109 protein-coding genes, 1 tRNA gene and 3 riboswitches (2 of these 113 only partly in view) are annotated in these 115,343 nt (G+C 36.5%); of the genes, 41 read left to right on the top strand and 69 right to left on the bottom strand.

All coding sequences use genetic code 11. The features are described 5' to 3' along the window. Both map and ACWNMY_RS17750 read right to left on the bottom strand, forming a co-directional pair. A protein-coding gene (map, locus tag ACWNMY_RS17755) for a type I methionyl aminopeptidase (RefSeq protein ID WP_449539584.1) crosses the window boundary here: on the bottom strand, nt 1–216 show its 5' end (the start). 537 nt of this gene lie to the left of the window's left edge; only the first 216 of its 753 coding nucleotides appear in the window; the start codon lies at nt 214–216; its stop codon lies beyond the left edge, outside the window. A 243-nt stretch (nt 217–459) separates the two neighbouring features. Next, entirely contained in the window at nt 460–2,154 is a 1,695-nt protein-coding gene (locus ACWNMY_RS17750; RefSeq protein WP_449539583.1) for a M3 family oligoendopeptidase, read from the bottom strand. 416 nt (nt 2,155–2,570) lie between these two features. On the opposite strand from ACWNMY_RS17750, the gene motA reads away from it, so the two are divergent. Both motA and motB read left to right on the top strand, forming a co-directional pair. Next, nucleotides 2,571–3,362 (top strand): flagellar motor stator protein MotA, encoded by a 792-nt coding sequence (motA, locus tag ACWNMY_RS17745; RefSeq protein WP_449539582.1) that lies wholly within the window; start codon nt 2,571–2,573, stop codon nt 3,360–3,362. Continuing rightward, the gene (gene motB, locus ACWNMY_RS17740; RefSeq protein WP_449539581.1) at nt 3,355–4,092 is read left to right on the top strand and encodes a flagellar motor protein MotB; all 738 of its coding nucleotides are present in this window, start codon (nt 3,355–3,357) and stop codon (nt 4,090–4,092) included. Before motA ends, motB begins: the two co-directional genes overlap by 8 nt. A gap of 179 nt (nt 4,093–4,271) precedes the next feature. On the opposite strand, the gene ACWNMY_RS17735 is transcribed toward motB, so the two are convergent. After that, complete coding sequence (locus tag ACWNMY_RS17735; protein WP_449539580.1) at nt 4,272–5,837, bottom strand: bifunctional metallophosphatase/5'-nucleotidase; 1,566 nt, start codon at nt 5,835–5,837, stop codon at nt 4,272–4,274. 150 nt (nt 5,838–5,987) lie between these two features. Between ACWNMY_RS17735 and ACWNMY_RS17730 the strand changes: the two genes are divergently transcribed. Next, nucleotides 5,988–7,502, top strand: coding sequence for an ATP-binding protein (locus ACWNMY_RS17730; protein WP_449539579.1), 1,515 nt, complete (start codon nt 5,988–5,990; stop codon nt 7,500–7,502). 45 nt (nt 7,503–7,547) lie between these two features. On the opposite strand, the gene ACWNMY_RS17725 is transcribed toward ACWNMY_RS17730, so the two are convergent. Next, on the bottom strand, nt 7,548–8,492 hold the full coding sequence (locus ACWNMY_RS17725; protein WP_449539578.1) for an aldo/keto reductase family protein: 945 nt from the start codon (nt 8,490–8,492) through the stop codon (nt 7,548–7,550). 394 nt (nt 8,493–8,886) lie between these two features. On the opposite strand from ACWNMY_RS17725, the gene ACWNMY_RS17720 reads away from it, so the two are divergent. Then, on the top strand, nt 8,887–10,119 hold the full coding sequence (locus ACWNMY_RS17720; protein ID WP_449539577.1) for an MFS transporter: 1,233 nt from the start codon (nt 8,887–8,889) through the stop codon (nt 10,117–10,119). 220 nt (nt 10,120–10,339) lie between these two features. Beyond that, nucleotides 10,340–10,672, top strand: a complete 333-nt coding sequence (locus ACWNMY_RS17715; RefSeq protein WP_449539576.1) for a hypothetical protein — start codon at nt 10,340–10,342, stop codon at nt 10,670–10,672. A gap of 157 nt (nt 10,673–10,829) precedes the next feature. On the opposite strand, the gene ACWNMY_RS17710 is transcribed toward ACWNMY_RS17715, so the two are convergent. The 3 genes from ACWNMY_RS17710 to ACWNMY_RS17700 all read right to left on the bottom strand — a co-directional run bounded on the left by ACWNMY_RS17710 (nt 10,830) and on the right by ACWNMY_RS17700 (nt 17,585). Further along, nucleotides 10,830–11,078, bottom strand: coding sequence for an aspartyl-phosphate phosphatase Spo0E family protein (locus ACWNMY_RS17710; RefSeq protein ID WP_449540481.1), 249 nt, complete (start codon nt 11,076–11,078; stop codon nt 10,830–10,832). A 314-nt stretch (nt 11,079–11,392) separates the two neighbouring features. Continuing rightward, entirely contained in the window at nt 11,393–12,022 is a 630-nt protein-coding gene (gene cbpA, locus ACWNMY_RS17705) for a cyclic di-AMP binding protein CbpA (RefSeq protein ID WP_449539575.1), read from the bottom strand. A gap of 373 nt (nt 12,023–12,395) precedes the next feature. Then, complete coding sequence (locus tag ACWNMY_RS17700) at nt 12,396–17,585, bottom strand: AAA family ATPase (RefSeq protein ID WP_449539574.1); 5,190 nt, start codon at nt 17,583–17,585, stop codon at nt 12,396–12,398. A 118-nt stretch (nt 17,586–17,703) separates the two neighbouring features. Between ACWNMY_RS17700 and ACWNMY_RS17695 the strand changes: the two genes are divergently transcribed. Continuing rightward, complete coding sequence (locus tag ACWNMY_RS17695; RefSeq protein ID WP_449539573.1) at nt 17,704–17,859, top strand: anti-repressor SinI family protein; 156 nt, start codon at nt 17,704–17,706, stop codon at nt 17,857–17,859. Here ACWNMY_RS17695 and ACWNMY_RS17690 read toward each other — a convergent pair. The 6 genes from ACWNMY_RS17690 to ACWNMY_RS17665 form a co-directional block, all read right to left on the bottom strand. Beyond that, nucleotides 17,840–18,559 carry a response regulator transcription factor gene (locus ACWNMY_RS17690; protein WP_449539572.1) on the bottom strand — a complete coding sequence of 240 codons (720 nt, stop codon included), beginning with the start codon at nt 18,557–18,559 and terminating at the stop codon, nt 17,840–17,842. The genes ACWNMY_RS17695 and ACWNMY_RS17690 overlap by 20 nt on opposite strands. Before the next feature lie 300 nt (nt 18,560–18,859). Further along, the gene (locus tag ACWNMY_RS17685; protein ID WP_449539571.1) at nt 18,860–19,405 is read right to left on the bottom strand and encodes a 1,2-dihydroxy-3-keto-5-methylthiopentene dioxygenase; all 546 of its coding nucleotides are present in this window, start codon (nt 19,403–19,405) and stop codon (nt 18,860–18,862) included. 39 nt (nt 19,406–19,444) lie between these two features. Continuing rightward, nucleotides 19,445–20,074: a methylthioribulose 1-phosphate dehydratase gene (locus tag ACWNMY_RS17680; protein WP_449539570.1), complete on the bottom strand. Its 630-nt coding sequence runs from the start codon at nt 20,072–20,074 to the stop codon at nt 19,445–19,447. Continuing rightward, on the bottom strand, nt 20,071–20,730 hold the full coding sequence (locus ACWNMY_RS17675) for a 2-hydroxy-3-keto-5-methylthiopentenyl-1-phosphate phosphatase (protein ID WP_449539569.1): 660 nt from the start codon (nt 20,728–20,730) through the stop codon (nt 20,071–20,073). The genes ACWNMY_RS17680 and ACWNMY_RS17675 overlap by 4 nt, the downstream gene beginning before the upstream one ends. Then, nucleotides 20,727–21,965 carry a 2,3-diketo-5-methylthiopentyl-1-phosphate enolase gene (mtnW, locus tag ACWNMY_RS17670; RefSeq protein WP_449539568.1) on the bottom strand — a complete coding sequence of 413 codons (1,239 nt, stop codon included), beginning with the start codon at nt 21,963–21,965 and terminating at the stop codon, nt 20,727–20,729. The genes ACWNMY_RS17675 and mtnW overlap by 4 nt, the downstream gene beginning before the upstream one ends. Nucleotides 21,966–22,033: 68 nt before the next feature. After that, nucleotides 22,034–22,140, bottom strand: a riboswitch (SAM riboswitch). 149 nt (nt 22,141–22,289) lie between these two features. Continuing rightward, nucleotides 22,290–23,474, bottom strand: a complete 1,185-nt coding sequence (locus ACWNMY_RS17665) for an aminotransferase class I/II-fold pyridoxal phosphate-dependent enzyme (protein ID WP_449539567.1) — start codon at nt 23,472–23,474, stop codon at nt 22,290–22,292. 237 nt (nt 23,475–23,711) lie between these two features. Between ACWNMY_RS17665 and ACWNMY_RS17660 the strand changes: the two genes are divergently transcribed. The 3 genes from ACWNMY_RS17660 (at nt 23,712) to mtnA (ending at nt 27,139) form a co-directional block, all read left to right on the top strand. Then, the gene (locus tag ACWNMY_RS17660) at nt 23,712–24,500 is read left to right on the top strand and encodes a carbon-nitrogen family hydrolase (RefSeq protein WP_449539566.1); all 789 of its coding nucleotides are present in this window, start codon (nt 23,712–23,714) and stop codon (nt 24,498–24,500) included. Nucleotides 24,501–24,596: 96 nt separating this feature from the next. Beyond that, nucleotides 24,597–24,751: riboswitch (SAM riboswitch) on the top strand. Nucleotides 24,752–24,885: 134 nt separating this feature from the next. Further along, on the top strand, nt 24,886–26,085 hold the full coding sequence (mtnK, locus tag ACWNMY_RS17655; RefSeq protein ID WP_449539565.1) for an S-methyl-5-thioribose kinase: 1,200 nt from the start codon (nt 24,886–24,888) through the stop codon (nt 26,083–26,085). 4 nt (nt 26,086–26,089) lie between these two features. Beyond that, nucleotides 26,090–27,139: an S-methyl-5-thioribose-1-phosphate isomerase gene (gene mtnA, locus ACWNMY_RS17650; protein ID WP_449539564.1), complete on the top strand. Its 1,050-nt coding sequence runs from the start codon at nt 26,090–26,092 to the stop codon at nt 27,137–27,139. Nucleotides 27,140–27,278: 139 nt separating this feature from the next. Here mtnA and ACWNMY_RS17645 read toward each other — a convergent pair whose 3' ends face one another. From ACWNMY_RS17645 to ACWNMY_RS17635, 3 genes are all read right to left on the bottom strand, one after another. After that, entirely contained in the window at nt 27,279–27,857 is a 579-nt protein-coding gene (locus ACWNMY_RS17645; RefSeq protein ID WP_449539563.1) for a DUF2087 domain-containing protein, read from the bottom strand. A gap of 71 nt (nt 27,858–27,928) precedes the next feature. After that, on the bottom strand, nt 27,929–28,420 hold the full coding sequence (locus tag ACWNMY_RS17640; protein WP_449539562.1) for a methylated-DNA--[protein]-cysteine S-methyltransferase: 492 nt from the start codon (nt 28,418–28,420) through the stop codon (nt 27,929–27,931). Nucleotides 28,421–28,528: 108 nt separating this feature from the next. After that, on the bottom strand, nt 28,529–30,301 hold the full coding sequence (locus tag ACWNMY_RS17635) for a methyl-accepting chemotaxis protein (protein WP_449539561.1): 1,773 nt from the start codon (nt 30,299–30,301) through the stop codon (nt 28,529–28,531). A 229-nt stretch (nt 30,302–30,530) separates the two neighbouring features. On the opposite strand from ACWNMY_RS17635, the gene ACWNMY_RS17630 reads away from it, so the two are divergent. Then, the gene (locus tag ACWNMY_RS17630) at nt 30,531–32,273 is read left to right on the top strand and encodes a B12-binding domain-containing radical SAM protein (RefSeq protein ID WP_449539560.1); all 1,743 of its coding nucleotides are present in this window, start codon (nt 30,531–30,533) and stop codon (nt 32,271–32,273) included. Between the two features lie 34 nt (nt 32,274–32,307). Here ACWNMY_RS17630 and ACWNMY_RS17625 read toward each other — a convergent pair whose 3' ends face one another. Then, entirely contained in the window at nt 32,308–32,463 is a 156-nt protein-coding gene (locus ACWNMY_RS17625; RefSeq protein ID WP_449539559.1) for a hypothetical protein, read from the bottom strand. A gap of 328 nt (nt 32,464–32,791) precedes the next feature. On the opposite strand from ACWNMY_RS17625, the gene ACWNMY_RS17620 reads away from it, so the two are divergent. Continuing rightward, the gene (locus ACWNMY_RS17620; RefSeq protein WP_449539558.1) at nt 32,792–33,154 is read left to right on the top strand and encodes a DUF3905 domain-containing protein; all 363 of its coding nucleotides are present in this window, start codon (nt 32,792–32,794) and stop codon (nt 33,152–33,154) included. Nucleotides 33,155–33,192: 38 nt separating this feature from the next. On the opposite strand, the gene ACWNMY_RS17615 is transcribed toward ACWNMY_RS17620, so the two are convergent. Next, nucleotides 33,193–34,545, bottom strand: a complete 1,353-nt coding sequence (locus ACWNMY_RS17615; protein ID WP_449539557.1) for a TrkH family potassium uptake protein — start codon at nt 34,543–34,545, stop codon at nt 33,193–33,195. Nucleotides 34,546–34,765: 220 nt separating this feature from the next. Between ACWNMY_RS17615 and ACWNMY_RS17610 the strand changes: the two genes are divergently transcribed. Beyond that, entirely contained in the window at nt 34,766–34,957 is a 192-nt protein-coding gene (locus ACWNMY_RS17610; protein WP_412966213.1) for a small, acid-soluble spore protein, alpha/beta type, read from the top strand. A gap of 169 nt (nt 34,958–35,126) precedes the next feature. On the opposite strand, the gene ACWNMY_RS17605 is transcribed toward ACWNMY_RS17610, so the two are convergent. After that, nucleotides 35,127–36,209 carry an anti-sigma factor domain-containing protein gene (locus ACWNMY_RS17605; RefSeq protein WP_449539556.1) on the bottom strand — a complete coding sequence of 361 codons (1,083 nt, stop codon included), beginning with the start codon at nt 36,207–36,209 and terminating at the stop codon, nt 35,127–35,129. Continuing rightward, complete coding sequence (gene sigI / locus ACWNMY_RS17600) at nt 36,206–36,949, bottom strand: RNA polymerase sigma factor SigI (RefSeq protein ID WP_449539555.1); 744 nt, start codon at nt 36,947–36,949, stop codon at nt 36,206–36,208. The genes ACWNMY_RS17605 and sigI overlap by 4 nt, the downstream gene beginning before the upstream one ends. 604 nt (nt 36,950–37,553) lie before the next feature. Here sigI and ku point away from each other — a divergent pair. Together ku and ACWNMY_RS17590 are read left to right on the top strand one after the other, a co-directional pair. Then, nucleotides 37,554–38,471 (top strand): non-homologous end joining protein Ku, encoded by a 918-nt coding sequence (gene ku / locus ACWNMY_RS17595; protein ID WP_449539554.1) that lies wholly within the window; start codon nt 37,554–37,556, stop codon nt 38,469–38,471. Between the two features lie 70 nt (nt 38,472–38,541). Next, nucleotides 38,542–40,374, top strand: a complete 1,833-nt coding sequence (locus ACWNMY_RS17590; RefSeq protein WP_449539553.1) for a DNA ligase D — start codon at nt 38,542–38,544, stop codon at nt 40,372–40,374. A 151-nt stretch (nt 40,375–40,525) separates the two neighbouring features. On the opposite strand, the gene ACWNMY_RS17585 is transcribed toward ACWNMY_RS17590, so the two are convergent. The 5 genes from ACWNMY_RS17585 to proV form a co-directional block, all read right to left on the bottom strand. Next, nucleotides 40,526–40,657: a hypothetical protein gene (locus ACWNMY_RS17585; RefSeq protein WP_449539552.1), complete on the bottom strand. Its 132-nt coding sequence runs from the start codon at nt 40,655–40,657 to the stop codon at nt 40,526–40,528. 17 nt (nt 40,658–40,674) lie between these two features. Next, nucleotides 40,675–43,740: an efflux RND transporter permease subunit gene (locus tag ACWNMY_RS17580; RefSeq protein WP_449539551.1), complete on the bottom strand. Its 3,066-nt coding sequence runs from the start codon at nt 43,738–43,740 to the stop codon at nt 40,675–40,677. Between the two features lie 152 nt (nt 43,741–43,892). Then, on the bottom strand, nt 43,893–44,792 hold the full coding sequence (locus ACWNMY_RS17575; protein ID WP_449539550.1) for a glycine betaine ABC transporter substrate-binding protein: 900 nt from the start codon (nt 44,790–44,792) through the stop codon (nt 43,893–43,895). Then, on the bottom strand, nt 44,792–45,640 hold the full coding sequence (locus ACWNMY_RS17570; protein WP_449539549.1) for an ABC transporter permease: 849 nt from the start codon (nt 45,638–45,640) through the stop codon (nt 44,792–44,794). Before ACWNMY_RS17570 ends, ACWNMY_RS17575 begins: the two co-directional genes overlap by 1 nt. Then, nucleotides 45,640–46,890 carry a glycine betaine/L-proline ABC transporter ATP-binding protein ProV gene (gene proV, locus ACWNMY_RS17565; protein ID WP_449539548.1) on the bottom strand — a complete coding sequence of 417 codons (1,251 nt, stop codon included), beginning with the start codon at nt 46,888–46,890 and terminating at the stop codon, nt 45,640–45,642. Before proV ends, ACWNMY_RS17570 begins: the two co-directional genes overlap by 1 nt. A 312-nt stretch (nt 46,891–47,202) precedes the next feature. Between proV and cudC the strand changes: the two genes are divergently transcribed. Both cudC and ACWNMY_RS17555 read left to right on the top strand, forming a co-directional pair. Then, a complete protein-coding gene (gene cudC, locus ACWNMY_RS17560) occupies nt 47,203–47,733 on the top strand; it encodes a choline uptake/conversion transcriptional regulator CudC (protein ID WP_449539547.1) in 531 nt (176 codons plus the stop codon). A 105-nt stretch (nt 47,734–47,838) separates the two neighbouring features. After that, a complete protein-coding gene (locus ACWNMY_RS17555) occupies nt 47,839–48,003 on the top strand; it encodes a hypothetical protein (protein ID WP_449539546.1) in 165 nt (54 codons plus the stop codon). A 181-nt stretch (nt 48,004–48,184) separates the two neighbouring features. Here the strand turns inward: ACWNMY_RS17555 and ACWNMY_RS17550 are convergent, their stop codons facing one another. Together ACWNMY_RS17550 and ACWNMY_RS17545 are read right to left on the bottom strand one after the other, a co-directional pair. Continuing rightward, the gene (locus tag ACWNMY_RS17550; RefSeq protein ID WP_449539545.1) at nt 48,185–49,447 is read right to left on the bottom strand and encodes a helix-turn-helix domain-containing protein; all 1,263 of its coding nucleotides are present in this window, start codon (nt 49,445–49,447) and stop codon (nt 48,185–48,187) included. 362 nt (nt 49,448–49,809) lie between these two features. After that, entirely contained in the window at nt 49,810–50,307 is a 498-nt protein-coding gene (locus ACWNMY_RS17545; RefSeq protein ID WP_449539544.1) for a PTS sugar transporter subunit IIA, read from the bottom strand. Nucleotides 50,308–50,678: 371 nt separating this feature from the next. On the opposite strand from ACWNMY_RS17545, the gene ACWNMY_RS17540 reads away from it, so the two are divergent. From ACWNMY_RS17540 to sstT, 3 genes are all read left to right on the top strand, one after another. Continuing rightward, on the top strand, nt 50,679–51,938 hold the full coding sequence (locus ACWNMY_RS17540) for an ATP-binding protein (protein ID WP_449539543.1): 1,260 nt from the start codon (nt 50,679–50,681) through the stop codon (nt 51,936–51,938). Nucleotides 51,939–51,957: 19 nt separating this feature from the next. After that, entirely contained in the window at nt 51,958–52,635 is a 678-nt protein-coding gene (locus tag ACWNMY_RS17535) for an SOS response-associated peptidase (RefSeq protein ID WP_449539542.1), read from the top strand. 350 nt (nt 52,636–52,985) lie between these two features. Beyond that, a complete protein-coding gene (gene sstT / locus ACWNMY_RS17530) occupies nt 52,986–54,212 on the top strand; it encodes a serine/threonine transporter SstT (RefSeq protein WP_449540480.1) in 1,227 nt (408 codons plus the stop codon). 54 nt (nt 54,213–54,266) lie between these two features. Here sstT and ACWNMY_RS17525 read toward each other — a convergent pair whose 3' ends face one another. Together ACWNMY_RS17525 and ACWNMY_RS17520 are read right to left on the bottom strand one after the other, a co-directional pair. Next, a complete protein-coding gene (locus tag ACWNMY_RS17525) occupies nt 54,267–55,523 on the bottom strand; it encodes an ATP-binding protein (protein WP_449539541.1) in 1,257 nt (418 codons plus the stop codon). Nucleotides 55,524–55,619: 96 nt separating this feature from the next. Further along, nucleotides 55,620–55,692: transfer RNA gene (locus tag ACWNMY_RS17520), tRNA-Val, on the bottom strand. 185 nt (nt 55,693–55,877) lie between these two features. Continuing rightward, a riboswitch (cyclic di-AMP (ydaO/yuaA leader) is annotated at nt 55,878–56,026 on the top strand. Nucleotides 56,027–56,158: 132 nt separating this feature from the next. On the opposite strand from ACWNMY_RS17520, the gene ACWNMY_RS17515 reads away from it, so the two are divergent. The 5 genes from ACWNMY_RS17515 (at nt 56,159) to ACWNMY_RS17495 (ending at nt 60,143) form a co-directional block, all read left to right on the top strand. Next, a complete protein-coding gene (locus tag ACWNMY_RS17515) occupies nt 56,159–57,388 on the top strand; it encodes a dicarboxylate/amino acid:cation symporter (protein ID WP_449539540.1) in 1,230 nt (409 codons plus the stop codon). 98 nt (nt 57,389–57,486) lie between these two features. Next, the gene (locus tag ACWNMY_RS17510) at nt 57,487–58,212 is read left to right on the top strand and encodes an alpha/beta hydrolase (protein ID WP_449539539.1); all 726 of its coding nucleotides are present in this window, start codon (nt 57,487–57,489) and stop codon (nt 58,210–58,212) included. A 139-nt stretch (nt 58,213–58,351) separates the two neighbouring features. Continuing rightward, nucleotides 58,352–58,867: a YjcG family protein gene (locus tag ACWNMY_RS17505; RefSeq protein ID WP_449539538.1), complete on the top strand. Its 516-nt coding sequence runs from the start codon at nt 58,352–58,354 to the stop codon at nt 58,865–58,867. A gap of 6 nt (nt 58,868–58,873) precedes the next feature. Next, entirely contained in the window at nt 58,874–59,296 is a 423-nt protein-coding gene (locus tag ACWNMY_RS17500) for a GNAT family N-acetyltransferase (RefSeq protein WP_449539537.1), read from the top strand. Nucleotides 59,297–59,468: 172 nt separating this feature from the next. Beyond that, nucleotides 59,469–60,143 (top strand): DUF421 domain-containing protein, encoded by a 675-nt coding sequence (locus ACWNMY_RS17495; RefSeq protein ID WP_449539536.1) that lies wholly within the window; start codon nt 59,469–59,471, stop codon nt 60,141–60,143. A 12-nt stretch (nt 60,144–60,155) separates the two neighbouring features. Here the strand turns inward: ACWNMY_RS17495 and ACWNMY_RS17490 are convergent, their stop codons facing one another. The 6 genes from ACWNMY_RS17490 to ACWNMY_RS17465 form a co-directional block, all read right to left on the bottom strand. Continuing rightward, nucleotides 60,156–60,398, bottom strand: coding sequence for a hypothetical protein (locus ACWNMY_RS17490; RefSeq protein ID WP_449539535.1), 243 nt, complete (start codon nt 60,396–60,398; stop codon nt 60,156–60,158). Nucleotides 60,399–60,544: 146 nt separating this feature from the next. Further along, entirely contained in the window at nt 60,545–60,799 is a 255-nt protein-coding gene (locus ACWNMY_RS17485; protein ID WP_449539534.1) for a stage VI sporulation protein F, read from the bottom strand. Between the two features lie 151 nt (nt 60,800–60,950). Next, nucleotides 60,951–61,085 (bottom strand): YjcZ family sporulation protein, encoded by a 135-nt coding sequence (locus tag ACWNMY_RS17480; protein ID WP_449539533.1) that lies wholly within the window; start codon nt 61,083–61,085, stop codon nt 60,951–60,953. Nucleotides 61,086–61,373: 288 nt separating this feature from the next. Then, a complete protein-coding gene (locus ACWNMY_RS17475; RefSeq protein ID WP_449539532.1) occupies nt 61,374–61,604 on the bottom strand; it encodes a hypothetical protein in 231 nt (76 codons plus the stop codon). Between the two features lie 304 nt (nt 61,605–61,908). Next, on the bottom strand, nt 61,909–63,012 hold the full coding sequence (locus ACWNMY_RS17470) for a tetratricopeptide repeat-containing glycosyltransferase (protein ID WP_449539531.1): 1,104 nt from the start codon (nt 63,010–63,012) through the stop codon (nt 61,909–61,911). Beyond that, entirely contained in the window at nt 63,005–64,027 is a 1,023-nt protein-coding gene (locus tag ACWNMY_RS17465; protein WP_449539530.1) for a glycosyltransferase, read from the bottom strand. The genes ACWNMY_RS17470 and ACWNMY_RS17465 overlap by 8 nt, the downstream gene beginning before the upstream one ends. A 176-nt stretch (nt 64,028–64,203) precedes the next feature. Between ACWNMY_RS17465 and ACWNMY_RS17460 the strand changes: the two genes are divergently transcribed. Both ACWNMY_RS17460 and ACWNMY_RS17455 read left to right on the top strand, forming a co-directional pair. Beyond that, a complete protein-coding gene (locus ACWNMY_RS17460) occupies nt 64,204–65,133 on the top strand; it encodes a glycosyltransferase (protein ID WP_449539529.1) in 930 nt (309 codons plus the stop codon). A 524-nt stretch (nt 65,134–65,657) separates the two neighbouring features. Next, on the top strand, nt 65,658–66,242 hold the full coding sequence (locus ACWNMY_RS17455) for a class I SAM-dependent methyltransferase (protein WP_449539528.1): 585 nt from the start codon (nt 65,658–65,660) through the stop codon (nt 66,240–66,242). Between the two features lie 295 nt (nt 66,243–66,537). Here ACWNMY_RS17455 and ACWNMY_RS17450 read toward each other — a convergent pair whose 3' ends face one another. The 4 genes from ACWNMY_RS17450 to ACWNMY_RS17435 form a co-directional block, all read right to left on the bottom strand. Beyond that, nucleotides 66,538–67,494 (bottom strand): Gfo/Idh/MocA family oxidoreductase, encoded by a 957-nt coding sequence (locus ACWNMY_RS17450; protein ID WP_449539527.1) that lies wholly within the window; start codon nt 67,492–67,494, stop codon nt 66,538–66,540. Continuing rightward, complete coding sequence (locus ACWNMY_RS17445) at nt 67,494–68,597, bottom strand: DegT/DnrJ/EryC1/StrS family aminotransferase (RefSeq protein ID WP_449539526.1); 1,104 nt, start codon at nt 68,595–68,597, stop codon at nt 67,494–67,496. Before ACWNMY_RS17445 ends, ACWNMY_RS17450 begins: the two co-directional genes overlap by 1 nt. Then, on the bottom strand, nt 68,594–69,307 hold the full coding sequence (locus ACWNMY_RS17440; protein WP_449539525.1) for an acyltransferase: 714 nt from the start codon (nt 69,305–69,307) through the stop codon (nt 68,594–68,596). Before ACWNMY_RS17440 ends, ACWNMY_RS17445 begins: the two co-directional genes overlap by 4 nt. A 147-nt stretch (nt 69,308–69,454) precedes the next feature. Continuing rightward, a complete protein-coding gene (locus tag ACWNMY_RS17435) occupies nt 69,455–70,438 on the bottom strand; it encodes a glycosyltransferase family protein (RefSeq protein WP_449539524.1) in 984 nt (327 codons plus the stop codon). A 212-nt stretch (nt 70,439–70,650) separates the two neighbouring features. Here ACWNMY_RS17435 and ACWNMY_RS17430 point away from each other — a divergent pair, with 212 nt between their 5' ends. Beyond that, nucleotides 70,651–71,928: a nucleotide sugar dehydrogenase gene (locus ACWNMY_RS17430; protein ID WP_449539523.1), complete on the top strand. Its 1,278-nt coding sequence runs from the start codon at nt 70,651–70,653 to the stop codon at nt 71,926–71,928. Between the two features lie 60 nt (nt 71,929–71,988). Here the strand turns inward: ACWNMY_RS17430 and ACWNMY_RS17425 are convergent, their stop codons facing one another. The 3 genes from ACWNMY_RS17425 to ACWNMY_RS17415 form a co-directional block, all read right to left on the bottom strand. Further along, a complete protein-coding gene (locus ACWNMY_RS17425) occupies nt 71,989–73,143 on the bottom strand; it encodes a hypothetical protein (protein WP_449539522.1) in 1,155 nt (384 codons plus the stop codon). Between the two features lie 241 nt (nt 73,144–73,384). Next, complete coding sequence (locus tag ACWNMY_RS17420; protein ID WP_449539521.1) at nt 73,385–74,485, bottom strand: glycosyltransferase; 1,101 nt, start codon at nt 74,483–74,485, stop codon at nt 73,385–73,387. 86 nt (nt 74,486–74,571) lie between these two features. Continuing rightward, nucleotides 74,572–75,012, bottom strand: a complete 441-nt coding sequence (locus tag ACWNMY_RS17415; RefSeq protein ID WP_449539520.1) for an S-Ena type endospore appendage — start codon at nt 75,010–75,012, stop codon at nt 74,572–74,574. A gap of 229 nt (nt 75,013–75,241) precedes the next feature. Between ACWNMY_RS17415 and ACWNMY_RS17410 the strand changes: the two genes are divergently transcribed. Then, entirely contained in the window at nt 75,242–76,213 is a 972-nt protein-coding gene (locus ACWNMY_RS17410; protein WP_449539519.1) for a BMQ_0737 family morphogenetic spore coat protein, read from the top strand. 310 nt (nt 76,214–76,523) lie between these two features. Here the strand turns inward: ACWNMY_RS17410 and ACWNMY_RS17405 are convergent, their stop codons facing one another. After that, nucleotides 76,524–76,850, bottom strand: coding sequence for a hypothetical protein (locus tag ACWNMY_RS17405; protein WP_449539518.1), 327 nt, complete (start codon nt 76,848–76,850; stop codon nt 76,524–76,526). A gap of 165 nt (nt 76,851–77,015) precedes the next feature. On the opposite strand from ACWNMY_RS17405, the gene ACWNMY_RS17400 reads away from it, so the two are divergent. Together ACWNMY_RS17400 and ACWNMY_RS17395 are read left to right on the top strand one after the other, a co-directional pair. Next, nucleotides 77,016–77,726, top strand: coding sequence for a BMQ_0737 family morphogenetic spore coat protein (locus ACWNMY_RS17400; RefSeq protein WP_449539517.1), 711 nt, complete (start codon nt 77,016–77,018; stop codon nt 77,724–77,726). A gap of 119 nt (nt 77,727–77,845) precedes the next feature. Continuing rightward, nucleotides 77,846–78,640: a hypothetical protein gene (locus ACWNMY_RS17395; RefSeq protein WP_449539516.1), complete on the top strand. Its 795-nt coding sequence runs from the start codon at nt 77,846–77,848 to the stop codon at nt 78,638–78,640. A 143-nt stretch (nt 78,641–78,783) separates the two neighbouring features. On the opposite strand, the gene ACWNMY_RS17390 is transcribed toward ACWNMY_RS17395, so the two are convergent. The 10 genes from ACWNMY_RS17390 to ACWNMY_RS17345 form a co-directional block, all read right to left on the bottom strand. Further along, nucleotides 78,784–79,533 carry a hypothetical protein gene (locus ACWNMY_RS17390; protein WP_449539515.1) on the bottom strand — a complete coding sequence of 250 codons (750 nt, stop codon included), beginning with the start codon at nt 79,531–79,533 and terminating at the stop codon, nt 78,784–78,786. A 223-nt stretch (nt 79,534–79,756) separates the two neighbouring features. After that, entirely contained in the window at nt 79,757–80,539 is a 783-nt protein-coding gene (locus ACWNMY_RS17385; RefSeq protein ID WP_449539514.1) for a HipA family kinase, read from the bottom strand. After that, nucleotides 80,517–81,620, bottom strand: a complete 1,104-nt coding sequence (locus ACWNMY_RS17380) for a glycosyltransferase family 4 protein (RefSeq protein ID WP_449539513.1) — start codon at nt 81,618–81,620, stop codon at nt 80,517–80,519. Before ACWNMY_RS17380 ends, ACWNMY_RS17385 begins: the two co-directional genes overlap by 23 nt. Nucleotides 81,621–81,660: 40 nt before the next feature. Then, entirely contained in the window at nt 81,661–82,626 is a 966-nt protein-coding gene (locus ACWNMY_RS17375; RefSeq protein WP_449539512.1) for a hypothetical protein, read from the bottom strand. 192 nt (nt 82,627–82,818) lie between these two features. Continuing rightward, nucleotides 82,819–83,070: a hypothetical protein gene (locus ACWNMY_RS17370; RefSeq protein WP_449539511.1), complete on the bottom strand. Its 252-nt coding sequence runs from the start codon at nt 83,068–83,070 to the stop codon at nt 82,819–82,821. Nucleotides 83,071–83,235: 165 nt separating this feature from the next. Further along, nucleotides 83,236–83,472, bottom strand: coding sequence for a hypothetical protein (locus ACWNMY_RS17365; RefSeq protein WP_449539510.1), 237 nt, complete (start codon nt 83,470–83,472; stop codon nt 83,236–83,238). Nucleotides 83,473–83,765: 293 nt separating this feature from the next. After that, the gene (locus ACWNMY_RS17360) at nt 83,766–84,113 is read right to left on the bottom strand and encodes a DUF1360 domain-containing protein (protein WP_449539509.1); all 348 of its coding nucleotides are present in this window, start codon (nt 84,111–84,113) and stop codon (nt 83,766–83,768) included. Nucleotides 84,114–84,257: 144 nt separating this feature from the next. After that, nucleotides 84,258–85,535: a UDP-glucose dehydrogenase family protein gene (locus tag ACWNMY_RS17355; RefSeq protein ID WP_449539508.1), complete on the bottom strand. Its 1,278-nt coding sequence runs from the start codon at nt 85,533–85,535 to the stop codon at nt 84,258–84,260. A 1-nt stretch (nt 85,536) separates the two neighbouring features. Beyond that, nucleotides 85,537–86,364, bottom strand: coding sequence for a UTP--glucose-1-phosphate uridylyltransferase (locus ACWNMY_RS17350; RefSeq protein WP_449539507.1), 828 nt, complete (start codon nt 86,362–86,364; stop codon nt 85,537–85,539). A 314-nt stretch (nt 86,365–86,678) separates the two neighbouring features. Then, complete coding sequence (locus ACWNMY_RS17345; protein ID WP_449539506.1) at nt 86,679–86,933, bottom strand: hypothetical protein; 255 nt, start codon at nt 86,931–86,933, stop codon at nt 86,679–86,681. A gap of 286 nt (nt 86,934–87,219) precedes the next feature. Here ACWNMY_RS17345 and ACWNMY_RS17340 point away from each other — a divergent pair, with 286 nt between their 5' ends. Continuing rightward, complete coding sequence (locus ACWNMY_RS17340; RefSeq protein WP_449539505.1) at nt 87,220–87,849, top strand: LysE family translocator; 630 nt, start codon at nt 87,220–87,222, stop codon at nt 87,847–87,849. 1 nt (nt 87,850) lies between these two features. On the opposite strand, the gene ACWNMY_RS17335 is transcribed toward ACWNMY_RS17340, so the two are convergent. The 3 genes from ACWNMY_RS17335 to ACWNMY_RS17325 form a co-directional block, all read right to left on the bottom strand. Next, complete coding sequence (locus ACWNMY_RS17335; protein WP_449539504.1) at nt 87,851–89,206, bottom strand: amino acid permease; 1,356 nt, start codon at nt 89,204–89,206, stop codon at nt 87,851–87,853. A 7-nt stretch (nt 89,207–89,213) separates the two neighbouring features. After that, nucleotides 89,214–90,446 (bottom strand): MFS transporter, encoded by a 1,233-nt coding sequence (locus ACWNMY_RS17330; RefSeq protein ID WP_449539503.1) that lies wholly within the window; start codon nt 90,444–90,446, stop codon nt 89,214–89,216. Between the two features lie 120 nt (nt 90,447–90,566). After that, entirely contained in the window at nt 90,567–91,457 is an 891-nt protein-coding gene (locus tag ACWNMY_RS17325; RefSeq protein WP_449539502.1) for a manganese catalase family protein, read from the bottom strand. A gap of 426 nt (nt 91,458–91,883) precedes the next feature. Between ACWNMY_RS17325 and fabI the strand changes: the two genes are divergently transcribed. Then, entirely contained in the window at nt 91,884–92,663 is a 780-nt protein-coding gene (fabI, locus tag ACWNMY_RS17320) for an enoyl-ACP reductase FabI (protein ID WP_449539501.1), read from the top strand. Between the two features lie 236 nt (nt 92,664–92,899). Here the strand turns inward: fabI and ACWNMY_RS17315 are convergent, their stop codons facing one another. Next, nucleotides 92,900–94,747 (bottom strand): monovalent cation:proton antiporter family protein, encoded by a 1,848-nt coding sequence (locus tag ACWNMY_RS17315; RefSeq protein WP_449539500.1) that lies wholly within the window; start codon nt 94,745–94,747, stop codon nt 92,900–92,902. Between the two features lie 32 nt (nt 94,748–94,779). Continuing rightward, entirely contained in the window at nt 94,780–96,159 is a 1,380-nt protein-coding gene (gene mgtE / locus ACWNMY_RS17310) for a magnesium transporter (RefSeq protein WP_449539499.1), read from the bottom strand. A 358-nt stretch (nt 96,160–96,517) separates the two neighbouring features. On the opposite strand from mgtE, the gene ACWNMY_RS17305 reads away from it, so the two are divergent. Together ACWNMY_RS17305 and prpE are read left to right on the top strand one after the other, a co-directional pair. Continuing rightward, nucleotides 96,518–97,693 (top strand): FtsW/RodA/SpoVE family cell cycle protein, encoded by a 1,176-nt coding sequence (locus tag ACWNMY_RS17305; RefSeq protein ID WP_449539498.1) that lies wholly within the window; start codon nt 96,518–96,520, stop codon nt 97,691–97,693. Nucleotides 97,694–98,043: 350 nt separating this feature from the next. Next, nucleotides 98,044–98,781 (top strand): bis(5'-nucleosyl)-tetraphosphatase PrpE, encoded by a 738-nt coding sequence (prpE, locus tag ACWNMY_RS17300; protein ID WP_449539497.1) that lies wholly within the window; start codon nt 98,044–98,046, stop codon nt 98,779–98,781. Between the two features lie 494 nt (nt 98,782–99,275). On the opposite strand, the gene ACWNMY_RS17295 is transcribed toward prpE, so the two are convergent. The 4 genes from ACWNMY_RS17295 to ACWNMY_RS17280 form a co-directional block, all read right to left on the bottom strand. Beyond that, nucleotides 99,276–100,175 carry an RluA family pseudouridine synthase gene (locus ACWNMY_RS17295; RefSeq protein WP_449539496.1) on the bottom strand — a complete coding sequence of 300 codons (900 nt, stop codon included), beginning with the start codon at nt 100,173–100,175 and terminating at the stop codon, nt 99,276–99,278. 28 nt (nt 100,176–100,203) lie between these two features. Next, a complete protein-coding gene (locus tag ACWNMY_RS17290; protein ID WP_449539495.1) occupies nt 100,204–100,998 on the bottom strand; it encodes an NAD kinase in 795 nt (264 codons plus the stop codon). A 35-nt stretch (nt 100,999–101,033) separates the two neighbouring features. Next, nucleotides 101,034–101,651, bottom strand: coding sequence for a GTP pyrophosphokinase (locus ACWNMY_RS17285; RefSeq protein WP_449539494.1), 618 nt, complete (start codon nt 101,649–101,651; stop codon nt 101,034–101,036). 313 nt (nt 101,652–101,964) lie between these two features. Continuing rightward, nucleotides 101,965–102,345: a UPF0738 family protein gene (locus ACWNMY_RS17280; RefSeq protein WP_449539493.1), complete on the bottom strand. Its 381-nt coding sequence runs from the start codon at nt 102,343–102,345 to the stop codon at nt 101,965–101,967. Nucleotides 102,346–102,489: 144 nt separating this feature from the next. On the opposite strand from ACWNMY_RS17280, the gene ACWNMY_RS17275 reads away from it, so the two are divergent. From ACWNMY_RS17275 to ACWNMY_RS17255, 5 genes are all read left to right on the top strand, one after another. Next, nucleotides 102,490–103,080 carry a CYTH domain-containing protein gene (locus tag ACWNMY_RS17275; RefSeq protein WP_449539492.1) on the top strand — a complete coding sequence of 197 codons (591 nt, stop codon included), beginning with the start codon at nt 102,490–102,492 and terminating at the stop codon, nt 103,078–103,080. A 5-nt stretch (nt 103,081–103,085) separates the two neighbouring features. Next, nucleotides 103,086–103,706, top strand: a complete 621-nt coding sequence (locus ACWNMY_RS17270; RefSeq protein ID WP_449539491.1) for a lytic transglycosylase domain-containing protein — start codon at nt 103,086–103,088, stop codon at nt 103,704–103,706. Between the two features lie 216 nt (nt 103,707–103,922). Next, nucleotides 103,923–104,327, top strand: coding sequence for a globin domain-containing protein (locus tag ACWNMY_RS17265; protein ID WP_449539490.1), 405 nt, complete (start codon nt 103,923–103,925; stop codon nt 104,325–104,327). Further along, nucleotides 104,324–105,187, top strand: a complete 864-nt coding sequence (locus ACWNMY_RS17260) for a ClpXP adapter SpxH family protein (protein ID WP_449539489.1) — start codon at nt 104,324–104,326, stop codon at nt 105,185–105,187. The genes ACWNMY_RS17265 and ACWNMY_RS17260 overlap by 4 nt, the downstream gene beginning before the upstream one ends. A 342-nt stretch (nt 105,188–105,529) precedes the next feature. After that, on the top strand, nt 105,530–105,706 hold the full coding sequence (locus tag ACWNMY_RS17255; protein ID WP_449539488.1) for a hypothetical protein: 177 nt from the start codon (nt 105,530–105,532) through the stop codon (nt 105,704–105,706). Nucleotides 105,707–105,786: 80 nt separating this feature from the next. Here the strand turns inward: ACWNMY_RS17255 and pepF are convergent, their stop codons facing one another. The 5 genes from pepF to ACWNMY_RS17230 all read right to left on the bottom strand — a co-directional run bounded on the left by pepF (nt 105,787) and on the right by ACWNMY_RS17230 (nt 111,571). Then, on the bottom strand, nt 105,787–107,610 hold the full coding sequence (pepF, locus tag ACWNMY_RS17250) for an oligoendopeptidase F (protein ID WP_449539487.1): 1,824 nt from the start codon (nt 107,608–107,610) through the stop codon (nt 105,787–105,789). Between the two features lie 150 nt (nt 107,611–107,760). Beyond that, on the bottom strand, nt 107,761–108,948 hold the full coding sequence (locus tag ACWNMY_RS17245) for a competence protein CoiA (protein ID WP_449539486.1): 1,188 nt from the start codon (nt 108,946–108,948) through the stop codon (nt 107,761–107,763). 139 nt (nt 108,949–109,087) lie between these two features. Beyond that, nucleotides 109,088–109,756, bottom strand: a complete 669-nt coding sequence (gene mecA, locus ACWNMY_RS17240; protein WP_449539485.1) for an adaptor protein MecA — start codon at nt 109,754–109,756, stop codon at nt 109,088–109,090. Nucleotides 109,757–110,180: 424 nt separating this feature from the next. Continuing rightward, a complete protein-coding gene (spxA, locus tag ACWNMY_RS17235) occupies nt 110,181–110,576 on the bottom strand; it encodes a transcriptional regulator SpxA (RefSeq protein ID WP_449539484.1) in 396 nt (131 codons plus the stop codon). Between the two features lie 419 nt (nt 110,577–110,995). Next, entirely contained in the window at nt 110,996–111,571 is a 576-nt protein-coding gene (locus tag ACWNMY_RS17230; protein ID WP_449539483.1) for a GNAT family N-acetyltransferase, read from the bottom strand. 316 nt (nt 111,572–111,887) lie between these two features. Here ACWNMY_RS17230 and ACWNMY_RS17225 point away from each other — a divergent pair, with 316 nt between their 5' ends. Together ACWNMY_RS17225 and ACWNMY_RS17220 are read left to right on the top strand one after the other, a co-directional pair. After that, nucleotides 111,888–112,073, top strand: a complete 186-nt coding sequence (locus tag ACWNMY_RS17225; protein WP_449539482.1) for a hypothetical protein — start codon at nt 111,888–111,890, stop codon at nt 112,071–112,073. Nucleotides 112,074–112,161: 88 nt separating this feature from the next. Next, a protein-coding gene (locus tag ACWNMY_RS17220) for an IS3 family transposase (RefSeq protein WP_449537189.1) occupies nt 112,162–113,720 on the top strand; the annotation gives its coding sequence in 2 pieces (ribosomal slippage) (nt 112,162–112,804 and nt 112,804–113,720; 1,560 coding nt in all). Between the two features lie 107 nt (nt 113,721–113,827). Here the strand turns inward: ACWNMY_RS17220 and ACWNMY_RS17215 are convergent. Both ACWNMY_RS17215 and ACWNMY_RS17210 read right to left on the bottom strand, forming a co-directional pair. Next, nucleotides 113,828–115,027: a putative glycoside hydrolase gene (locus tag ACWNMY_RS17215; RefSeq protein ID WP_449539481.1), complete on the bottom strand. Its 1,200-nt coding sequence runs from the start codon at nt 115,025–115,027 to the stop codon at nt 113,828–113,830. 208 nt (nt 115,028–115,235) lie between these two features. After that, nucleotides 115,236–115,343, bottom strand: partial view of an ABC transporter ATP-binding protein gene (locus tag ACWNMY_RS17210; protein WP_449539480.1) — the 3' end only. 831 nt of this gene lie beyond the right edge of the window; the window shows 108 of its 939 coding nt (coding positions 832–939); the start codon falls outside the window, past its right edge; the stop codon is at nt 115,236–115,238.

The following is a 115,343-nucleotide window of genomic DNA, read 5'->3' as shown; positions in this document are numbered from 1 at the left end:
ATTAATTGATGCGCATGTAGCATATTTATAGCCCTTATACCCTTTTTGTTCAGGTGTGGCTCCATTTTTCTTAATAAATTCTTCTGCGAAGCTATCAATTTCAAGGCTCGTCACTCCAGGTTGAATCATCTTGCGGATTTCCTTATGACATGCAGCTAATATTTGCCCCGCTTCTCGCATTAATTCAATTTCTCGTTTTGTCTTTAAGTGAATCATCAAAAAACACCCTCAATTTCAGTTTGTTAGTTCTATTATATCCTTATTGGCCGTTTTTTGCATAAACTATGGTTTAGTTTATCTCTCTTATGAGTAAATGGGTTCGGGTCCTCTTTTATTGTCGCAATATGCTGCCCACTCTTCCTGTTAGCACGTTTTACAATAATTGTTACAAGCCTCCCATTATTTGTTGAAACTTATAGAAATAGAAAAGGACTGTGGATTCGCCACAGCCCCAAACTATTATAATTGTTTATCGTCGACACTATTTAACCAAGCTTCAATTTCACCTACGACAGACTCGACTGTACCTTCTTCGAATGGAGAAAGTAGGTTTGCTTCCTTCACTAACTCGGTAAACGGCTTGCTTCCCCCTAGTTTACAAAGGTGAACGTAGTCCTTCCAAGCATCCTCGTGATTTTCTCTAGACTTCTTCCAGAATTGGAATGCACACACTTGTGCTAACGTGTAATCAATATAATAAAACGCTGTTGTATAAATATGGCTTTGACGTTGCCAGTAGCCACCCTGCTCCAAATATTCATTTCCATCATAATCTTTATTTGGAGTATATTTTTCTTCAATTTCTCTCCATACCTTATTACGCTCGGCAGGTGTCATATCAGGATTTTCATAGACAACATGCTGGAATTCATCAACAGATACTCCATAAGGTAGGAATAACAACGCCTCACTTAAGTGAGCAAATTTATATTTATCCGTATCCTCTTTGAAGAATAGTTCCATCCATGGCCATGTAAAGAACTCCATACTCATTGAATGGATTTCCGCAGCTTCATGTGTTGGCCAATTGTATTCAGGTACTTCATAATGTCTGCTTGAGTACACTTGGAATGCATGACCAGCCTCATGTGTTAGTACGTCGATATCCCCGGATGTTCCATTGAAATTTGAAAATATAAATGGTGATTGGTATTCACTTATATACGTACAATACCCACCGCCTGCTTTTCCTTTTTTCGCAACAAGATCCATTAAATTGTTATCATTCATAAAAGTAAAAAATTCATTTGTCTCTTCGGAAAGCTCCGCATACATCTTCTTTCCATTGTCAATGATCCACTCTGGATTTCCCTTTGGTACAGCATTACCGGATTTGAAACGGAAGGATTCATCGTAGTATTTTAAGCTATCTACTCCAATACGTTCTGCCTGGCGCTTCCGTAGTTTTACAGCTAAAGGCACGATATGTTCCTTCACTTGTTTTCGATAGTTTGCAACCATTTCTGGATTATAATCTGTTCGAGACATTCTTGCATATGCAAGCTCAACAAAGTTTTGATATCCTAACTTATGCGCAATCTTTGTACGTACTTTTACGAGTTGATCATAGATATCATCAAATTTTTCTTGATGTTCCTTAAAGAAAGCAAATCGAGCTTCATTCGCTCTTTTACGCAAATCTCGATCCGTATCTTCCGCAAAAGGCTGAAGTTGTGCTAACGTGCGTTCTTCTCCTTCGAACATGATTTTGGCAGAAGCCACAAGCTTTGTGTATTCAGATGTCAACTTATTTTCTACTTGCAAGTCCTCAACCACTTCTGGAGAGAACGTTTTCAACTGTGTCTCAGCAAAATCAAACAGCTGCTTTCCCCACTTACTTTCTAATTCAGTTCTAAATTTAGAATTCACAAGTGCGTCGTAATATTTTGTAATCAATCCCTGCACTAAGGGTTGTATTTCATCAAGATAATCTTGCTCTTGCTTGTAAAATTCGTCATTTGTATCAACGGTATGTCTGATATAGCAAATATTAAACGCTGTATCCACTTTACCTTGAATAGCAACAATTTCCTTCATTGCTAGATCCTGATCTGTCGGATTTCCTGCATTCTTAAATTTCTCGAGAGCTAGATTAAAAGTTTGCTCTACTTCGTCCATGTTTGGACGTACATACGTAAAATCATTAAAATTCATACGAGGTTCCCCTTTTCAAAAAGAAAATAGAATATGTATCTATTTCATTTTAAACCACTACTACATAATTTTTCCACTATGAATTCACCAATCGGCTCAGCGTTTTTTTTCGACCTTCTTATTGCAAGGCTTCTCGCAACATCACTACTGAATTTCACTCAACTTTCTATGCTAAACCCCTAATCAGGTAAGGTTTGAACCTACTCGCTTTGTAAAGAGCTAGTTTTCAGTTTGAATGATAATGATACATCATTACGAAATAATAAGATTTTAATCGCCATAAATTGATAGGATTTGCTAAATAATCTAGTAAATTTGTCGATAAAAATAGTAGAATCTAAAGATAGATAAAAATTGAAGGACTCATTTTCCTTACTACTCTATTTATTAACGTATGAAAGCATAGGTGATTCAAATTGGATAAATCGTCATTAATAGGTGTACTACTTGGTCTAATCGCTGTATTTGTTGGAATGGTGTTAAAAGGTGTATCTCTTTCAGCATTGATAAATCCCGCTGCCTTTTTAATCATTATCCTAGGAACGATTGGAGCGGTAACAATTGCATTTCCATCAAGTGAATTAAAAAGAGTGCCCCAACTATTTGGAGTTCTTTTTAAGGAAAAAAAGATGCTCTCCGTTGAAGAGTTGATTCCGATGTTTTCAGATTGGGCAACAGTTGCTCGTAAAGAGGGATTATTGGCACTCGAAGTAAAAGTTAATGAAGTTGAAGATCCATTTTTACGAAATGGACTAAGCATGGCTGTTGATGGACAAAGTGCTGAATTTATCCGAGATGTGATGAACGAGGAAATTGAAGCAATGGAAGAACGTCACTTAACTGGTGCCTCTATCTTTTCTCAAGCAGGAACATACGCACCAACCTTAGGTGTATTGGGAGCGGTTGTAGGTCTTGTCGCTGCATTAAGTCATATGGACAATACAGATGAATTAGGAAAAGCGATTTCAGCTGCGTTCATTGCTACATTATTGGGGATATTCACAGGGTATGTTTTATGGCATCCGTTCGCAAATAAATTAAAACGTAAATCAAAGCAGGAAATCAAACTTAAAGAAGTTATGATTGAAGGTGTTTTATCCGTACTTGAAGGACAATCTCCACGGGCAATCGAACAAAAGCTTTCTATGTATCTATCGAATAAAGACCGCCAGAAGGTTTTGACTGAGGGTGAAACAATAGATGGCTAGAAAAAAGAGAAAACAGCATCATGAAGAACATGTGGATGAATCATGGTTGGTTCCATATGCAGATATTTTAACATTGTTACTGGCTCTGTTTATTGTATTGTTTGCTGCTAGTAGTGTAGATGCTCAGAAATTCCAGCAACTTGCGAGTTCGTTTAATAACGTATTTAATGGTGGAAGCTCTTTTCTAGAATATGAGAGCCCCGAACCAGTTGAAATTAAGCAAACAGCAATTGACACAGAAAAAGAAAAAAAGGAACAAGAGCAAGAGGAACTAAAGGAATTACAAGAAAAAATCAATGGGTACATCGAACAGAAAGGCTTAGACTTAAGCCTTCAAACGCGCCTCACAGACGAGGGCTTACATGTCACGATTCAGGATGGTGCTTTCTTTAATCCAGCAAGTGCTGATGTACGTCCTGAAGATATACAGATTGCGAAAGAGATTTCAGATCTATTAGTTATGAATCCACCCCGCAACATCATTGTAAGTGGACACACGGATACAGTTCCTATCAACAATCATGAATTTAAAAGCAATTGGCATTTAAGTGTGATGCGATCCATTAATTTTATGAGTATATTATTAGAAAATGATAAGCTTGACCCGAGTCGTTTTAGTGCTCGTGGACTAGGTGAATATGAACCTGTTGCTTCAAATGATACTCCCGAGGGGAGAAAACTCAATCGACGAGTTGAAATACTGATCCTTCCCAATGGGGTACAGCAATAATGAGAAAAGTGCGATTCACCGTTTATCTGCGACAACTATAAGACAAGGGTTGACGGAAGGCGACTTTTTCCATTTTAGCATTTGTCAAGTCCTCAGAGCCAATGACTTCTAGAGCTAGATAGTCACTGAAAAAACAAGCCCACGGAACTAAATTCCGTGGGCTTTCTATATTCTGCTATTCACCAAATTACCTTCCAGTTCTCATCTATGGTAGCATCAATCGTTCCTCTTTCAAGGATATAATTTGCAATTAGTTCTGACATATCTAATGGAATATCTTTTACGACTGGTTTATCCTTAAACATATAATATTCTCCACCACCACCGGCACGGTAATTGTTCATCACAACTTCATATTGACCATCAAGTTGAACAGATTCCCCTTCAAACATTAAATGAACAACACGTTCCCCTATTGGTTTGGAGATATCAAAAATATATTCAATTCCTTCCCACATATCGTAATTGTAGTGCTGTGGCTTTGGCTTTTTAAATGCAGGGTTGACCGCAACCTTACCATTTTCTACGATGAAATAACTGGCACTTCTTTCAAGTGCTTCCCTTATATCCTTACCACTAATTCTCACAACTGTTAATGTGTTTGGATAGATATAATTAGAAACGACATCTCTCATTGTAATATTGGAAGGGAAGCCTTTTGTCACATTATTAAAAAGCGCTGTATTCGAAATCTTAACCTTTGCAACTTCCATTTGTACCTTATTAATGAACTCTACAAGCGGATTATCTTTCAAACGCGCTTCCAGCGGATCATCAATCATCATATTTCCATTCACCGTTCCAATCGGTTTATCTAACCACTCCTGCGTCTCACGTTCATATTCTTCAATTAAAGCAAGAGAACTTTTATCTACTTGAACGCCTTCTACCGAGATCAACTCAGGCTTTGATTGGACAATCTTCCAGCTATTTTCATCTTTAGAAATAGTAAGTGTAACCTTACCAATTGCCAGACCATTAAAGCTTGGTTGAATAATTGGAACTCCATTCACTTTTTCTGCTAATGAACGATGTTGGTGACCTGTCAACAGTAGATCAATACCCTCAATCTCTTTGCAAATCCGGTACCCTTGATTTTCACCTGTTGGCTTTTCAGTTGGGTTTCCGGTTTCAAGGTCTGCCTCAAAGCCACCATGGTAAGAGACAACCATGATATCAGGCTTCTCCTCGTTCCTTATTTTTTCTACCCATATTTTTGTTGTTTCATATGCATCTTCAAAGATTAAATCCTTAATATGCTCTGGATTCTCCCAATTTGGGATATAGTGTGTGGTCACCCCGAGAATAGCTACTTTAATCCCTTCTTCAAGCTCAGTTACAATATATGGCTTGCCGATAAATGGGTTTCGATTTTCATTTATAATATTAGCTGAGAGCCATGGAAAATTTGATTGTTGTATGGCTTGCTGTAACACTTGCATGCCATAATTGAATTCATGGTTACCAATTACAGCGGCATCATAGTCTAAGTTATTGAGAAGTTTGATCATGGGGTTTATCTTTTGACTTTTAGAACGGATAAAATGATATGTCAAGGGTGTTCCTTGGATAAGGTCCCCATTATCAATAACGATTGTGTTCTTATTTCGGCTTCGCTCCTGCTTGATAACAGTCGCAATCTTTGCAAGACCCAGTTCTGAAGATTCATTACTGCCATAATTAATTGGACAAATATTTCCATGAACATCGCTTGTTTCAAGAATAGTAATTGAAATTGATTTCATCATTGTACCTCTTTTATACTTGGTCAATTTTAGTATACACAATTTCATTTGCTAGAGTTAAACTTCTGAGAAAATATTTAGTAAAATAGATTATTCTCCCTTACCAATTTGGTATAATGTTGCTACTAGATAGTAGTTAGGGGAATTTCTTTGAAAATTGAGTCTCACATCACTAGGAACATATTTGTTTATGTTTTAATCGTTATTTTACCTACGATAATAGGAAGTATTGTCTTTACGAAGTACCAATATGAAGCATCTATAAGAAAACAAACTGCCAAAACTCAAGAAGTGGTCACCTTCCAAAAAAACTATCTCGATAGATTCATTGGTGAAGCAATCGCTACCACTGAAACCCTAGGTATTGTTTTAGAAAATAAAAATAGTAATGAAGAGATCGAGAACATATTATCATCCATTCAAAAAAAAGATGACCGTTTTTCCGGTCTATATTGGGCTAATCCAGATGGGGATTTACTAGAATCCTCACTCGATGTAAAAAAAGGTGTTAATATTTCCCATCGTGAATATTTTCAGCAATCGCTTAACACGATGGGTACTGTTATTTCACCTGCTCATTATGGCAGTGTAACGGATAGATATATTGTTACAATTGCTACACCCGTCTTACACTTGGACGAAATCGAAGGTGTATTGCTCCTAAGTCTCCGATTAGATTATTTAGAGAATGTTATAAGAGTACTATCTCCAGATGGGATTTTAAGAGTGGTGGACACAAATGGTCAAGTATTACTTACGACAAAACGAGACTTTGATTCAGTTGATTCTGACATAATTAGAACAGAGCTTACTAATGTAAATTGGATGATAGAAGCTAGGCCAGGTATCACGTTAGCCTTTAACGATGTTTTTATCATAAACTCTGTCATTTTTACTATTCTTCTATTAATTTTTACTCATATTCTTTTTCTGTTTGGAAAATATATTCTGCTAAAGCGCCAAGCAAAACGGGATAGAGAGGAAAATGAGCATCAAAAATTAGAATTAGTTGGAACTCTTGCAGCGAGTACAGCCCATGAAATAAAAAATCCTTTAACCGGAGTAAAAGGACTCATTCAATTGTTAAGCGAAAAACATAGAGATACCAGCGATCAATTTTATTTTTCCGTTATTCAACAAGAGATTACGAGAATAAATGATATAGTTAATGAATTCTTAGTACTTGGAAAACCAACAGCTGAAAAACGAAACATCCATAATGTAAGTGAAATCGCAAAAGAAGTAATGCCTATTATCCAATCTGAATCAAATCTATATAATATCGAATTTGACTTTCAGGTATCTGAGAATCCCTTACTTATAATGTGTTCAAAGGATACAATCAAACAGGTTGTGTTAAACCTATCCAAGAACGCAATTGAATCGATGCAAACTAAAGGAGGAAAATTAACAATTTCCTTACAAAAAGAACACGCCAATTGTTTGCTTACCATTTCGGATACCGGTGTTGGCATCTCAGAACAAATAATAACTAAGGTGTATAATCCATTTTTCACAAATAAAGATACAGGAACTGGCCTAGGCCTCGCTATCTGTAAAAGAATTGTAGACATGTATAACGGAACAATTCATATTGTTAGTAAAGAAGGAGAAGGTACAACTGTAAAAGTACGTTTTCCACTCCATATTGATACATCATCCTAAAAAAACAAACCCATACATGATGGGTTTGTTTTTTATAATAGATACTTATATAGTTAGTATCTCTTCCATTCTCTTAATCTCTTCAAAGCCAAGTACTAGATCAGAGGCCCGTGCATTTGCCTCAATCTGCTCAGGATTTGTCGCACCAACAAGTGTGCTCGCAATATTATGCTGTCGTAATATCCAGGAAAGCGCGAGTTCAGGTAGGGTAACATCGAGTTCCTTTGCAAATTCCTCAAGTCGGTCTAGCTTCGTTGAAACAATTCCATTGATAATATTCTTCACCCAAGAATTCACCTGTGAATTTGCTCCCCTACTTCCGCTCGGTATTCCTCCTCTGTATTTCCCTGTTAACACTCCTTGAGCAAGTGGAGAATATACAACCTGTGAAATTCCATTTTTTTCACAGACAGGAATAATTTCATCTTCTATATCTCGATGGAGCATATTGTACTCTGGCTGATTTACAATTATGCGATCTAACAGATATTTGTCCGCAATTGCCACAGCTTCTTGAATTTGAGCAGCTGACCACTCACTTACACCTGCATAAAGGATTTTCCCCTGTCGAATTAAATCGTCGATTGCCCTGAGTGTTTCATCAACGGGGGTATCATGGTCATAACGATGACAATAAAACACATCGACGTACTCCAAATCCATCCGTTTTAGGCTTGCATGAACCTGTTCCATAATATGCTTTCTGGACAAACCTCTGTCATTTGGGCCATCACCCATAGGGCCAAATGCTTTAGTTGTAATACAATAGGATTCACGAGGAAATTCTTTTAATGCACTCGCTAAAATCCGCTCACCTTCTCCTCTTTCATACACATTTGCCGAATCAAAAAAATTTATTCCAAGTTCATACGCTTTATGAACCGTTTTTGTCGCCATATTCTCATCTACTGTTTTTCCAAAAGTTAGCCAACTCCCTAAACTGATCTCACTAACTTTAAGACCTGAACGTCCCAATCTTCTATATTTCATGTCAAGCCTCCTCATTTTTAAGTACGTAATGTCACTTTAAATTTATCAGAAATTTCAAACAAGGTAAAGCTAAACTCAAGCTAATGTATAACCATTATTTAATTTTAAATAATATTATTTTGTTGAATTTTCACTTTACAAATATGAAAAAAAGGTTTTTCATAGAATAAAGGAATCGTATCCGCGTTAACGGATCCGCTCCTAGTTTTTTTCGGGATAGCCCGATCGATGCCTATAAAATCATGGGGCTTCAAAGTAGGATTACCTTTATTCAGCAGGTTTACCGCCACTGAATACGATACCTTTTAACATGTATCCTATAATAAAGTGGATACGATGCTGAATAAAGTTACTATATCTTCAAAAGGAAGGTAACAAAGGGGAATGAAACAATATGCTCGCAGCGAAAACACAGGCTAACACTTCAGAAATCGATGAGCGAAAAACACTTTACGGGATACTATTTATCATTGGATTTTGCCACATGCTTAACGATTCCATACAGGCCATTATCCCAGCCATGTTTCCCATTTTAGAACGTTCAATGGGTTTAACATTTACACAGCTTGGACTAATATCTTTTGCCTTACAGATTGTAGCTTCTGTTGCACAACCTGTTGTTGGATGGTATACAGATAAAAAGCCAATGCCGTTCGCTCTGCCAATTGCGTTAACTTTTACATTTTGTGGAGTGATTGGATTATCATTTGCGCCAAATTTCACAACAATTATCCTGTCGGTCCTACTAATTGGCGTTGGTTCTGCTGTCTTTCACCCTGAAGGTTCTAGGGTGGCGTATATGGCTGCAGGAAATAGACGTGGGCTTGCACAATCCATTTATCAGGTTGGTGGAAACTCAGGTCAAGCACTTGCACCCGTAATTACCGCATTAATTCTTGTTCCATTAGGACAATTTGGGGCGATTTGGTTCTCATTAGTGGCAGCACTAGCAGTTGGCTTACTTTTTTATATTGCCCGCTGGTATTCTAAAACACTACATACAATGGCCATCCAAAAGAAAGTTAAGAAAGCCGTATCAAATGCTTCGAGAAACACGAAAGCTATTAAGATGGCATTAGTCATCCTCGTTTTATTCGTATTTGCTCGTACATGGTATATGACTAGTATCACTAGCTTCTATTCGTTTTATGTTATTGAAAAATACCAATATACCATTTCACAATCTCAGATTTATATTTTCTTATTCTTGGCAACAGGTGCACTAGGCACATTCTTCGGAGGACCATTAGCCGATAAATTCGGTAAAAGGAATGTTATCATCGTCTCCTTGTTAGGAACCGCTCCGTTAGCCTTAATTTTACCTTTTGTTGGGCCACATATAGCCATCGTACTCGTAACAGTTACTGGTTTTATCCTGTTATCAAGTTTTTCCGTTACGGTTGTCTATGCACAAGAATTGATGCCTGGAAAAATCGGAATGGTATCTGGTTTGATTGTTGGGTTGGCTTTCGGGATGGGTGCTATCGGTGGAGTAGCCATTGGAGCTATCATTGATGCTATTGGATTGTCAACTACAATTATCGCATTGGGCTTCTTGCCACTCCTTGGATTCATGGCATTCTTACTACCTACTGATCAAAAGCTAGATGAATGGAATCATGCATAATTCATTTTTTATAGGGGCGCGTTGGCGTCCTTTTTTTGTTATTTTGTGAGTTGCCTAATATGAGTAGGACACTTGTGAGGTTAAGAGGTGGTTATTCTGGCAGCAATATCAATATTACCTCATGATTTTTATATTTATCTGAATATTCGCAAACTTATTTCATCACTTGGAAGCATAGACATATACTAATAAAAAACAAAAGTTTGAAAGGAGCGATGAAATGAGTGCACTTCCAAATTTTAGCGAGTTTTATCAACTGCCTTTAGTGGCAATTGGTCCAAATGATTTATACAGCCTGCAAGGCTTTCCGTCTGCGACACATTGGTTGATTGTTTTGGTAGGCTATGAATCCGAATTAGGAACCAATATTGAAAATTGGAGAGTCTTTGTGTTCACTGCATGTAATGATGGTTCTTTTGATTATGATACCCCTGAGTATATTTCTAACCCATTTACAACCATTCATCTTGCATTCGAGTTTGCCAGAAAAATTGAGAGCTATTGTAAATGTGACGAGTTTAAACTTCATACCCAACAAAAAGAAAACTTTTAACATCCTCCTTTATGCTTTTCCTTTTTACACTCATATGTGCAGAAATAAACTCATACTACCTATCCTGAATATAGATTCGGGAAACCCCTAATTTAGACAAAAAAATAAACAATCCACATTACCACATGAATTGTCCTCTTTAGTAGTGATAGTATGTTTATGATTTATAGCTAACTTTTTGAAGGATAAAGAACAGCATTACTCTCTTTAAAAATTGTCTAAAAAGTGAATGGTCTCTTTCTGTTGCTTCAGTTCGCTGATAAACATTTATAAGTTCGTCAAGTTCTTGACTACATTCAATTGTTTCAATACTTGTATAACCCGTACTATTAGCAATTGATATCATTTCTTCTCTTTTTCTATTAATTTCATCTAATAGTATCTGTTTGTAATCGAGGTTACTCATTTCCAAAACTTCCACTCCTTTATTCACGCGCGTTACATATCTAACGCTGCATACAACTAGCGTATGCTACCCAATACTACCTTTGGTGCATCTAGTTGTTACTCTATGAATTATTACAAAATCTACTATTTATGTAAATAGATTCGCAAAAATAGACATTTTTTTCTTTAAAAATTTTACAAAAATGTGTACGAAATCGCTTCCAAGACGTGATTCATCTTAATTCGACATCGGTAATATTACAGAATACGACAAGTTTTTATTACAATAAAAACCTATAGGAATTCCCTATAGGTTTTGGTATGGAGTTTCGTTTATTTAATTCGGTCGATATGTGTCACTCGAAACTCTTTTTCCTCTATCTTACTTTTTATTTGCTGAATTCGGTCCTCACTTAGAGAGCCAGGCAAATTTAGGATAATTCGGCGGAGATACTTTTCGCCATTATCAAGCGTAAGCATACCATCAATATTAATATCCTTAATTAGCGAGACTAGGTCCTTTATTGCTCCCTTATGTTCAATTGTTGCGATCGTTAATGTATAGCCACCGGTTTTCATACCAAATGAATCTTCCAGTACATCCATTACATTGGCATGCGTAATGATTCCCTTAAATTCTTTTTCAGAATTTAACACAGCAATAAACGGCAATCGACGAATTGTTAAAAAAGTCTTAAAAAAGGAATCATCTTCGTATACAAACGCATCCTTGCTTTCGATTAATGTCGATACACTCGCGTTTGCATCACCATTTTTCTCATATAAGTATTCTAAAATGTCTACTTTATAAATTAAACCTTCAAACGCTGTCCCTTTATTTGATAATACTGGAACTGAACGATAGCCGGTGTCATTTAAATAATGTAATGCTTGCTGAATAGTAAAATGAACTTCACAAAACTTTACATCTGACTTTTGTACAAAATTGTAGCGTATTTTCATTTACCCCACTCCTTATCATGTAGAAAAATCCCATACGCTTATAGTATGACACACAAAATGTAGGGATTTCAATGAACAAAAATGTAACATATTAACAGATTAATGTAAAGAAAATTCCTAATTTTTCGATATACAAGATAGCCTCCATTTCGTTTCGATTCTATTAAAATACTTTCTTAGCTATTTTCATTGTTGTATTTACACCGTTGAGCTTCGCCTACCTACATGCGGACGCTATCTTTGCAGGGTAGACTGGAGCCTCTGAGGAGGTCGCGTAGCCTAGCCACTGGAGATAGCTCTCCTAAGCTCTGTCATTTAATCCTCCTGTTTGCTTACGAGTCTTCTACTTTCCCGTATTAAGATTTCAATTACGTTAAACTAGATCAATATCCTCTTGAATGACAGGAATTTGAATATGGATTGTAGTACCTTTTCCTAGCCTGCTCTCAGCCCACATTCTCCCCTTATGGAAAAGGACTATTTCTCTACTAATCGCTAAGCCCAGACCATTTCCTTTTTGTAAAGCATTTCTAGCCTTTGTAAAATGGCGATCAAATATATATGGAAGTTCATCCTTTGCTATTCCTGCTCCGCTATCTTCAATTGAAATAAGGCAATGCCCATTTTGTTTGTCAAGTTGAAGTGAAACAAAGATACCACCTGTCTTTGTATACTTAATAGCGTTGGAGACAATATTTGAAAAAACCTGGCTAAAACGTTTCACATCAACTTCAACCATCGGATAAAATTCATCCTCAATCTCTTCTATTTTCAGGTTATAGGTTAGATCTGCCCTTCTTACATCATATTCGAACTGCTCACTTACATGCCTTATTAATCTATCAATGGGTACAATATCAAAATCAAAAGAAATATGACCAGATTCGATTTGGGAGAGCTCAAATATATCACCAATGAGTCTACCTAATTCTTTAATTCGATCGATGCTTTTTCTTAAATATGCCTCTTTTTGCTCTTCCGTCTCCACTACTCCCTCCAATATTGCTTCAATATTTCCTTGGACAGACGCGATGGGAGATCGTAAATCATGGGAAATGTTTGATAGAAACTGTCGACGTGAGTGTTCAGACCTAGCAAGGTCTCTATTAGCTTTTTCTAAATGCTGGTTCACTATTTCAAGCTCTTTTGTACGTTCTCTTACTTTCTCTTCTAGCTTCCCATACAACTCGGCATTCTCAATCGATATGGCTACCTGGGTAGAAATAAAGGATAGAAACTTGACTCTATCTTGTGTAAAAGCATGTGTTATTTGATTATTTTCCAAATATAAAATACTATTTACTTTTCCTTTATGAATGGCCGGAATACACAAAATGGATTTCGGCTTATATGTAACAATATAGGGATCCTCTGCAAACATTCCTTCTGCTGCATTATTCAATAAAACTACTTCTCTAGTCTTTTCAACATATTTTACTATCATCTCAGAGATCCCACCGAATTCAACAATTCGTTGTTGGGTAACGTTTGCCTCTACTGAATTACCAAAGCTCTCATTAGCTACAACTACCAAGTTCCCATCTCGATTAACCAGAAGAAAACCTCTCTCTGCTCCAGCATTCTCCATCGTAATGTTCATTAAGTTCTTGACTAATTTTTCTTGTATGATTTCGCTTGAAATTGCTTGGGTAGCTTTTAAGGAAGCTTGTATATCTAATTGATATACACTAAGAGACTGATTTTCAACCATCGCACTATGAATGTATGCTGGATATTTTTTCAACAACTGCTCTGCTTTTGCTTTTGCTCCCCACCTCATATAATTACGATATGCTTCTGCCATGTAGGCACTTCCTAAAGTTTCAAGTCCCCTTGACAGATAATATTCACCTGTAGTTTCATTACATATTCCAACATCATGAATGAAATTATTCTCACCTGCTGAACGAATGGCATGATCATAATACGTTGATGCATCAATGTGATTCTCATCAATTCTAGCAATTTCAGCTTTAATAAGCATGTACTTATGAACATAATTTTCCGGACAAAACTCTGCCCACATACCAAGCTTTTGCTCATTTTTCTTTAGTTTCTTATATAGTAATTTTCGCTCTGTTGGAGGAGAGTCCTGATAAAATCGTGACAACCAAAGTGAGTAGTAAAAATAATATTCAGCAACAATAATCAATGTAAGACGTTTATTCACTAGTTTCTCTAATTCAGTTAGTAATTGCTTTGCAAAGCTTGTTTTATCAAATAAGTATGACATTTGTAATCGCACCGTATAATGGATAATTTTTGCAGAGTCATCATCTAATACCTTTTTAAACTCCCATTCCACTTCCTCCGTTTGATCCATGAGTACAGATATCCAGTAAGTTAACTCCATTAAAAATCCTTTTGATATTCTGTATCTGATTTGATCAATAAAGAGTAGCTGATTTTTTATCCCTTCTAATGTATCTTTCAAAGGGTCACCGTTAATAAGAAGTGTAATTGCAATAAAAGAGCTATTTGCTCCAGCTAAGTGAATATTGCCAGCCTCAATGCAATTCTGCTGTGAACGTTTTAAATAATCAAGATTATACCTAATTGGTCGTCTCCAATGATTAACAAAACTCCCAAAAACAAAGTAAGTTCTACCCTTTAAACCTTTATTTCCACTTCTTTCGGCTAGTTCAACTGCGAGACTTCCAAATTCGAAGCTACCATTAAAATCACTAAAGCCAGCACTTAAAATAAGGGCATAATTATTAAATACAAGTGACGTGATATCTGTGATACCATGTTTAATCGTATAACGCAATGCTCTAAGCATTAAAATGGTGGCAAGATTTTGATCTACATGGAAGGATGGGGCGTTCATTGTAATCATCGTTTCTAAATGTAGCTGTTTTTCTTTATCAAGAAGCTTTGGAAGTTCGAGTAAATCGTTTGCTTTTTTCCCTCGAAGTGCCATTTTAACTTGTAATAACTCCTTAGCTATCGCTGCACGACTCGGATTTCTATTAATCTTCCATCCAAAAAGGCGTAATCCTGATATTCCAGATTCTACCGCCTCTTCTACTCGATGAACATGGGTATATAAAACAACCTTTTTATTGTACACCTCCAACTTTTCATGATTTGTCCGAGCATGTCCCAATATTTTATTAAAGATTGCTTCAGCCTCTTCAAAATGACTGTTTAAATAAAGACATTCACCGAGTCCTGTCATCAATCGCTTTGTTAAGACATAGTTTGTTTCCCAAGCTTCTTCGATCATTTCGTGAGCCGTACGAAAATAAGAAAGTGACTCCTTGTAAGCTGCAGATTCTTTTGCCTGTTCCCCTGCTCTTACATTCCACTCCACTAACAGAATGATTTCTTCTTCATGTAAAAACCTTCTGCAGCTGTTCAAATGGTTTACAATTTCAAATAATTGACTATCTACAGCTCCATATTTCACAAGAAGACGCCCTATTTTCAAATGAGCCTTTTCTTGCTCTTCCGTAGACATTGTAGTATAGACAGCCTGTTGAACCCTATCATGTAGAAATCGATAGGTTGGGGGCTGATTGACTATAAACTGTTCATTTTCTTTTGGATAAATCCATTTATATCCTGAATCCTGAGGTAAAATTAACCCCATCTGTAGTGCATCCCATAAATAGCTTGCTGTCTTTTCAAATTCTTGTTCACAAATAATTGATAATGTTTTTAATTCAAACTCACTCCCAATACACGCAGCCATCTTTAGGACTTTTTGTGTTTCTATGGGAAGCTGCTGTATTTTCTTCACCATAAATTCAACTATATTTTCCTGCAATAAAGCATTATTCGCCTTATAAAAATTGATTTTCCACTTTCTATCCTCTTCGTGAAAGAAAATAGTGCCATCCTCAAAAAAGGATTGAAATAGCTGTTTTATATAAAATGGGTTCCCTTGTGTAATCCGAAACAAAAAGTTTGCTAGCTTCTCTGTACCTTTTCCTCTGTCTAATAGTGTCTCTTCCACCCACTTAAGAATCATAGGTTCGTTTAGTGGGGACAAAGAAATTTTTGTAATGGGAACCTTTGCGTCCTGCAGATTTCTCACCGTTTCCATAAACGGATGTTCAATTCCAACTTCATTATCTCGATATGCCCCTAGTACTAAGAAATATCGACAATCAACATGTGTCAGTATAAACTGAATCAGTTCTAAGGATGCAGCGTCTGCCCATTGAAGATCATCGAGAAACAGAACTACTGGATGCTCCTTTGTTGCAAAAACATTTACGAACTTTTGAAACATAAGTTGGAATAGCGACTGGGATTGAATAGAAGAAACAACCTCATCAACTGACTCATTTCCTAAGAGCCATTTCACTTCTGGAATTATCGATGAAATGACTGAAATATTGGAGGATAGTTCCTTTTCTAATGTCCCTCTCCATTGCAGGACTCGTTCCTCTCCTTCAGCTAAGATTTGTCTGAGTAATGATTTAAATGCATGAATAATTGGTGAATATGGCTTTTGTCTTTGAAGTAAATCAAACTTCCCGGATATATAGTAGCCTTTAGTTCGTACGAGTGGTGTTTGAATTTCATTAACGAGTGCTGTTTTTCCAATTCCAGAATGACCTTGAATTAACACTAGCTCTGAATTGCCTTCACTTACCCTTTCAAATGCTATACGTAAGTTTTCTAGCTCCTCTTGCCTTCCATACAATTTCCGTCCAGCTTCAAAATAGGCTCTAGAGTCTTCCTTTCCAAGTGTAAACTCTTCAATTTTTCCAAAGACACGAAGTTGATCTAGACATTTCATTAAATCTTCTCGTAAACCGTAGACACTGTTATATCTATTATCTGGCATTTTAGATAATAGCTTCATAATAATCCTTGAAATCATATCTGGAATTTCGTGATTTAATAGCTTAGGATGTGGTGGTGTTTTGACAAGATGGGAATGAACAATTTCAATTGGCTCAGTATTTGTAAAAGGGAGCTTATTCGTTATCATTTCAAATAATGTGACTCCAAGTGAATATAAATCTGTTCTAAAATCTACCGAACGGTTCATTCTGCCGGTTTGTTCAGGAGAAATGTATGCCAGCTCACCTTCTAGCTCATATGGAGTCTCTCCGACTCGTTGGTTCTCTCTTTTTAATTTTGTCGAAAAATTAAACCCAGTTAATTTTAACTGGTTCAGATTATGATTCATGATTATATTTTCTGGATTGATATTTTTATGAATAACCTGTTGCTGATGTAGATTCATAAGTGCGGTTGCCAACGGAATAGCAATTTGCAAGAACTCAATAATGTCTAGCTTTTTATTTGAAATGAATTCCTTTAATGTAATGCCGTTAAAATACTCATACACTAAAAGTGTTTCGTTTAGTGAGTTCACCATATCTATTGGTCGTAATATTTCATCCATTTGCAGACTATTTGACAAGTGAAATTCATGTATCGTAGAAGCAATCTCTTTGTGCGTAGGACTTGGGACCTTCATTCTTTTAATTAAGACTAGTTTTTTATCTTCAATAAAGTAGCCTTTATACATAACCCATATATGATTTTCAACTACAATTTCTAGTATTTTATACCCCGGTACTATTGGAAGTCTTACCATTGACATCATCCTTTTAGGGATTTTCTGATTCTTTAACAAAACTTTAAGTAACCTTATACGGGTTTTATAGATTTTCAATTACTATAAGTAGTATTATGTGATTGATGGAGGATGGATAATGATTAACAGTTCGAGTTTACATTGTGTTGATTCTCAAGAGGAATTAGATCAAGAATGGGTACAATTATTCATTGAGGCAAAAAAGCTTGGTGTAACATTGGAAGACATTCAGAAATTTTTAGTGAAAAATACACTTATTCCCGAAAGCCAATAAACTTATATCCCATACCCCGAACAGTTAAAATGTACATAGGCTTAATTGGATTAGGTTCGATTTTTTTTCGTAGGTTACTAATATGAACCATGACAGTGCGGTGATCACCCAGACTTTCCTCTCCCCAGATTAATTCAAACATATGATTCACACTAAATACCTGATTAGGGTGTTCTGCTAATAAACAAAGTAGTTGAAATTCTTTTGCTGACAACTTAACGGCTGATCCATTTACTTTAACAACACAGCTCGATATATCAATATATAACCCAGGATATATGATGGGGGATTGTTCAACTTTTTTGTGAAGTTGATTTGATTGGGATGTCATGTTCCGTTTACGGCGCAAATGAGCCTGGACTTTTGCAATAACAATTGCAGGACTAAACGGCTTTGTTATATAATCATCCCCTCCGATTTTGTGACCTAGTATTTTATCAATCTCCTCTTCCTTTGAGCTTAAAAACAGAATCGGAGCATTTGTCTTTTGACGTAATAATTGACAGACTTCAAATCCATCCATTCCAGGAAGGACTACATCAAGAATGATAATATCTGGATTTTGTTCATCTACAAGACGTAGTGCAGTAGTACCTTCTTCAGCGTGTATCAGAGTATATCCTTCCTTTTTCAAGTACAATTGCAATATGTCTCTTATATCACGATCATCGTCCACTAGCATTACTTTTTCTCTAATCATGAATTTACCACCTTCTATCATCCTATGATTTTGTACCTATTGTAAACTACTATTACTATATCATTTAGCCAATATGTTTGCCATTCTTATCCATAAACTTTGGCGTCATGTCACTTCTCTTAGTATTATTATTTTGTTCAATTTAGCAAAGATTACTTACTGAATAATTGAACGTAAAAACAAAAAACAGCACCCGACCTTGAGCTTGATTTGGACGGATGCTGTCTATTAAGATAGCTTTCAAAAAACTACTAGATTATTTTTAAAAAGGAATTTTATAGCTACTTGCAGGATCCTTTTTTACTTAGTTTCTGCAAATGCTGGATCCTGGAATGGATGTGCTACCCAGCCTTCTGGATCAACAAACAATCGTACGGCTACAACTTCACGATCATCCATCAATGTGAAGAAATGAGGAGTGTCAACAGGAACAGAAATAACATCTCCAGCCTCCAGTTCAACATCAAAGTAGCCTGTGTCTCCGCTTCCCTTAATAATGAAAATTCCATGTCCTGCTACAATCGCACGCACTTCGTCCTCTGTGTGAACATGTACTTGTTCGAACTTTTTTAGTAATTCGTCAAGATTTGGGGTTGATTCTGATAATGCGATTACATCCCAATTTTGGTAACCATTGCGTTCCCCTAGGGATTTGATCTCTTCCTCATAAATAGATAAAATCTGTGCCTTCTGCTCATCATTAATTTTGCAGTTTCCTTTTAATTCTTCTGGTAGTTTACTAGTATCCCAGTGTTCATATAATACACCTTGTTCTTCTAAAAATGCTGCTACCTTTTCTTGACCTTCTAATCGTTCACCTGTGTTACGTAATTTAATATTTGCCATTTTATCCACCTCTTACTAATTTATTTATATAGTAAACCCTTAATTTCTTATGAGCAAAGGGTTTAAAGCTAATAGTTTTACATGATAGCTAAAAAGGAACTCATAGGCTTCTAAGTGTTTCTTTGCATCGAATGCATTTTTTGCCCATACGGTAATTCCATGATTACGGATTAGTACTGCACCAAAATCATTGGTAACATATTCACTAAAATTCCTTGCTAGTGTCGGGATATCTGCGTCATTTTTAATAATCGGAATTCGTATTTCAGCATCCTCATCCCATAGACCTAATGCTTTAATAATTTCCTGCCCTTTGAACACAACCTCACCTCTATCACCATACAATTCCGAGATGACATTGTTATCGACCGTATGGACATGCAGGCTACATCCTGCGTTCGTTTTGTTGTATATCTCCACATGTAGTAAGGTTTCTGCGGATGGCTTTAAATGCGTAGGTGCTGCTGGATTACCTGCACCATCTACCAATAAAAAATCCTCATCCGTTCTTTTCCTTTTGTCCTTACCGCTAGCTGTAACCAAAAAAGTCGTTGGTTGATCTGATACCTTGATTGCAAGGTTTCCACTTGTACCCATAAACCAATCGCGGCTCGCTAGCTCATCCTTAATATCTGCCAGCTCAATCCATTGTTTTAATTGAAGTTTCATTTATGCACCTCCATTTTTTCCAGTATTTCTATCACATCAAAAAATGAATGAAAGTGTGAATGCTCTATCTCTAGTTCCTTGCATTTTTCCACTAGAAAATCCCTAGCGATGACCTTATCAGCTAGCTTCGCAGCCTGTAGGTCTGTAATTGAATCCCCGATGACAATTTTGTGATCTTCCAGATTCGAAAGCTTACGGATCAAGGTTGGTTTACAGCAACCACATTGATTCGAGCAGTGTTCATCGCAAGTGTATGGCCAGAGGATGTTAATCTTTTCCTTTGAAAAATCTGACTTGTTACAATAGATATTTTCCTTCGGTACAAGTCCCTCCAACAAAGGTTCTACAAAGAAATCAATCCCTCCGCTTACGATAAAAAGAGAATATCCATGTTCCTTTGTATATGCCACGAACTCCTGGAATCCCTCACGGATTTCGGCGTAATCTAGGATATAGTCGGTAATCTCTTCTCTTTTTAAGGATGGCAATAGTGAAAATAATTTGCTAACACCCTCTTGAATGGAGAGGGTTTGGGAGAGGATTTTATCTTTAATTTCCTCCGATTCTGGCGGTGCAAATTGTTTCATAATGGCAATAATGTTATCTGTGTTTGTGATTGTGCCGTCAAAATCACAGAAGATGACTGGATTTTTCATATCTCTTTATACCCCCATAATTCAATCGCTTTTTCAAGCTCAGGGCTATTTTTGGCATACTCTACAAGTGTTTTTTCTTCCAATACAGCATCAACAGCTGCTCTGAATGCTTTACCGCCACCAATTGCACCATCTGGATGACCGTGAACCCCACCACCCGCATTGATTACACTATCTTTACCAAAATCATTAACAAGTAGTGGAACTAAGCCTGGATGGATACCAGCAGATGGTACTGGAAAAGCAGGCTTCACACTCTCATCCTTTTTTGTTAATTCAGAAGCAATAGAAAGTGTCTGTTCTCTTTCTAGTGCAACACTCCCGTACGGTGAAGGGAATAAAACAAGGTCGGCTCCTGCATATCTAAGTAGTTTACCTAACAACAGTTTATTTGAGAATCCATAAAATTCTGACGGTGTAAGTGCTCCACTTACAGCAGGATGGGCCATGATTGGAATGGATATTTCGGGGTCTTCCACTAGGCCCTGAAGAACATCGAGTCCGTATGCAAAGACGTTAAATAATAAAATATCAGCTCCAAGTTTTACAGCCCTTCTTGCTTTTTCCTGTAACTCAAAGGTTCTCCCTGTTACATTAACGGCAAATAGCGCTCTATGTCCGGTTTCCTGGTGAACTTCTTCTAACACCTTTTTACCCTCGGTAATTCTTAACTCGAAAGGTGTTAATGGATTATCGAACAGAATTTCGTCATCTTTAATAATATCCACTCCACCCAGGGCTTGTTCCCGCAACTGTTCCTTAAGGTATGTAATATCTCTACCAATAACCCCTTTAAAGATACTCATAACTAACGGTCTATCAAACACACCTAGTTTCTCTCTGATACCATTGATACCAAACTTTGGACCAGGAAAAGTATCTTTTAGTTCGGTTGAAAACTCTAAATCTAGTAGCTTTACCTCCCCATCTAAGGAAAGTTTTCCAAATACAGTTGTCAAAATAGCAGGTAAATCATTGCTAAAGTTGGCACTTGGATAAGCAATTTTGATGATTCCCTTTTTTACTTGTTTTCCTAAATATCCACTTGCACGTGTATCCTCATCAAACTGTTCCACACTTACAACTTTCCCTTTATGCTTTAGCAACTGATCCTGCTCTAGCTTTGGAAGAGTAGTCCAGGATCCAACTGTTAAACCGAGTGCAATTCCTTCTGCTTTTTTCTCTAAGTTTGCACCAGCATCATGTACTAAATATGTCGCAATAACTTCGCTCATTTTTTCACCCTCATTTCAATAAAAACGTAAAAAACCTCTTCATAAGAAGAGGTTAGCAAACTAACATCTTCTTATCTCTCAGCATAAAGCTGCAAGAATTAGCACCGTGCTTACAAATTGTAAGTCGGTTGCCGGGCTTCACTGGGCTAGTCCCTCCACCTGCTCTTAATAAGAAAATATACTATATTTAATTGTTGAGATTCTCACCGAGATTAACTCAACGATTCAATTTTATTCAACAGAATTCACTTAGGATTATGACAGGATTTATTTTTCTTGTCAAACCTTTTTTAATTTACAGAAAACACTACTACTATCTCAATTTCACTTAGACACGGAAAACAGCTCTAATCTCCTTATACGATTGGCTGCTTCAACTAAGCGATCCTCATCAGTTAACAGCCCTACTCTTACATAACGATCTCCATACTCGCCAAATCCGATCCCTGGTGCTACGACTACATGAGCTTCTTCAAGTAGAAGGTCTGCAAAGCTTTCTGACGTATAGCCTTCTGGTACGGGCAGCCATGCAAAAAATGACCCCGCAGGTGCTTTTACATCCCACCCAATGTCCTTCAAAGCATTTATAAATGTATTGCGTCTTGATTCATACTTATCGACCAAATCTTGAACGCATTGCTGTGACTCTAGTAGCGCTGCTGCAGCAGCTGCTTGGACCGGACTGAATAAACTTACATACATATGATCCTGGATAAGATTAAGTGCTTCAATTACGCTAGGGTTACCTACTGCAAAACCTACTCTCCAGCCAGCCATATTGTAGGTCTTTGAAAGTGTATAAATTTCAATTCCAATTTCTTTAGCACCTTGTATCTCTAAGAAACTGGTAGGCCGTTTCCCTTCAAAACCTATGGCACCATACGCAAAATCATGCACCACACAAATATCATGTGTGTTTGCAAAAGAGATTGTTTCTTCAAAAAACTCTTTTGTTGCTGTTGCCCCAGTTGGGTTATTCGGATAGTTAAGAAACATAACCTTTGCTTTTTCTAGTTGCTGTGAGTCTAATTGGGTATAGTCTGGTAGAAAATCATTCTCCTCTTTTAAAGGCATATACTCCATCTTCCCTTTTGCAAGTTCAACACCTGACCAGTAATCTGGATAACCTGGGTCAGGTACAAGCGCAACGTCTCCAGGATTTAAAAGACATTGCGGAATTTCCACCAAGCCTGCCTTACCACCAAAAAGGATGGCTACCTCTGTATTTGGATCAATTTCAACTCCATATTCACGAAGATAAAATTGAGAGACCGCTTCTTTCAAAAATGAATGGCCACGAAATGGAGAATATTTATGAAATTTTGGATTATCTGCTGCCTTTTTCAAAGCCTCTACGATATGAGAAGGTGTGGGTTGGTCAGGGTTTCCCTGTCCTAAATTTATGACATCATGTCCTTGTTCCACAACCTTGTTTACCTTCCCCACAAGAGAAGCGAAGAACTGTTTCGGTAAATTTTGTAATATATCAGAATGCTGAAAGTTTTTCAATTCCTACACCTCTTTAAAATTACTTGAATTTCTAGTCAAAAATCATATATTGTTAAAATCAAATTGTAAAGTATAACTTTTATGTAGAAGTCCCCCATATTACGTGGTAGGATGTATGCATTAAACCGTGTTCAAGTTAGTGGTGTTCAAACGCAAACACTTATTATGTCTTGTATTAAACTTAACATAATGCAAAAATACAGCCAATAAATTTTACATTTACTAGGAGGACTAACTATGAATCTTAAAATAGCTTGTATTCAGTATGATATTCAATTCGGAAAACCGCAAGAAAATTTTGACCTTGTAACCAAGGAAATCGACAAACTCATGAAGCAAGAGAATCCAGATATTATCCTTCTACCAGAGCTCTGGACGACAGGATATGATTTAACTAGGTTAGATGAAATCGCAGATGAAAATGGAGATGGAGCAAAAACTATTATTAAAAAATTGGCGCAACAACACTCCGTGAATATTATTGCTGGTTCTGTTGCCAAAAAGACAAAAAACGGTGTGACCAATACAATGTTTGTCTTTAATAGAGAAGGGGAATTGGTTAGTGAGTACAGCAAACTTCACCTGTTTCAGTTAATGGATGAGCATTTGTATTTACAGGCAGGAGATGCAAAAGGTGATTTCTCGATTGAAAATATTCCGGCTGCGGGAGTAATTTGTTATGACATTCGCTTCCCTGAATGGATTCGAGCTCATACAACAAATGGTGCTGAGGTTTTATTCGTGGTAGCAGAATGGCCACTACCGAGACTCGAACATTGGCGTGCCCTACTCCTTAGCCGGGCAATTGAAAATCAATGCTATGTCGTAGCTTGTAATCGTAGTGGAAGTGATCCAAATAATCAATTTGCAGGACATTCTATGATTATTGATCCTTGGGGGAATATTATTTCAGAAGCAGGAATTGAAGCAACTACATTAATTGGGGAAATTGAATTAAGTAAAGTGAAAGAAGTACGAAAACAAATCCCTATTTTCCAAGATCGCCGTCCTGACTATTATAAGTAAAAAACAAATTCACTAAATGTAAAAAACATATTGACAATTCATCACTTCAATTGTTATCATTCACTTCAGAATCATTAAAAAACTAAATCGATTGATCTCTTATCAAGAGTAGGCAGAGGGATTTGGCCCGATGAAGCCCAGCAACCGACCGTAATACCATCGCAAGGTGGGGCGCAATTTTGCGCCGGGGAAACCCATAAGGCACGGTGCTAATTCCAACAGGAAGTTTTTTACTTTCTGGCAGATAAGAGGTGCGAAGCCCTGACTTCAAGCCTCTTTCTTCACTAGAAAGAGGCTTTTCTGTTTATAGAAAAGCCTCCAAGACTGTTAAACTAGCAGTTTTATAAAACAAACATAACGAAAAATGACTTGGAGGTATGTAAAAATGGCAATATCACAACTAGAAGTTTATGAACCTTTAACCGAAAACACCGCGGTTGCCCTTGCAACCCGTCTACGTATATTTGAAGAAGGTAAAGCTCTAACATGTAAGGAAATCGGTGACGGAAACCTTAATCTCGTTTTCCATATCACTGACGAGTCAAGCCAAAAAGGAATCATTATCAAGCAAGCTTTACCATATGCAAAGGTTGTTGGCGAAAGCTGGCCTCTTTCACTCAAGCGTGCCACAATTGAAAGCAATGCATTATTAGCTGCAGCGGAACATGTACCAACACTTGTACCAAAGGTATTTTATACAGATGAAACACTTGCAATAACCGTAATGGAAGACCTATCCCATCTTCAAATTTCCAGAACTGGGCTTATTGAGGGCAGGAATTTCCCACTGTTATCACAGCATATCGGTACTTATATTGCCAAAACGCTTTTTTACACATCGGACTTCGGCTTAGAACCAGAAAAGAAGAAAGTACTTGTTCAGAAATATATTAATCCTGATTTGTGTAAAATTACAGAGGATCTCGTGTTTACTGATCCATTTTTTAATATTGACACGAATAGCTTCGAAGAGGAGCTTAGACCAGACGTTGAAAAAATCTGGGGAGATCAAATCTTAAAGCTTGAAGTGGCAAAGCTAAAGCAGAAATTCTTAACACAAGCAGATGCTCTTCTACATGGTGATTTACATACAGGTAGTATTTTTGCAAGTGATTCAGAAACAAAGGTAATTGATCCTGAATTTGCCTACTTTGGCCCACTTGGTTTTGATCTCGGTCAATTTATTGCAAACCTATTATTAAATGCGATTTCTAGAGATACCCAGGATCGTGAACCTCTGTATAAACATATTGAACATACATGGAATGTTTTTTCTGAAACATTCTCAGAGCTTTGGAAGAATGAGGCTGTAGAATTATATCGGGACGTTGAAGGCTATCTTGAATATGTCCTAAATCAAGCTTTTGAAGATGCAATTGGATTTGCAGGCTGCGAAGTTATTCGAAGAACCATTGGGCTTGCACATGTAGCTGATTTGGATGGAATTGAAAGCTTCGAACAACGAATTCAAGCAAAACAACACGCTCTACGTTTCGGTAAAAAATTAATTCACAATCGAAAATCGATTAAAGAACTTCGTACCCTACGAAATTATGTAGATCAAACATCAGCACCAAAGGAGTGACATCATGACTTATACAAAAACTGTTCCACAATCCGTTGTGTGGAAAGATACACATATAACTCTTTTAGATCAAACAAAGCTTCCATTGGAAACAAGTTTTATAGATCTTTTTACAATCGAGGATGTATGGGAAAGCATTTCCACTTTAAAAGTAAGAGGTGCGCCAGCAATTGGAATAACTGCTGCCTTCGGACTCGCCCTTTCGGCGAAGGGCTATGAAAGTAATTCTCTGAATGAATTTAAAGTACACCTATTAAAAGATAAAGAATATCTAGCAAGCTCTCGTCCCACTGCAGTAAATCTAAACTGGGCCTTACATCGATTGGTTTCGAGTATTGAAGACTCTAAAACAGTGAACGAAGCCAAAACCACCCTTATTCACGAGGCGATTCAAATTCAGGCTGAGGATGAAGAGGTATGTCGACAAATTGGTGAGAATGCCCTAACTCTTTTTAAAGATGGATGTAAGGTATTGACCATTTGTAACGCAGGTTCAATTGCAACTGCACGTTATGGTACTGCATTAGCACCCTTTCACCTTGCTGCTGAAAGAAACCTACAGGTAAAAGTGTATGCATCAGAAACAAGACCCGTTCTTCAAGGTGCGCGGTTAACAACGTGGGAACTACTCCAATCCGGTGTAGACGTTACCCTCATTACGGACAATATGGCTGCCCATACCATTGCTGAAAAAGGGATAGATGCGATTATCGTTGGCGCAGACCGAATCACTGCTAATGGAGATACTGCAAATAAAATCGGCACCTTCAATTTAGCTATTTTAGCAAAAACGTTTGGTATTCCATTTTATGTTGCAGCACCTCTTTCAACTTTTGATGTTTCACTAGAAAGTGGCAAAGAAATTCCAATAGAGGAACGACACGAGGATGAAGTTACCCATTTAAACGGAACTCGTATTGCGCCTGAGGGTGTACAAGTTTATAATCCAGCATTTGATGTGACCCCAAATGAATTCATTACTGCAATTATTACTGAAAAAGGAATCTTGCAGGGTGAACTTGGAATCGAGATTAAGAGATTGTTTGAAAAGTAGTCGTTTTTTACATCCAGTATGTGACATCATACTGGATTTTTTGTAGTTTGAGGGCTCTGTCGACGTTATTTTGATTCTATCGGCGTTAGCTCCAAAATCAAAAAAACAAGCGCACAACCTAGCACTTGTTTTTCCATCCTTATTCAATCTTCGCCCACATTTCAGGCGGATTTACCTCATATATACCATTTTCTCGATACATAAAATGATTCATAATAAATTCCCTGCGGATGGTAGCATAGTCCTCATGAAACTTTTTTATATATTCATTCAAGTCTGTTTCGATATACTTCCTACCGACCTCTAAGCCCTTTATCATATGCTCTAGCACAATTAACCGTTTCTTACGTTGTGACGGTATATTTTTAAGTCGACCATCTTTCAAAATAAAGTTTTGTAAGATTGCTTGTTTCTCATCTTGGCCCGATTCGTTTGCAATACTCTCTTTTCCAAAGATGACATCTGTTATTGCTTTTGTTTGTTGCTTAACTACCGCTTCATTTAACGTAAAATAGATCGTATTCCTATCTCTTTTTTGTTTAATTAATCCTACATCTCTAAGCTTGGTTATATGATGGGTAATGGTTGGTGGGGTCACGCCTAGTTTCCCCGCAAGAGCCTGCCCATGAAGTGGCCCCTGAGCAAGGAGAACGAGTATACGAATTCGAGTTGGGTCTCCCATTGCTTTATGAAAGTCTACAAGTTTACCTAATTGCATATGAAGCACACCTCTTTCGATAACATCCTAATTAGATAATAATCTAAACGATGTGCAAGGTCAACTCTACCCTATGAAAGGACGCCTTCTAGTGCTAAGAGCTTTTCTTTAAGGTCCGTTCGAGTCCCCGTATAACCAGTCAGAGACTTATCTTTTCCAATTACTCGGTGACAAGGAACAACAATTGGAATTGGATTTTTACGATTGGCCTGTCCCACTGCACGGACAGCCTTTGGGTTAGCTATTGCTTCTGCAACATCAGCATAACACCGTGTTTCTCCATAAGGAATATTTAATAGCTCGTTCCAAACCTGTTGTTGAAATTCAGTACCGTTTAGTTTGATTGGAAAAGTAAACGTCTTGCGCTTCCCGTTGAAGTATTCGACTAATTGGTTTTTTATCTCATCTAGCAATGGGTCACTTGGTGCATAAATTGGATCGAATTTCTTACAAGCTTGCTCCCAATCCTCTTTCGACAAAGATATATCAAGTAGATTCGTTTCATTAACTAGAAGAAAAATGGTACCAAAAATATCAGTTTGCATATCACTATATTTAAACATTTGTTTTCCCCCATTCTCTCAATGTTTCTTTTGCTTTAGATATAACCATTTTAACCATTTCAACATAATAAAGAAAGCTAGGGTTTCATGAGCCCTAGCTTTCTCCTTTTAAATCTTAAATCTACTTATCATGGTATTTAGTCTGTTAGCTAAATCTGATAGTAGTTCGGAATGGTCTGAAATTGTTTCCATAGAACTATTTGTTTGCTGAACAGAAGCAGAGGTTTGCTCAATACCTGCTGCAGATTGCTCTGAAACGGCTGCAATATTATCAATCGATAGATTCATTTCAGCCGTGTTGCTTGCAATTGTTTCAAGGTTTACTGAAATTGTTTGAATACGCTCGACCATTTTAGTAACTGCTTCATAGATATCCTCAAAGGTTTGTCCTGTTACTTCAATTTTCTTTGCACCCTCATCTACTTGGCTATATCCATTTTGAAGGGTTTCAGCCACGGAATTTGATTCTTTCTGAATGCTATTCACAATATCTGTAATGTCTGTAACGGAATGAGATACCTGCTCAGCCAGTTTTCTGACTTCGTCTGCAACGACTGCAAACCCTCTCCCGTGTTCACCTGCACGTGCTGCCTCTATCGCTGCATTTAAAGCTAGAAGGTTTGTTTGGTCTGCAATATCTCGAATAACCTTAACAAGGGTCGTAATTTGTTTGGTTTGTTCATCAAGACCTTTCACTTTATCCACAGAATACTTCATGATGCTGTTTATTTTATTCATCTGTTCAGTTGAAGCATTCATAAACTCATGGCCCTTTTTTGTCATTTCTAATACATGTTGTGAAGATTCATTTATTTGGCTTCCGTTTTGATTTGCCGTCTGAATCTCCCCTACATATTCCTCCATCATTTTTGCCAATTGAGTTGAGGAATGTGCCTGTTCTTCAGCACCTGTTGAAAGTTCTTGTACTGTAGAGGCAATTTGTTCACTCGCTGCTTTTACTTCACTAGAGGAAATCATAAGTTCCGAACTTTTGGTGGTTACTTGATCGGAAACAGTTGATATTTCGTGAATCATCGATTTTAGGTTATTATTCATGACATTAAGTGATGTACTTAGTAACCCAATTTCATCCCGCCCCTTTACATCGATGGTAGGAACCTGTAAATTTCCCTCTGCAATTTGATTCGAAACACCAATCAAACTAGTAAGCTGCTTTCCAATTGATCTCCCTATTAATACAAGACTTAGAATGGCGATTAAGGATGAGATAACAATTGAAACTAGTAAAACAATGAGGGTACCTGTAACATTCGCATTCGCATTTTCAATAGATTCATCGCTATCCATTTTCATTATTTTTCTAAGCTGAGCCAGTTGTTTCACCGTTTCCGATATTAACTTATCTGCTTCCTGACTAGCAGCTACGGAATCAAGCTTACTAGATGCTATTACTGCAGGAAAGACTTTATCATCGAATAATGCAGTAAGCTCTTGTTTATTGGAATCTACTTTATCAAATAATTGTTCTAATTCACTTGTCTTGATGGCTGGCTTTAATGTATTGGACAAATTATCGTATTGACCACTTAACTCCTTGAAAGCTGTTACATGTTTCCCGCTACCGTCTTGAATATATATACTAATTTCACTACCTAATTGATTAAAAACACTTGCCATTTCAGTAATGAGGATCGAGTTGTCTCCACTCTTCTCTACTTCCTTCATTTCATTGCTAACCTTATTGAGCTGAGTAAAAATGGTAAATGCTGAAATACAAAACAGAAGAATGGTTAAGGAAAAAGCAATTCCATATTTATGACCAATTTTTAAATTATGCCACCTTGTTGCTACTTTTGACTGTTTTTTACTACCTGAAATGCGTTTTGTTTTCTCTCTCTTTTTTTTATTTGACCCCTTCATCGTTTCTGTCACCTTCGCTTCTTATGTAAATTTTTCCTTTTATTGCTATCACACTAATCTCATACTTCATTATAGTGTAAATTGTCGGATTTTGAAATAAATTCTGTTAATTATAGCAAAAAGGTTTACACCCTCCTATTAAAGTGTTTGTTTGGTGCCATTGACCCATTGTGGTAAAATAAATAGGTTAATCTATATGAATGAATGTAATTTTACAAGGAGTTTGAAGATGAATATTGTTGTTAGTACATTAAATGCAAAATATATCCATACAAGCCTTTCAATTCGCTACTTAAAGGCTTATGCTGCACCAGAGTTTGATGTTTCACTTGCTGAATACACGATTAAGGACCCTTCTATGAATATCGTTACTGATTTGTTCCGAAGAAAGCCTGATGTGATTGGGTTTAGCTGTTATATCTGGAACATTGAAGAAACAATAAAAGTAGTAAAAATGCTCAAAAAAATAAATCCTAAGTTAGTCATTATTTTAGGTGGCCCTGAGGTTACGTATGACGTCCATGAATGGTTGGAGCGCATACCAGAGGTGGATTACATTGTCATTGGTGAAGGGGAAGAAACTTTTAAAGAGTTATTAGTTGCTATTCGTGATAACCAGCGTACAGAAGAAATCAGTGGGGTTTGCTTGCGAAAAGATGAACGTAACATTATCAACCCACAGCGGAATAAGCTAAATTTAAAGGAACTTCCATCGCCATTCAGATTTGCAGAAGATCTGCCACATCTTTCAAAACGAGTCACATATATTGAGACAAGTCGTGGGTGTCCATTTAACTGTCAGTTCTGCCTTTCTTCTATAGAAGTGGGAGTTCGATATTTTGATCGTGAAAAAATCAAAGAAGACATTCGCTTTTTAATGAAGAATGGCGCCAAAACAATCAAATTCGTTGACCGTACCTTCAATATAAGTAGAAGTTATGCCATGGAAATGTTTCAATTTCTTATTGACGAGCATCTACCAGGGACAGTCTTTCAATTTGAAATTACAGCAGACATCATGAGGCCAGAAGTTATAGAGTTTTTAAATCAGAATGCACCTGCCGGTTTGTTTCGATTTGAAATTGGAGTCCAATCTACAAATGATGACACAAATGAATTGGTCAAACGGAAACAAAACTTTTCTAAATTACAACGAACCGTCATGATGGTAAAAGAAGGCGGGAAAATTGACCAACATTTGGATTTAATAGCTGGGCTTCCTGAAGAGGACTATCATTCCTTCCGTCAAACATTTAATGATGTGTTTGAAATGAGACCTGAGGAGTTACAACTTGGCTTTTTAAAAATGCTACGGGGAACTGGAGTACGTATTCGAGCTGCAGAACATGATTATATTTATATGGATCATTCTCCCTATGAAATACTTGGAAACAATGTATTAAGTTTTGACGATATCACCCGTATTAAACAGGTAGAAGATGTGCTTGAAAAATATTGGAATGATCACCGTATGAACGAAACAGTGGAGTATTTGGTTACGAAGATATTCCAAACACCATTTGATTTCTTCCAAGACTTTGGGACGTATTGGGATGAACGTGGGTGGTCACGTATTGGGCATCAGCTGGAGGATTTATTTAAGCGTCTCTATGAATTTCTTCACGCTGCAAACTATGATCAACTTCCAATCATTGAAGGGATTATGAAATATGATTATTTACGAAATCAAAAATACAAACCTCGTAAGCCATGGTGGAAGGATCTTGTAGGGAAGCAAGAGCGCACTGCGTTTTACCAGGAGATTGTCGAGGAACCATTATCACTTGGTGAGGAATACAGTACATTACAACTTCACGAAAAAGATTTGTACAAGCATACTGTCGTTGAAAAAATCCCATTTGACTTGGAACATTATAGACAACTAGGTGAAATTAAATTGCAGGAAACTTATTTACTTGTTTACTTTGATCCAACTCAGCATAAAGCAAGAGTATTCTCACGTAAGATTTGATAAAAGAGAGTCGTTTGACTCTCTTTTTATTGTGTCACTCCCCAGTACTATTCCCTTTTTTGGAGTTTCGATTTGCACCCTTCATTGGGTTTTCGAAATCTGCCTCTGCTGAAAATTCGGTATCAGGCATACTTTCTTTTGGCGTAAAATTACTTTTTCTTGCTGCATCGAATTTTACTTTACGTTTCATGTTTTGTCCCCCTCCTTTATCGCTAGTTTTCACCATGTGTGTTACATACATTAATGGTAAAATACACCGAATCTCTTTTGAGACATTTTATAATTTTCTCTTTGGGTGCAAACACTAAGGACAAAAGTGTGGCAAACACCGATGTCAGCACTTCCTGCGGAAGTCTGACAAGCATAAGATGTTGGAGAATAGTAGGAGCTTTGCCTTCGAATTTCAACTGGATTATGACCTCGAGATGCTAGGCGCTGGAACTGGATATCGAAAAGGTTATTATCGTTCAAGAGAGTATTTCCTTTAACATAAAAAATACCAAATGAGGTGTTCAAGTATGACCAAAAATAAAAAAGCAAATGAGGATGAGAAACTTCAATCACCAATTTTAGATGAAACTCTTCCACATCAGATATCTGCCCCATCCTTCAAAGGCACCGGCATTAAAATGCAAGAACCATTTATAAATGAGCATGGAGTTGTGATAGGTGATAGTCTTTATAACTCTCCAAATTCACCACTTAATAACTGGAGTGATGAAATTGATCCTGAAGTTATGGCTGGTGACCAGTGGGTCCACCCTACCAATGATATAGGCTGGAATAGCAGTGAAAATCGTGAGCTGCTCGAGCGCAAAAAACAACCAAAAGGTGTACCGTTCATGCACCCAACGAGAGATTCAAGTTATGGTAAAGACTAATTTAAGCATAAAAGCACCCCTATGAGGTGCTTTTTCATTTACCCAATTATGAGTCGTTCCTTTGGATAGTGATACTTTACGTCTTTTCCTTTTTTTCCAATGATAAAGATAAAGGATAGAATTCCAACCCTACCAATAAACATTAACAACATAATTAGAACTTTACCAAAAGTACTTAAATCAGGAGTAATCCCCATTGAAAGCCCACAAGTTCCAAAAGCTGATGCTACTTCAAAGAAAATTTCAATAATTGTAAAGTTCTTCTCTGTTATAGATAGGATAAAAACAGAGATAAAGCATGTAAAAAAGGCAAATATTGTAACAATGAGCGACTTTCGAATATCCTCTTCATGAATTTCACGCTTAAATATTTTTATTGATTTATTACCCCTAGCGTAATTGTATAGAAACAAAATATTTATCGCAAATGTAGTTGTCCTTATTCCCCCACCAACAGAACTCGGTGAAGCACCAATAAACATCATCGCACTTAAAAACAATAAAGTAGGTTCAGTAAACTGATTTACATCCATCGTTGCCAAGCCCGCACTCCTTGTTGTCACAGACTGGAAAAGCGAATAAAAGAAGGTTTCATGCCAACTCATTCCCTTAAATAAAGCATTCCCTTCCAATAAATAAATCACAATCGTACCAAATACAACTAAAGAAAGAAAAGTTACTGATGTTAGCTTTGTAAACAGAGAAAAACGATATCTCCCTTTTTGATGCAACAGAAATGCTTTTATTTCTACTAGAACTGGAAAACCGATTGCACCTAAAATGATCAATATAATTGTAATGAACTGAACAAAGTAATCATTCGCATACGGGACTAACGAGGATCCCGTAATATCAAATCCGGCATTTGTTGTAGCACTAACAGCTGCAAAAATTCCTTGAAGGAACGCTTCCTGCCACGTATCAAAAAATTGCATAAAATATAAACCTAGTATCAAACTTCCGAACAACTCAATTCCAATAATAATAATGATAATTTGTTTTAGTAGGTTAACTAATCCTGAGAGTTGAGATTGATTTTGGTCAATCATAATTAATCTACGCTCGCGCAATCCAATTTTCTTGCGGAACACTAACCAAATGAAGGTTCCCAAGGTCATTATTCCGATACCACCCACCTGAAGGACAAAAATTAAGATATAAATTCCTACATCAGTGTACGTATCTTTAATTGAGATTACACTTAACCCGGTTACACTAACCGCACTTGCGGCTGTAAATAAGGTATCCACAAAGGATACATGTACTCCTTCTTTAATTGCAATAGGCAAACTCAGCAAAATAACTGAAACGGTTACTGCTAACAAATAAAACGCGAAAATTAATTGTGCTGGTGTAAGTTCATTTATGTACAAATTCATTTTTTTCCACATTCTGGTTCATCCCTAACTATCTCGTGTAATCTATTCCTCTATCTTATAGAAATTTTTACGACATGAAAAGAATTTTTGTAAGAAAGCTTTAAGTTATCTTAGCCGGTTTCTTTTTTGAGGCTTTATTAGTATGCATTTCCAGTATTGAAATTACTTATCTACTTATACTAATCTTACAACGGAATATACGTTGTTCTATATTAGAAAAGGAGTGATACTTATGGCAAGAAGTAGTAATAAATTGCTTGTTCCTGGAATTGAGCAGGCGTTAGATCAAATAAAATTTGAAATTGCCCAAGAATTTGGAGTTAAGCTAGGTTCAGATACAGTATCAAGAGCAAATGGATCTGTTGGCGGCGAGATTACCAAACGCCTCGTATCACAAGCTCAGCATCAATTAAGAGGAGAATAATAAGAAAAGCGTAAGGCGTCCAATTAGCAGTCGAGTATAAGACAAGCGCTCACAGAAGGCACTTCTTGCCTTCAGAAGAGATTGGCTTATGACCTCGAGCAGATGGTGCCTGAAGCTAGACAGTCAAAACTCCATAAAATGGCCAAAAGCCGAGGTTTCCCTCGGCTTTTCAATCGTCATCGTCATCTCGATCGTCATCGTCATCATCTTCGTCATCGTCATCGTCATCATCATAACCACGATTTTTATGATCTTTCTGATGTCCTTTTTCCTCTTTTTTCCGATCCTTTTCTTCTCTTTTCCGCTCTTTCTTTTGCCAGTTTTCTTCCATTTTATTTTGGACCTTTTCTTTTACATGAGCTGGCATATTAGAGTTATCGATGTTCTGTTTGACTTTTTCTTTTACCTGTTCTTTTTTCTCTTTTAGTTCTTCGCGCACATGTTCAGCATTTTGTTTTCTAGTTTCTTTAAATTCTTCTATTACTTCCTGCTGATTAGAATTTCCAGGCTGTGTATTTTGAATTTCTTTTTTCTCTGATTTAACTGGCTGAGTTTTTTTCTCTTGAACTGGCTTAGGAAGCTTATTCTCCTGGATAAGTAGCTTGCCCGTTGATATCCCCTTATCCTTTGCAGCCTTTCTTGTTTCAGCAGTACTCGTAACAGAAGTTACAGCTATTTGTTCTTTTTCATATTCTTCCTTAATTTCATTAATCCCTTTTTGCAGACTTTGATCTACCTCGATGTCATGAGTATCAGTTACAACTGTAGTAATTAACACTTGTTTTCCTTCTTCTAAATAGCCGTTATCTCTACTTTTAAGTATGATTTTATCTGCTATTGAATCAAGTGTATTATTTTTCCAATTAGGTATTGATTCTAATAGTTTTTTTGCCTCTTCATTTAATGCTTCTAAGCTTATGACACGAAGTTCCTCATCCAGTCCAACCTCAAAGCTAGGATTAATATCTATCGACATGTAGGCATACACTTCATCACTCTGTGAAAATGGAATAAATAAAGATAATAATAAAATTGCAACTACTGAGCTTGCAAGTGCGTATCGCCATTTTTTCACTTGAAAGAATGGCTTATTTGAAGTGTTACTTCTTACACGTTCGTTGAGTGGAAAAAAAGGGACTTCTTCACCAATATCATAACTCGCTTTCGTAGCCTTTGCCTTTACGAACTCACCATCAGGGGTTAGCATCGTAATATATTCATCGTTCACATCCATAACGATACCCTTTTTCAACTCTCGAGCACCCCTTTTAAGTAATCTTTTAAATAGATATAGTCACCTGACAAAATAATTGCCATTGCAATAATATATTTTCTATTTCTCTCTATAGTTTTCCGACTTACTGAAACTTTTGCTTCGAGTTGCTTGATTGGAAGTTGCTTCTTTTCAAACAGGATACTCAATAGTTCTTGTTGATCCACGACAGCTTTAGATACCAGTATTGCATTTTGCCTTGCATCCGCGTGTTTTGGTGAAATTTCAAGAAGCTCTTGAAACGATAATCCAAATTCCTGGAGTATCTTAGTAAAATGAAGAATTTCTTCCTTTCGATGCTCCTGCTCTATACTTCGTTGGTAATCATCCACAGAGAGGTGAGCTTCAAGTTTAGATTGTGCACCTTCTTCATCCTGATCTCCATTCGATATAAAGTTCACATTACGTACTCGCGCTTCCTTACGAATGTAATCAATTACTCTTCTTTTTATTAATAGCTCACTGAAGGATAAAAAGGAACTACCCTTTTCAATTGAATACTTTTCTAATGCCTCATTAAACGCAATCATCCCAATACTAAACTCATCGTCTGATTCAGTTACATATCGTTTACAAACTCCTGAAACATTCTTTGCAATAAATGGCTTATAATCCTCGATTAGTTTATTTTGTAGCTTTTGATCTCCCTTTTGGATCTCAATAACGGTTTCTTCCAGAGTGCTTTTACGTTTTCCAATTTTAAACAATAGACTAAGCACTGGTTACACCTCAATTCTCTTTACTATCTGTTAATAGTAGCAAGAGGAAAAAGGGAGTTTCAATAACAATTTTTCACAATACGATGCATATCCTAAAAATATTACAAAAGAACTAATACGAAAGCCTATAGTATATTGAAAAGGTGACAAGCTTTGTAACATTTATATCTTTTTGGTTACATCCACCTCTTTATTTTGTAATTTTTGACTCATTACAGATTTACGTCCGTCCGTTCCTTTTTGAGGGGGTGAATACTTCTTTTTTTCTATTTATGATTAAAACTTTTTACGGTAGCTTGACTTAGGATATTATTACCATCATTCCCACACCTTTATAAGGAAACAATAAACAATAAATAGGTAAAGATGTTGTTCAAAAAGTAGTTTGAATCTCGGCGCCGTTTTATAAAAGGTTAGAAAAGTTAACCAAGTAAATGTGCATGCGTCAACTTAGCAAGGAGATAAATTCCTAAACACAATGCCACAAGGAAAAAAATTCAAGGTAGTTGCCTTACTCCGTTCTTCGAGGCTGTCATCCTTGATCTTCTCGCTTCTAATTCGTCGACTTTTTGAACTAGCACTTAAAAGGAAAGTAGGAATTCTGATGCATACAATGTGGAAGGGCTCAATTAGCTTTGGACTCGTAAATATTCCGATAAAGCTGTTCTCAGCAACGGAAGACAAAGATATAAAACTTCGAAATCTTCATAAGGAATGCAATACACCTATTCAATATGAAAAAACCTGCCCCAATTGTGAAAAAGATATAAGTAATGAGGATATTGTAAAGGGCTATGAATATGTAAAAGGGAAGTTTGTGATTTTAAATGATGAAGAACTTAAAGAACTTAAGGATGAACATGAGGATAAAAGTGTAGAAATCATTGATTTTGTAAAGCTTGAGGAAATTGACCCAATCTATTTTAGCCGCTCTTATTTCATGGGACCTGGAGATAATGGAAGTAAGGCATATGCATTACTTCGGGAGTCATTGCAAAAATCCGGAAAAATTGGGATAGCTGAAATTACAATCCGTTCCAAACAACAAATGGCGATTATACGAGTGTATAAAAACAGTCTTGTTATGGAAACCATTCACTATCCAGACGAAGTACGAAACGTTGGGGAAGTTCCTGGTGTACCTGAAAATGTAGACCTCAATGAAAAAGAACTTGATACCGCAATCATGCTGATTGATCAGCTAACTACAGAGTTTAATCCAGAAAAATATAAGGATGAATATCGAACTGCACTTATGGAACTCATTGAATCGAAGGTAAACAACAATGAAGGAACAACTTCTAAAGAGGCTCCTCGAACGAATGTTGTAGACTTAATGAGTGCACTACAAGCTAGTATTGAACGAACAAAAACGAAGGAAACGGCAACCCCAAAGAAAGCTGCTACTCCAAAAGGAAATGCTAAGCCGAAAACGAAAACGGATGCTCCAAAAGAAACAGATAAACCAGCAATCTCAGCAAAACCTAAGACGAGAACAACACGTAAAAAAGTTGGTTCTTAAATGAAAACGGATAGCGCTCCTTTTTAAGGAGCTTTCTATCCGTTTATTCGCACATAAAAGGAGTGACATGATGCTAAAACCAATGCTCCCTACCCTACATTTTGAGGCACCCAACGGCCCAAACTGGGTATACGAAATTAAATATGATGGATTTCGCGCGATTCTTCATTGGGGAAAGGAAAGCATTCAACTCATTAGTCGAAACGGCAATCTGCTAAATGACCAATTTCCTGAAATTATAAGCCAATGCCGGAAACTTCAGGATGAACTTGCTCCGCATCTACCACTTATTTTTGATGGTGAATTATGTATAGTCGAGTCCCCATTAAAAGCAAGCTTCGAGCTTATTCAAAAACGAGGCCGTTTAAAAAATAATGAAAAAATAAAACAGAGCGCTAATGAACAACCTGCACATTATTTAGTATTTGATTTACTGGAGCATAATGGAAAAAGTATCACTCAACACAGTTTTTCAGAACGAAAACAGGAATTACATAAGCTTTTCGAATCGAAAAACCTCTCCCGTACTGTTAATCCAAACAGTATACAACTTATACAATTGATTACATATGAACATGATTTTGAAGCAATATGGGGAAAGGCTATTGAATATGATGCGGAAGGAATCATTGCCAAAAAGATTGATAGTACGTGGGACGAAGGAAAACGAACCACTAACTGGTATAAAATCAAAAACTGGCAGGTCGGTGTTTTTTTCATTCTCGGGTATGACAAAAAGAACAGCTTCTTTCATGTTGGTGTATTACGAGACAAGCAGGTGTATGAGATTGGTCTATTTTCACATGGTCTCTCTTCAGAGGAGCGACAAGCACTTCTACAAGTTATGCAAACTAACTCCGCAGAAGAAAATGCTAGCTTTATTAAAGTTCAACCAGGTATTTGTGTAGAGCTCTTATATTTAGAATTGTACAAGGAGCAACTGCGGCAGCCGAGCTTTTCAAAATTCAGATTCGATGTTGATTGGCAGGATTGTACGTTCGATAAGCTCATAAAAAAAACGCCAGTTCTACCGGAGGAAATTGAAATTTCGCATCCTGACAAACCTCTTTGGAGGGATAAAACAATCTCGAAGCTGGACTATATCCATTATTTAGTCGAAATTTCTCCTTATATGCTCCCCTTTCTTAAGAATCGGTTATTAACCGTGATTCGTTATCCTCACGGGATGTATGGCGAATCGTTTTACCAAAAAAATTGTCCGGATTATGCACCTGAATTTATACAAACGTCTATGAGTGAGGGGATCAACTATATTGTTTGCAATGATTTAAAAACACTAACCTGGTTAGGAAACCAGTTGTCATTTGAATTTCATATTCCTTTCCAAACGATTCATTCGAGAGGGCCGTCTGAGATTGTGTTTGACTTGGACCCTCCATCAAGAGATGCATTTCCTTTAGCAATCAAAGCAGCCACGATTTTAAAGGATGTCTTTGAAGGTTTAAAATTACGTTCATTTGTTAAAACCTCGGGGAATAAAGGTATACAAATCTATATACCCCTTCCGGAAAACCGATTTACATACGATGATACAAGACGTTTCACTGAGTTTATTGCCAACTATTTAGTTACAATGGAACCCGATCTCTTCACTACGGAAAGACTTAAAAAGAATCGTGGAAACCGATTATATGTAGACTATGTTCAACATGCTGAAGGTAAAACAATTGTTGCGCCATATTCAGTTCGTGGCAATGATGGTGCCTATGTTGCTACCCCTCTCTATTGGGAGGAAGTGACAGAGGAATTATCAATTGAGGATTTCCCGTTAGAAACGATTATTGAAAGAGTCAATGAAAACGGCTGCCCGTTTGCAACGTATTTTCAAGCGAAAGACGAACAGCAATTAGAGCCGGTGTTGGAGTTTCTCACGAAGGGTTAAGATGTGTACAATCTAGGGTGAGCTTTGTATGAAGGTCGCTTCTAATTTGTTGCTTCACTGGAAGGTTCTTCATCGGACTTATGAAAGACTTTTTAAGGCTTGTTTCATCTCAAACAGTCCTTCATTTACCTTATGAAGGACTCTTTATGCCTCATTTCATCTCAAACAGTCCTTCATCTACCTTATGAAGGACTCTTTTACCCTCTTTCCATCGGCAGCAGTCCTTCATTCCCCCCATGAAGGACCCGTTAAGCTTCACTTCCCGAATAACTCCATCTATCATCCAAAAACCCCTGCAAATTATTCCTGTGCTCGTCTTCTAGTCTCTTTATCAAACAAACTATATACAATTGGAATAACGAATAGGGTTAACAATGTGCTGCTCAATAATCCACCAATGACTGTAATGCCCATTGGTTGGTTAAATTCAGAGCCTTCTCCAATTCCCAAGGCTAGAGGCAAAAGCCCTAATATTGTGGTGGAGGCAGTCATTAACACAGGCCGTGTGCGGTCTTTTACTGACATAACAATCGCTTCAAAAGAACTCGTGCCATCTTCTTTTTTCTTATTAATATAATCTACTATCACAATGGCATTATTTACAACAATCCCGGCAAGCACAATAATTCCAATGATAGCTGTAATACCAATTGGAGTTTTTGTTACATAGAGGCCGATTGCCACCCCAATTACCATCAAAGGTACCGTAAACATAATAACCAACGGATATTTGAGCGATTCAAACTGAGCTGCCATGACAATATAAATAAGTATCAATGCAAGCACGAACGCAAGCATCATTTGATCAATCGATGAATCGAGAAGTTCCTTATCACCGCTATAAATGATATCAGTCTCATCCGAAAGATTCATTTCCTTAATTTTCTCGTCCACTTTATTTGAAATGGCTCCAAGATTAGTCGTAGTTGCATACTTAACAGTAAATTGAACGGCATGCTGTTGATCAATTCGGCGGACTGTTAGCGGTCCTTTCCCAACCTCAATCTCAGCTACTTCATCTAATCTGACAAAGGTATTTGCTCTAGTTTTTAAAAGTAAATCTTTTAGCCCTTCAATATTATTCGTTAGATCACGTTCATAACTCACATTTACATTATAAATATTATTTTCATTTTCTGTTAGTTGAAGGGCACGCGTTCCCCTTGTCACATCATTTACTGTAGAGGCGATTTGGACAGGCACAAGGCCCTCTTCAAATGCCTTTTCCCTGTCAATTGATATTTGTACTTCCTCTCTTGTTTTTGAAATATCAGTTGAAACCTCAGTAATCTCCTTGATCTCAGTTAAAGATGTGGCGATTTTATCAACTGCCTCCTCTAGTCTAGCCTTGTTTGTATCTTTTACATGAAAATTCAACGTATTTGGTGTAGAACCTGAGGATGATTGAAGATTAAAAGTAACCTTCGCATCCGGATGGTGTTTTGTTATTTTGGATTCAATCGCCTTTTTTTCAGTATCTACAAATTCAAAAGTAGATCGATTTCGCTCTTTTATGTCGACCATTTTGATATATATTTCAGCTTCATTAGAACTCCCCCCACCTCTAAAACTTTTCTCTTGAGTGGTCCCAACTAAGCTCACATACACATCAACATCATTTTTATCTGCCAAATGTTCTTCAATTTCCTTAATCGTTTTTTGCGTTTCATGTAATGGAGTTCCATTCTCTAGCTTTACATGTATTGTAAAAAAACCCTCGTCACTTTTCGGAATAAATTCTGTTCCAACGGTAAAAAGTCCGAGGACACTTATTCCAAATATCAATAGAGTTGTTACAAGCACTAGAATACGGTTTTGTAGTGACCATCTAGTTACCTTCTCTAACATTACCATTCCACTTGATTCCTGGCGTTTTTGTTCTAGATCCTCATTTGGTTTCTTTAAAAAGCGACTAGCTAGCATAGGAACAACTGTGAGTGCGACAATGAGAGACGCAAACAGGCTAAACGCAATTGTTACCGCAAATTCAGTAAACAACTCCCCTATTAATCCAGTGATAAATACGACTGGTAAAAAGACGGCAACTGTTGTCAATGTGGACGCAATAATAGCTGTTCCAATTTCCTTCGTACCTTCTGCAGCAGCTTGTTTTGGATCCTTTCCCATTGATAAATGCCGGTATATGTTCTCGATCACAACAATTGAATTATCCACTAGCATCCCAATTCCTAGTGCAAGTCCACCTAATGTAAGAATATTTAAGGAAAAATCCGAAAAATACATTAACACAAACGTAACAATCACAGAATAGGGAATCGCAATTCCAATGATGAGCGGACTTTTCACACTTCTTAGGAAAAAGAAAAGCACAATCATTGCAAAAAGACCACCAAGTAGTAGTGTAGTTGTAATATTGCCAATTGCTACTTTCACATAGTCTCCCTGATCAAAAAGAACATCAGCATGTACATTTTCATACTTTTCCAATGAAAGCTTCTTTTCTAATTCTTTTTGAAAAGCCTCCGACACCATCGCTGTATTTGCATCAGACTCCTGGAGGACACTTACGAGCATGGCTGGTTCCATATTCGCTCGTGTAATTGTATTGACCGTTTCAGGTTCAATCCTGATTTCTGCAAGCTCATCTAAGACTACTTTTTCTCCTAACAGTGGATCAATTGTTATGGAAAGCTCCTTTAGATCTTCAATAGAATTCAAATTACTAATTACCCTTGTTGTGAGCTCTCTTTCATCAGAAGTTATTGTATTTCCAGGCAGGGAGATTGAATTTGCCCGGAGTATCGTGACGATATCTTCCTGGGTAAGAGCATATTCTTCCAAACGCTCTTGGTGTAGCTCAACTTTTATCTGTTCTGACACCACACCAGAGAGATTGACGCTTGCTACACCTTCAACCTTAGTAAGCTCAAGTGTAAGGTCTTCAGCTAATTCCTGCAGCCCTTTATCATCACCTTCCATACTTAGAGAGAATTGAATAATTGGAAACTGTGATGGATCAAATTTTAAAAACCGAGGTGCTTCCGCATCCTCTGTAATTTGAGTCTGATTAATCCTACTTAAAATGTCATTTTCAATATCATCAACAGAGGTTGTCCAAGAAAATTGTAATAAAATGAAAGCCGCCCCCTCTTGAGAAGTGGAAGACATTGTTTTTAAACCTGGTAAGGTGGACAAGCTTTGTTCAAGAGGCTTTGTGACTTTGTCTGAGACCTCACTGGGACTTGCACCAAAATAATTGGCAACTACCACACCTACTGGTGGATTTATATCCGGTATTAATTTTAATGGAATATTTAGTAAGGAAACAAAGCCTAAAATAATAACTAAAAACATTGTCACTAAAGTAAAAGTAGGTCGTTTTATCGAAAAGTTGCTTATATTCATAAACCAGTACCTCGTTTCAAGAAAAGTACAATATGATTGTCATTATGCCCATTTTTTTACAGGTTAGATGACAATTATTTATAAAAAAACTGCGCACTCAATATTGAGTGCGCAGTTTCTCTTACGTAACATTTAACCCATTTTTAAAATGGTTATTCTTTCAAGTCCTCAATCGAGTCGATGTCCATGTATGATGGTACGACTAGGCCGATCTTTGTACCTTCAAGGTTAGCACCAAGATCTTCGAATTTCCCGTCAAATTTTTCTACATAGTCTGCATGTGTGATAGGTAACCAACCGGCAACGTGTGCATCAACTGATCCATCTGCAACACCAGTCCACATTGGACCTGCCTCTACTTGGCTCATCTTCACTTCATAACCCAGATCTGTTAAAACTTTAGCAACAATATTTGTACTAGCAATTTCACTATCCCAAGCAACGTATGCTAATTTTACTTCTTCACCATTTCCTTCTTGTACACCCTCAGTCCATTCCGCAACTTTTTCAGCATTCTCTTCGACCCATTTTGCAGCGGCTTCCTCAGGTTTCGCACCATCTTGAATTTCGACCATTACGCTTGCCATATTATCTGCAGTCCAATTGAATTGATCCAATAATGTATGAACTCCTGGTAAATCTTCCTTTAATCCAAGTCTTGCAATACTATGAATATTTTCTTCCCCACCAAATACGCCTTTTGGATCTTCTAGATACTTAAGATCGAAAGCAGAGAATTTCCAATGTGGTGTCCAACCTGTAATGATAATCGGTTCTTCTTTATCATATGCTTTCTTTAACGAAGCTGTCATAGCTGCACCAGAGCCTTCGATTAACGTCCAATCCTCTAGGCCATATTCTTCAATTGCTGAAGCTGTAGCCTTCATAATACCTGCACCTGGGTCAATCCCAACAATCTCATAGTCTACACTTTCTCCGACTGACGCTGTAGACTTATCTGTAGTACCTGCTTCCTCGGAATCCCCACCACATGCAGCAAGTCCTAAAGTGAATCCAATTGCTAATGATGCTTTTACTAGTTTTTTTAACATTATACAGTTCCCCCTTGTTTATTTTTTCCTATATTTTGAGTAATCCGGTCTAAAATGATTGCAACAATAACAATCGCAAGACCAGCTTCAAAACCAGTTCCTGTTTGTAGCTGTGTAACTGCTCGGTACACATCTGCTCCTAATCCTGGTGCTCCAACCATTGAGGCGATGACCACCATTGATAGTGCTAGCATGATACTTTGGTTAATTCCAGCCATAATAGTTGGCATTGCTAACGGAATTTGAACCTTTAGTAATCTTTGTTTGGTTGTAGATCCAAATGCCTCAGTTGCCTCAATTAAATCCTTCGGTACTTGAGTGATACCAAGGATGGTCAGTCTTATCGTTGGTGGCATCGCAAAGATAACAGATGCAACCACACCTGGAACGACACCAATGTTGAAGAAGAAAATAGCTGGTAATAAATAGACAAATGCTGGCATTGTTTGCATGAAGTCTAATATCGGTATCACAACACTACCCACTCTTTTACTTTGTGAAGCCCATATTCCAAGAGGTATACCAAGAATAATTGATATTCCCACCGAGGTTAAAACAAGTGCAATTGTTTCAAGCATATTGTCCCAGTAGCCTAAATTGTCGATTAAAAGTAACCCAATTAGAGTAAATAGAGCAATTTTCCAATTGCAAATTTTCCAAGCAACTACACCTAAAATAAGTGCCAATAAAATCGATGGGATAAATCCTAGACCCAAAACGATTCCCTCAACGAATCCCTCTAGTCCAACTGCGATCCCTTCGAATAAAAATTCAAAGTTAGAAACTAACCAATCTGTCAAACTGTCAATCCAGTCAGCAATAGGTAGTTTTGGTAATAAACCTTCCATTATAGAGCCTCCCTTTCATTACTTGGAGGGAGTTGTTTAGCCCCAAAGTCATTAATATAGGTATCATTACCTGCTAGTGCACCAATTACAGCACCTCGAATAACAATACCCTTAAGACGTTTTTGTTCATCCACAACAGCAACTGGAATCGTCGCTTGTGAAACATCATCAAATAAATCAACAAGTAATGTACTAGTTTCAACGGTTTTTAGATTCGTTTCCATAACATCTGTTAATGACAGACTTTGCTCAACAGCCTTTGAAGCTTCCACTGCACTAACTGCACCAACAAGCTTATTCTGTTTATCAACGATATAAACCGTAGAAAGACCATTATCCTTCATTATTTTAAGAGCAAGTCTTGCTCCTTTATCAACCTGAACAGTTTCCGCGCGTTTCACAATATGTCCCGCAGTGAGAACCTTAGACAGGTCTACATCTTCGACAAATCTTTCTACATACTCATTGGATGGGTTCATTAGAATTTCTTCAGGGGTTCCAATTTGCACGATGTTTCCATCCTTCATTAAGGCAATACGGTCGCCGATTCGTAATGCTTCATCAAGGTCATGAGTTATAAATACGATTGTTTTTTCCATTGAACCCTGTAATTCAATGAGTTCATCCTGCATTTCTTTACGGATCAATGGATCCAAGGCACTAAACGCTTCATCCATTAATAAAATGTCCGGGTCATTGGCAAGTGCACGTGCTAACCCTACACGTTGCTGCATCCCACCGCTCAATTGGTCTGGATACTGATTTTCATAGCCTTCAAGACCAACCAACTTAAGTGCTTCTAACGCTTTTTCGGAACGTTCTTGCTTCGATACTCCTTGAATTTCTAAACCATACTCAGTATTTTGAAGAACTGTCTTATGAGGAAATAAAGCGAAGCGCTGAAACACCATACTAAGCTTTTTCCGACGAACTTCACGTATCTCTTCCTTGTTCATGGAAACAACATCTTTACCGTCAATATAAATATGACCAGTAGTTGGTTCTATTAATCTATTTAATAGGCGGACTAACGTAGATTTCCCACTACCCGACAAGCCCATAATGACAAAAATTTCACCGGGATACACTTCGAAGCTCGCTTGATTTACACCAACAGTAGAGCCTGTACTTTTAAGAATTTCATGTTTTGATTTACCTTCCTTCAGTAACTGGATTGCCTTTTTATGCTGTCTACCGAAGATCTTTGTTACATTGTTAACCTTTATTTTTATCTGTTTTTCACTTTCCATTCTTTCACCTCAATCTTACATAATCATAAAAGAAACGCTCCTTGAACATCATTAAAGATCCCAAATGAACAAGTAGTACCGAATAACCATGACTTTTTAATTGTAGTAATGATTTCCAAAATACTCAAAGCGGTATAAATGGCATATTCCGCCGTAAACTTCGTAAAGTTAAAACTGTACGTACTTTACATACTTTACACTTAAAATCCCTCCTTAATCCTCCAATATCCTTTTATCTGCTACTCTTTACATTCATTGTTCAAATGGGTAGGCTATATATATCAATCACTTTTGTTGTAGGATGTGAAATATTTGCAAGGCGAAGATAAGCTAGAAAAAGCGCGTGAACGGGTAATTGATGCAATTGCTCAAAATATGAATTTATACGGGGTAACACCTTCTGTAGGTAGACTCTGGGGTCTGATGTATTTTCATGATGAACCGATGACACTGGATGAAATGAAGCTAGAACTAGGGATGAGTAAAACTAGTATGAGTACGTCTGTTCGCAACTTAGTTGATTTGAAAATGGTCGACAAGGTTTGGAAAAAAGGGATTCGGAAAGACCTATATGAAGTAGAAGAGGATTGGTATCAGACTTTCATTGACTTCTTTACGATTAAATGGAGGAACGGTATTTCCATGAATGTGAGTGCTATTCAAAAATCGTTAACAGAATTGAAGGAGCTCTTAGAGGACGAGCAAATAAATGAAGATGTTAAAGAGGAAGCAAGAAACGATATACCCAAGTTAAATAGCGCACTAGAATATTATTTTTGGTTAGATCGGCTAGTCGATAGCTTTGAATCACATGAAATCTTTACATTTGTTCCAAAGAAATAACATTTATGTACAAAACTTTTCTTATATTAAGTCTACATAAGAAGACGCCTGAAAACTTCATTTGTATAGTCCCATTCTCATACCCTACAGTATGGGGGTGAGAAAATGCCATTATGGGGCTGGCTACTAGTCTTTTTTGGAGGAATACTCTTAGTAGGGTTTATCTTAGACCGATTATCAAACAGTAAACAAGACACTAACTCCCGACAAATTCAAAAGCATGTAGATGAAGTAAAAAGAGATCAAACCGATTTTCATCATTTTCTATAGATAACAATAGAAAAACAGCTCGACCACAAAGGTCGAGCTGTTTTGATTTACATTTCAAACTTTTGTGATTCAGGGTAATCATTGTCTACCCATGCAACACCTTCGTTTAACTGATAACCTGAAATAACCACAAGCCCAAGCATTAACAACAAGAAAAACTTCTTCATACCTACCACTCCTTTTATTGATATAAATGACTGTGCTTTTTCAAAGAGGCATTTGCCTTTGAAAAATAATAACTTGCTAATTTATATTTATGATGATCTTGATAGTTTTTGGCGAGTTCCTCCGCATAGTAAGCTACCTGGAGGTGATGATCAATTCCTTCAAAATAAGGGAGAGCGTCCTTCTCAATAAATTTCGTCAGCTTCTCAGATTTATTTAGTAAATAATCATAATAAATAAAATGAATCTTAAATTCAGGAAGTGTCGAATTATTTTCTACTAAAGCAAATCCCTTTTCCAACCATTTACGACAATTCTTCACATCTTCAACTTTATAATATTCTTCAATTATCCCATGGATAGAACGAAGTCTACTAACTACCATATGCTCTTCTTTGTTTTCTAAACTACAAAGATATTGCTCGATTGCCTCGTTTGACCTTCCGAGTTTTGAAAAAAGAACACCGCGGTTATGTTGAATTAATCCTAATAATGAAGTATCTTTTATTCCCTCTGCTACTTTCGTTGCGAGTAAATAATTCTCTTCTGCCATCTCAAATTCATCAATTTTTTCATAGCAAATTCCTAATAGAATTTGACATTCTGCACTTCTTTTTAAATCATAAAGAGATTGATAGATTGCGAGTGCTTTTTGAATATATACAATACTCAAGGCTAATTTTCCCATTCGGTTATTATTTAACCCTTTATAATAGTACAAATCAGCCGTTTCCCAGCTTTCAAAGTGTACACTGCTTGTTAAAATATCTTCCGCAATCTTGTAATGCTCGGACGCTATTGAAAACTGGTTTTTCAAATAATAAAATTGAGCAATAAACTTTTCATAAAAGTAATTCATCTTAATATCAAAAATATCTCGAAATAAATCAATTTTCTTGATCTGATCTTCAGCTTTCTCTAATTGGTTTACAAACAGAAGATACCGTAGCTCAAAGAGTACAAAGAAAATAGCTACCCTAGAGTCGCTCGGGTTTTTGTCTTTTTCGTAGGTCTCATAATATGTAACTACATCTTCTCTTTTTCGAGCTATCATCATGTGATACCAATCGTGAAGTTCCTTTAGTTTTGTAATTTCTTCATGTTCGATTAGCTTAATTCCCAATCGGTCACATAGCAATTCAAGAACCTCGATACTAGCGGAGGTTTGGTTATTTTCAATTTTAGAAAGATAAGAAATTGAGATAATCTCTTGTGCCAGCTCTTCTTGCGTCAAATTGTTTTGAATTCGAAAGAAACGTATTCTACTTCCTATCTCCATGATTCATTCCCTCTCATTGAATGGTTATAGAGGATGTTCAAAAACACCAAATGATAAGTCTCAAATCTTGGCGTCATTTCGATTTCTCCGGTCGAAAAACCGCAATCTCCCTGACCTTCTATGCATTTAGGTTCGTCAACTTTTTGAACATATACTTATATACTCTTTCGAGAAAACTAGTAAAAACCCTTTTTTTATTACTAGGAAATATGGCTTATTTTCACTTGTTTTTACAACCAAGCTATTAAAAACATATGCTGTATTCAAAATAGATATGAAAAATCAGCCTTAAATGAGTAATTTGAACTATCCCCACGTCTATTAGAATAGGAAAAAAACGGCCCTACCGAGGACCGTTTCACCTATTTCTTTGTAATTTTCGCTAGTTCTGTTGCCCCAGCTGTTGACTGATCATTGCCCAATTTCTCAAATGATTCCACTGCATCAAAATTGGTAATAACGATTGGGGTGATCGTACTAGAAGCTTTTTCTCTTACAAGATCCAAATCAAATGTGACCAATTTACTTCCTACATCAACCTTGTCTCCTACTTCAATATGAGTAGTGAAACCTTCTCCTTTCATATTAACTGTCTCCAGTCCAATATGAATGAGTAGCTCCAATCCTAATTCTGTTTTTATTCCAATTGCATGTTTCGTTGGAAAAACTTGAACAATCTCACCCTTTACCGGAGACACTATTTCCCCTACAGTGGGATCAATTGCAAGTCCGTCTCCCATCATTTTTTGAGAAAATACAGGATCTGGAACTTCTTCTAAAGAAAGTACTTTCCCTGTTGCAGGAGCAACCAATATTTCTTCACTCTTCGTGTTCTTACTTCCAAATAATTTTTTAAACATAATAACCCTCCAAAAACTAAAATCACTAGCGCCTTGGTGTAGTTTGCACCAAGATTTCTACGAGCTTTGCTTGAAAACTTCCTTTAAAAATCTGAGGCTTCAACTTTATCCAGCCATTATGAAGCTAAATTAAATAGGAATACCTACTTTCATTTTCCCCTATTATTACGATACGTTGTAACCTGTCTGAATAAAATTAATACAGTACTAGTTGTATCATACCCATTTCCATAAAAAAAGAATTATGATCTATTTTATTCTTATTTGCATTTTTTTGTCTAATCAGAAATCACAATTGAAGGATTATCAAATAAAATGTCGAACATGTAAAAGAATTGTATTCCAAACTTTTGGGAAGGGGTAACCGTATCTTGCTAGATCATGTTGGACATGTCTTATATCACGTACTTATCGTTATATTTCCTATTCTTCTTTATTATTTACTTGTGATTCAAGACAAGAGCACTACACCACGTCTTCATACGAGAAAATTACTAGTAATGTTTCTAATTATCCTTCTTTTAACAATGACTTTTCCAGTTAGTTATGCAAATGGATTTAGTTATGATTTTCGGATTATCCCCATCATCCTAGCATTACTATATCTCGGGTTGTTAGAGGGAATGGTTGTAATTCTAATTATGTTGTTTTATCTACTTGTTAGTGGGGATACTGGAGTATTATTATCCTTTATGAATTACACAGTTATTATTATTATTTTTTATTTTCTTAAAAAAAGATTTCATTCACTAATGCTACATAGTAAGCTGTTTACTTTGAGTTGCATATATAGTGTGATTGTCCTCACAAGGGGTATTACACTGATAAAGAATAATGAAATGGAACAAATCTTTATCATGCTTCTCTTCTCTTTCATTACTTGGATTACATTACTATTGGTTATCCTTCTCATAGAAAACCTCGAACAGCAAATAAAGATACACAATGAGTTAAGACGTTCTGAGAAACTTAATGTGATAAGTCAATTGGCTGCTTCTGTAGCCCACGAGGTACGAAATCCATTAACAACGGTAAACGGGTTTTTACAGCTAATTAATCAAGATCAAAATATTACAGAAAAGCAGCGAAGTTATATTGATATTACACTTTCAGAGTTACAGCGTGCTCAATCCATTATTAATGATTATTTATCATTGGCTAAACCAAATAATAGTAGTACACATGTGGTTAATATAAGTGAAGAATTGACAAAAACCGTTGAACTGATGACATCCTACACGAATATCCAAAATATCGAGGTTACATCTTCAATTGAGGATTCGCTATTTATAAATGGTAATAAAGATGAAATTAAGCAAGTGCTTATTAATTTAATAAAAAATGCAATTGAGGCAATAGATAAGGATGGTTTGTTACAAATTACTGCATTTCCAAAGAACCAGGATATAATTGTAAAAATAACGGATAATGGACATGGGATGAGCAAGGAGCAGCTTTCTAGAATTGGAACACCCTTTTATTCAACTAAGGACAAGGGGACCGGTGTTGGACTAACAATATGTTTTCAAATCATTGATCAATTAAAAGGAAGTATTGATGTTGAGAGTGCGGTTGGAAAAGGAACTTCATTTATTATTAAGCTCCCAATGTATCAACCCCCTCCTTCTTAAAGGTAATGAGGTGATGTGAATGTGTGGAAGATTTACGCTTTTTGCAAAGTTCGATGAAATAGTAAATCGGTTCGACATTGAGGCGGCAATTGAACAGGATTTATACGAACCAAGTTTTAATGTAGCACCCTCCCATTCCGTTCTATCTGTTATTAATGATGGCACATGCAATCGATTAGGTTATCTTAAGTGGGGGCTAATTCCTTCATGGGCCAAGGATGAAAAAATTGGCTACAAAATGATCAACGCACGAGCTGAAACACTTACAGAGAAACCAAGTTTCCGGCAAGCCTTTAAGCAAAGACGTTGTTTAGTAATTGCAGATAGTTTTTTTGAATGGAAAAAAGGTGCAGACAATACAAAAACACCGATGAGAATCAAATTAAAATCTGATGAATTATTTGCAATGGCAGGGATTTGGGAGAGATGGAAATCTCCCACTGGTCACACATTGTTTTCATGCTCTGTTATTACCACATCTCCTAATGAACTTATGAGTGATATCCATGATCGAATGCCTGTCATTTTGAAAAGGGAAGATGAACATAAATGGCTAGATCCTACACTAGAGGACGTCTCTAAAGTATCAAGTTTACTTAGACCATTACCGGCCGATGTGATGGAGGCTTACGAGGTATCCTCATTAGTGAACTCCCCACGCAATAATTCACCTAATCTAATTCAAAGGATCTGCTAACGAATGTCGACTGTTCTACACATGAGCAGTCGTTTTTATTTTGTTTAAGAAAGATATTTCCACTTGATAAAGCTAGTCTAGTGACATCAACTTGAGAGAAATCAGCTTATAGCCTTACCTCAGTATATTTTAAACGTATGTTTTTCTAAAACAACACGTCTAGTTTCTAATCTTAAGCATTGATAACATAGTTTACCGAAAGCGTTTTCTAACATTTTTTATCATTTAAAATTTATTCACAATTGACAAAATTCGTGTTAAACTTACAAATATTATATTATTATAAGTATAATTTCTATTATCTCATCAAAGGCCGTTGGCAAACAAGAGGAGGAAACAATGTGAAAAACATGTATCACAAATGGAATCAGATTAGCCTGGTAACTCGAATATTTGCAGGCATTGTGATTGGTATTCTTCTAGCTTTATTAGTACCTGATGGGGCTAAGTGGATTTCCATATTGGGATCATTATTTGTGGGTGCTTTAAAAGCTGTTGCACCAGTATTGGTCTTATTCCTTGTTATCAGCGCCATTTCTAAACACAGGAGTGGTACTCAAACAAATATCAAATCTATTATTGGTTTATATGCTATTAGTACATTTCTAGCAGGTTTTGTAGCTGTAGTTGCAAGTTTTATCTTTCCGGTTAGACTTTCACTTGTTACAGGTGCAGACGGAGTTACTCCACCAAGTGGAATTATCGAGGTGCTTGAAACCCTCCTATTTAATATTGTCGATAATCCAATCAATGCATTAATCAATGCAAATTATATTGGGATATTAGCTTGGGGTATTTTACTAGGAGTTGCATTAAAAAATGCAACTGATACAACGAAAACATTACTTTCTAATGTATCTGACGCTATCACCACTATAGTTAAATGGATTATTAGTTTAGCACCTATCGGAATCATGGGACTTGTGTACGATGCAATTTCAACGAACGGGCTTGACGCACTTCTAGATTATGGGAAATTACTAGGACTATTACTTGGCTGTATGTTCTTTATTGCATTAGTTGTTAACCCTATCATTGTTTACTTATATACTCGTCAAAATCCATATCCACTTGTCTTTAGAACGTTAAGAGAAAGTGGTATTACAGCATTCTTTACTCGTAGTTCTGCGGCTAACATTCCCGTTAATATGAATCTTTGTGAAAAGCTTGGATTAAATAAGGATACGTACGCTATATCTATCCCATTAGGTGGCACAATTAACATGGCCGGGGCAGCTGTTACAATTTCTGTTTTAACTCTAGCCGCTGTTCATACACTTGGCATTGAAGTTGATTTTGCTACTGCTCTTATTCTAAGTGTATTATCAGCAGTATCTGCTGCAGGTGCTTCTGGTGTTGCAGGTGGTTCACTCTTACTCATTCCTTTAGCATCCAGTTTATTTGGGATTCCAAACGACGTGGCAATGCAAGTTGTTGGTGTAGGCTTTATCATCGGTGTATTACAGGACTCTTGTGAAACTGCACTAAACTCATCTTCTGACGTACTTTTCACAGCAACGGCAGAATATGCAAAAAAGCGTAAGGAAAAGAAGGAGACAGCTATTAAGTCTGCGTAAGCTTCTCCTACTATTATTTTGTTTTAAAAAAGGCATTGCCCAGGGCAATGCCTTTTATTTGTTTACGTGAACTCGAGGTAAAAGTATCATAAATTCGGTTCCAATACCCTTTTCACTGGTAACCTTTATTTTCCCTTTCAAAGAACGAACAATCTGAAAACTCACCATCATTCCTAGGCCAGTCCCATTTTCCTTCAAAGAATAGTACGGAGATCCTAGTCTATTAATTTGTGTTTTAGTCATGCCAATTCCTTGATCTTTAATTATAATCTTTATATATCCATCATCAGTTGTATTACATGTTACCTGTACAACTCCACCATTTGGCATAGATTCAATCGCATTTTTCATAATATTGATAAAAGACTGGTTCAGTTTTTGAGGATTCGCATAAACCCAACAATTATCTTGGGGCTCAGTTTTAATCTCAACATTGTAGTTCAGTGCATAACCATGAACGATATTTACGACACGTTGCAACTGATAACTCACGTCAACTTTTTCATCATTTAGTAAAGGTCTTCCAAACGATAAAAATTCAGTTATGATTTCATTTGCACGATCTAATTCCTCAATAGATATTTGAATGTATTCCTTTTTTTCATCTGACAATTCAGGTTCATTTAGGAGTTGAAGATAACCACGAGTAACCTGCATTGGATTTCGAATTTCATGAGCGAATACACTTGTAAGCTCACTTATCACTTGTAACTTTTCCATTTCCTGCATTTCTGAACGTAGCTGGTGAATGTCCCTAATCGTTTCAATTAGAATTGTGAAGAAATAAATAACTACAATCACAAAAAGAAGATGTACTATTTGTATTTTAAGGTAGTCTAGGGAAAAACCTCTTAGAATACCAGAAATAATAATACCCACTACACAATAGTAAAATGAAAGACTTACTGCAATCTTGATTTTTTTTTCCTTTTTTGATGTATCAAACAATTTTTGAAAAAACAATATAACAGGCACAGATACAACTAAGACAAGAACTGTAGTAGTAAAACCTATGCTTATCCCAAAATAAAGCCGAGAGAGTACGATAATAAGCGATAGTATAATGGTCGGCCAAAAACCGCCATAAAGACTCCCAAATAATAAAGGGATGATTCTAAGGTCCAAACGAGCATTTTCAGCAAAGTTTACTGGGAAAAGCATGCAGAGCAATATCGATACGCCCCATAATATACTCATAAGAACGTTACGCTTTGCATCACTCTTGACCCTTTCCTTAATAAAAGTGAAATAAACAAATATAGGTATCACGATAACTGTCAATTGCAACAAAAAATCCTTAATTATACTCATTTTAGTGACCTTTCCTATGTTGTTTTTTTCCGTGACTAATCTACTATACATAGAAAAAGCCCCTGATAATCACTGATTACCAAGAGCCTTTATTAATGATTCCGATTGGGTTCGAACCAACGACCTCCACCCTGTCAAGGTGGCGCTCTCCCAGCTGAGCTACGGAATCATAATATAAGAATAATTCATAATATACATCTGTTTTTAAAATTTGTCAATCAAAATTCTGGGATCAGGTTTTTTGTCCCTGTAAAAATATGGTGGTGGGACAAGGTTCCTGTCCCCCTGTCCCACCAAAAATATTGACATATACCGGATTTATAGGCTATATATATATAAGTAAGTTAAATGACAATTTCATAATCGCTGAATTCCCAATTTGGGAAGCGGGGGAACCATTACGTCCAACAGGGCAATCGGGGTGAATCCTTTTTTAAAAGGTAGGATAATACTCTTCATCCGAATCCGACAGCTAACCTCGTAAGCATATGGAGAGAGCATAGTTGCCAAAAACTATATAGCCACGAGCATTCTCTCGTGGCTTTTTGTATCTTCATATGTATATCTCCAAAGTAAGCAAACTTCCCGTTGCTGACAGAATACGAATTAAAAACTATTACAAGAGGAGGTTATTTATGTCATTAACCAAAAAGATTTTATTAGGTTTAGGTTTGGGTGCAGTTGTTGGTTTTCTGTTAAATATAACATCTCCAGACTTATTTACATTCGCAAATACATGGGTTTTTGTTCCACTTGGTCAAATTTTCCTAAGTTTAATTAAGATGCTTGTCGTACCGATTGTCTTGGTATCTATTACTCTAGGAGTTGCTGGTCTTGGCGATCCAAAAAAGCTTGGTAGAATTGGTGCAAAGACTATTACGTACTTTATCGCAACGACTACTATTGCCATTTCAATAGGTATAGCACTTGCATCCCTTTTTAAACCGGGTGCTGGTGGAGGCTTCGATACTGAGGGAGCTACGTATGAAGGAGCAACAGAAGCTCCCCCATTTATGGAAACATTAATTGGTATTATTCCCACAAATCCAATAACAGCAATGAATGATGCAAATATGCTTCAAATCATTACATTTTCACTCTTTATAGGTTTAGCGTTAACTGTCTTAGGTGAAAAAACAAAAGGGATATTAAATCTATTTGAACAAGCTAATGAGGTTTTAATGTACCTTGTTAATTTAGTGATGAAGACAGCGCCGTATGGTACGTTTGGATTAATTGCGACTGCTATCGGTAGCCAAGGGTATGATGCGATAAAAGCAATGATAGCTTATTTCCTTATTGTACTTGCCGCTCTTCTACTTCACGCTGTTATCACCTATGGTGGAACTGTAGCATTTTTAGCAAAGCGAAATCCAATTGAGTTTATTAAGGGCTTTGCACCGGCGATGACGGTTGCATTTAGTACCTCAAGTAGTAGTGCTACTCTTCCAATTTCAATGGAGACAGCACAAAAGAATCTAAAGGTTCCAGAACCGATTAGTAGTTTTGTTCAACCATTAGGTGCTACGATTAACATGGATGGTACAGCTATTATGCAGGGGGTAGCAACAATTTTCATTGCCCAGGTATTCGGTTATGATCTGTCATTTTCACAAATTATTGTGGTTATTTTAACTGCAGTTCTTGCAAGTATAGGTACTGCAGGGGTTCCAGGTGTAGGCTTAATTATGCTAGCCATGGTTCTCCAAGCTGTTGGTCTTCCACCAGAAGGTATTGGGTTAATTATTGGTATTGACCGATTACTTGATATGACGCGAACAGCAATCAATATTACTGGTGATGCGGCATGTGCAGTTTATGTTGCAGAATCTGAAAAGAAACGTCTGGATAAAGCAACTGCCTAATACTATAATAAAAGCGACAGGATGATGTTCCTGTCGCTTTCATTTTATGCAAAACGCCAAAATTTATTTGATTTTAACAGTATGGAGGATACATAAAGATGACGGTTAATAAAGGCACAGTTAGGGAAATGACTATACATAGTAAGATTTTAGATGAAGAGATGGAGCTTATCGTGTATTTACCAGCAACCTTCTCCCCTCTCTATAAATACAATATCCTCATTGCACAAGATGGTCGTGATTATTTTAACCTTGGTAGACTTGCACGAGTAGCAGATGAACTTCTAGCAACTGGACAAATTAGTAACACGATCATTGCTGGTGTTCCTTATAAAAGTGTTGCCGATAGGCGCGAGAAGTACCATCCAACTGGCGGACAGCATCATAAATACAAACGTTTTTTAGGGGAAGAGCTCGTACCGTTTCTTGATCATGAATTTCCAACTTATCAAATGGGGCTAGGTCGCGCTTTAATTGGTGATTCCCTTGGAGCCACTGTCTCGCTTCTAACAGCTCTAGAATATCCGCATACATTTGGAAAGGTGATGATGCAATCACCTTACGTGGATGATAACTTAATCAAACAGGTTGAAGATTTTCAAGAACCACAACTCCTCGATTTGTACCATGTAATTGGTACAGGGGAAATTGAAGTAAAAACAACAAAAGGCGAAGTCGAGGATTTTCTTACACCGAATCGAGAGCTACACGACATTCTAATCAAAAAAGGATACCCTTATTTTTATGAAGAGTTTAATGGAAATCATACTTGGACCTATTGGCAGCCCGATTTACCAAGAGCTCTTACAAAAATGTTGAAATAACTGTAAATTTTTATTGTGTTTCTACTTTCAATTTTAAAAATTTGATATAATTGTATTACTATTTTTTTGTGAAGTTTTTCCGCTTTTGTTCACAAGGTACAGGTTTTGAAAACTTACTTACCATTAGGAGGGCAATAAAATGAAATATGGCATTGTTATCTTCCCATCCAAAAAACTGCAAGATATTGCAAATTCTTATCGGAAACGGTATGACCCGCACTATGCATTAATTCCACCACATATTACAGTTAAAAATGCATTTGAGGCGTCTGATGATGAAATTAAAGATATCTCAATGGAATTGGAGTCAGTATCTCAGCAGGCTAAACCATTTACATTAAATGTGTTAAAGGTTAGTTCATTTTACCCTGTTAATAATGTAATCTATCTAAAAGTAGATCCTAATGAGGAATTGCAACAATTACATAATGCACTCCATTCCGGTTATTTTTCAGGTGAACCAGAGTATGCATTTGTTCCACATATTACAATCGGACAAAAGCTATCAAGTGATGAACATTCCGATGTATTCGGGCAATTACGGATGCTAAATATTGAGCATAAAGAGCAAATTGACCGCATCCACCTTCTCTATCAGCTTGAAAACGGGTCTTGGACAGTGTATGAAACATTTCGCTTAGGAAAGGAAAATTAAAACAGAATGGAAGCAAAAATTGTTACAAACAACAAAGAACTAGATGATGCATATACAGTACGTAAAATTGTCTTCGTAGACGAGCAAAAGGTTCCACTCGAAGAAGAAATTGATCAATTTGAAAATGAAGCAACACACGTTGTCCTTTACGATGAAGAAGAGCCTGTGGGAGCTGGTCGTTTCCGTGAGTTAGATGGATATGGCAAGGTTGAACGAATTTGTGTCTTAGCATCACATCGAAAAAAAGGTGCTGGCAATTTGATCATGCACAAAATGGAAGAAATCGCAAAAGGCCAGGGGCTTACAAAATTAAAACTCAATGCCCAAACACAAGCCGAAAATTTTTATAAAAAGTTAGGCTACGAAACCGTATCAGGGATTTTTATGGATGCAGGTATTCCTCATGTCACAATGATTAAGCAACTCTAAATCAACATATCATTCAGAGTGTAGACAAATGTTCGTACTTAACCTTGTCTACACTCTTTTTTATCCTGTTTTTTTAAAACTTGAGAGAATATGCCGTAAACATACGTCTAACAAAAGAATTCTTGGGATAAAAAGATATAATACCGCTCATCCTATATAACGGGGTGAGCAAATGGAGTATTTTAGAATCGTATTAGATTTAGTGATTGGCCTTTCAGGCTTACTCGTTCTTACAAAGATTTTAGGCAAAACCCAAATTACACAAATAACTGCTTTTGACTTCATTTCTGCTTTAGTACTTGGAGAACTGGTGGGCAATGCAGTATATGATGAGAAAATAGGAACTTTGCAAATCCTCTTTTCTATTCTTAGTTGGGGTATATTGATTTATTTGATAGAGATTATCACTCAAAAGTTTAGAAGTACAAGATCAGCGCTTGAAGGAAAACCAACGATTATTATACATAAAGGTAAAATTATTAAAGATCATCTAAAAAAGAATAAACTTGATATTAATCAACTTCAGCATTTGCTTCGATCAAAGGGAGTTTTCTCTCTTAGAGAGGCTGAATATGCCATATTAGAAACAGACGGTTCAATCAGTGTATTAAAAGGATCCTTATATGAAGTTCCTACGCGTAAAGACCATAATATGCAGGGACAAAAAGTACATCTCCCTATTACATTGGTAAGTGATGGTTCGCTAATTTTAGAGAACCTAAAGGAAAGTGGATTTACAGAAGAATGGTTGCAATCTGAGCTGACAAAACATGGTGTGAGGAGTCATAAGGATTTGTTATATGCAGAATGGCGTGAAGAAGAAGGCTTGTATCTCCAAGAATACTAAGCCTTCCTGTTTTTATATGCTCTCGTTATAAAGTAGTCCTTTACCAGTATATTGCGCACGAATCTTATCTACATATCGGCTTTGCTTTTTTGTTATAGGTTTTCGTTCGATATGATGCATGTCATACGAATTTAAATTCATATTTAATGAAATCGGATTAACTCGGTGCAGTTTCATTAAGTTTGTTTTATATGTCGTTGTCCTGTGTGTATATTGAATGTATTGCTCATTGTTGATCGGTAAGATATATCCCATGACCTACACAACCTCCATTCTATTTCATTTATATGTAAGTGTCAGAAGATTATGTTTTACTCTATTTATGATAGATTTCGAAGAATAATCCAGTTTTATAAGGGTTCTTATGAAAAAGGCCTGACAATAGTGCCAGACCCTCCCCATTATTTCTTATTAATCATTTTTGAAATTGTACTAAAATCTAGCTTTTCATCGCCACTCACAATACTTTTTACAATTTTATCTTCCAGTTGCTTATTGACTGGCTTATTTGCAATTTGTGAAACCCTTCTAATGACAGAACGAACTGTTTTTTCGTCCTTAAAATTTGCATTTTGCAAAGAGTTTGCTAACTGGAATACATCCTGCATGTTTACGCCTGTTTTCTTCTCAATATTTTTAAAAAAGTTATTATCCATTACGAAGCCTCCTTACATTGTGATATATCTTATGAGCCCAGCCCGTAAGTGGTGCCGATTCCATTGCAAAAACATACAAATCACTGTGTTACCCTTTTAAAAGAGAAAGTACGAGCCGATTGACTCGTACCTCTACAGGGGGAATTTGTGATTAGTTATAGAAAGATGCACCTACAATAATTAATAGGATGAACAATACGACGATTAATACAAATGTTGAACCTCCGCCGTAGCCACCGCCGTAACCGTAGCCACCATAGCCACAACCACCGAATCCGTAGCCCATATTTAGCACCTCCTCTTAAAAAGAGTACATTATAAAATATGTGAGGAATTGAAAAATGTGAGGACAGGAACACAGGGCTAATGCGGAATTTAACTTTATTCAGCAGTATTTCCCAATTTTATTAGTGGTGGTATGATTTCGTTAAAGGTATACCATTCATTGGGGGTTCAAACCCAAAAAGAATAAAGTTAAAGCCTCCGGCGGATGCCTCAGATTTTCAAGGGAAGTTTTTCGAGCAAGCTCGAAAAAATCTTGGCGCAAATACGCCAAGGCGCATTTGATTCACATTCAATTGTCTAATTGTTTATCTAACTCAGCTTGTCTTTTTGCTAGCCATTTATCTAATTTTTCGAATTTCGTTTCCATTTCTTTTTCGAATTTACCCGCTTGCGTATCCAGCTGACGTAATCCTTTTTCAGTCTCATTTGCCCACTTATCTAATTTTCCTATTGCTTCATCATGATCTTTGTAGTAGTCCGAAACAAACCGTTCAATTTCCTTTTCAAACTTATGACTCACGGCTACACCTCCCTAGTATATAAAATGATAAAAACAGGCCATTTGAGCCTGTTTTTATACAATGTTACTTGAGTGGTTTAGAGTTTACTTGATTGCGTTCTGAGCATTTATTTATCTGTACTACGTGTTGTGATCAACATCGGATCTAAGTCTGGGTAATGATAAATCAATGACCTTCTGTTACTCCATCACCTTTTATCTTGGCACCATTTGAATATACTTTTTTAAGATAGGAGAACATGCTGAACAATTTAGTGAACAAGCCTTAGTAAGGGTAAATTTAATTAACGAATAGGCATTCTAATTAATTTTGTTTGATTTTTTCCAATGCATTATTAATAAGATTGTGGTTATTCTGCAGCCTTCCATTTTCCGGAGCCATTTCTAATGCTTTGTTCGAAAACTCTAGTGACTTTTCGAGCATTCCTAAATAGTAACAACTTAATGCCCCTAAGTCATAAAGTGTATAATCCCAAGCGGAGGCCTCAGTTAAATAAGTGGCTTTCTTATTTGTGATTTTTAGACCATTATCCACCATTGCATATACGAGTGGCCAGTTCTTTTCAGAATGAGCAAGCTTTGCCATCTCTACATATGGCTCTCTTAAATGTGGTGCTTCAGCAATCGCGTTATAAAACCATGACTTTGCCTCTGAAACATTTCCTTTTTCTAAATGTCCTCTTGCTATAAATCTCATAGCTGCACTTCTTTGATCTTTCCAGGTTGCTTCAGGCTTTTTTAGGAAGGTTTGTAAAGTTGTCATACTTTCATCCCATTTATTGTAAAACATATACTCCCTGCCTAAATAGAATAAATTTACTAGATAATCAGGGTCTTCTTTTACCGATAACTCTAGTAACGGAAGATACTGCCCTCTCGATTTTGTATTGTCTGGAAAGTGATTTAATTGAATATTTCTTTCCCACACAATATTTTCTTTTTCTGGACCATAATAATACAATACTTCATGTACCGGGTGTACCCATCTATAACCACGCCTTCGATGAATTTTCCCCCTCCAAAAGGTTGAACCCCTTGAACCATCTGCATTGAATTTCCATGTGTACATATAATTGATTTTCGTAGTGTTCTCCGTCCAAACCTCTTCAATCTTTTCTCTCCATCCAGGCTCAAATACCTCATCTAAATCCGTACTTACACAGACGTCAACATCCTCTGGGACAAAATTTAGTGAAATATTTCGTGGGAGATCAAATCGCCAAGGGGCAATTTTTATAGAATATACATATGCTCCTCTAGCTTTTAGTTTTTCAACTGTATTGTCTGAAGACCCTGTATCAGCTACAACAACTACATCTGCTTCCTGCATGGAATCCATCCATTTATCTACAAATTGCTCCTCATTTTTACAGATCGCATATACTGCCACTTTTAACTTTTTACTCATTTCCAAGACCTTCCTTTTTAGCAAGCTCAAAGAGTTTTTCTTTCCATTGCTCAAAATCTTCATTCCAGGCATGCTGATTATAGTGATAATCTGTGATTTTACGTTTGAGTTGTTCAGCTTCCCTTATCATCAAATATGCCTCTAGATTCCTTCCAAGCTGATGTAGAAATTTTGCTTTTTCAAACCTTATCTCTCTTCTGTAAGGCAAGTGAGGGATAGCTTGATTTAATTCAATTAATGCTAAATCCTTTTTGTTCTGTGACTTATAAATAATGTATTTTAACTTATGAAGATAGCCTTTATCACTATCATTAATTTTAAGTGCTTCATCTGTAGCCCAAATCGCTTTATCATAATCTCGTATTCTCAAATATTCACCAGCAAGAAAACTCCAGGATTTCCAAACATCCTTCCGCTCCTTAACTGATTGTTCTAAAAGTGGGAGATAACTAGATCTTGATTTTTCTGTATCTGGTTTTTGATATATCCAAAAATCATTTAAGCGTTTAATTTTTTCCTCTCCATCATACTCAAGTATTTCATGTACCGGAAGCTTCCATTGGTATCCTAAACGTTTATGAATTCGTTCATGCCAATGTTGACTTCTACCACCACCTGGCCAAATCGTACTAAATTTATGAAAGTATCTAGTAATGGTAGGATCATAATGTTTTATGATATGTTCCTTCCACCCCTCCATTAAATACTCATCTAACCCAAGTGCAATACAAAGATCCATTTCGGGATTAACTAATGAAAGTGCAGTATTGAAAGCATCGTCAAATCTCCATGGTGAAACACAAATGCGGTATACAAATAATGGGGCTGTTGGATTTTCCTTTCGAAATTCCTCAATTAATTGATTTGTTTTGTCTGTCGTACCTGTATCACAAAGTACAATTTCATCAGCATCTTTCGCTGATTCTAAATATCTTTTAATAAAATTTTCTTCATTTTTAAAAATTCCATAAACCGCAATTTTAGGGCGGCTCGAACCATTAGAATTAAGCGTCATTCTCTTACTCCTTTGCCGGTTATTTCTTATAGGTTATCATCGCGTTAATGTTATTAAGGTATTCAAAAGAAGCCTTGTCGTGCTAGACTCTATACTCATTTTTATATTATCATCCACACTTCCTCTTGAACGGCCACATACAAATATAAAAGACTTTAAGAAAAGGTGGATAGACCATGATTAATTTACTATTTATTACAAATGATCGTTCGCAACACATTGATAAATCACCTTATTACTTATCTAAAGAGCTTGCAAAAATAACTAATCTATCACTTTGGCACAAAGCTGGTAATATTCAGGATATTCTCTCACAGTTATCTACTCCTCCTGATTTTATTCTTTTATATGATCTTGATAAAATGACAGCTCCTTTAATAAGTGGCATTAAGAATGTTACAATTCCCTTCGGTCTTATGGTTGAAGATCCTGATAAAAATGCAGGAGGTCGTGGAAGATTTATAATGGATAATAATATTCAGTATCTTTTTCCAGTTGTAAGGGATTCTTTTCTAAGAAAATATCCAACCTTAAAAGATAGAATGTATTGGTTTCCTCATCATGCCTATACAGATGTATTTAAAGATTATCAGCTACCAAAGACAATGGATTATTTATTAATAGGTAAGATTGATAGATTATACCCATTACGGCAAAAAATCGTTTCTACAATGCAAAATGAACATGGATTTACACATTACAAGCATCCTGGTTACAGAAACTTTACAGCTGCTGATGAAAAAAGAAGAGTAGTAGGAGAAAATTATGCAAAGAAAATTAATCAGGCCAAAATTTTTTTTACATGTGATTCCATTCTAAAGTATCCAATTAAGAAGTATTTTGAAGTACCTGCATGTCGAACTCTCTTAATGGCTCCTACCTCTAAGGAAATAGAGGATTTGGGATTTGTACCTGGTAAAAATTTTGTTGATATTAATGAAGTTGATTTTTATGAAAAGGCGAAATACTATCTAGAACATGAGGAAGAACGACAAAAGATTACCGATGCAGGCTATGAATTCATAAGGGAACATCATTCTACGAAGGCACGGGCAGAGTTTTTAGTAGAAAAAATTAAAGAAATAATCGAAAAACAGAAAAAGTGATGTGGGAAAATTGAATGAAACTAAATACATTATCCAATGTGGTTGTAACCTTATTTCTAATACTTGCTTAAATAGCCTGCACTTCAATTTCTAGCGGCGATAAACCTCGTTGGTATTGGTTACGAAGGCAAGATATAAAAAAAACTATATGTGGTTTAAATATATTGTTCCTAATAATAAATGTGCCTGACCCCCGATACGTTCAGTCATACATTACCGTACAGGGTATCAGGCACTCGATATTATACGACTTTGGATCGAAATTTTAAGACGATTCCGATTTGGATGATCACACAAAAATCATATAAGTTTTATGTTTGATATTTCTTCCCCACTATCCCATTCTGTGCTGGTTGATGCGGAAGAATAAAAGGTCACGACCGTTCTTAGAGTCAGTCAAATATTAACATAATGTATAGCACAGCCAAAGCTTTTAAAATTATAAACCAAAGCTTTTACTTATACATATATTATAAAGGTGAAATCTTAATGAGTTTTGATTGGTAGAAGGGAGTTTTATTTAAATGGAAGTAAATAAGGAAGAAAAAGATAAAGACTTTTATGATGATGTTTATAAAAAGGGGGGAATGTATGCGAAACATTATCAGGCCAGTCCTTATTTTGAAATTTGGAAGAAATCAATCGATATAATTAAGGAAATTGAAAGCCCAGACATTTTAGAAATAGGGTGCGGAGTAGGACAATTTGCAAACATGCTATTTGATCAAGGGTTTAAGGAATATAAAGGTTTTGATTATAGTGATGAAGCGATTAAATTAGCACAGCAAACAAATCCTTATGAGCATAAAAAGTTTCATGTAGATAACGCATATAATTCTAAAATCTTTCAAGAGGATTATAATACTATCATTATATATGAAGTGCTAGAACACTTAAAAGAAGATATTCTTGTTTTAAACAAGATCAAAAAAGGAGTAAACGTCTTATTCTCTGTACCAAACTTTGATTCAGCAAGTCATGTTCGGTATTTTCAAGATAAGAACGATATTACCCAAAGATATAGTGAGGTTATTGATATTAAGGACATTTATGCTTTTCATATAAGTACGCGAAATATCATTTATCTAGGCCATGGGATTAAAAAATAAGACTATTTTTTTCCTTCTGACAAACTAGTAATCCATATTCTTCCCTTGAAATCTTCTCATATTCGGTGCATCCAACTTTTTCAGAGATACTTACAAATCACCCAGTGTGCCCACAAACTGAATTTTCCAGGAGGATAAATACTCCCATAGGGATTATGAAGCGAAGGTATCAGTATTGAGTTTAAGGAGAGGGAAACTCTCCCCCCATAAGCATAATACCGACAGTTATCCACAAATGGATTTTTTACTAGTTCATAAAAAAAACAACCAATTCCCTTAAGAAATTGGTTGTTCTTTATTTGATTTTGTTTTGCTTAAGAAGGTATGCTTTTACTTTTAATGCAACATCTAAAGCCGCTTCTCCTTCCACCAAACTAACTTCCGGGCTTTTGTTTTGCTGAATACAAGCAACAAAATGATCTAGTTCATTAAATAATGGATCTGAATTAGGAATTGAGATATTCTCAATTACTAATTCTGTTGGATACTGCATGGATTTACCGGATGTATTTTTTACTATCAATTGTTGTTTTGTTACAAAATCAGTCTTAATCATACGTTCTTTTTCTGTAATGTTTAATGTTCGTTCTTTTTCTTGTGAGACATCACTTGCTACTAAGGATGCAACTATTCCATTTTCGAAGGTTATGAGTGCCGTAACATAGTCATAATGCCCTTTCGTATTTAGGCACACACCTGCAGCAGAAATATCACTAATTGGAGATTGAGTGAGACTAAGGATGATATCTATATCATGAATCATAACATCTAAAATAACATCTACGTCTTTTAATCTTCCAGAATAACCAATTCTCTTCGCTTCTATAAAAATAATATTATCTGGATTCACTATCTCCCTTAATTGAGGGATAACTGGATTAAACCTTTCAATATGCCCTACTTGTAAAATAATGTCTTTACCTTTTTGTAGTTGTTTTAGTTTACTAGTTTCTTCAAGTGAAACCGCAATAGGTTTTTCTACTAGAACGTGCTTCCCATGCTGGATTGCCTCTTCAGCCAATTTGAAATGAAATTTTGTTGGAGCTGCAATAATTACTGCATCTACATTTTTCAGTAGTGCTTCAAATGTTACAAACGCAATCACATTTAACTTTTTTGCTATTGAACTTGCTTTTACCAAATCGGCATCGTACACACCAACAAACTTAATATTATTGATATTCATTAACTTATTGCAGTGGTATGATCCCATATTCCCTACTCCAACAACCCCCACTCTTACACAACTCATCATTTAACACCTTCGAATTCTTTTACCGCTGAAATTATATATTCTTGTTGGGATTCGTTCATCATTGGAAAAATTGGGAGGGCAACTATTTCTTTAGCAGACTTTTCGCTTATAGGAAAATCACCAATTTGATAATTCAGGTATTGAAATGCTTTTTGTAAATGCAGAGGAATTGGATAATATATAGAAGAAGCAATTCCCTTTTTGATAAGGTAATCCATTAATTCATCACGTTTTTCTGTTTGGATGCAATATTGGTGGAATGTGTGTGAACGGTCTTTTATCATTGGAGGAGTTTTGACTATTTTTGATAATTCTAAGGTATATCTATTAGCAATTTCTCGTCTGTTATCTAAAAAGAATTCAAGCATTTTTAGTTTTTCTATTAATATAGCAGCTTGTATCTCATCTAATCGGCTATTGACTCCAATGTAAGAATGAATATACCGCTCCATACTACCATGATTACGTAAACAGCTTAATTTTTCATAGGCATCTTTCTGGTTAGTAACCACTAAACCCGCATCTCCGAATGCACCAAGATTTTTAGATGGAAAAAAAGAAAAACAACCGACATCTCCGATTTGTCCGACTTTTTGTCCTTTATATACAGTTCCAATAGCTTGTGCGGTATCCTCGATTATTTTCAATTGATGCCTTTTGGAAATTTCTATTATGGGATCCATATTTACTGCTTTTCCAAATAGGTGTACTACCATAATCGCTTTTGTTTTATCAGTAATTGCTGTTTCAATTTTTTCAGGGTCAATGTTGTAAGTCTGTGGTTCGATATCAACAAAAACAGGTGTGGCACCCACTCTTGCAATCATTTCTGCGGTTGCAAAAAATGTAAATGGTGTGGTAATCACTTCATCCCCAGGTCCTATGTCGAGTGCTTCTAATGCCAAAATAAGAGCATCTGAACCATTTGCTACGCCAACTGAATATTTTGCATTAAGATATACTGAAATCTGTTCTTCAAAATTCCTCCCTTTTTCACCAAGAATATAAGACCCACTGTCTATGACTTCCAGCACTGATTTTTTAATTGTATTTCCTAATAATTTTAGTTCCTCCGTTAAATCAACCATTGGTATATTCATTGATCTATTCCCCCGTTATGCCCCACACTTAATATGTTAGCCGGGACACCTGCAACAACAAGATGATCTTGAATATCCTTTGTAACAACAGAACCCGCACCAACAATCGCATTATTTCCAATTGTTATTCCTGGTAACAATGATGCATTATTTCCAATTTTTGCCCCTTCTTTTATATGAGGTCCTTTTAATGTAAAATCCTTTGCTCCCATGTACTTATCATTTGACATTGAGACGCAGGGGCCAATAAATACATTGTCTTCAATAATCGTATCACCTGTTACATAGGCAAGTGTTTGAATGGTACAATTTTTACCAATTTTCGTGTTTAACTCGACAATTGCAGCTCTTCCAATTACAGAGCCACTCCCAACAGTGACATTTTCTCGGATACTTGCATGATCCCCAATAAAAACATCCTCATTTATTTCTGAACATGAATATATCGAAACAAGATTTCCTATACTGACATTTGGATGTATAAATAATTGTTGGGAGGTTTGACCAACTTTTCGCATCTTGGCATTTCCACTTGGTTGTATACCTAACACACAATTTGCTCCAATTTTACAATTATCACCTATAGAGGTACCTTTTAAAATAACACTATTATGGCCAATGATAACGTTTTCTCCAATTTTAACTCCCTCTTCAATGATGACATTTGCACCAATAATAGCATTATTCGGTATTAAGCTTTCTTCAAACAATTTTATCCCTCTTTTCTATTTAACCTTGTAAGTCTTTGTCACGCTTAAGAGGTCCCATAAATAAGACATTATATTCTCTTTATTCGTATGAAACAATAATAGAAAGGGTATAGACATTTGGTAGGTAAAAAGAAAAATAGGCCGAATTTAATCCATTCGACCATTTTCAATGTATTCCTTAATATAAGTTACTATTTCCTGTGCCCGCACATCATTCGTATGTTGGCTGTGAATAAAGTTAAAGCCATTTTCAGTTATTCGTTGTCGTTCTTCTTCATTTTCTAAATAGTATTCAGCTTTTTCATAAAAATTGGTTTTGTCGCATGCAACAAAATTCACACCATCTTCAAACCCTAAATCGAGAATATCAGGAACTGGTTCTGCCAAAAGCAAGGTTTTACATGCTGGAGCTTCAAAAAATTTTAAAACAGGATACTTCAAGCTAGACCCACATGTAAAAAAGATTTTGGAACGATTTAATTCCTTTGCATACATCTCATTAAGATATGTGCCATGCTTTTGCTTTCCTTGGTGTCCAGGATGTGGATGAAAAACAAATCCATCCATCTGCCTCATTTTCATTAAAACTTCCTCACGAAACGGATATTTGCCTTTTCCAGTCTTTGATAAGTTAGCAGTCTTTCCCTCCGGATCATATAAAGCACCCATTAACAAGTAATCTATTTCCTTATTTAATTGCCAATCTTTACATACATCTGGATTGATAGAAAAGGGAATCCATCTAAATTTTTCATTATATTCGGGATATGTCTTTAGAAAGGCACTTTTTGTAAGTGAAAAAATTAAATCTATTTTATTATTGACAAAGTATTTCCGTCTTGCCCCAGTATTGTAATGAATATCTATTACAAAAGCTCCCTTTGGAATATCAATTTTATTCAACCCCGAGATACTAGGAGAAAGTGCAGATCCCCAAGCGATATCATAATGGATGATAAAGTCAGGACGAAAATTCAATCTACCAATGATGTCATCAATATTCCCATTATTATACCAATATCGAACGTCTGCATATTTTTCGATCGCTTGAAGGGACTCAAATTTAGGTTTATGTTTCGGGTAATTTTTCCAAAAAGGTCTTACTAAAATTAGTATTTTTATCTTTTCCAATGGATCACACCTCTTGTTATTTTTACGATACTTTTAGTTTATGATTCTCTTATAAAATCGGAATAGGACAATTGTGGAAAGTTTCTTCCGTAACAATAACTACCTTTAATTCCTGATAAATAAACACACACTTTTACCTTTCTAACATGCATACTATATTAAATAAAATTGATTTACTTATGAAATTGAATATTGAATAGAGGAGATGTAGTATGAAAAAGGTGACTGTTGTGGGACTTGGAAAGATTGGACTACCTTTAGCTACAGTATTTGCAAATAGTGGTAGTTTTTTTGTTTACGGTGCTGATAAAAATGAAAATGTAATTAATCAAGTAAATAACGGGATATCACATATTAAAAATGAACCTGGAGTTCAAGAACTTTTAGAAAATGCAAAGCAAAAAGGAATGCTTAAGTGTACGACGAATACAACTGAAGCAGTAAGAGATTCGGATATAGTTGTTGTAATTGTTCCAGTATTAATTAATAATCAGAACGAAATCGATTATCGCTATATCGATTCCGCAGTAGACGATATCGGGAACGGGATTCAAAAGAATACTCTCGTTATCTTTGAGACTACGATTCCAACGGGAGATACAAGGAACCGATTTGGTAAAAAAATAGAGGAACTCTCCGGTTTACAAATGGGAGAGGATTTTCACTTAGCATATAGTCCCGAAAGAGTGTATTCAAATCGAATAATTCAAGACCTTCAAACATACCCAAAGATTGTAAGTGGCGTTAATGACAAAAGCTTGTTATTAGCTACAGAATTTTATAAGAATTCAATAGGGTGTGAAGTGTTACAAGTCAGTTCTTTAGAGACCGCGGAATTTACAAAGGTTGCCGAGGCCACTTATCGTGACGTTAATATAGCTTTAGCAAATGAATTAGCTGTTTTTGGTGAAAAATACGGGGTTAATATGAAAGAAGTCATAAATGCTGCAAACAGTGAGCCATTTTCGAATATCCATAATCCGGGGGTTGGTGTTGGGGGGCATTGTATTCCTGTATATCCCTATTTTTTTATAAACAATGGTCTAGACGAAGGCTTAGTGCCTCTATCTAGAAAAATTAACGACAGCATGGCATCATATGCTGTGACAAAAATAGAAGAAATTCTTCCTTCTATAAAACAAGCAAACATATTAATATTGGGACTATCATTTCGTGAAAATGTTAAGGAAGCAACCAGGTCAACAACACATTTACTCATTCACGAATTAAAAAAGAAGGGAGCAAATGTTATTGTTGATGATCCTTTTTTTACCCCAGAGGAAATTTTTTCATACAACGTTACCCCCTTTTCTAAAATAGATACAAAAACGATTAATACCATTATTGTGCAGGCATTCCATGATGAATTTAGGGGTATCAATTTTGCAGAATTTGAGAATTGCAAGTTAATATTAGATGGTAGAAATGTATTAAATAAAACTGAGATTGAGAATCTTGGGATGATTTATAGTGGGATAGGAATAAACTAATTTCTATTCATAATCATAAAAATAGAGCTGAAATCAGCTCTATTTTTATGATTATGAATTTTATGGTGTTGGAGGTAAAGTAAACTGTTGAACAGCTGATACTTCACACAAACTAACGATCCAAACTTCACCTGGAGTAGTCGCACTGTTGTTCTGAGTAAATCTCACAACTCCTTGGCCAATATCAGCTGCTGTTCGAATGAATACGTTTTGTAAATTATTAAACATACCCGAACCAGTAGTATCAACATCTATACTTTGACCAATTAATCGTGTTAAAAATTCTCTTACTGACTCTTCACAACAATCACAGGTATCTACAGCTGGAGGTAGAGTAACAGTATTTAATGCTGCTAGATTTGTGCCAGTAGTAGCATTAATTCCTACAACATTACATATAGGAAAAGCTGCATTTGTTCGTGTTCCTCCACCACCCGGAACAGTTCCTACTACCACAAAACCATTTTGAATAGATTGAAGAATAAAATTATTATCTCCTTCTCCAGGACCTGTTTGATCTACGGTTCTAATACGTACTTCAACATCTCCTGGTAAATTAATTAAAGTTTGTAATACTTCTGTCATTCCTTCCGTACAGCAGTCACAAGTTGGGCAATCGCATTCCCCGGTTGGACCTGTTGGACCTCTATCCCCGGTTGGACCTGTTGCTCCCGTTGGACCTGTTGCTCCTGTTGCCCCAGTTGCTCCTGTTGCTCCTGTTGGACCCGTTGGACCCGTTGGACCTGTCGCTCCTGTTGCTCCTGTCGGACCTGTCGGACCTGTTGGACCTGTCGCTCCTGTTGCTCCTGTCGCTCCTGTCGCTCCTGTCGGACCTGTCGGACCGGTTGGACCTGTTGCTCCTGTCGCTCCTGTCGGACCTGTCGGACCGGTTGGACCTGTTGCTCCTGTCGCTCCTGTTGCTCCTGTCGGACCTGTCGGACCTGTTGGACCTGTCGCTCCTGTTGCTCCTGTCGCTCCTGTCGCTCCTGTCGCTCCTGTCGGACCTGTCGGACCTGTCGGACCTGTTGGACCTGTTGCTCCTGTTGCTCCCGTTGCTCCTGTCGCTCCTGTTGCTCCCGTTGGACCTGTTGGACCCGTTTGGCCAGGTGGGCCAGTTGGACCACGTTTACCTTTTGGACCTCTAGGACCACTTATACAACATTTTGAACACTTACAATCATCATCGTGATCATCATGGAATCTAATACCTGACAATTTATTTTCACCTCTTTCAATTAGTTTCCTTATAATCTATTGAAAAAGGCTCGAGCTTGTATCGGCGTTTAACTAGTTAAACAAGTATTATTTAAAAAATGGACTTTTTTCTTATGTAAAGCATTCCTAATCTTAACCCTCAAGGGTGGAATAGATAACCAATAAAGAAGTTTAAAAGAAAAATATAAGATTGCCTTATTTAAAAATAATTTTTGAATATGTAAAAGGCATAAGTATTTACCTATGCCTTAACATTACTTTCATCTTGTTTAATAGATAATTTCACTTCTAACAACTTTTTATTATTTATCACACTCTCATCTTCTGGACGATATTTTCTAGCAATCTCATTATGGTAATATGCTTTCTCATATTCTCCTAAATAGTAATAACATACACATAGATTTAAATGTGGTACCCATGTTGTATAGGCTTCATTAAAGAATCCCCAATTTTCCTTTGGTCTTATAAAATTGACAGCTGTATCATACCAAAACTTCGCGGCTTTATATTTTTTATTACTTCTCAATAAATAACCTAATTTGCAACTGATCTCAGGACGCGGCACATCATATTCAAACGATTTATAAAGAGCTTCTTTTTGTTTTTCTGAATTACCTATTTTTCCATAACAGTCTGCTAATCTTCCACATGCAGCGATTTTATCCTCTACCCAGCCATCTTTCATACTTAAAAAAATGGTATAGTTTTCAATCGCTTTCTCGGTATGCCCATTTTCATCAAGTTCATTTGCATAATAATAATAATCACGAGGACTAAAATTATCCCCACGTTCAATCCTACTTTCATAAATGGCTAAATTTCTTCCGGTAGAATGATGGACTCTTTTGTGGGACACACAAATGTCAGTATCAAGTATTTTTCCAGCCACCTGTAAATACACATGACAATCTCCGTACCATTGAAAGTTTTTGCTTCTTTTAACTAATCGATTTCTCCTAAAGCTTAAAGTTACATTTCCATATTGATCGAATCCATAATTATAAATCATCGAAACAGAATCTACAGACGGATCTAGGTTTTTCTTTAGTTCTAGAAATTTTTTCTGATCTTCTTCAAATAAAACATCATCAGCATCTAACCATAAGATATAATCCTTAGTCGCATGGCTAAAGGAATAGTTTCTTGCAGGTGCGAAATCTCCAATCCATTCAAAATCATATATTTTATCTGTAAATTCCCTTGCTATCTCCTTTGAACGATCTGTTGAACCTGTATCTACAATTATTATTTCGTCTGCAATATTTTTGGCAGAATCTAAGCAATTCCATAAAGTCGCCTCTTCATTCTTCACAATCATACATAAACTAATAGTGATCAAATATTGTACCTCCCAACCTATTAAATACTTTCTCAAAAAATAAGTACGGGCATGATTTATACAAATCAATACCCGTAAAATCAAATTTAGTGACAGCCGCAATCCTCATGATCATGAGAGTCACATTTTACCTGATAGCGTGGAGTAATACAGATTTTACCTGAACAGAAGTCGTCATCTCCATTCGGAACACTACCTGGTCCAGCTGGGCAGAAAACTTCTATTCTATTGAAGTTTGCAGCTGTAAATGTCATACAGCTTCCTTCAAATACACCAAATGGACCACCAACTGGAGTATCATCCCTAAAAAATCGTACAGTAACATTGCTATCTCCCGTACAGTTTACAGAAATGAAACCTGATGCAAATACATTTACTCCCGCAGCAACATAAACATTTTGTGCTTGCCCCCGTGGTATACACCATTCACAACAAAGTTTGTCTTTTACAAAGTCACAGGATTCCTTTTTATCCTTATGCTTACCACAACAGTCATTGCAATCACAAGAATCATGACATTTTCCCAATATTAGCACCTCCTACAAAGTTTAATCCATATATTTGTATTTCAACTTCGTATAATTTGAAACGGCTTATATACTATATTTGCTAATAAAAAGTGTTTTTCACCAATTTATCTAACATTTCTAAAATTACAAGATATTTCAAAACCAGTTGAATCTTTTGCCTAGTACAAATCATGGTCAGTAGCCATATAATAAAAAGACCAGTCTGAACGAAAGGAGGTAGCAATACTTGCAGCTATTAGAACTTCAAAATAATAAGAAACACTGTATCCGAACAAAAAAAGTGTTTGATTGGGTTAATAGAATTGTCCATATTAAAGAAAAAGAGGTTATTTCATTTCCTCATAAAAGAGATCATTTTAAGGACTGCATTTGTTGTGATTTTAAAGTTAAATGCGGTTCCTCCTCCAAAACACTACTTTGGCAAGGGTACGGGATTGATTATGTTACAGCAACAGTAAAGATAAAGTTAACCTCCTCTTGCGGTTGTAAATTAGATATTTTTGTAAATGGCGAAAGAATCAATTCCATTTGTCAGGGCCAATCCTTTTGTGGAACAATAGGGAAGGTTAAAAGCATTGAGGTTCAGTGTTATGGAAAGCATTCCGATAGTTGTTGCTGTGGAGAATTTGAGTTAAAAATCCACTACACTCATGAGGAAGAACAATGTGAAGTGGATTTAAAGAATGCCATTTGCTTCCTATCTGATGAGAATGGAAATCCACTGGATCCATATAATCCTGAGTCAATTACGTGTGAAGAACAAACTGAAGAGTACCCTAGACAAAACGTTGAAATCACACTTCAAAATGGGAAAAAAGTTACCCTTCAAAAAATAACCGTTCTGAAGTCAGGGTATGTTACAGTAAAATTGCTAAATTCAAAAAATAAAGTTTGCATGGTATGTACCTTCCCATTTTTAGAATATGAAACATTTCATCTATGTGCCCCAGACGGAACAAAGCTTGAATGTAAAGTCACTGACTTTGAATGTAAAGTAAAGATACTTCCACAGCCTAAAAAGGTTGCAAACTGCGTGAAGATACAAATCTTTATTCAGATTTGTCAAAGTATCCAGGTTATTGGAGAAGTAAAAGTAGAAGTAATTGGTGACGTATGTAACCCAAGAGAAGAAATCAAAGATACAACCACTTGTCCCCCTCAAGAGCTACTAGGAGATTGTCCATTAGTACCCATCTAAAAAAGGAGTTCCCGGCGAAACTCCTTTTTATTTTTTTATTTGTTTCCATTAAATGTTTTAGTTCACCTTATTACAAGATAAACCTCCCATCAAAATCTAACTTTGATGAGAGGTTATTTTCTTATTTATCTTACTTTCTTACACCCACAGCCACCAGACTTTTTCTTTTGGGGTTTAGTTTTATTCGAGGAAGAAAAAACCTTTGCACCTGAAGGATTGTTCTTTTTATTATTGTTCATACATATTCCTCCATTTATTGGTATATTGGTAGTATATGTCCCTTCGGTGAATAATGTTTTCCACGTTCTGCTTATTTTTTGCTGCGTTCATGGATGAGATTGCTAATAAACCATCCATTCGCTAGCGTTTCGGAATCTCCTTTGTTTGGTCGTGAAGTTTGTTTTTTATTTGTTGGTATTGGTCGTTTCACAGGGGCAGTTTGTTCTGCTACTTGAGTTGTGGCTAGCTGTTTTTTTAGTAGTTCATTCTCAGAATGTAATTGTTTAATATGTTCACGTAGCTGCTGATTTTCAAATAGTAACTTTTCCTTTTTTATCGATTTAAATTTTGCTAACTCTGCCTGCAAGTGGATGATTTTTTGCTGCAAGAAAACTGGATTACTAGAAATTCTATTCACTTTTATCCCTCCTAAAATACTACCTTTATATATAAAGGATCCCTGTTTCTAAATATCATATGAGTAAAATTCCGCTAATGTCACAGCACACTTGACTAGTTTATACATACTATACAGTAGCCCCAATACCCAAGGGTTATTACAACAAAAAGGAGGAACACACAAGTGGGTTTTAAGCATAAAGACAGAGACACAGAACGAGTTTGCATTCTGACAAGAAAAATTTACGACTGGATAACCCGTCAAATTGACGTAAACCTTTCATTCACAGACAATCTTCCTGTAAAATTCAAATGTAATGGTCAAACTGAACGCACTTTAGAAGAACTTTGTACTGTATTAGAACAATTTGATGATGTCACAGTTAATTGCTTCTTAAGTGATAAATTTGGTAATCCAATTGAAACTGGTTTCCAAGATGATAACCAAATTAAGGTTCAAGAAATTGGGCAACGTCAACCAGTTACGGTGACATTACCGAATGGTGATCAAGTAACATTACAACGAGTAAAAACTCTAATAAGAGGATTTATTACTGTAGAAATCCTAGACGATATGGACGATGTTGTATGCGTGACAAAAACACCAATTCCATTCGTAACAACTCAAACATTCTTATTATGTGCTCCTGAAGGAACAGAACTTAACGTACATGTATCATTAGCTGAATGTGATGCTACGTTAATTTGTGAAGAGGATATCCAACAGTTAGACATTAACCTTACACTTTGCCTAGAAGTTCAAACAGAAGCAGATGTGAAGCTTGAAATTGAAGCTAGACACTGTCAGCCTCGTGAAGAAATTCTAGAAGATGTAGTAATATGTCCAACAGAAAAATTCCCTCCACAATGTCCAGAAGTTTTTCCAGCGCACTAAGAAGAACTGGTTAAGCTAGACTGCCTGAGCCATCAGCAGTCTAGCTTATTTTATTTCATGGTACAAAAACACAAATTTGAGTCTTTTTACATAACTTGTAAAAGAGAGGAGGGATTCATGTGAATGCAAAAAGAACCCAAGACGAAACCATTCAACTCAAACAACGTATCATTCATTATCAATCTGAAATTGTATCCTATGAACATAAGATTAAATCCCTACAATCCAACATTGAGAAGGAAAAAATTCGAAATCAATACCTACAAGAGAAGTTATATACAGTAGAAGAGCAACAAGTTGAGGTATACCAAAAGGAAATTCATGTATTAAAAGATAAGCTTCTACAATTAGAGGTTGAGCTCGAGGAAGAAAAAAGGCGATCAACTAACCTCCAGAAGAAAGTTGTTGCTGCTAAGCCTCCTTTTAAAGGGCAGAGCGAAGCGAAGCCAATTGAAACATATCCAAGTATTCAAGCCTATTTCGCTTATTCTCTCCTCCTACCTATTGGAGAAGAAGAGTCTGACATAACAGTTATAGGAGATTTTATTATTAAAAATACGGGTACGAAGGAATTGAAGGATATTATTGTTTGTATCAAAGTTAGCCCAATAGATGCAGGAACATTAAGTGGAAAAATAGCTACAAAGAAGTCTCAAAACCTTCATGATGCGGAAATCGATTGGGTATTTTTACATGAAAACTGGCAAGAAAAATTAAAAGAGAATGGGGAGTATTGGATAAAGTATGTAGATCCAGACCCGCTAAAGCCCAACCAAACAATTGTTTTTCCTCAATTTGATCTTACCCTGTTAAAGACTGAAGATAGTCAATCCGTTGTTGTCGATGGATTTGTATATAGCAAGGAGATTCCAAAAGGTACCTTCTCTCTTAACAAAATTATCGTCAACTATTAAGAAGCTATTTTGTTGGAAGAGTTTCTTACTGAACCTTAAATCATTAGTCGAGGCATGGTGCATGAAGGACATTTTCATGAGATAAATTGAATTGTCCTTCATAGCTATGATGAAGCATAAGCGGATTTTTTCCATAATGCCTTTTATTCTTTTATATAGTAATACCCTCTATCTAAATAGTTCCGTGATCTTCGAAATCCTAATAGATTTACTAGTTTTGGGTTGGAAACTAGTAGAAAGTCTGTGACTATATAAGGTTTCTTAAATGTTCGTTTTAGAATGGGGAACGACAATGGTAGTAATTTTATGAGTTTCGTTGAAGTTTTAAGTACATATACATCAAATTTGTTATCTAAATAAGTGAGGTATTCATCAATGTTTTTACTAGAGTCGTTGAGATAGATACTATTAAAATCAAGTATACCTACTACCTCATTACATCCTTTAATCAGCGGCTCAAGCCCTTTTAAGGCTTCAGGCTCATTTCCATTTACATTTATCTTAAATAAAAGTCTATTAATCTGTTCAACATCGGTTTTTAAAGAGTCAAGCCCTGCTCGTACACCATTACCATATATAAACGTAATTTGATCACCATTAGAATGCTCAGCCTTTGATCGATTGTGATAGGCTTCATATTCCTCTTGTTCCTCAAATCCAATAACTTTTGCATTCTTATGATAGTCAGTTGAAAACAATATATCCCCATAGCCTACGCCTAGATCTAAGACCAATTCAGGGGAAAAATGAAGAGAAGCGGCTTGCCACACATCAGCTACTTTAGGTTGGACAATCCCATGACAAGCTATTAATTGCCGCCCTTTATTGGTCTTTTCATTTACATACATGACATTTTTTGAGTCACCAATGGTTACCTTTCTATACGAATCCACGTCAATTCCTCCTATATGTGAGAATGAGAGACTAACAAAAGCGCAAGCGCCTTGGTAGTGAACGTAAGGCTGCCACGTCTTGTGGCAAACGCGGACGTCAGCACATCCTCGAGGGGCTAGGCGCTGGAGCTGGATGTAGATAAACTCATTTACAACTTGTCTACAAGGTTGATTTTTATCATTTCCTAAACAATATAAAAGGACAGCATAGTGAGCTGTCCTTTTACGGAGTCGAAGAATGCAGAGGGCGATATCTAGTCTTAATAAAATCGCGGATTAGTTTTGGAAGGACCATATCTCGACGGCACACTAAATAATCGACAACTCTGTTTTTATCCTCTTCCGAAATCCCCCAGTCATCTGGAGTGAATGCAACAATTTCATTTAATAGGTGGATAGGAATCGCTTGAATGATGGATAATTGGTCATAGAAGTCTTTTTCTTCCTGAATAAAGCTTGCAATCATTTCATGTGTCGCACTTTTCATGAGCTTTCTACAATAGGTCGATAAGTGATTACTATCCCAAGCAAACGAGCCAAATAAGTCAGCATGATCAATAATATACAAATAGTGGTTTCCTGCGGAGGTTTCCTTAAAGAGTACATTTTTCCTAGTACGGTCTAGATTATAGAGCCAGTAATCCATAATGATGATACCGGCAAGCTGTTTTTGGTTTATCACTTTCGGCGAAGGTAGTTCGTGAGCATTTTGACAATTAGGAATATATTCAGTCGCAAACTGTGTATTGGTGTATTTAATCAACTCTCCGTCTGTTAGCTCACTATAATAAGATTGCGGAATTTGTACAAATCGACTGGGTGGGACAGGGAGCTGTAAATAACGTGCAATTGAATAGCCAATCCATTCATTGAACAATATTTTTTCTTGCCCTTCCTTAAAAAACTTAACAATATATTGTTTACCGTTATCAAAGGAGAACAAATGTGCATTATTGGATTTTCCTTCAAATAATTGATGATAGTTAGTCGGTTGTATGTCCGTCACCTCCAGTCAATTCTTGAAGTAATCTAACATAGCTTTCTGCACATGTTGAGATGGAGAAAGTTGATTCTACTCTTTGTCTGGCATTCTGCGATAATGTTTGATAATACTCAGGAGAATCAACAATCTGATAGATTTTTTTTGCTGCTTCCCTTGCATTTTCTTCCATATATAACAATCCCGTCTTGCCATCTTCGACTATTTCCGGGATGGATGAAATTCCTGGGGCTACGACTGGTACTCCACAAGCCATTGATTCAATAAAGGTGTTTCCAAAGGACTCACCTTTAGTTGTTGCAATCGTGCAGCCACCTGATTGTTTTATTTTTGAATACATATGTGGCATCTCTTGGTAAGGGATAACGGGATACCACTTCACAATATCGGTTAATCCATGTTCTTTCCAATAGACCTCAAATTCATCACGTTGAATACTATTTGCTCCACCAATAATCCAAATCTCTATGTCGTCGCGTTCACTATTGATGAGATGACTAATTTCCATTAATAACTTCCAGTTTTTGCGCCCATCTAATCTACCAATATAGGCAACTACTTTTTTTCCAATTGGGACAATTGGATCCTTATCTACATGTATCTCATCAGGACGAAGTGGCTTAAAGAAGTCCGTATCAATTCCGTTATAAATAACCTCATATGGCGCCTCAGTATCAATTAATATTGAAGCTAAGCGCTTCTGGTGGTGAGACGGAACGACTATACGATCTGGTTTAACTTCATCAAAGTCTGGAAGATGTCTCTGGAGTTTGATTATTTCTGGGGTCCGTGCCTCAATTAATAATGGACCTTTATACTTTGCTTTTCTTATCCATTTATATCCCTTTTTTGTATCACAAACAATGATCACGTCATAGTTATTCTTTTGAATGATTTCTACAATTTCTTGTTTGTTATCTGTTAAATAAACGGTCGCAACATCTTCCATAATGTGCATGCCACCAAGGTCTTTTACATACATAAAGTCTGTTTCAATTCCATATTTCTTAAAATAAACAGCCCGATTCCGCCAGCCTGCGTTAACTCCTCCTACAGTCAATAAGCGCCAAATTACTAAAACCTTCAAGATTAGCCTCCTTTCACCAAGTTTTAAGTTCGTGCTTTTACTATTTCTTTTTCTTCTTTTTCTTTTTAGAAGAAGAAGTGAAGACCCTTGGCTTCTTAGTTGAATCGGTTTCGCCTAGTAAACTTCCTTTTTTGCCTTTCTTATTCTTATCGTCACCATAGATATATAGTCTTTCAAGTTCCTTTGCATTTGCTTTTACATATTCAATATCTACACCTTGTGCGGTTAATGCCTTGATCCATTGCTCTTTATGAACCTTTCTAACTAAGTCTTCTATTTTGGTATCCCATTCATGTTCCCCAGTCAGAAGAACTTTTCCTTCTTTTTTCCATTTCTTTGGTTTTACTTCTTCTTGTGCAAAGTATTTTTCATGTAATAGAGTCGCGTATTTTTCCATTTCAATATACTTTTGCCATTCCTCGAAAAGCTCAGGAGCCATTTCCTTAACATGCTCCATAAAAAGCTCTTGATACTGTTTTCCCAGGCTATTTAATAGTTTTCTAGGATATGGATAAACGCGATTTCTCCATACTGTTGTACCAACATCAAGTACCTTTAAATTTCCATCATCTTGGACGAATATATGTCGTTTATGATGGTCAATTCGCTCGAGTCCGATTTTTTTATACGTGATTAAAAGATTGATAAGCTTTTCCGATAAATTTTTTGTTAACGGCTGGGATTGTAGGTATTCACGTAAGTCAATTCCGTACACCATTTCCATGGCAATGTGTTTCGGTCCGCTACAGAATACCTTCGGAAAAAGAGTTGTATGTTGGCCAAGGGATAACGCATAAAGCTCTCTAGCACAAACATCCTCTTCCCCATATACCTTTACACAAACATTCTCATTTATTTGGAATACGGCACCATGTACACCTTTGCCGATCATCGATAATGATGTATTATTTTGGACCGTAACTTCAGCGTCCTCATGTGATAGAACGGTTATATTTTTTACATATTCCTCTATTTCGTTACAGTCAACATTCACTTGATTATTCAAATCATTTTCACCTCACAACATTTCTCGTTATATTTTAGTTAGTTTTACAATACTGTCCTTTTTAGACTATCACTGTATAATATTCCGCTATTTTTTTCTTGTGTAGGACACATTGATTAGAAAACTAAATTTTGTAGTCTTTTTTTGATAAAAAGACTGCCTGACATGCAAGCAGCCTACTTAAATGAACGTTTATGCTTCTTCTTGAGGTTTGGTTTCTGGAGTGGCTGTAGATGATTCCCCTGGTGCTTGTTGGTCTACAACTTCCTCTTGTGGTGTGTCTGTTGCAGGTACTTCTTCTATTGGTGGATTTAATGTAACTTGAACATCGACTCTAAGATTCTGTATTGCTCTCTCAAGTTCCTCTCTAACGATTGCACGGATTTCATTGTATTTTTTTGACTTATCCTTCTCCTTATCTTTCTCTTTCTCTTTTTTTCCCATTACTCTCACCTCCCAACGCAGTACTATACTTTATACATTTTTATTAAATGCGGAAGTGTGTTTGTCCATCTTTATCCTTCCTTTTTTATAAAAAGGGCTTTTATATCAATAAAAAAACGAAAGCACCCTGAAGATACTTTCGTTTTTTCACACATCCCGTTTGAGTTATCCCCGTCTGTTTAGCTGGTCAATGACGTTATGAATCTCGCCAATATTAGCATCTGGACCAATCGTAATGTTAAGATCACTCACCGATATATCCATACCCAATATTTGAATTGATACACCGCCTGGAGCATTTACTTTAAACAGATTTTCTCGATTATTACTTGTTTGGGATGAATTTTCTTGGTTTGAGCCTTCTACGTGGTTTTGTCTATTAGATGATCCATTTTTCCCCATAAATTCTCACCTCTTTACTGTTCCTAATTTCTACTATATGGGAAATGTCTATATTCCGTAATGGACATGAGTGTATATAAAAGAAAATGTGTATATACCTAGCCTAATTAAATACGGCTTGGCGTATTTTGCGCCCAGATTTTTCGAGCTGGCTCGAAAACTTCCTTTGAAAAATCTGAGGCATCCGCCGGAAGCTTTACCTTTATTCAGCCAATGTTTACACCCACGAATATATAAAATATTTTCTAAATTCATTTTTCAACTTATTTAATTCGATGCTATGATGAATAAAGTTAGTTCAATAGTCTCATCACACAGGTTTCAATAATTGCTGCGAGACCTGCTATTGCGAAAATAAGAATCAAAGGTTCAGACAACGGTAAGTAAAGTGTATAAATCACATAAAGGAATATGGTTGACCAAATCCCTGTGCACCAGTAACAGCTTAACAGCTCTCCAATCCACCTTCGTAGTCCTGATCCTTTAAGTTGGATATACTCCTCCACATTACCATCTGGCAGCTCCTCCACTATTACCTCATGAAACGGCCTACGAATAAATTCCGTAATCTTATCAAACACCAACAGCCTCGTTAGCCGAAAACTGGCTAACCCAAGCAATATAAATTCAAATATAGTCAATGAACTCCCTCCTACTATGTTTACCAACACTTCTCTCCGGTTATGTTGAACAGGTTACCTTACTCATAGAGACATGCAAAAGTATATATAATTAAAATATGGCCATCATGTTCGTTACATGATGACCAATTTGGCTTAAAGAGGCTATGGTTTTCCGATTCCTTCATAATGGAGACCGATTTTTTCCAATTCATGCTTGTTTAGCACGTTTCTACCATCAAAGATATAAGGCTGTTTTACAACCTCTTTCACCTTATCCCAATTTAACTGCTTATACTCTTCCCAGTCTGTACATAACAATACTGCATCTACCCCAGATACTGCATCAAATATGTCCCTACATTGATTCACCTTCTGACTTGAAAGTGTAACAATCGGATCATGAACATTTACTGAACAGCCTCTTCGTAAGAGCTCATCGATGATTACAAAACTAGGCGATTCTCTTGTATCGTCCGTCCCTGGTTTAAAGGCTAAGCCTAAAATAGCAATTCGTTTCTTATCCAAGTCTCCTAGTGTATTCTGAAGCTTCTCTATAAAATAAAAGGGCTGTGATTTGTTAAGCGTTTCCACTTGATCTAGGATGGATAAATTCATTCCTTGTTCCTTTGCGATCGTGAGTAGTGCACTTACATCCTTAGGAAAGCATGAGCCACCATACCCTATTCCAGCTTTCAGAAAATAAGGGCCAATTCGGCGGTCGAGACCCATTCCTTTTGAAACTTCGTCGATATCTACTTTTAATATGTCACAGAGCCTTGCAAGCTCATTAATAAAAGAGATTTTTAAGGCAAGAAAAGAATTCGAGGCGTATTTAATTAGTTCTGCTGCTTTTGGTGTCGTTTCAATAAACGGAGCTGTCTCACTTGCATATAATTTTCTCATCATCTCGAGAGCTTTTTTACTAGTACTACCGATTACAACTCGGTCAGGATGAAGCGCATCATAAAGGGCAGTTCCTTCCCTTAAGAATTCTGGATTTGATACAACATCAAATGGAATCGTATTATTTTCTGCCTCAATCACCTTTTTTACTTCATTGGCAGTTCCAATCGGAACCGTGCTTTTATTAATGACAATCTTATAGTTATTCATGTATGTGCCTATCATTTTCGCAACTGAGTAGACCGCTCGTAAATCTGCACTGCCATCTTCGTTTTTTGGTGTACCTACACAAATAAATATAAAATCATTTTGTTCGATTGCTTCTTTTACATCAGTTGTAAATGAAATAGTTTGCAGGCTAAGGTGTTTCGTTAATAGTTCTGGTAACCCTTTTTCATAGAAATGAAGATTCCCTCTGGATAGCGCATCTACCTTTTTCTCATCAATATCAAGTCCTGTAACCTTGTGGCCTTTTTCACATAGAACCAAGCCTGTGGTGGTTCCAACATACCCTGTGCCAATGACTAGAACATTCACTTTACTCCCCCTTATTCTCCTGTTGTAATGAATATACTTTTTGCACAAGCCTTACATATTCAGCTTCCTTTGCAATATCAAAGCGCTCACTGTCCACTTCAATCCCATATGCTGGCTCTTCTTCAAGCATAAGCTTGATCGCATCTGTTAACTGAACCTCTGATCCAACACCTGGTTTCGTATTTTCCAGACAAGTAAAGATGTTTGGCTTTAAAATATATCTTCCTGTAACTGCAAGATTAGAGGGCGGGTTATTTTTTGGTTTTTCTACAATATCAGAAATTTTATATAAACGATTTTTTTCCTCTTTATCAACTTTAATTACCCCATAGCTTTTCAATTGATCATCATCAACCCGTTGCAATGCAATAACATTTTTCCCATATTCCTTATAAGAATCTATCAACTCCTCTAATGGGTTTCGTTTATTAGATAGGTAGATTTCATCTGGAAGCAGAATGGCAAATGGGTCATTTCCAATAAAGTCTTTCGCAAGTGAAACAGCATGCCCTAATCCCTTTGGGTAATATTGTCTAGTGTAATAGATTTTAACTTTCGGAAGCTGTAATGTATTGAGGAGATGTTCTTTATTTTGTTGTTCTAAAAATGCTTCTAATTCTAGGGATCTATCGTAATAATCAACAATTAAATTTTTTGTTCGTGATACAATCATTAGTATTTGCTCGATACCTGCGTTGACTGCTTCCTCAATAATGTAATCTATAGCTGGGCGCCCACCGATAGGGAGCATTTCTTTTGGTAGTACTTTTGTGATTGGTAGTCCCCTTGTTCCAAACCCTGCTGCAGGAATAATAGCTTTTTTAATCATTCGGTTGTCTCCCCCCTTCTGTTATTATTCAATTTATTCACAAGCATCTTTCAAGGAAGTTGTCCACTGTAGAAAGGGCGAGGAAATGAGGAAAACGCATAAAGGGGAAATAGGTAATGGAAAAATAATATATTCATTAAAAATACTCACAAAAAAGAGCTTCCATACGTTCATTGTGTGAAACAGGAAGCTTACTTCATTATTTTGTTTATTCAAATTTTACTTTTCTAGAATTTTCTATAGTTTATAAATCATTATATATTTGTATAGTTTTTTGCTGTGTTCATCTAGTTCATTTAATTCATATCAGCATTTTATGAAAACCTATTGGTCGATTCAATCGCATGCTGTGTTTCCTCAAGCTTACGAAGTAATTGCTGTGCTCGATGAAATTGGTTATCATCATTTGTTATACCTGCATCTACAACCTCTCGCATTTGCTCCTTCGCAAGTAATACAAGATTTTGAGCTTGTTGAAACCTTTGCGGATCATCGACTCCCTGTGACTCAATAACTGCTTTTTGTGCTTCATCTACTGACTCCAAAAATTGTTGTAAGATGTTTTCCATCCTTTTGACTCCTTTTTATCAAATGCCTCTTGGCGTATGTACGTCCAGATTTTCGAGCCCACACCAAGAGGGACCTATAGACGCTGCTACTTTTATCTTCCGCTTGAAAACTCTTCTAAAATCTGTTGCTTTGCCGGAGGTTATTTCTTTATTCAGCATAAGTTTATGTTTCCACTATTTTTTACGAAATATCTAAGTTGAAGGCTTTTAAAGTTGAAAAAGTAGTGGTACAAGTCCAGCCCCTTGAATAGAATTTTGAGACAAGTCTTTTCAAGGGGTGTGTAGTATGGGTGTTCTTCTCAGTTATGTTTTACTAGGTCTCAGTCTTGCAGCACCTATAGGTCCTGTAAATGCTGCCCAATTAGACCGAGGGATAAAATTTGGGTTTTTACATGCCTGGTTAGTTGGCATTGGTGCTGTACTTGCTGATGGGGTTTATATGCTTTTCGTGTATTTGGGTCTTGTTTCCTTTATTAATACCCCATTTATACAAACATTCCTATGGCTATTTGGATGTTTCGTCTTACTCTATACCGGTGTTGAGAGCCTTCTTAGTGCAGGAAAGATTCATATTCAAAATTCCAGAAAACCAGAACCTCCATATAAGGCGTTTTTGGCAGGATTTATCATGTCCATTACAAATCCTTTAACCATACTATTTTGGCTTGGTATCTATGGATCTGTACTAGCTAAAACAGCATCCACTTCTACAAGTAGTGAGTTAGTTATTTATAGTGCGGCCATTTTCTGTGGATTGTTGCTTTGGGATGTTGCAATGGCTACGATATCAAGTGGATTTCAAAGACTCTTAACGTCCCGTCTGTTAGCATGGATATCCATTTTGTCTGGCCTTTCCCTAATTGGATTCGGTGTTTACTTTGGATTTCAAGGCATAAAGCTTTTACTAAGTCATTAAACTATGTTCTTTCAAGCTTTTCAAACAAGGTATCCAAACTCATGGAATCTTTCTTTTTTCCCTTAGCATTTTTAATAAATGCAAAAATACCAATAATCACCACAAATCCTAAACTTATAAAAAAGCCTGGACGAATTTCTTTACTAAACAATGTTCCGCTAACTGCTAATAAGATGAACAAAATCCCTAGATAGTACTTCATCTTTCCTCCAAATCCAGGCTTTAATAATCGATTCGCTGATAGAAGGATAAATAGCCAGTTATACAAAAGCATAAGTCCTGCTCCAGTTGTAATATACTCATAAATACTATCTGGCATTAACAATGATAAAATGATGGAGGTTAGTAGACCGGAAGCAGTTAAAATAAATGCCGGTAAAGGCACCTTTAATCTCCCTTTTTTTGAAAAAACCTTTGGGGCGTCCCCATCCTCAGACAAATTCACCAAAATACTTGTAACCCCATAAAGTGCTGCAACCATTGTGGAAAAACCACCAATAATAAGCGCACCATTAAAAATATCTGCAACTAACGGGATATTGTAGTTATCTAAGGCAACTACAAAGGTACTTTCTTCGCCAGTGAATACCTTCCATGATACGAGCATGACAGCAAGTCCTATGGAAGCTAAATAAATAATAGTTAGGAGTAGGAGCATCATTTTTCCTGCCTTTGGTGCTTCACTTTTATCCTTAAGCTGGGTTGCCATTAGCCCCATAACCTCAATCCCGCCAAACGCATAAAACGCGAAAATTAAAGCGGACCAAAGCCCCATAATTCCTTTCGGAAAATATTCTGCTGGCATCTGCGGATCCCTTGTCCCATCAATTGCACCAGTTACTGCTAATACAGCAATAACAATAAACATGAGAATCGCAGATATTTTAATGAGTGCGAAGACATTTTCTAATTTGTTTATCCCACTTGTACCGATTAACAAAACACCTAACCCTAACACTCCATAAATTGCTGCAAATACCCATAGTGGGATGCCTGGGAACCAGAACTTAGTAAAAATAGACAATGCAGTAAGCTGACTCCCCATTATCAGCATTTCAGCGCTCCAGTAAATCCAACCTATGCTAAAACCTGCCCACTGTCCAAATGCTTGTTTTGCATAGGTTCTAAATGCGCCTTTTTCTGCTTTTTTAGCTGTTAATTTTGCCAAACCATCATAAACAAAGTATGTTCCGATAGCAGCCATGATAAATAGAAGGAGTACTCCGGGGCCAGCTGTGCGTATACCAATACTTGACCCAAGAAAAAAGCCAGTCCCAATCGTACAACCAACCCCAAACAGTGATAGCTGCCACCATTTAATTTTAATTTTCTTTTCTTCACTTGTTTTCTCTGCCATGTTTGCCTTACCTCTTTACTTTTTGAAATAAAGAATCTGTTCTGACTCGTTTCGGTGGCTTAATAAAGAACAAAACCAAAATTGCTGCAACTGCTGATATCCCCGTTACACTAAAGAATAGAATGTCATGAGATATTTTCATCAAGATTGCAAAGACAGGTGGCCCAACGGCAACTCCGATAAAACGAAAACTACTATAAATAGAGGTAATTGTCCCTCTTTCTTCCTTCTCTGTTCCATTTGTTATTAAGGCATCCAAGCTTGGGAGAGCCACACCAATACCTATTCCACAAACGACAAGGGCAGCTAAGAAGATATAAAGGTTTTCGGTATAACAAATCCCAAAAATAGCTACAGTTGTACTAAAGATTCCCGCGAAGATAATCCACTTGATTGCATTTTTATCATCACCGAGCTTCTTACCCGTTATAAAAGAAGAGAGACATAGAGCACTAAGAGGAATTGCTAGGACCAGGCCTTTGATAATTCCATCGATATTGTATTTGTCCTCTAAAATTGAAGAAAGGAAAAAGAGCATTCCAAATAGAACGTAAAAACAAATGGCCCCAACAATAAATATAGAAATCAGCCATCTTCCCTCTTCTTTAAGCGTCCGTTTTATTTTTTTAAGAAAAAATGCAAAACTTGAGGTATCAACCTCATTGTTCTTAGGAGTCTTGATCATGAATTGAATTAAAAGGATTGAAATTAAACAAAAAACTGGAAATGCAAAAAATGGCATATACCATATCATTGCTGCTAATGCAGCTCCTAAAATAGGACTTACCACTTTTCCAAACGTATTTGACGTTTCAATAAGACCAAGCCCTGTATTAACATCCTTTTCACTTTTACACATATCACCTACTAAAGGTAATACAATAGGTGATGCTCCTGCTGCTCCTACTCCTTGAAGAAGCCTGCCTATTAGAATGATTATATAGGGGCTTTCAAAGAGCCATGACGCTAGTCCGGAAATTAACCCTCCTATACCTGCTATAATTAAACTTGGTATAATAACCTTTTTCCTACCGATTCGATCAGAAAGAAAACCAGCAATAGGGATTAAGATGATAGCTACAATTGAATAAATCGTAATAATTAGACTTGATTGAAATGGAGTGATATCAAGTTCTTTTTCCATTATAGGTAACACAGGAATTAGCATAGAATTTCCTAAGGTCATAACTAATGGGATTGACGCTAGAGAAAGTATCCCCCATTTTTCTTTTTTCTGCATTCTCCTATCTCCTTCGGAAACCTAATTATTTATATCAAGATTAACCTATCCTTAAACCTCACTAACTATGCACTCGTTATAGTTACTAAAGTGTAAAAATAAACCCACTAAAAAGTGGGCTTATTTATTTAAGATACTTGAATCTGGTCCTTGTTCTGTATTATTTGCTTTTTGTACACCTTCTGGGGACACTCCTGGAATTGGAGTATCATGAATATATGCCGGGGCAGGCTTTAAAAACGGAACCTGTCCCATAGCCACAGGATCTGATACATATTCAAATTCTGCTTGTTTATCCAAGCTAGGTCCACTTGCCCATCTACCACTTGCGCTCTCTTCCCCTTTTGAGAAATTCATAAATGAGTATGATACCTCTTGTTTCTCTAAATCTTGAGGGAAAGTGCTTGGAACAATTGCTTTTTCGTTCTTCTCTAGCTCTTCAATTGCCGCCATCCATTGATTTTGATGCATTGTATCACGAGCAATTAAAAAGGATAACATGTCACGTACCCCAGGATCAGTAGTGGACTCATAAAGTCGAACAACCTGTAATCGTCCTTGTGATTCTGCATTTAAATTCGCTCTAAAATCAGCAAGGAGATTTCCACTCGCAATCATATAGCGCGAATTCCACGGATATCCCACAGAATCAGTTGGTGTTGCCCCAATTCCTGACACAATAACATGTTGAGGGTTCATTCCGCCTAGGACTGCCTCAACAACTGGATCTTTTGCAGCCGCTTCTTGCTCCTTTGCAGGAGCCCCGTCCAATAACTGAGCAATCATTGTTGCAATCATTTCAACATGTGCAATTTCTTCTGTTCCAATATCTAGAAGCATATCACGGTATTTTTGTTCCCCTCTACAGTTCCAACCCTGGAAAAGGTATTGCATCATAACTGTCATTTCACCGAACTGACCACCAAGTATTTCCTGAAGTTTCTTTGCGTAGACTGGATCAGGTCGATCAGGCTTTGCATTGTACTGAAGTTCTTTTACATGATAAAACATGGTATTCCCACCTTATTCAATTTTCTTAGTGTAATTGAGCTTTGGCTTATATCAGGCTTGCGCGATGAACTCAAGTAAAAAATCGACGCATCTGCCAGAAGCTTTACCTATATTTGGTCAGGGTTTCCCCCACTGATGTTTTACATTTACTGCATGCATTCATCCATATTTAAAAGAATGCTGCTAATTAAGTTAAATAATCTTCTTTTTTAAGATTCACCGAAACTTTGGTTTTATGTAGCATTGTATCGAAAGAAAATTTACCAATTTATTTTAGTTATATTAATTCTTCCGATAAATTATTGAGAAACTATATGATAACTACTTGGGGAAAATAATAAAAAATGGTATAGTTAGTATCAGATACTAAAACCAGGTATAATTACTCTCGAATAAACAAGTAAAGATAACTCAATGGAGGTAACAATGGAAGATTTACTTAAATTAGAAGGAAAAAATATTGTAGTAATGGGCGTAGCTAATGAAAGAAGTATTGCATGGGGAGTAGCAGAGTCTCTTTATAAAGCAGGGGTAAATGTGATTTATACCTATCGATTAGATCGCTCTCGGGAAAAGCTTGAGAGGTTATTGGAAAAATACAATTATCCAGCAGAAATGATTGTTAGATGTGATGTGAACAGCGATGAAAGTATCTCACAAGCTTTTACTGAAATCGGTGAAAAGGTAGGAACCATTCACGGTTTAGTACACTCCGTTGCGTTTGCAAATGCGGATGACCTAAAAGGAGATTTTATCGATACATCAAGAGATGGATATGCATTTGCACAGGATACAAGTGCATATTCACTAGTAGCTGCTGCCAAAGCAGCTCGACCATATTTAGCAGAAGATGCATCAATCATTACAATGTCATACCTTGGTGCCGTACGCGCTCTTCCAGGTTATAATGTGATGGGAATTGCTAAAGCTTCGCTTGAAGCCTGTGTAAGATACCTTACATTTGATCTTGGAAAAGATGGAATCAGAATCAACGCTATTTCAGCTGGCCCAATCAGAACGTTAGCTGCTAAAGGAGTTCCAGGCTTCAACGATATTATGAGAATGATTGAAGAAAAATCTCCACTCAAGAGAAATGTCACAAAAGAAGATGTTGGTAACATGAGTGTTGCCATGCTGAGTAATCTATCACGCGGAGTAACTGGCGAAGTAATTTATGTGGACTCAGGATACAATATCGTCGGATAATAACAAACGTGCAAGCAACTTGAAAGAGGATATCGACTAACGTCTGACACACCTTGTGGCAAGCAAACTTCTCTCTCAGCACATCCTCGTAAATGCTAGCATTTTCTTCATGCGATGATTGAGCTGTCGAAGCTTTCCTGGTCATCTGTATCCGACAACGAAACCTCGAGGGACTAAATACGAAATTTCCTAAACAATAAAGAGGGGGGACCAAAATAGGTCACCCCTCTTTACTTTTAGAATTCTAAATCCACCTTTAACTCGTCAACATATTCTCTAGATCCCGTTACGATCAAACGGTCCCCAAGCAGAAGCTCTGTATCACCATGTGGCACAATCGAATCCTTCCCTCTAAATATTCGAACAAAGATTACATCCCCTGTAAAAGGGAAATTACGCAGCATTGTACCGTCATACTTACTATTATTCATTTCAATTTGATATAAGGACTGTTCCTGATTTGTAAGGATCGTCATAAGACTTGGTGCCTCAATAAGTGCACGCAGTAATGTATTGGTAGACATTAGTAATGAGAATATATCAATATTTAGTTCTTTAAGTTCCTCACCTAGTTCTGCCGTTTCAATTCTTGCAATAACTCGGTCAACACCATTTTCTTTCGCGTACTTAGCAAGTTCTGCATTTTGTACATCGGATCCTGTAGTAATAACCAAAATGTCAACATCAAATACATTTGTTCCTTTTAGGGTATCTATGTTGTAATCAGGAAGTTCCACGATTTGAAACACCGAATCTGAGTGCCTCTTATCGATTTTTTCCTGCGTTGTATGGTAAATCGTTGAATCATAAAGCTTTGAATTCAAATCCCTAGTAACAGGCAAAGTCATCTGATTTGCACCAATAAAAGCAACCGTAATAACTGGTTCTTCCACTTCTTGTTTTGGGAATAACTTTTTAAAACCAATTGGTGAAATGATACTCGCAATGACTGCAACTAATATTAACGCACCTGACATTCTGTTATCAATAATCCCCATCTTTTCTCCAACTGTTGCAGCTGCAATAACGAGAGATAATGTAGATGTGAGCAATGCACCCGCCCCAATTGTTGTTCTCCAATCATACCATCGCTTTATATAGAGAATTGGCAGCATTTTCGAAATGACTAATGCAATAAACAACAATGGGATTAAAATTAGGATTTTTGGATCCTGGAAAAGGGCCCATAAATCAAGCTCTACCCCAATCATTACGAAAAAGACAGGAATTAGGAATCCATATCCAAATGAATCTAGCTTTTGTACCATATCATGATTAGGAGACAATAATGATACTAATACCCCTGCTAAAAAGGCACCTAATATATTCTCGGCTCCTATTGTTTCTGAAAGCGCAACAAGAATCATGATTAAAGCAAAGATTGCTCTAGTTCCTATTTGAATGGTTCCCTTTGACATTGTTTCAAGGAAAGAACGATTCTGAAACCTCTTCCCAACAAAATAAAGCAAGACCCCTGCTCCAAATAGAACCAATAGGAGCCACATATTGCTCTCTCCACCACCATAAATCGAGGCAAAAACAGCAAGTAAAATCATTGTAACTAGGTCTGCAACAACTGCAACCAGTAAGATAATCTGACCTATATTGGTTTTCATGATTTGTGCGTCCTTAAGAGTTGGTACAACCACTCCTAAAGAGATAGTGGAAATAATCAATGTCATTAAAAAGGCATTATCGGTAAAACCAGTCCAAACAAATATATAGGAAAGAATCAGCGATAATATAAAGATACCTGCAAAAACGATTACTGAGACAAGAAACGTATTTGGAGCGGTTTTTCCACTGGGAAGCTTTTGTTTCTTCTTTCCACCAGCAAAAGCTGTAAAATCAATTTCTACCCCACTTAAAAACATTAAAAAGATAAACCCTAATGTCGATAAAGTTTCTAGCCACATATCAGGTTCAACAACGTCAAACCCACTTTTCCCTATAATAATTCCCATGATAATTTCTGCAACAACTACCGGAATAATTCTAAGTTTAAACCTATGTAATAACAGTGGTGTTAAAAAAGCCACCACCATTACAATAACTAACGATGTCAATGAAGCACCATGTTCCATGTTTTACCCCCTTGTTTACTTATAAATTGTACCTATGAAACTAAATAATTCATAAAGAAAGTAGCTAATCCAAAATAAATTAGAATACTAATAATATCATTTATTGTTGTGATAAAAGGCCCTGATGCCACCGCCGGGTCTACCTTTAACCGATGCATTAGCAATGGTACAAGTGCACCTGCCAGTGTTGCCACAATCAAGGTAATTAAAATTGAAAAACCAACAAGTAATCCTAAGAAAAAATCTTGTTTCCAAAAATATACAATAAACATAATGACAATTCCACAAACGGTACCAGTGATGACCCCAGTCCCCGCTTCTCGTAGTATGAGTAACCATTTGTTTTCTTCCTCATCTTCACCTATAGCAATTCTTCTGACAGCAACAGCCAAGGCTTGTGTTCCTGTATTACCTGCCATACCGGCTATAAGTGGAATAAAAACAGCTAATATGGCCACCTGGTCTAATGTAGCTTCAAATCGACCAATTAGGCTTGCTGTAAGCATCCCCAGAAATGACAAAATAATTAGCCATGGTAATCTTTTTTTGGCAGATGAAAAGATATTTTTATCACCCGAATCAACATCTGAAATACCAGCAAGTTTTGAATAATCGTCTGAAGCTTCTTCATCCATGACGTCAATAATATCATCTACAGTTATAATCCCCAATAGATGGTCTTGAAAATCCACTACAGGAACTGCTAAGAAGTTATAATCCTTCATTCGCCTTGCTACTTCTTCTTGGTCTTCACTTACAGATACATATACAACCCTATCATTCATAATTTCATGAATCATTGTATCATCATCAGTAACTAACAAATCACGAATGGATATAACTCCGACAAGACGTTTTTCCTCATCTATAACATAGATATAATAAATCGTCTCAGCTCTAGGTGCTTCCTTTTTCAAGATATACATTGCCGATTTGACTGTTTGGTTCGCATGTATGGCAATGAATTCTGTTGTCATAATACTACCGGCTGTATATTCCTCATAATGGAGAAGCTGTTTGATTTCCCCGGCAGCTTCATCATTCATAATTGTTAAATAGCTTGCTACTTGCTCTTTGTTAAGTTCATTTAACACATCGACTGCATCATCTGCATACATCTGGGATAGCATATCTGCGACGAAGGTATGATCCATTTCAGATAATAGCTCTTCATATTCATTTTCATCTATTTCTAGATTTTCAAAAACCTCAGCCATTTCTCCAGGAGACAAAAAATGATATACGTGCATTCTAGCATCTTTTGGTAACTTCGCGTAGAATTTTGCTCTTTCGTATGGATGTATATCTAAAAATATTGTCCGAAACTGATCAATATTCTCATTTTCGAGCGCTGTAAGCAATTGTTCATTTTCTAATTGCTGTTGTTCTTTCTCATTAACCTCTTGTAACATACTTCTTCTCCCCCCTAACCGCCTTTATAATGAAGACATAAAAACGTTAAAAACATTTATAGACTTGGTTTATTTTGCGTCCGTTTTATAGCCCATATAAGGTAGGGCATAAGGTCGTTCATCCACCCACAATAAAAAGTGACTTCTCTGAATAAAGTTTAACGAAATGTAACATATCTACCATTTACTTTTTTTGGCTATATGTATATCATTAATTATTTAGTTAGTCACTATGTAATGATTTGCAATCATCGAAAAATAAGCTAAGATAGAATTGGTTATTTGATTTTGGATGAGTAATTATACCCCGTTTATTATCATATAAAACTCGTGTTCGATTAGAAAGGATTTTTTCTCCATGGATAAAGAAAATATTCCACAAAAAATTGATTATACATTATTGTTTATATTATTTCTAATGGCCATCGTTAGTGTCATTGCAATACAAAGTGCACAGCCCTTTTTACCTGAAAAACTCAGAAATATCAATTTCTCTGTTCAACAAATTCAATGGTATGTCATTGGTACAATCGCTATTGCCGGTACAATGGTTATCGATTTTGACCGGTTCAAAATGATTTCGTGGTATTTATATGGATTCGGGATGTTGTTATTGCTAGGTCTCTTTGTTGAAAAATATATTGTAGACATCCCCTTTGCTTCGAAAGTAAAAGGAGCAACAAGTTGGTACAATTTTGGTTTTGCAAGCTTTCAGCCCTCAGAATTAATGAAGATTATTATCATCATTGTGTTGAGTAAAATTATTGCTGACCATCGTGAAAACTATCCCATTAATACAGTAAGGGATGATCTTCTGCTTATAGGAAAGATTATTCTTGCGGCTGCGCCTCCTATTGGTTTATTAGTGTTACAGCCAGATATGGGAATGACCATGGTTTTTATGTCAATCATTGCGACAATGATTCTTGTTGCTGGTATAAAATGGAGAATTATTTTTACGGGTATTTTTTCAGCTGTGTTTGTTATTTCTGTAGGTGTTTTTTTATACTTCCGCTTTCCGGACTTTTTCTTTAAATACATTATAGAAGATTATCAGATGAGTCGATTTTACGGTTGGCTTGCTCCTTTTGATACTGCTGGTAATGAGGGGCATCAATTAGTCCGCTCCTTGCTCGCGATTGGATCTGGTCAATTACAAGGAAAAGGCTTCCAGGAATCGGAGGTTACGATTCCTGAAGGACATACAGATTTTATTTTCGCAGTTATCGCTGAACAATTTGGATTTATTGGAACAAGTATCATTATTTCTTTATTCTTCTTATTAATCTACCGAATGATTCATATTGCTCTTGAAAGTCACGACCCATATGGTAGTTATCTTTGTGCAGGTGTAATCGGGATGATTACTTTCCAAGTATTTCAGAATGTTGGTATGACTGTTGGTATCTTACCTATTACTGGTCTCCCATTACCATTTGTCAGCTATGGAGGAAGCTCATTAGCTACCTATATGATTGCGATTGGAATCGTGCTAAATGTTCGTTCAAGAACGAAAAAGTTTATGTTTGATTAATACGAAAAACCCACGGCTATAGATTTACTGTTATCCGGATAATTTTTAAAATAAAATCACGTTAATTTTCTTATAATAGAAAATGACGTGATTTTTTATTACCTTTATTATGGTAGGTTTGTCCACTTATAGATGTTGGGTCTCATGTCAACCTCCTGAGGCATTAGCCTCTACTGACAAAAGTAAAACCTTTGACAGTTGCCGCGATTTTTCAAATGAAGCTTTAAGCATAAGATCAAAGACTTATTTAACACCACATCTTGCGACAACCTTATTTATGCCACCTTGAGTGGGCCTAAAATTCAGCAGCAAATACACCATGGTGTATTTGAATAGAAAGGTGCATTATCATGAAAATTGATGTAATTGGTGATATACATGGGTGTTTTCAAGAATTCGAAGCATTAACTAAAAAACTCGGGTATTCTTGGGAGGACGGAATTCCTATACATACAGATCGTAAACTCGCATTCGTAGGTGATTTAACGGATCGAGGACCGGATTCGATAAAGGTGATTGAAACGGTCTATAACCTTGTGATTCAAGCCAAAAAAGCATTTTACGTGCCTGGGAATCATTGCAACAAGCTATATCGTTTTTTTTGTGGGAATAAAGTGCAAATCACACATGGTTTGGAAACGACCGTTGCGGAATTTGAGGCATTGAATAAAAAAGGACAACAAAGCATTCAAAGTAAATTTATTTATTTATACGAACAAGCCCCCTTACATCAACAGCTTGATGAAGGCAAACTAGTCATTGCTCACGCAGGAATCCGTGAGGATTATATTGGGCGAAAAGACAAAAAAGTAAAAACGTTTGTACTCTATGGGGACATTACAGGAAAGAACAATCCTGATGGAACCCCAGAACGACGAGATTGGGCAAAGCTCTATAAGGGCTCAGCATGGATTGTTTATGGCCACACGCCAGTAAAGGAGCCAAGAAAGATCAACAATACAATTAATATTGATACAGGCGCTGTCTTCGGTGGACATTTAACAGCTTTAAGATATCCTGAAATGGAGACCGTATCCGTGCCATCTTCCATGCCATATGTTGCTGAAAAGTTTCGAGGATTAGATTAGGTAGGGGATGATTAAAGGTTGTCGGGCAACGCTCCTCTTTTGTTTGTTTTGTGAGGGCTAATGTTACACTTTTGATCTTATCTAATGAGAATCGGGCACGATCCGGTAGTTCGTTTACGCTTCGACTAGCTTTGTTACAGAGTAGACACGATTCGATGGCTTGCGTTTCCAATTTGACTGTTTTTGTTGCGGAGTGGGCACGATCCTACCGCTTCTGTTTCCACTTTGACTGTTTTTGTTGTGGAGTAGGCACGATTCAACGGCTTCCGTTACCACTTTGACTGTTTTTGTTGCGGAGTGGGCACAATCCAACGGCTTACTTTACCACTTAGACTGTTTTTGTTGTGGAATGGGAACGATTCAACGGCTTGCTTTACCACTTTGATTGTTTTTGTTGTGGAATGGGAACGATTCAACGGCTTGCTTTACCACTTTGACTGTTTTTGTTATAAAATAGGCAGTTGTTTCCTAACACTCTGCACAAAAAAGCGACCTCAAATGGTCGCCTTTTCCAATAATGCCTTCATATCTACAGGAATTTCGGCGAAAAACGCCATTTCTTTTTTCTCCATTGGATGCCAAAATCTAAGTTCACGACAATGAAGCGCTTGTCTATTTATATCGCCCCGCTGTCCTCCGTACAAATCATCCCCGACGATTGGGTGACCGAGGTGCGCAAGGTGGACTCTGATTTGATGGGTTCGTCCCGTTTCTAGCTGTAACTTAAGTTGTGTCAAATTTTCAAATCGCTTAATAGTTTCGTAATGAGTAACAGCCCTCTGTCCGTCAGGTCGTACCTCACGCTCAATAATACTTGTCTCTTTCCTACCAATTGGTTGGTCAATTGTACCGCTATCATTAGCAACCAAGCCATGTACCATTGCTTCATAGGTACGTTTTACTTCCCCTACCTTCTGTTGCTCTGAAAGTAAGTGATGAATATGCCGGTGCTTTGCTACTAGCAATAAACCAGATGTATCCCGATCAAGACGGTTGACCAAATGTACTGTTACATGTAAGCCTATCGATTGATAGTAATAAAGTATGGCATTAGCTAAACTGCCACTCGAGCTATCACGCGAAGGAATAGACTGCTGATTCGGTGGCTTATTTACGACCAGTACATATGAATCCTCATAGACAATTTGCAACGGTAATTTTTCAGGTCTGAGCTCGACACTTGGGTTTTCGTTAGGGAAGATTACTTTTAGTATCTCCCCCTCCGATAGCCTGTGGCGGACTGTTACATGAGCATTATTTACGAAAATACCACCACCGGCAAATTTAATATCCGTAAGGGCTGTCTTTGATATCTTCTGCTCCTTTAGGAAGTCCTTTATCAATTTCCCTGTATCATGAGGTGTAATATTCCACTCCAGAACAAATGTTGACACAATTATTTTCCTCTCACTTCATACTAAATTAATCCGAAATAAATGAGTCACGAACCCTTTTCCAGAATGGGAAAGGCCTGAAACGTGCAAAGCGAATTTTTTCAGTTGCCACCCTGCATTGAATGGATTTGACATCTTTGTGTAATAGCGTTAAGTGGTCAATTGTAATATGAAAATCTACATCATTTACTGGTTTCAACAGAATGGTGTGGTGGTCAGGTAAAATCAATGGTGAACCAACTGTACGAAACACCCGATTATTAATCGATGCCATTTCTGCTACCTGGATTGCTTCAATAGATGGATGAAGAATCGCACCACCAAGTGCTTTATTATAAGCTGTACTTCCGGATGGGGTTGATATACATAATCCATCTCCACGGAATGTCTCGAATAGCTGACCCTTGATCTCAAGATCCATAACAAGTGAACCCTCTACACTTTTTACAGTACATTCATTCAATGCTAAATATCTTGATTCTCGACCACCATTAATATAACGGATGTATACCTCTAGTAATGGGTATTCAACAACTTGATATGGCGTTTTGGCTATCGCAATGACAAGCTTTTCAATTTCTTCTGGAACCCAATCGGCGTAGAACCCAAGATGCCCAGTGTGTACACCAACAAATGCTGTTTTATCTAATCGGCTACGATAACGGTGAAAAGCATATAATAGTGTTCCATCTCCTCCGACAGACACAACAATATCGGGTTGATCCTCATCATAAATGAGCTGAAAGTCCATTAAATATGTTTTTATTCTTTGCATTAATGTATTAGACGTTGAGTCACCTTTCGAAGTAACAGCAAATTTCATGTTTACACCCTATTCTACAAGAATTTATCAATCCATTACTTTTTCCTAGAAAAAATAGCTTGTGCTTCTTGAATTTCGCCTCGTATTTGAGACATCTCTTCATCAAGTCTAAAAGCCGCCTCTGCTGCACGTTGTAATCTGTCTTCAATTTCCTTTGGAAATCGTCCCCTATATTTATAATTCAAGGAATGCTCAATCGTAGCCCAAAAATTCATCGCAAGAGTTCGAACTTGTATTTCAACTAAGATTTTTTTCTCTCCATTTATGGTTTGGACCGGATACTTAATAACTAAATGGTACGAACGATATCCGCTTTCTTTCTTTTTTGTTATATAATCACGTTCTTCAACGATTTCAAAATCATTACGCATCCGTAGTATTTCAACAACTCGTTTGATATCATCTACGAATTGACACATCATCCTAAGCCCTGCTAGATCTTGAATTTCCTCCTCAAGCTTATCGAGCGGAATATTCTTTTTTGCTGCCTTATCTAAGATACTGGGGATTGGTTTTACTCTTCCTGTCACAAATTCAATCGGAGAATGGGTCCCCTGCATTTCGAATTGTGTTCTCATTCCTTTAAGCTTTATTTTTAGCTCATCCACGGCCTGCCTGTATGGAGCTAAAAAAAGATCCCAGTCTTTACTCATGATAGCCCCCCATTTTTTCTTAGCTTATAATGCATGTTCAAAAAGGCGTATGAAAAGGACCTGTCGACAAGAATGCCACGCCTTATGTCTTGTCTCCTTAGAACATCCTGTGCGATAGAAGTTCGAGGCGGTGAAGCTCCCGCGTAGCTGAGCGTATGCAATTTAATACGCAAGAAACGGAAAAGCAAGACCACAAACACCTTCCACAGGACGTGGTGACTTCGACATTCGACACAGGAAATGTCGGTATTTAGCCGAAGTTCTTCACTAGATGTTTCATTTTCACCTTACTTTTGACATCCTCTATAGGCTATTAATTTTTAGTTAAAAACGTTTTTTCTACAAGCTCAACCATTTCCTCACCATAGTTAGCATTTCCTTCAATATTATGTAATAAATACTCCAGCTCAGGAATGATATTGGTTAATTCAAGTTCCTCATTTTCAAGATGTAAGATTACCGTAAGCTTTTGTGAGATAACATCTTTTAGTGAAGGCCAAAGTGCTGAAGATAAACTTACATAGATAAATTCCTGATCATTTTCAAGTTTATAAATGAATGCCAATGAGTCAGAATCAACAAGCATTTCCCCACTTGCACGTAAAGTACCTGTTTCAAAATTCGTTGTTTCTGCAACTAATTCTAATTTGTCGGTAGATTGTTTATAATGGCTAATTTCAATACGTTTCTGCATGATACTCTCCTTTTATGACGGTTCAACAAGAACGTCTTAAATCCAAATCCACACTTATTTTATCATATGTACAACCATTCTTTAAAGAAACTGCTGCAATAATGATATAATATATCCAATTATATAAAAAGGACGTTGATTGGTATGTCACAGGAGCTTGAAATTGAATTTAAAAATATGCTAAACGAAGCGGAGTATCAACACTTACTATCTACTTTTTCCATTACAGATGAACAAATCATTACCCAAGAAAATTTTTACTTTGACACTCCTGATTTTTCATTAAAAAAGGTAGGAGCAGCTCTGAGGATTCGAGAAAAGAAGGGGATCTTCACATTAACATTAAAACAACCCGTAGAACGAGGATTGTTAGAAACACACCAGTGTTTGACAGAAAAGGACGCTCAGAACATGCTATCAGGCGGCCAATTAATTGAAGGTGACGTTTCTGCTATCATAAGAAGACTTTCTATTAAGCCAGAGCATATTACTTATTTTGGCTCACTGAAAACAAATCGGGCTGAAGTAGAATATAAAAACGGGCTACTCGTATTGGATAAGAGTTACTATTTAAATCATATTGATTTCGAGGTAGAATATGAAGTAACAGATGAAGTATCAGGCAAAGTGCATTTTATCGACTTTCTTAACACACATACTATCCCTATTCGTCACACCGATAACAAAATTCGCAGATTTTATAATCGTAAGAAACAAATCCTACTAGGAGAGTAACGCAGATGAAAATAGATTTTAAAGTATTAATGGAGCTACAGGCATTGCGAAATGTTTCATCTACTACAGACTCGGCTACAAGTAATGACGGCTCTATTTTTAAAGATATGCTAGTACAGCTACTGTCATCGTCACAGCTTCCTTCATCTAATAGCGAAAGCATTCGATCACAGATTAACACTTCTTCCTTATATAGCAGCAAGCATTATATCCCATTATCTATAACGGATGCAAAAGCACTGAGTATTCCAACTAGCTTTGATGATTTAATACAAGATGCAGCACAAAAATACAATGTAGATCCACGCTTAATAAGCTCCGTCATCAAGCATGAGTCGAATTTCAATCCAAATGCGAAAAGTCACGCAGGTGCAACAGGCTTAATGCAACTGATGCCAGCTACTGCAAGAGGATTAGGAGTAACAAATCTTACAGATCCTGTTCAGAACATTGAAGCTGGTACAAAGTATCTCCGTAACATGCTTGATCGTTATAATGGAAATGTTTCACTGGCACTTGCTGCCTATAATGCAGGACCTGGAAATGTGGATAAGTATGGCGGTATTCCTCCCTTTAAAGAAACACAAAACTATGTAAAAAAAGTTACAGCCACCTATATGGGATAAATGAAAAGCTCTCTTCACTGGGGGCTTTGTTCTATTTTTACGTGACTTAACCTTACTATTCCAAAAATTTCATTCCTGTTTGAGAGCTCTTTATTTGAGTTAACTCTCGTCCATTGATAAAATGTTTATACATTCGAATTAGTAGCTTTATAAAAAAAAGCTCCAAATACTATCTCTTCGAAATTATTGAGCACATATTTTAAAGGAGTTATCAACATGTCTGAGAAATTAATACCACCCTATGAAGCAATCGGCGGAGAAGAAACTCTTTCGAAACTTGTTGATGCTTTTTATAAACGAGTGGGAAAGCACGAAGATTTAGCTCCCATTTTTCCCGATGACTTAACTGAAACTGCTAGAAAGCAAAAACAGTTTTTAACTCAATATTTAGGTGGCCCTGCCATTTATTCATATGAGCACGGTCATCCAATGCTACGAGCAAGGCATCTACCTTTTCCAATTACTCCAACTAGAGCAAATGCTTGGCTCGCATGCATGAGAGAAGCTATGGACGAGATAGAGCTTGATGGTCCGATTAGAACAGAGTTTTATAATAGGCTCGTTCTAACTGCACAACATATGATTAACACTCCTGACGAGCAGAAAGGGGTAAGGTCTTGAATAAGAAGGAATATGACAATAATCAATCTCACCAAACACATGGTAATCGACCTTTAGAAATATACATGTTCATTGACCCATTATGTCCTGATTGTTGGGCACTTGAACCTATTCTAAAAAAGCTTACGATTGAGTATGGAAGGTATTTTACAATTCGTCATGTTTTAAGTGGGCGCCTTGCCTCACTCAATGCGCAAAAGAAGCAAAAGCCCTCTGATATGGCTCAGGTGTGGGAACGTACAGCTAGTAGGTCTGGTATGTCTTGTGACGGTACACTCTGGCTAGAGAACCCCATCACAGCGCCCCATTCCGTATCAATTGCCATAAAAGCTGCAGAGCTGCAAGGTAAGAAGGCTGGCATTCTATTTTTACGTAAGCTTCAGGAAACGTTATTTTTAGAAAAACGAGATATTTCAGATGTAAAGGTTTTATTAAACTGTGCGGAAGAAGTGGGTCTTGATGTGACCGAGTTTGAAAACGACCTTCATTCCTCCAGTGCAGCAAAAGCATTTCAATGTGATTTGAAAATTACAGCTGAAATGGAAGTTGATGAAATTCCTACACTTGTTTTCTTTAATGAAAACATTGAGGAAGAAGGTCTAAAAATCACTGGTTGTTATCCTTACGATATGTACGTTCACATCATTTACGAAATGCTTGGTGATAAAATTAATCCTACTCCTCCACCACCATTGGAAGATTTTCTAAAACACTTTAGATTCGTTGCTACGAAAGAAATATCCGTTTTATATGATTTACCAATGGCAGAAGTCGAACGAGAAATGAAGAAGCTATTATTAAAACAAAAAGTTGAACAAGTTCCTGTAAAGTTCGGAACATTTTGGCGGTACATTGAATAGTTGATCCGTAATACGGTTTTTACCTACCCAACCGATTTTCTAGACCAGAGATCCGGTGGCGCAAGGAGCTAGACAGTGAATAAAGACAAAAAGACTTGGTGGCGACAATCGCCTCCAAGTCTTTTTTCTATTTCAATAAAGGGGATGGGAGAAATTTTCACTTCAAACAAAGGGGTGTTGTTTGTGTGATTACTTCTGATATTACTATACCAAATAGTGATAACCATTTTCAACTATATGTACATTTTTTCACAAAGTTGTCAAATTCGTATTCTTAATTATGATGCTCGTACATACAAATAAAGTATAAATCTTACAAATAGTTGTAAGGAGGTTGGGGATTTGAGAAAAATTGGACTCATACTCGGGCTTATCATGATCGTCATTACGTTTGGACTTAATATCTTGGGATTAATGAAATTAATTCCCCTTTATATTACGACACCTCTTCTTTTTTTATCTTTACTTGTGACACTCGTTATATTTAATAATCGGAATAAGTTCAGGGGTTTTAGATAAGTAAGATACTGAAGTATTTTCATCTCTCAAATAGATATGCAAGCATCAATAAGGACATCCAAATGGATGTCCTTGCTCAATTATTGCTTTTCTAGTAGTTTTTCCATTTCAATTAATGTTGCTTCAAAAACCTTACAAGCCTCTTTAATTGGCTCTGCAGAAGTCATATCCACTCCAGCATTTTTAAGTACTTCAATTGGGTAATCAGAGCTTCCTGCTTTAAGGAAATTATTAATATAGCGGTCAACAGCCGGCTGACCTTCTTCTAATATTTGTTTACTTAAGGCAGTTGCAGCACTATAACCAGTTGCGTATTGATATACATAATAATTGTAATAGAAATGTGGAATGCGTGACCATTCCAAGCCAATTTCCTCATCCACTATGATATTATTTCCAAAGTACTTTTTATTTAAATCATAGTATACCTGTGTAAATAAATCTGGAGTAAGTGCCACTCCTTCTTGTGCTTTCATGTGAATCATGTGTTCAAATTCTGCAAACATTGTTTGGCGGAAGACAGTACCCCTAAAGCCTTCTAACTGATGGTTCAATAAATATAATCTCTTTTGATCATCATCAATTGTTTGTAATAGGTGATGATTTAATAATGCTTCATTACAAGTTGACGCTACTTCAGCTACAAAGATTGAATAATTTCCATATGGATATGGTTGGTTATTTCTTGTGTAGTAGCTGTGAACAGAGTGGCCAAATTCATGTGCTAAAGTAAATAAATTATTTACATTATCCTGCCAGTTCATCAAAATATATGGATTTGTACCATATGTTCCAGATGAATATGCCCCACTGCGCTTACCTTTGTTTTCATGGACATCAACCCAGCGATTCTCAAAACCTGACTTTAAGACGCTAAGATAGTCTTCTCCTAATGGAGCAAGACCTTTAAGGATATAATCCTTCGCTTCCGCATAGGTAACCTCCATTTTTACATCCTTCACAAGTGGAGTGTAAAGATCGTACATATGAAGCTCATCTACACCTAGGGCCTTTTTACGAAGATCAACATAACGATGTAATAGATGTAGATTATCGTTTATTGTATTTACTAAATTGTCATACACAGTTTCAGGGATATTGTTGCTGCTTAACGCTGACTCTCTTGCTGATTTATAGTTACGAATACGCGCATTAAAATTATCCTTTTTAACTGTTCCGCTTAATGTACTACCGAACGTATTTTTAAATTTCCCGTATGTATCATAGACTGCCTTGAACGCTTCCTCCCTCACACGCCGATCGCCACTTTCTAGGAATCGGATATAGCGTCCATGAGTAATTTCAACCTCTTCTCCATTCTCATCCTTAATGGATGGGAACGTCAAATCAGCATTGTTTAACATTCCGAACGTATTGCTTGAGGAATCCATTACCTCATATGCTTGAGCAAGTAATGCTTCCTCCTTCGCTGTAAGTACATGCGGACGTTCACGGTTAATATCATGTAGAGCATGCTCGTAGACTTTTAGCTCTTCTTTTTCAGCTAAAAAGCTCTTTATTTTTTCTTCATCTATGGAAAGAATTTCAGGTACAATATAAGACAATGCACTTCCTACTTGGGTATACAGATTTGTTGCTCTATCATGTAAGCCTTGATAAAAAGAATCTGTTGTGTCTTGATCGTAACGCATATGTGAATATGTATAAAGTTTACCCATTCTTAAAGAAATGGCATCTTGATAAGCCAATGCCTCATATAATTTATCCGCAGACTCCCCTAGTTTACCTTCGAACTCTGATATTCCAGGAATCATTTCTTTAATTTCAGTAAATTCCTTTTCCCACTCCATATCTGAAGCAAAAATATCCTCTAATTTCCACGTATCCTGTTCAGGAATCTCCTTCCTACTTGGGAGCTTCTTTACAGTTGTTTGTTCAGCCATTAGATTACCTCCTATTTCAACCTATTATAAAACATTCGATATCCTTCTTTATATCTCCTTCATTATATAAAAAGTTTAAGTTTTTTGAATTCCATTTCCTATCTATAATATGGTTTTTCCCAACCATATATTCTTCATTCACTCCACAAGTTACCATATGTCTTTTATACCTTTAAAAAGAGCTTCATCCATATCATATGCTTCCTGCAAGTTTGTAGGAATATGTATGTCATTGACTTTTTGATATGTTGTATTACTAACCCTTTTGAGTATTCCAATTGTTACGAGTAGGTGTAGGTATTCGCTAACTGCAAGCGAATACTGGGAAAGTGAGACTAGCGGAAGTTGTCTAAGTGATATTTCAGATGAAACAATGCGCTTGGAAATAGCCTCCATTACAGTAGAAAAAAAGAAGGTTTTGCCAACCCGAAGTGGAAGCAAGATTTCAAGTAATATCCACATTTGCCATATCATTGGTGGCGTATGAAACCAATAGCTTGTTGGAAGGGGTAACCCGGCTTCTGCTGGTAAATGGGCAGGTGGGATATGAGTTTGATATAAAGCATTTAAAAATGATTCAATATGTTTAGTTGAGTAATTTGAATAACGAATCCTCCAGTTTTTCTTCCTTCTCAACCAATCACTTTCTACAGAAAAATGAGTAGTATGAGTTAACAGTTTCATAAAAGATATATTTTTCTTTTTATATAATTGAATTGAGCCAAACGTTTCACTCGATGTAAATGGAAATAAGTTAGATACCTTCAAGAACTGTGAGCTCTCAGGACAATAATAAAGGATACTCGGGTGGGATATTTGATTGAAGGATGTTGCAAAAAGCCATTGAAAGGGAGAGAGTTTAATTGAATTTGTGGACAATCTCTTGAACCACTTTGCACCAATAATCCAAATTGGAAGAATACCTAACTTTTTGTAGGAGTCCGATCTCTTTTTAAATTGGCTATAATCAATTACAGAACATTGGTATTCAATCGCATACCGGTGATTTTGTGTGGTTAAAAAAAGGTCTGGGCGTTGTGCAACTTCTGATAAATATGGCTCAAGTCTAACATCATATCCTTGTGCCTGTAGCCATTCATAGAGTTGTCTTTTACCTTGAAGATGGTACTCTGATTCTGGTTCAGTACTAACTGTACAGACAGCTCCTTTTACATGTGCGAAATGACTTGTTTTTTTCAGTCCAGCTTTTAATTGTACGCTAGTTCGACATGCTGGACACTGAAAAGATTCACGGGCGCGAATATCTAACAAATCCGAACGATTCCACTTCTCTACTAACGAAATATATTCTCCATTCTCCCGTAACGCAACAAACATGGTTTCATCTCCTTGCTATTATTAATTTCAGTTTAAAAATAGCAAAGTTACTTTAAACACTCAACTTTGTAAAAATCAATTATCTAATAGTAAAAGCAAACAAAAAAAGCCGATTCCATATAATGAAATCGACTTTTGTTTATAGTGAGAAATGTTGCGATAGGATTTCAAGCGCATTCTCACTGATGATTTTTTTACCATACTCTTCAATTCTATGAATGGATAGAGTTGATTCTTGACCATATTCCAATACAATACTTAACATATTTTCGAGTTCATCTTCTGTATATATTTCCTCATTAAATTCGAGAAATAAGAAATATTTATTCTCGAACGAATATAAAGTATTAGCAAGTCCTTCAAGCTTAATTCGGTGTGCAAGTGAAATGACGTCTTCAAAATCATTGAACCGAATTAAAAATTGGAAGTTTTCTTCCTCGAATTCTTCAACATAATCTTTATCATCAAATTTTGAATGGAATTGTTGATCAAGTAAAGATTCTATTTTTTCATCGACTGGGATTTTATCATCACCAACTGGAAGTTCGTACTTGTTTCCATCTTTAGAGAGCTGTGCTCGCGTCACGAGGACCTCTAACCCTTTTTCAAGCGCTTGGACTTGGATCCATAGTGGCCCATCTACCGTGAATTCCTCTTCCTGATGAATTTCATCCATCATTTCCCAAAAGAGCTCTTCACTGCGCTCCCGGTTATACCAGATTTCTTCACGTTCAAATCCGCGCTGTTCTATATCATTATATGAAATATAAAATTTTACTGTGTATTCATTGATTCGTTCGATTTCCATTACAGAACCTCTCCCTTCTTGCTCAGATTTTGAAGGGACGTTATACCCCCGAGCCAGATGCTCTTTTAATCACTTTTCCCAAAATTGAATTAGAATAATCCACCTTAAGGAAAAAGTCTATATCTTGTACTTTATTTTATGATAAAAGATATAAGAATGGAAATAAAAAAGTGTTATTTTTTAAAAACAGTTATTTGCCCCGGATAGTACTGATTAATCCCCATTCCGGAAGCTTCTGTTTATTATGTTTTATTATAATATGAATCACATAATAAAACGAGTAATATGTCCTATTTTCTACTAATTAAAACACTAGTACCTGGAATAATACGTACCTCAAGTAATTAGCTTATCTCACATAGTTGGGCTACTTCATTGTAACAAAAAAACTTCTACAGTAATAAACAGTAGAAGTTTTTAATGATTAATTTACTAAGCGTTGAGCTTCTTTTAATTGGAAGGTACGAACTTTTCTTGGAAGAAATCTTCGTATTTCGTCCTCATTGTATCCAACTTGAAGCCTTTTCTCATCAATGATAATCGGTCTACGAAGTAGCCCAGGATTACCTTGAATCAACTTGTATAGTTCATGAAGAGGAAGAGACTCTAAATTTACATTTAATTTTTGAAACACCTTAGATCGAGTTGAAATAATTTCATCTGTCCCATCTTCGGTCATACGTAAAATTTCCTTAATCTCTTCAATTGTAAGAGAATCAGAAATGATGTTTCTTTCTTGATATGGAATTTCATGTTCCTCTAACCATGACTTCGCTTTACGGCATGAAGTACAGCTTGGAGAAGTATAAAGAGTAACCATAAACCTTATCACTCCCTTAAAGTAGATTATTACTTAACAATCAGCATGATTGGTCATGGATGCTTTGATCAAATGCGCCTTGGATTTACCTGCCCGATTGTTTCGAAGTTACCTTACCAATATCGAGGCATCCACCATGGCTTTAACTTTATTTAGCCGGGCCAAAACCCTAAGCAATTGTGTACGTTTCATACAACCACCCACCACTTTTTAATTATGGGGGACATCTACCGAAATAAAGTTAAATTAAAATAAATTTAATTAAGTAATTTCTTTAATTATTATACCTCAAATTAATTGAGAATGATACACAATTTTGAAGAAAACTTTGAGAATGAGCAACACCTTGATATATCTAACTTACCTATAAAAAAAGCAATAGGCTTATGTGGATCGCACAATGCCTATTGCTCTACCTTTTATACATTTTTTAATATATCAGGATTATCATTCTTTTCGTTAAATGATAATACCTGATCTACTCCCTGGTAAGATGAACCATAAATTTCAATATCTTTGTATGTGTGAATTTCATCGTATGTTTTTTTCATTGCTTCATAAATAAGCTCTTCTGATTCATTAGTTGGGGACCAATATAAGATTTCCATCTGATTCAATTCATTTGTTGCTAAGGACTTACGTTCGTAGCCAATTGATGTTGCGTGTTCAAAGCCTTCCCTTTTGTAGAAACGGAGCCTCTTTTCTGTATCTGTATCATTATAATTAACTGGCTCTACTTCAAGGATAATTGGTTTTCCTTTCTGCTTCAGTTTTTCAATAAGCTTATGACCTAATCTTAGGCCACGAGCTTCCTTTGAAACAAACAGATAGTCAATAAAAATAAAATGTTCTAACTCAGCATACATAAGCACATGGTTCGGCCCTTCATCTTTATGATAAATATCTCCCTTTTCCTTCAAAAGTGTTTCCATATGTTCTTTCGATTTCATTTCTTCAATAGGAAAATATTGATTTAATTTTTCATACCAATTCATACGTTTTCTCCTTTTATCCTTTTTTGAGAATCATTTATAGTGTACTCAACTTTTCGCATTTGTTTCAAAAATAGATTTTCCCTCTTTTATAAAATGGAAACTTCGAATAGAATAGAAGTAAGTGTTGTAAGCACTTTATTTAGAGAAGATTGGCTAGCCTATGGCGAATGCCTCAATTTTTTTAAGAGAAGTTTTGTAGAGCATATGACCGAAGACGAAAGATTGCCACATCCTGTGGTAACGTCTTCATAACACACATCGTTTATAAAAATTGGGCACAAGTACGCCAAGGCGCATTTGATTAGGGGGGATAGACATGGCAAGCTACATACTTGATTTAGGTCTAATTACTGTACTAGTCATAGGTATTACTGCGTTAATGGGTGTAATGGCAAATGGTCTTGGGGAAAGAGTTTTTGGCGGTAAAACAGGTTCCAGCATTGTAAATCAAGATTTACGAGTGAAAACTGGTTGGAATAATGTTGGTGGAAAAAAGAAATAAAATGGAAAGGCTGTCTAATTATGATATGCTCCCCCTTAGGTAGACAGATTAAAAAATATAATCTGTTTTACCTTAGGGGGAGTTTTTTATGTCCAATAAAATCTATTCTAGTCAGTTTAAGTATGAAGTAGTAACAGCTTATAAGAACGAAGATTATACAGTTAAAGAACTCACCGAGAGATATCAAATACCTAAAGTTACTTTATATAAATGGGTAGAGATATTTGATAAAGATGGGGAAAAAGGATTTGAATACTCTAGCACCTGGAAGTCCTATTCTAAAGAGGTGAAATTAGCCGCTGTTCTAGATTACACATCGGGGGAATATTCACAATATGAGATTGTTCGAAAGTATGAAATTTCAAGTAGAAGTGTCCTTCAGAGGTGGATTTCCAAGTATAATAGTCATAGAGAATTAAAGGATACGTCGAAGGGAAGGACGAGCTCTATGACTAAAGGGAGACAAACTACTTGGGTTGAACGAATTGAAATAGTAATGGATTGTATAGGGAACGGGAAGGATTTTAAGAAAACAGCTGAGGCTTATGAAGTATCCTATCAACAGGTATATCAATGGGTTAGGAAGTATGAAAATGGTGGAGATGAAGCGCTTAAGGATAATCGTGGTAGAAAAAAAGAAGAAACTGAGTTAACTCCAGAGGATAAGATCAAGTTACAGATGAGAAAGTTAGAAAGAGAAAATGAACGTTTGCGTGCGGAGAATTTGTTCTTAAAAAAGTTAGAGGAGATCGAAAGGAGGCGAAAATAAGCCAAATCCGATTTGAGGACAAGTACATCGCTATTAAGGAACTTCATGAGAAAGAAAATCTAAGCATCTTGTTACTTTGTGATATCGCTGGTATTACACGGGCAGCTTACTATAAGTGGCTAAAGCGTACTCCTTCTGAACGGGAACTACAGAATGAAGAAATTATTAAAGAGATGAAAGACCTTCATGAAGAGGTAGAAGGCATCTATGGATATCGGAGAATGACGATGACCATTAATAGAAAACTTGGGCAAAACTTCAACCACAAACGTTTTTATAGACTAATGAAAGTCGCTGGTATACAGTCTGTCATCCGGCAAAAGAAGAAACGTTATAAGCACTCTATCCCTCAACATGTTGCAGAAAATGTATTAAACCGCGAGTTCACGGCTGAAAAACCAAATGAAAAATGGGTAACTGATGTCACGGAATTTAAATATGGAACATCAAAGAAGGCCTATTTAAGCGCTATTCGTGATCTATATGATGGATCGATTGTGAGTTATGTATTAGGACATTCAAATAACAATAAACTTGTTTTTAAGACCCTCGATCAAGCTACACAATTGTTGGATGGAGACCATCCACTTATTCATAGCGATCGTGGTTTCCAATACACTTCTAACGGATTCAAAAGCAGAATAGACAAGGCAGAGATGACACAAAGCATGTCCAGAGTTGGAAGATGCATTGATAATGGACCTATGGAATCATTTTGGGGAACGCTTAAATGCGAGAAGTATTATTTGCGTAAGTATGGGACTTTTGAAGAATTATCTAAAGCGATAGACGAGTATATATTTTTCTATAATCATAATAGATATCAAAAACGACTAAACGGCCTCAGCCCTATGGAATATAGAGCTAAAGCCGCTTAGGTCATTTTTTATTATTTCCACTGTCTACTTGACAGGGGGCAGTTCATTAGAGACAGCCTTTTACTATTACCAATTATCGCGTACAGTTTCTCAATAGGAGCCAACGACTACGGCGTGTAGTCTACACCTTGTGTATACCGGTTACCTGCATTCCATAATAGAAATTCATTAATCCCTTGATCCTTTAACCCCTTAATTTGAGCTTCTATTTCCTCTTTTCCATAAATTGTATAATTCCCTTTCCCAAGCCATGTCGCTGTGAAATCTTGAAGCCATGGTCTTGAAATTGGCCTTTTTTCAAGTTGATTAAGCTTATGATTCTCTACTTTTGCGTATTCAGAGACAAGCTTATATGGCTCTATATCCGGTTTAGGGATACCAAAATAAGATGTCCAGTGACTTGGATAAATCATTGACGAGATGACATCCACATGCTCAGAGATCTTTGAGAAGTTCTGACCTATTCCCGGTGCTTCGGGTAATGTAGCTGTATATCCAAAAATATCAACTGAAACCTTAACATTATAAGGTTCTAATTTTTCTTTTGCATACTTCACGAAGTCAGTTACTGCAGCTACTCGTTTTTGTACATTGTCCATGTTTATTTTTTCATAATCTCCGTAGCTATAGATTAAGGAACTATCCCTCTTTTCAAATCCTTCAGGAAAACGGACATAATCAAATTGTATCTCTTGGAAACCTAGCTTAGCAGCTTCGATGGCAATTCCTACATTGTAGTCCCAAACCTCCTTCATAAATGGATTAACAAACGCTTCCCCTCGACCATTCGCCCAAATCTTATCTCCATCCTTAAATGACAGGTCGGGTCGATTCTTAGCTAATACCGAGTCTTTGAATACAACTACCCTAGCGATAGGATATATCTGCTTTTCCTCAAGTTTCTCTATTAATGATTTTGGATCATTGATATAATCCTTACCAATTCCTTGATATTCCGTTCCTTCTGTAGGCGTATATGTTAAATATCCAAAATCATCCTTAATATCAATAACCATTGCATTAAGATCACTTCCCTCGATTAGCTGCATTAACTGTGTAAGACGATCACCGCCGGCAGAATGAGCGGAAACATATATCCCTCTAATCGCGTCAGGATACGCAAATGTAAATCCGGAATCAAATTCAAAACGTGAAAGAGATGCAGGAATTTCCTTTTCTGGCATATAGAATTTACTAAATGAATGGGATTCAACCTCGTATTTCTTATTTTCTGCGGACTCTGCTTGACCGGTGAATAATACTTCAATAGTTAATACGATTATTAGAAAAGAAACGAATTTCTTCATTTTTGCTCCTCCTTTCTTTCCCTGCTTTTTCTGATTATCATTCAGATCATTTTCCAGGAAATAATACATATTTCGACATAGACATCAGATTTCCCTTTATTAAACTAATTGTATGAGCTAGCTTGCCTTTATATTTATAGTCTTCTTATTAATGCTTGTGATATTAATGGTAAATCTCTGCATAAAAAAATGGCCCTTATTAGGCCATTTATTTTTGCAGAGATTTATATTCCTGATATTCCTTCTCAGAGCATGCTACAAAATGTCCTGGAGTTATTTCTCGAAGTGTAACTGCTTCACTTTGAGAATATCCATG

The sequence above is a fragment of the Ferdinandcohnia sp. Marseille-Q9671 genome (assembly GCF_976954385.1).
The sequence above is the reverse complement of the archived record's forward strand: the minus strand, read 5'-3'. Positions and strand labels throughout refer to the sequence as shown.

Bases quoted from the DNA above. Each gene is read 5' to 3' on its own strand.
- ACWNMY_RS17750 (WP_449539583.1), bottom strand. From the start codon at position 2,154: ATGAATTTTAATGATTTTACGTATGTACGTCCAAACATGGACGAAGTA.
- motB (WP_449539581.1), top strand. From the start codon at position 3,355: ATGGCTAGAAAAAAGAGAAAACAGCATCATGAAGAACATGTGGATGAA.
- ACWNMY_RS17735 (WP_449539580.1), bottom strand. From the start codon at position 5,837: ATGAAATCAATTTCAATTACTATTCTTGAAACAAGCGATGTTCATGGA.
- ACWNMY_RS17725 (WP_449539578.1), bottom strand. From the start codon at position 8,492: ATGAAATATAGAAGATTGGGACGTTCAGGTCTTAAAGTTAGTGAGATC.
- ACWNMY_RS17720 (WP_449539577.1), top strand. From the start codon at position 8,887: ATGCTCGCAGCGAAAACACAGGCTAACACTTCAGAAATCGATGAGCGA.
- ACWNMY_RS17715 (WP_449539576.1), top strand. From the start codon at position 10,340: ATGAGTGCACTTCCAAATTTTAGCGAGTTTTATCAACTGCCTTTAGTG.
- ACWNMY_RS17710 (WP_449540481.1), bottom strand. From the start codon at position 11,078: ATGAGTAACCTCGATTACAAACAGATACTATTAGATGAAATTAATAGA.
- cbpA (WP_449539575.1), bottom strand. From the start codon at position 12,022: ATGAAAATACGCTACAATTTTGTACAAAAGTCAGATGTAAAGTTTTGT.
- ACWNMY_RS17700 (WP_449539574.1), bottom strand. From the start codon at position 17,585: ATGGTAAGACTTCCAATAGTACCGGGGTATAAAATACTAGAAATTGTA.
- ACWNMY_RS17695 (WP_449539573.1), top strand. From the start codon at position 17,704: ATGATTAACAGTTCGAGTTTACATTGTGTTGATTCTCAAGAGGAATTA.
- ACWNMY_RS17690 (WP_449539572.1), bottom strand. From the start codon at position 18,559: ATGATTAGAGAAAAAGTAATGCTAGTGGACGATGATCGTGATATAAGA.
- ACWNMY_RS17685 (WP_449539571.1), bottom strand. From the start codon at position 19,405: ATGGCAAATATTAAATTACGTAACACAGGTGAACGATTAGAAGGTCAA.
- ACWNMY_RS17680 (WP_449539570.1), bottom strand. From the start codon at position 20,074: ATGAAACTTCAATTAAAACAATGGATTGAGCTGGCAGATATTAAGGAT.
- ACWNMY_RS17675 (WP_449539569.1), bottom strand. From the start codon at position 20,730: ATGAAAAATCCAGTCATCTTCTGTGATTTTGACGGCACAATCACAAAC.
- mtnW (WP_449539568.1), bottom strand. From the start codon at position 21,965: ATGAGCGAAGTTATTGCGACATATTTAGTACATGATGCTGGTGCAAAC.
- ACWNMY_RS17660 (WP_449539566.1), top strand. From the start codon at position 23,712: ATGAATCTTAAAATAGCTTGTATTCAGTATGATATTCAATTCGGAAAA.
- mtnK (WP_449539565.1), top strand. From the start codon at position 24,886: ATGGCAATATCACAACTAGAAGTTTATGAACCTTTAACCGAAAACACC.
- mtnA (WP_449539564.1), top strand. From the start codon at position 26,090: ATGACTTATACAAAAACTGTTCCACAATCCGTTGTGTGGAAAGATACA.
- ACWNMY_RS17645 (WP_449539563.1), bottom strand. From the start codon at position 27,857: ATGCAATTAGGTAAACTTGTAGACTTTCATAAAGCAATGGGAGACCCA.
- ACWNMY_RS17640 (WP_449539562.1), bottom strand. From the start codon at position 28,420: ATGTTTAAATATAGTGATATGCAAACTGATATTTTTGGTACCATTTTT.
- ACWNMY_RS17635 (WP_449539561.1), bottom strand. From the start codon at position 30,301: ATGAAGGGGTCAAATAAAAAAAAGAGAGAGAAAACAAAACGCATTTCA.
- ACWNMY_RS17630 (WP_449539560.1), top strand. From the start codon at position 30,531: ATGAATATTGTTGTTAGTACATTAAATGCAAAATATATCCATACAAGC.
- ACWNMY_RS17625 (WP_449539559.1), bottom strand. From the start codon at position 32,463: ATGAAACGTAAAGTAAAATTCGATGCAGCAAGAAAAAGTAATTTTACG.
- ACWNMY_RS17620 (WP_449539558.1), top strand. From the start codon at position 32,792: ATGACCAAAAATAAAAAAGCAAATGAGGATGAGAAACTTCAATCACCA.
- ACWNMY_RS17615 (WP_449539557.1), bottom strand. From the start codon at position 34,545: ATGTGGAAAAAAATGAATTTGTACATAAATGAACTTACACCAGCACAA.
- ACWNMY_RS17610 (WP_412966213.1), top strand. From the start codon at position 34,766: ATGGCAAGAAGTAGTAATAAATTGCTTGTTCCTGGAATTGAGCAGGCG.
- ku (WP_449539554.1), top strand. From the start codon at position 37,554: ATGCATACAATGTGGAAGGGCTCAATTAGCTTTGGACTCGTAAATATT.
- ACWNMY_RS17590 (WP_449539553.1), top strand. From the start codon at position 38,542: ATGCTAAAACCAATGCTCCCTACCCTACATTTTGAGGCACCCAACGGC.
- ACWNMY_RS17585 (WP_449539552.1), bottom strand. From the start codon at position 40,657: ATGATAGATGGAGTTATTCGGGAAGTGAAGCTTAACGGGTCCTTCATG.
- ACWNMY_RS17580 (WP_449539551.1), bottom strand. From the start codon at position 43,740: ATGAATATAAGCAACTTTTCGATAAAACGACCTACTTTTACTTTAGTG.
- ACWNMY_RS17575 (WP_449539550.1), bottom strand. From the start codon at position 44,792: ATGTTAAAAAAACTAGTAAAAGCATCATTAGCAATTGGATTCACTTTA.
- ACWNMY_RS17570 (WP_449539549.1), bottom strand. From the start codon at position 45,640: ATGGAAGGTTTATTACCAAAACTACCTATTGCTGACTGGATTGACAGT.
- proV (WP_449539548.1), bottom strand. From the start codon at position 46,890: ATGGAAAGTGAAAAACAGATAAAAATAAAGGTTAACAATGTAACAAAG.
- ACWNMY_RS17555 (WP_449539546.1), top strand. From the start codon at position 47,839: ATGCCATTATGGGGCTGGCTACTAGTCTTTTTTGGAGGAATACTCTTA.
- ACWNMY_RS17550 (WP_449539545.1), bottom strand. From the start codon at position 49,447: ATGGAGATAGGAAGTAGAATACGTTTCTTTCGAATTCAAAACAATTTG.
- ACWNMY_RS17545 (WP_449539544.1), bottom strand. From the start codon at position 50,307: ATGTTTAAAAAATTATTTGGAAGTAAGAACACGAAGAGTGAAGAAATA.
- ACWNMY_RS17535 (WP_449539542.1), top strand. From the start codon at position 51,958: ATGTGTGGAAGATTTACGCTTTTTGCAAAGTTCGATGAAATAGTAAAT.
- sstT (WP_449540480.1), top strand. From the start codon at position 52,986: ATGTATCACAAATGGAATCAGATTAGCCTGGTAACTCGAATATTTGCA.
- ACWNMY_RS17525 (WP_449539541.1), bottom strand. From the start codon at position 55,523: ATGAGTATAATTAAGGATTTTTTGTTGCAATTGACAGTTATCGTGATA.
- ACWNMY_RS17515 (WP_449539540.1), top strand. From the start codon at position 56,159: ATGTCATTAACCAAAAAGATTTTATTAGGTTTAGGTTTGGGTGCAGTT.
- ACWNMY_RS17510 (WP_449539539.1), top strand. From the start codon at position 57,487: ATGACGGTTAATAAAGGCACAGTTAGGGAAATGACTATACATAGTAAG.
- ACWNMY_RS17505 (WP_449539538.1), top strand. From the start codon at position 58,352: ATGAAATATGGCATTGTTATCTTCCCATCCAAAAAACTGCAAGATATT.
- ACWNMY_RS17500 (WP_449539537.1), top strand. From the start codon at position 58,874: ATGGAAGCAAAAATTGTTACAAACAACAAAGAACTAGATGATGCATAT.
- ACWNMY_RS17495 (WP_449539536.1), top strand. From the start codon at position 59,469: ATGGAGTATTTTAGAATCGTATTAGATTTAGTGATTGGCCTTTCAGGC.
- ACWNMY_RS17490 (WP_449539535.1), bottom strand. From the start codon at position 60,398: ATGGGATATATCTTACCGATCAACAATGAGCAATACATTCAATATACA.
- ACWNMY_RS17485 (WP_449539534.1), bottom strand. From the start codon at position 60,799: ATGGATAATAACTTTTTTAAAAATATTGAGAAGAAAACAGGCGTAAAC.
- ACWNMY_RS17480 (WP_449539533.1), bottom strand. From the start codon at position 61,085: ATGGGCTACGGATTCGGTGGTTGTGGCTATGGTGGCTACGGTTACGGC.
- ACWNMY_RS17470 (WP_449539531.1), bottom strand. From the start codon at position 63,012: ATGAGTAAAAAGTTAAAAGTGGCAGTATATGCGATCTGTAAAAATGAG.
- ACWNMY_RS17465 (WP_449539530.1), bottom strand. From the start codon at position 64,027: ATGACGCTTAATTCTAATGGTTCGAGCCGCCCTAAAATTGCGGTTTAT.
- ACWNMY_RS17460 (WP_449539529.1), top strand. From the start codon at position 64,204: ATGATTAATTTACTATTTATTACAAATGATCGTTCGCAACACATTGAT.
- ACWNMY_RS17455 (WP_449539528.1), top strand. From the start codon at position 65,658: ATGGAAGTAAATAAGGAAGAAAAAGATAAAGACTTTTATGATGATGTT.
- ACWNMY_RS17450 (WP_449539527.1), bottom strand. From the start codon at position 67,494: ATGAGTTGTGTAAGAGTGGGGGTTGTTGGAGTAGGGAATATGGGATCA.
- ACWNMY_RS17445 (WP_449539526.1), bottom strand. From the start codon at position 68,597: ATGAATATACCAATGGTTGATTTAACGGAGGAACTAAAATTATTAGGA.
- ACWNMY_RS17430 (WP_449539523.1), top strand. From the start codon at position 70,651: ATGAAAAAGGTGACTGTTGTGGGACTTGGAAAGATTGGACTACCTTTA.
- ACWNMY_RS17370 (WP_449539511.1), bottom strand. From the start codon at position 83,070: ATGGGAAAAAAAGAGAAAGAGAAAGATAAGGAGAAGGATAAGTCAAAA.
- ACWNMY_RS17365 (WP_449539510.1), bottom strand. From the start codon at position 83,472: ATGGGGAAAAATGGATCATCTAATAGACAAAACCACGTAGAAGGCTCA.
- ACWNMY_RS17350 (WP_449539507.1), bottom strand. From the start codon at position 86,364: ATGATTAAAAAAGCTATTATTCCTGCAGCAGGGTTTGGAACAAGGGGA.
- ACWNMY_RS17345 (WP_449539506.1), bottom strand. From the start codon at position 86,933: ATGGAAAACATCTTACAACAATTTTTGGAGTCAGTAGATGAAGCACAA.
- ACWNMY_RS17340 (WP_449539505.1), top strand. From the start codon at position 87,220: ATGGGTGTTCTTCTCAGTTATGTTTTACTAGGTCTCAGTCTTGCAGCA.
- ACWNMY_RS17335 (WP_449539504.1), bottom strand. From the start codon at position 89,206: ATGGCAGAGAAAACAAGTGAAGAAAAGAAAATTAAAATTAAATGGTGG.
- ACWNMY_RS17330 (WP_449539503.1), bottom strand. From the start codon at position 90,446: ATGCAGAAAAAAGAAAAATGGGGGATACTTTCTCTAGCGTCAATCCCA.
- ACWNMY_RS17325 (WP_449539502.1), bottom strand. From the start codon at position 91,457: ATGTTTTATCATGTAAAAGAACTTCAGTACAATGCAAAGCCTGATCGA.
- fabI (WP_449539501.1), top strand. From the start codon at position 91,884: ATGGAAGATTTACTTAAATTAGAAGGAAAAAATATTGTAGTAATGGGC.
- ACWNMY_RS17315 (WP_449539500.1), bottom strand. From the start codon at position 94,747: ATGGAACATGGTGCTTCATTGACATCGTTAGTTATTGTAATGGTGGTG.
- mgtE (WP_449539499.1), bottom strand. From the start codon at position 96,159: ATGTTACAAGAGGTTAATGAGAAAGAACAACAGCAATTAGAAAATGAA.
- ACWNMY_RS17305 (WP_449539498.1), top strand. From the start codon at position 96,518: ATGGATAAAGAAAATATTCCACAAAAAATTGATTATACATTATTGTTT.
- prpE (WP_449539497.1), top strand. From the start codon at position 98,044: ATGAAAATTGATGTAATTGGTGATATACATGGGTGTTTTCAAGAATTC.
- ACWNMY_RS17290 (WP_449539495.1), bottom strand. From the start codon at position 100,998: ATGAAATTTGCTGTTACTTCGAAAGGTGACTCAACGTCTAATACATTA.
- ACWNMY_RS17285 (WP_449539494.1), bottom strand. From the start codon at position 101,651: ATGAGTAAAGACTGGGATCTTTTTTTAGCTCCATACAGGCAGGCCGTG.
- ACWNMY_RS17280 (WP_449539493.1), bottom strand. From the start codon at position 102,345: ATGCAGAAACGTATTGAAATTAGCCATTATAAACAATCTACCGACAAA.
- ACWNMY_RS17275 (WP_449539492.1), top strand. From the start codon at position 102,490: ATGTCACAGGAGCTTGAAATTGAATTTAAAAATATGCTAAACGAAGCG.
- ACWNMY_RS17270 (WP_449539491.1), top strand. From the start codon at position 103,086: ATGAAAATAGATTTTAAAGTATTAATGGAGCTACAGGCATTGCGAAAT.
- ACWNMY_RS17265 (WP_449539490.1), top strand. From the start codon at position 103,923: ATGTCTGAGAAATTAATACCACCCTATGAAGCAATCGGCGGAGAAGAA.
- pepF (WP_449539487.1), bottom strand. From the start codon at position 107,610: ATGGCTGAACAAACAACTGTAAAGAAGCTCCCAAGTAGGAAGGAGATT.
- ACWNMY_RS17245 (WP_449539486.1), bottom strand. From the start codon at position 108,948: ATGTTTGTTGCGTTACGGGAGAATGGAGAATATATTTCGTTAGTAGAG.
- mecA (WP_449539485.1), bottom strand. From the start codon at position 109,756: ATGGAAATCGAACGAATCAATGAATACACAGTAAAATTTTATATTTCA.
- spxA (WP_449539484.1), bottom strand. From the start codon at position 110,576: ATGGTTACTCTTTATACTTCTCCAAGCTGTACTTCATGCCGTAAAGCG.
- ACWNMY_RS17230 (WP_449539483.1), bottom strand. From the start codon at position 111,571: ATGAATTGGTATGAAAAATTAAATCAATATTTTCCTATTGAAGAAATG.
- ACWNMY_RS17225 (WP_449539482.1), top strand. From the start codon at position 111,888: ATGGCAAGCTACATACTTGATTTAGGTCTAATTACTGTACTAGTCATA.
- ACWNMY_RS17215 (WP_449539481.1), bottom strand. From the start codon at position 115,027: ATGAAGAAATTCGTTTCTTTTCTAATAATCGTATTAACTATTGAAGTA.